Origin of the sequence: Streptomyces sp. R35 (assembly GCF_041053035.1) — a bacterium.
Lineage (GTDB): Bacteria > Actinomycetota > Actinomycetes > Streptomycetales > Streptomycetaceae > Streptomyces > Streptomyces lutosisoli.
Genome location: NZ_CP163440.1, coordinates 11013151 through 11125782, shown reverse-complemented (window position 1 = coordinate 11125782; position 112632 = coordinate 11013151). Strand labels below are relative to the sequence as shown.

The following is a 112632-nucleotide window of genomic DNA, read 5'->3' as shown; positions in this document are numbered from 1 at the left end:
GGATAGGCCCCTTCACCGGGCTGAGCGCGCGCTGCTTCGGCAAGTTGGTGACCTCCGTGCGGCGCAAGACCGCTGCCGAGCTCCAGCGTGGGCGACCCTGGGGACTCCCGCTCGAGGACCGCATTCTGTTGGTCGCGACCTATTGGCGCACAAATTTGACGATGCGACAGATTGCTCCGCTGTTCGGCATCTCAAAATCTGCGGCGGACCGGATCATCAACCACCTCGGACCAGTGCTGGCCATGCAACCGCGCAAGCGGTTCCGCAAGGACACCGTGCTGATCGTGGACGGAACCCTGGTGCCCACCCGCGACCATACGGTGGCCGAGCAGTCAAAGAACTACCGCTACTCCACGGCCCACCAGGTCGTCATCGATGCCGACACCCGCCTGGTCGTCGTGGTCGGCCGGCCCCTGCCGGGCAACCGACACGACTCCCGCGGCTGGGAGGAGTCCGGCGCCAAGGCCGCCGTCGGCAACACCATGACCATTGCCGACGGCGGCTACCAAGGGACCGGACTGGTTATGCCACACCGTCGACGCAAGGGCGAGGAACTCCCGGCCTGGAAGAAGGAACACAACCGGTCCCACAAGCAGGTCAGGGCCCGCGTCGAGCACACATTCGCCCACCTGAAGGGCTGGAAGATCCTACGCGACTGCCGGCTCAAGGGCGATGGTGTCCACCACGCGATGCTCGGCATCGCCCGCCTGCACAACCTCACCCTCGCCGGATAGGCGAACAGAAGGGGCCCACAACCGGCCTTGCCTCTTCCGACTCGAAGATCGTTACGGGACAAGCCTTAGTTCCCCTTCTTGGATCGCTCGTTCGATGCGTGCGAGGAGGGCCTGCTCGTTCGAGCTGTGCAGTTCGGCGACGTAGGCGCTGGTGTCGAGCGTGCTCGTGCTGTCGCTCATCACGGCACTGCTGATGAGACAGCCGGGGTGTGTGTCGCTTGGCTGGGTGAACTCGTGCACCGAGTCGGCGAGGATGCGTTTGATCACGGTCAGGATGTCGTTCTCGGCGACAGCCTGCTGATAGATCTCGCGGTACCGCTCGGCGTAGGTCCGAACCGCTTCCTCGAACAGTCCAGCCTTGCTGCCGAAGGCGGCGTAGAGGCTAGAGGTGGACAGACCGAGGGCCGCGGTCAGGGCGCGGGTCGAGGTGCCGGAGTAGCCGCGTCGCCAGAAGAGGCGAGCTGCATCAAGGACTACGCGGTCACGGTCAAAGGCTCGTGGTCGCCCACGGTTTCGTTCAGTCACGCTTGCATTATAGATCGTTTGCTCCATAATAAATTTATGGAGCAAACGATTCAGAAGAGGCTGCCGGTCGGCGGGGACAGTTGGGTGACGGTCGATGTGTACGGGGAGCCGGATACTCCGGGCCTCGTCGTCGTCCCCGGCGTGATGAGCGACGCGCACACGTGGCGCCACGTTGCGGGCTCCGTCGACGCCTGGCCCTCGGTGGTAGTCGTAAACCGCCGGGGCCGCGCCCCCTCGGGGGCGCTGACCAACTCGTACTCGCTGCGGACAGAGATCGAGGACCTCGGCGTGGTCCTTGACGAGTTCGACAGCGCGCGGACGCTCTTCGGTTGGAGCTACGGCGGTTTGATCACCTTGCTGGCCGCCAACGAGCGCCCGATTCCCCAGGTGATCGCCTACGAGCCGGTGATGCGACCATTCGGACGTCATGCACTGCCGGACCTAAAGGTCGCAGAGGGGACGGCGGACTGGGATCGCTGCGTCGAGATCGTCAATCGGCAGATCTCCGGCTTCTCCGCAGCACATGTCGACGGCCTTCGGGCCGATCCCCACAGTTGGGCGACACTGCGTCGATTGAGCGGACCGCTGTACGCCGAACTCAGCGCCCTCAACGCGGAGCCACCTCCGGATCTGATGGCGCAGCAGGCAGAGCAAGCCGACCTGATCATCGGCCAGCGCAATCGTGGAACGGCCCCCTACGGAACGTCGTTCGATCACGTGCGGCAGCACGTCGTGCACGCCGAAGTCCACGAACTCCCTGGCCAGGGCCACCTGGCCCACATTCAGGCGCCGGCAGAGCTGGGCCACCTGCTCAACAACCTCGCCGCGATCTGATGGGCACCCACGCCAACGCACCGCTCTCCGTTGAGGGCCGCAGGCGACTGGTCGAGCGATGCCAGTCACGTCCGATCGCCCACGTTGCCGCGGAGATGAGCATCTCCAGGGCATGCGCCTCCAAGTGGTCAACCGGTACCGCCGTCATGGTGAGCTCGGCCTGCACGACCGGTCCTCCACACCGCACCGCCAACCCACCGCCACACCGGGCGAGGTAGAGGAGCGGATCGAGCAGATGCGCCGAAACCACAAGTGGTCCGCAGGACGAATCGCCTTCGAACTCAGCCAAACCGTTCACGCCGTGAGCCGTCGCACCATCACCCGGCACCTCGCCCATCTCGGTCTGAGCAGACGACGATTCATCGACCCCGACGGCCACACCACTCGGAAACCACGCACAATCACCGCTCGCCGGCCGGGACACATGGTCCACATCGACGTGAAGAAGGTCGGACGGATACCTGACGGCGGCGGATGGCGAGCCCACGGCCGAGACAGCGACCACTCCCGGGCAGTCAGCCGGAACAAGAAGAAGACCGGCCGTGGAGGGTACGTGTACCTACACTCCGCGGTCGACGGGCACACTCGCCTCGCCTACACGGAACCTTTGCCGGATGAGAAAGCCTCGACGGCGATAGCATTCCTGCACCGAGCCAGGGCGTGGTTTGCTGCACACGGCATCACCCGCATCGAACGGCTCGTCACCGACAATGGTGCCTGCTACCGCACCGACGCGTTCACCCGCGCCCTACTTGGCTCACGGCACCAACGGATCCGGCCGTACACGCCCCGGCACAACGGGAAAGTGGAACGGTACAACCGGATCCTGGCAGAAGAGTTCCTGTACGCGCGCACCTGGACCTCCGAAACCCAGCGCGCCCAAGCGCTGGCGGTGTGGAACATCCACTACAACTACCACCGGCCCCACACCGCCCTCGGCGGACAACCTCCCTCAGCAACGCTCAGGCAGACCGTCACCAACGTCATGGCCTCATACAACTAGGGGTGCCTACCTCGCCCGCCGCCGTGACCAGCGGCCCTCCACCGCATACCGGTCCCCGACGGACGAGGAATGGGAAGAATTCCTCGGCCACTTCGAACGCCGCAAGGTCGCGCTCGGCGACTGTGGGCGAGCCTACGGCACCAGCTGCATTCACGAGCACGGCTGCATTCGATGCCCGCTACTACGGGCAGACCCGGCCCAGCGGCCACGGCTGATCGACATCTGCGACAGCCTGATCGCCCGCATCGCCGAGGCTGAACGCGAAGACTGGGGCGGCGAGGCCGAGGGGCTCAAGGTCAGCCTGGCTGCTGCAAACGCCAAACTCGCCCAGCTCGACAACCGCCGGCGCACCGCCGTCGACCTCGGCCTGCCTACCTTCGCTGACGTCGCTGTCCGCATCACTACGTCGACGGACTCGCACCTGCCCTGAATATCCGTGGTCACCGCGAACCTGCACCGCCTACGCTCCACTCCATGCGCAGCGCGTTTGTCTTCCCTGCAGGTGAGCGAGCTGAGACCGTCGCCTCGCTCAATCAGCACCTGCCACAGCAGCGTGATCCGTGGAGCCTGGACGGCAACCTCTACATCGACATCGACAATGAGGAATCCGGGCACCTCTTCTCCGACTGGGATCCCGACGAGGTTGCAGTCCTTGAAGCGGCTGTCGGACACCACCCTGGCTGGGCAGTGCAGATCGACATCTCCGGGCGCATCGACGGCACCACAGAGATTCACCAACTGGTCGCGCTGCTACTTGAGCACGGTGGTGTTGCGCTTGACGACTACTCCGCCCACCCCTGGACTCTGCAGGAAATCGAGTCCGCCACCGTGATCGGCGGCCTACGCTTCTTCGACTTCCGCACCTACCACGAACTCCACCGCGAACAGTGACATCGAAGGCCTGAGTACCGTTCAGGCAAGTTCAGATTATGATCGCCGACCGCCTCGACATCACCGGCGCCCGCTGGGAACTCGACGGCGCCGAAGCCTTCCTCCAACTCCGCGCGTTGGTCACGAACGGAGACTTCGAGGACTACTGGGTCTTCCACGCGACCCGTGAACACCAACGCCTCTACCCCAGCCCCGACCAGCAGAACTACAGCCTCACTGCGTGACCCCGACCGTCACTTCAGAGGATCCGCACCCAACGCTGATCACTCTGCAGACCTCACCGCCACGCGCTCTGGCCTCGGAACCTCCAGGCACCTAGCCTCCGGGGCCACTCCGCCCGCAGGCGCGCACCGGGCTGCCCTCAGCTTCGCCGGACTGCTGCGACAGTCCAGTAGCAGGGGTCTTTCACCTCTGCCCGGTAACAGTGGCGCCTCGTGGCGCACCTCGGCGTTGTTCCAGATAAGGGTCTGGCTGCCGGTGCTGATGTCGCGGGTGGTGGTGTTGCCGGACGGCCGGGGGCAACGATCGGGCCGGTTCGGCAGTCGTAGGGAGTGACACACATCCGTCTGCCGCGCTCGCCGCCAACTGCCCTTGCTCGCAGGCTGGTTGGCATCAGGGCCTGTCATCCCTGGGAGGATTCATGACCAGCTTCGTCGCACCACCTGGCGACAGACAAAGCGGCGGGCGCGACATCGCCCCACCCATCGCCGCCGCACATGCCCCACGGCGCAAGCCCGTCGGTCGCGCGACAAGCCGCAGTGTCGTGGTGGGGGCCGTCGCCGTTCTGCTGGCGGGGGCCGGCGCCTCGGCCGATGCCGCGCCCGGCGACCCGGTGGTCAGCGGTGCCACCGTCAACTCCGGACATGACGTCATCGTGGGTATCACGCACAACGTGGTGTTCCCGGTCACGGTCACCGGATCAGACGACTCCGGCCTGTCTTTCGCCGATGTGGATCTGAAGGAGCCGCACGGCGGTTTCTACACCACCGACGCGTTCTGCGAGAGCGCGACGGCATGCACGACGGTGTTCACCGCCAACGCCCACCCGGCACCGGGTAGCGACGATCCGGTGGACCTGGCCAACGCCAACGCGGGAACATGGTCGGTCGACGCCTTGGTCGACGCCAACGACGGCGATTCGGTCTTTGCCCCCGGCGCCGGGTCGTTCAGCCTCAAGCGTGCCGCGCGGCTCACGGTCAACGCCTCACCGGAACCGGTGGCCAAGGGCTCTCGTATCACCGTCACCGGCAAGCTCGTGCGGGCCAACTGGGACACCTACCGGTATGCGGGATACGCGGGCCAAGCCGTCAAACTGCAGTTCCGCCCGAAGGCCAGCAGCACCTACACCACGGTGGCCACGGTGAACACCAGCAACACCGGCACCCTGCGCACCACGGTCAAGGCAGTCAGGGACGGCTACTGGCGTTGGAACTTCACCGGCACCACCACCACCACCGGCCCAGCCAAGGCCGCCGGCGACTACGTCGATGTACGCCCCTGATCCGGCAAGTACCAGCACATACTGATCCGAAACTCAAAGGGTTTCATTCGAGCGTGTAGGGGACGTGCGGGCCGTGGAAGTAGCCGAGGACAATGTGCGGCTTGCGCTGGCGTCGATCGATGAACCTGCATGCGTCTCTTCCGGTGCCCGCGCCTCGGAGCTGCTGGGCGTCCAGCTCGGAGACGTCGAATGGACCAAGGGCCAGCTGTGGGTGATCTCCAAGGGGACCCGGTTGCGGCAGGCGGTCCCCGTCTCCCCGGAGGCCCTGGCCTACCTGGCGGGCTACCTCGAGGAAGCGGGCCTGCCCGCGGGTTGCAATCCCGTCTGGCGCACCCGGCGAGGCGAGCCGAAACCGTTGAGCTACTGGGCGGCGCGACGGATCCTTCAGCGCGCCGACGAGCAGCTGGGCACGAACTGGACGCTGCATGATCTTCGGCATACCGCTGCGACCCGGATGGCGCGTGACCCGGCGCTGACGCTGTTGGAAGTGCAGACCATCCTGCGGCACGCGCATCTCAGCACCACCGCCCTCTACACGGCAGTGCGCCTGGACGACCTGCTCGATCAGCTTGCCGAGCATTACCCAGCGGCCGACAGAACCGGCCCGGTGGTCAGCGACGTACGGCGCCGACGACATTGCGGCGGTCTTCGGTGACCGATAGCGCCGTCGGGCCGAGCATGCGCCCGCACCTGACCTCGAACCGGATCCGCCGCCATGCCGCCGAGCCCGCCACCTCGCTGCCGGACGGGCAGCTCACCCAGATCGGTCCGGAACCGCCGCCGGTCCCGGACCGACCGCCACGTCCGCTCGGGGAGTTGTCGTCCACCACGATCGACCAGATCGTGGCACTGGTCGCCGAGGAGCTCGCCGACGTCAGCCGCAACGCCCGGGCCGATTACAAGTACGGCATGCGACGCCTGCTGCACCTGCTGGCCGCCGAGCCGGGGCAGACCTGGCAGGAGCGATGGGAGGCGGCCGGTCTGAACCAGCCCGGCCGGGCCGTCGCCGACCTGGCCGACGGCGACCCCAAGTGGCGCAGCCGGCTCACCCGGGCTGCCGGGATCGCCTTCGCCATGCGGCTGATCCAGCCAAGGAGGCCCTGCGGGCGACCAACCCTCCGCAGTACACCGAGAAGGTCCTGGCCCTCAGCCGTGATCCGCTCCTGGAGGAGTTCCGCACCCGGCTGCAGCGGCACCCGGTCAGCGCCGACGGACGCAAGAGCGCGCTCCGGCACCTGTGCCGGGCCCTGACCGTTTACGGGATCGCCCTGGCCGACCTGACCCCGGGCACGCTCGTACACTACGCCAACGCCCATCCCGGATGCGGGATCGCCGGTGCCTGGCCGCTGCTGCGCGACATGGGCGTCCTTCCGGCCTGGGTCCCGCAGACCCTGCAGGACGCCAGGATCCGCGGCCGCCAGTCCGTCGACGACCTGGTCGACCGCCACCAACTGCGCAACCGCGAGATCCGCGACCTGCTGGTCGACTACATCCGCCGCCGCGCCGTCGAGGTCGACTACGGCACCCTGGACAACCTGGTGCGCAACCTGGTCCGGTACTTCTGGAAGATCGTCGAAGAGATCAACCCGGACCAGGCCGACCTGCGGCTGCACGAAGACATCGTCCAAGCCTGGAAGGAACGACTGCTCGTCCGCCAGGACGGCAAGCCCCGCCAACACATCGACGGCCCGTTCCTCGCCGTCCGAGCCTTCTACCTGGACCTGCAGACCTGGTCGGCGGCCGAGCCCGAACGCTGGGGACGCTGGGTGGCTCCCTGCCCGATCCGGGACGCCGATCTGCGCTGGTTCCACGTCCGCCGGCGCCGCCTGCAGGAGCGGATGGCCAACCGCACCCGCGAACGCCAGCCGCTGCTGGCGACCCTCTCCGAGCACGTCACCACCGAATGGCACCGCCTGCGGACCCTGCTGGACGCGGCGAAACAAGCCCGGCTAGGCGAGCAGTTCGTCGTCGACGGCGTCACCTGGCAGCGCGCCGCCAGCAAGGCCACCGCGCGGCGACCTGAACTTCTCGGCTCCGAACCGGTCCGGGTGATCAACAGGGACACCGGCGAACTGGTACGCCTGACGCACGAGCAGAACAGCGTCTTCTGGCAATGGGCCGTGGTAGAGACCTTGCGCCTGGCCGGCCTGCGCCGCGAGGAACTTGTCGAGCTGACCCACCTGAGCGTCCGGCAATACCAGCGCCCCAACGGCGAGGTCGTCGCCCTGTTGGTGGTCAGCCCGTCCAAGAGCGACCGCGAGCGCGTCATCCCGATGTCCGCGGAGTTGTTCCACGTCACCGCGCAGATCATCCGCCGCCACCGCGAGGAGCACGGGACCGTCCCGGTCTGCCCCCGCTACGACCAGAGCGAACGCACCTGGTGCGAACCGCTGCCCTACCTCTTCCAGCGAGTGCAGAGCGGCACCCCGAGGGCGCTGTCGACAAGCGGGGTGCGCCAGATCGTTCTTGACGCCGCCAAGGCCCTGATCCCCACTCACCCACAGTTCGCCGAGATCCGCTTCGCCCCGCACGACTTCCGCAGACTGTTCGCCACCGACCTGGTCAACAACGGCCTGCCCATCCACATCGGCGCCGCATTGCTCGGCCACCTCGACATCCAGACCACCCGCGGCTACGTCGCCGTCTTCGACGAGGACGTCATCGCCCACTACACCGAATTCCTCGACCGCCGTCGGGCCAAGCGGCCCTCGACGGAGTACCGCCGGCCCACTGACGGGGAATGGAGTGACTTCCAGGAGCACTTCGACAAGCGCAAGGTCGAACTCGGCTCCTGCGGACGCCCCTACGGCACGCCCTGCGCGCATGAGCACGCCTGTATCCGATGCCCGATGCTGTCGATCAACCCCAAGATGCTGCCCCGGCTCGACGAGTTGGAGGCCGACCTGCTGGCCCGCCGTCAACGCGCGATCGACGAAGGCTGGCGCGGTGAGGTCGAAGGACTCGACCTCACCCTGAGGTTCCTGCGCAGCAAGCGCGCCCAGGCCCACCGGGCCGCTGCTGCCACAGGCAGTGTGGACCTGGGCATGCCCCCACGGCCCGGGGGCCGATCAGGAACGGGACAGGGAATCGGAACAGGTGGGTTCAGGGGTGCATGAGGGTGTCGAGTTGTACTGCGAGGTCGGGGTGGGTGGTGGTCAGGTGGGGGCGGGCGGCGTTGAGAGGGTGGATGAGCTCGGCGGGGTCGTCGTGGGCGAGGGCCGCGTGGAGCTGGCTGAGCGGGAGGTGGGCCGTGGTGGGCAGGTCGGTGAGGGCGGCGATCTGGCCGGCGATGCGGCGCAGGTCGGCTGCGTTGTGGCGGGCCCAGGTGGCGGTGGTGCGTTCGGCGGCGCGGCGTTCGCGGGTGGCCTGGACGCGTTGTTCGCCGGTGGTTCCGGCGGGGCCGGGGCGGCCGCGCAGGTAGCGGCGTTCGGCAGCTTGGCGGCTGGCGACGCCGAGGGGGTGGGCAAGGTCGGCCCAGCTGGCTCCCGCGTCGCGGGCGGTTTCGATCAGGCCGGTTTCCCATCCGGCGAGTTGCTCGCGCACCTGCCGCAGCAGCATCAGGGAGGCCAGCGCCTGCTCCGGCCCAGGACCGGGCGCATCGGGGATGTCCAGGGACTCTTGCTGGGCGTCGCGTAGGGCGTCGTCTATGGCGTGCAGGGCCGCCGCGGCGGCGAGGAATGACGCCGGGCTGTGGGCGTTCGTGCTGGTCGTGGGCGACTGGTCGGCTGCGGTCACGGGCACCTCCCTCGGGCTGTCATCGTATCGACGACATCGCGCTTGTCATCCATTGGATGACATGTTACAACGGTGTCAGTGAGGCGCATTGGCAGCAACTGCCTGAACCTTCCTGGAGGTGTTTTCCGATGTTGATGCGCACTGACCCTTTCCGTGAGCTGGACCGGCTGGCGCAGCAGCTGATGGGCCCGGGTACCTGGTCGCGGCCGTCGGCGATGCCGATGGACGCCTACCGCGAGGGCGGCGAGTACGTGGTGGCCTTCGACCTTCCCGGTGTTACCGCGGACGCGATCGACATCGACGTCGAGCGGAACATGCTCACCGTCAAGGCTGAGCGGCGGCCGGTGACGAAGGCCAACGACGTGCAGATGGAGCTGTCCGAGCGGCCGCTGGGCGTCTTCTCCCGCCAGATCGTGCTCGCCGACACCCTCGACACCGAGCACATCCAGGCCGACTACGACGCGGGCGTGCTCACCCTGCGCATCCCGATCGCCGAGCGCGCCAAGCCCCGCAAGATCTCCATCGGCGTCGGATCCGGCCGCAAGGAGATCTCCGGCTGACACCGGCCGGACGGGTGCGGAGGGCGGGCACTTGGTCTCCCCCTCACCCCGCTCTCCGCACCCCCGCGGGCAGTCCGAAGAAGGGGGCCGCCGTGATGACTCTGCGACGCGAAGCGTTCCTCGGCTACGTGAAGGAACGCGGCGAGTACGACACCCCGCAGGAAGCCGAGCGCGCGGCCCGCGTGGTGCTCGCCCTGCTCGGCGCGCACCTGGTCGGCGACGTCCGCGCCCAGCTGGCGGCGCGCCTGCCTGAGGAGTTCGCCCTGATCCTGCTCAATCCGCTGCAGAGCGCCGAGCCGCTGCCCCCGGAGCGGTTCGTCAGCGCAACCGCCGCGTGGATCGAAGGCGCCACCGAGCAGACCGCGGCCTGGGACGTCAGCGCCGTGCTGTCCACCGTCGCCGACGCCGCCGACGAAGACCTGCTGGGCCAGATCCTGCTCCAGCTCCCCGTCGGATACGACCTGCTCTTCGGCCGCCCCCAGCCCACCTGACCATCCCGCACGCCGGTGCCCGAACACCGGCCACAGCAAGAAAGGCAACCACCCCCGTGATCTCCGACCGGCACGCGCCGACCCAGCAGCCGTACGGGACGGCATACGAGCAGATGCTGGAGAAGGTCCGCTACGAGGGCGCCTACCCCACCCGCGAGCGAGCCACGAAGCCGTCCGCCTGGTCCTTGCTGGACTGGGGCGCCAGGTGACCGGCGACGAACGCGTCGACCTGGCCGCCTGCCTGCCCCTGGAAGCCGCACGCGTGCTGACCGCGCAGATCCCCGACACCCAGCCGCTGACCGGCTGGGCCTTCGTCAAAGACCTCGCCGCCCGCACCGGCGCCTCCCTGGCCACCACCCGCTGGGACACCGGATCCGTCTTCTCCGCCGTCGCCGCCTACGCCGGCCCCGACCTGATCACCCGCATCCTCCACCAGCTCCCCACCGGCTACGCCCTGCTGTTCGGCCGCGCCGAACTCACCCCCGCCGCGTAGACGGCGACGTACGTGCTCGGGGGCGGGCGCGACGACCGGCGCGTCGCTGCCCGCCCTGCGCCCCCGAGGCATCGCCTTCCTGGCCGGGGTCCCGGCCCCCAGAGGGCTCTTTCACGCATATCTGGGTCACACACCCACCACGTCCGCCATGGCGGGATACTCATCCCAGGTCCGGCCATCGAGCAGGCGGCCGCCAGCCTTCGGGGTAAGCCCACCGACCTGCTTGAAGAACAGAGCCACCCGAAGATCGACACACCGGTCTCGAATGTCGCGAACCCAGGCCAAGTCCAGCGCTCGGTGAGCCGGGCCGCTCTCGCCGCCGACGATCACCCAGTCGATCCGCGAAAGCTCCAGCGACGGCACTGGCCCAAGCAGCGGCTCCAGCGACAGGAACCGGACGGCAGCCGGGATACCCCGCAACTCATCAGCCCGCCAGCAGTACTCATCCGACTCGATCGACGTACCGATCCAGACGTTGGGCAGCGGCCACGAACTCAAGGGGTTCCAATTGGCCGCGCGCTTGCGCACGTCCTCGCGTACGGGCCTGGCCAGCGGAACAGCACCGTCCTCTGACAGCCGTTCCATCTCGCTCCAGACCGCGTCCACGAACTTCTGCGATTCCAGCAGACGACGCAGACGCCGGGGCCTCTTGGTGAGTACCTGGAACTGGTGTTGCGGCGCCAGCGCCATCGTCGCGAAGGTCCTGGCCACAAACTCCGTGGGGACACGGGCGTGGCCGACATCGCTCATGGAGTTCACGAACACCTTGCGCGGCCGACGCCACCGCAGCGGCTCGAACAAGGCGTCCTCATGTACCGTGACCCCGAACCCAGGGCCACTGGTCCGCGGATCACCGTCGCGCTGGTATTTTGCCTGACCCATTGCCTTCAGCCGCTTTGCCAGGGTCAGCGCATAGCAGTGATCGCAGCCCGGCGAGATGCGATCGCACCCGGTCGCTGGATTCCAGGTGACCTCGGTCCACTCGATAGCCGTTCCGGTACTCACCACGCACCACCGACAGCGACCGTGGCCTTCGGCTTGGTGCAGAGAAGCTTGAAGAAGAAGGCCACCCCGGCGCGCCTTCGGAGACCTGACCAAGGCGTGGAAGACCGGCGAGGGCGTCTCGCCGAAGCGGAACTTCGCCGACATCCAGGCGATCGCCGCGGTGATCCGCCGATTCGACGTGGTGGCAGTGCAGGAAGTGCGCGGCAACCTACGGGCCCTGCGCTACCTGCTCAAGGTTCTGGGCGAGGACTGGGGGTTCATCCTCACCGACGTCACGCTCGGCAGGGATGGCAACAACGAACGTCTGGCGTTCTTGTTCGACACGCGCCGCGTCAAGCCGTCAGGGCTGGCGTGCGAGCTGGTGGTGCCGCTCGAACAGGGACGCCGGGGCGAGCGCGGGCGGCCTGAGCCGGCAGTTCGCCCGCACCCCCTGCGCGTCAGTTTCCTGTCCGGCGGTCAGACGTTCACGCTGGTCACCCTGCACGTCGACTACGGCGACACGGCCGCCGACCGGGTGCCGGAACTGGCAGCGATCGCGCAGTGGCTGGCAGGCTGGGCAGAGCGGGAGTTTGGCTGGGACCACAACCTCATCGCGCTCGGCGACTTCAACATCGACCGTGAGGGCGACCCGCTGTTCGACGCCTTCACCTCCACCGGTCTGACCTCGGCTCCGCAACTGGAGGGACTGCCCCGCACGATCTTCGACAAGCCCGGTGCCGCGCACTTCTACGACCAGATCGCCTGGTTCACCAAGGGCCAACAGCACCGCCCGGTCCTGCGGCTGGAAGTCGTCGCCGGGGGCCTGGTCGACTTCGTCGACGCGCTGCAGGGCGAGAGCACACGCAACGAGCTGTCTTGGCACATCTCCGACCACTACCCGCTCTGGGGGAGTTCGCGATCCCGGCGAGCTGACGGTTTGGCAGCCCCCGATGAGCCACTGAAACCGGCGCCCGGGGTCGGAAGGTGCCGCAGCCCGATCCGTAGCGACGGCGGCGATCGAGTGTCTGACGTTGGGGTGTGTGTCAGAGCGCAGCAGCTGTCGGCGTGCCAGGCGCGATGCAGAGTGCGACGGGCGCCTGGGGCGTGGCCTCGGCCGGGACTTTGCCGTCGGTTTTCTCCAGCTCGGCGGGAATCGACGCGGCAAGGGTGCTACGGACGAAGAGCATGGCGTAGAGCATGACGGCCAGGGCCGCCGGCAAAAGAAGGGGGACACACACGGACCACTTGGCGACCGGGCTGGCGTGCGCGGCGACGCTCATGGCGAGAATCATGGCAAGTTGGCCGTAAACGCCCAAGACGGTGACGAAGGTGGAGACCACCAGGCCCCAGCCGTGTCCTGTCGATTTGAGTTTCTTCGTGCCGCTGGAGTCCGTCTGAAGAGCGTAGGTGCAGGAGGCCGAGTAGAACACAGGCGCGAAAAGGATCAGGCCGCCGGAGATCAGGTTCAAGGTCAGGAATCGGGCCAGTGAGATTCCCGGTAGCCACTCCTGAAGCACGCCGGTCGCGGCCAGCACGGTACCCAGGAGGCTTCCCAACGCGGTGATGTTGGTGACCCAGCTATCCTTCGCCGACCAGGGGACCTCGATCGACAGAGGCGCGGACAGCCATCCCTCCGGCAGGACGGGCACGTCCTTCAGGCGGCTGAAGACACGATTCGAGATCATCAGGAGCAGGGTGAGGCCCGCGCATGCCGCCGCCCCCCACAACGCGCCTGTGTACTCAGGGTCGTGTTCCACACCGCGGACCAGCGAGAAGCGGACGGTGGCCGGGGCGATGCTCTTGGCCGAGTCTCCGGCGGCAGCCGCCACCACGACTGTCCCCTGCCGGTCGGCGCACTTTCTGTCCACCGTGAAGTCCACAATCACCGCGACAGGAGACCCGACAGCCAGGTCCGCAGGGGCATCACGCAGGGTGGCCACCGCAGCGCTCTTCTGCGTGCACAACGTGTCAGCGGCATCGCCCGCGGTGTCCAGGTAACCGGCAACCTTCAAGCTGGTTTTCAGATCGGCCGAAGTACCGACCACGAGCCGTGCGCTGCCCACCATCCGGCCGCTCTGCTTGTCCTTGTCGAGCTTCACCTGAACTGTCTTGTCGGGCCCCGTAATGGAGAGCTTGTCCTCCGCATGCGCCGGACAGGCAGCAAGCCCCGCCACAACAAGCGACAGGACAACCATCGCAACCCGCCTGAAGTCGACCACGCCACCCAATCAATCACTCTGTGTGACATCTTGTCGGCTGACACGCCGTACAAGGCGATGGCGATGACCGGTCGACCCCGATCCGCGCCCAATCGACGAGATCGGCCGAACGCGGCCGCGGAGGGACGGAGGCCGTACGTACGCCGGGTCAGGCGACGGGCAGTTGGCCGAGCGGTCGGCCCTCGTCCGCCTTCACGGCGAGCAGGGCGGCCACTTCGCTGTCGCTCTCGAAGGACGGCTCCTGCCACCAGGCCGGGACCGGCACGGGTTCGAGCCAGACGGCGCTCCCGAATGTGCGGACCACGTCGAAGAGGGCCTGGAGCTTGTGCACGCTCGCCAGATCGAGCACTCCGATCAAGGTGCTCCAGGTCTGGGTGACAGGGTCGTACGAGGACACAGAACGCAGGACGGTGCGCTGCTCGTTCCAGCCGACCTCGTCGGCACGCGCCGACTGGATCGTGACCTGGAGCAGCCAGCGGTCGCTCGGGCGCGGGGTCGATAAGGAGGTCATGGACCGACCGTAGGGCGTGCCTCTGACAACGGCTCAACCTTGTTTCCGGTGAACGTCGTAGACCAGTGGATCACGGACTTTTCCTACACGCCGTTCCCGGCTTCGCAAATCTGATCGCTCCCTGTCTCGCCGCATCCCTACGGTCCTGCCATGCCAAACCCGACGAACGACCAGCAGGGTGCCGACCTCGCCCGCGCGACCGCTGCCTCCCTTCTCAAAGTCGCCGAGCAGGCCATCGCCACTGACGTGCGCGTGCCCTCGGACAAGAAGCGGGTGTTCGGCCCGGCGTACAGCTGGTGGCGCCCCATCTGCCGTACTGGGCGAAGCCGTCTTGCTGCTCACGGAGTCGGCGAAGGCCGGCCAGGACAGTCCCGAGCCGCAGGGCACGGCCTTTGGCTGTGCCCTGCCCCGGGCGCGGGTCTGGTCAGGTGTTGCTGTCGGTGAGCCAATACGGGTCCCAGCAGTGCTGGGGCGGTCGGGTGACGTGGTGCATGCGCAGGCCGCGGGGCTCGTGGTCGCCGGCGCCGGGCAAGTCGATGAGCCAGCCGAGAACGGGGGCGGGGATCTGGTCGGGGGCGTCGAGGTCGGCCAGGAGAGCATCCGGGCCGCGCTGGTCGTAGGGCGGTGGCAGGAGCAGGCTGGCGGCGGCGGCGTCGTCAATGATGCGGCGGCAGATGCTGCGCCAACGGCCCTGCCCCCACCAGGAGTCGGTGTAGCTGGTGGAGCCGCCGATGCTCATCAAGATCAGCGTGCTCTGGGGGCCGAGTACCTCGTGGTCGAGCTGGCGCCAGCGGTCGAATTCTGCGGTGACAGTGGCGGCTACCTCCGCCCAGCCCGGGCCGAAGAGGGAATGGACTGTGGTGCCGTCGGCAACGGCCCACTGCGGATCCATCAGAGCGTCTTTGATGCTGTCCCAGTCGATGCCTTCGACGGGGCAGATGTGCTGCTGAGTGATGTGGGTGACGGCGATGTTGACACGGGCCATCAGCACGTCCGTATCCAGGTGGTGGTCTTCCACCGCGGTGTTGTTGCGCCAGCACCAGGCGGCCACGCCCAGTGCCGCCGCGTCCGGCACGATGTCGGGCGCGACGTCCCGGCCGGCCATGCCGACCACCCAGTCCAGGTGGGCGCTGAGCCATTCGCTCTCTGTGACTTCCCGGAGCACGTCGGCCAGCGGCAGCTGCCGGAAGGCCGCAGCCGGCTGGAAGATCCGGCGGACTCTGCGCAGGGCGAACCCCCGCTTGGCCTCGGGCGGTGCGGCGTCAGCGACGAGCACGTGGGCGGCATCCAGCAGCCCAGCCTCCCCGGCGACGGCGGTGACGGCCTGCTCCCCGGAAGCGGCGACGGGGATCTCAATGCTGTCCTCCAGCAGGGAATAGGACTCCGGCCAGACTCCCATCACGTCGTCGAAGGGCTGCAAGACCAACATGCCCTGGTGAGGGCTGTATTGGACGTCCACGCCGCCGTCGCCGCGCCAGAGGGTGGCGTACAGCAGCGCGCCCTCCTGCGGGTCGAAGTCGCTGGCCCACTCCTGTGGCAGGTCAAATCCTGCCCACTCCAGCGCCGACAGCAGCTCCTCCAGCCGCGTCGCGTAGTTCTCCCAGTCGCAGCCTGAGGGAGGGGGCACGGCCGCGGCCGCGCCGTCTGCCGCTGCCGCCTCGGTGGGGTGGCTGCTGACGGCCGACGCAGGCGTGTGCGCCGGGTGGAGTCCGGCCCGCGGGTCGAGCATGTCCCACAGCCTGCCAGCCCGCTCGGCGATCTGCTGGCGTTCAGCGGAGCGGCAGCGCGCACAGATAGCGGTACTCGTTGCCGAATCGCGCCGAGCACGAGACCGTCTACCAGGCCGTCTATCTGCCGCCCCGCGGCGGCCTGGAGCGCGCCCCCGGCGTCCTGCGCAGCGGCCGGCCCGCTCGCCGTCGACGCCGCCGGCCCGACGAGCGCGCCACCCGGTTCATCGACCCCGGCACCCTGATCAGCCACCGCCCGGAGGAGCTCAACGACCGTCAAATAGCTGGCAGTTGGGAAGGCGATCTGATCGTCGGCAAGGGTAACCGGTCCGCGATCGGCACCCTGGTCGACCGGTCCACCCGCTACGTCAAACTCCTCCACCTGCCCGGTGGCCGGGGCGCCGAGCAGGTCCGCGACGCGCTCGTCCACGCCCTCGGCGACCTCCCCGCCGAGCTGGCCCGCTCGGTGACCTGGGATCAGGGCAGCGAGATGAGTCGACATGACGAGTTCACCCGCGCCACCGGCATCCCCGTCTACTTCTGCGAGCCCGCCAGCCCCTGGCAACGCGGCTCGAACGAGAACACGAACGGCCTGCTGCGCCAGTACTTCCCCAAGAGCACCGACCTGTCCGTCTTCGGCGCCGAGGACCTCGCCTTCGTCGCCGCCGAACTCAACAGCCGCCCCCGCAAGACCCTCAACTGGAACACCCCCCGCGAACCTCTTCGCTAGGCTCGTCGCAACACTGGAATGATCACCGTGTTGCGACGATGACTGGAATCCGCCGTCCGACGCGGCTTGGTCATCGCAACATCCCTCAGGACAGGTGTTGCAACGACCTATAGAACCCAAGCGGTCTGCTCCGCCCCCAGCTTCGCCGGGACGGCTGTGCCGGGCGACTCGCTGTGGGAGAGAATGCTGGGCATGACGACTTGAAGAGCACCGGCCAGGCGGCAGCACTGGTGCAAGGTCGGGACCTGGGACACGGTCTCCGACGGGGACCGTCGGATCTGTGCCGCCTGCGGAACGCCCGTCCACTCGTACCAGTACCGATTCCATCCGCCCGAGTCCTCCATGTTCGAGCGGTGCATCGGACTCGCCTGGTGTTCCAGTTGCCGGATCTACTCCGGCAACATGGTGCACGTCCCGCGAAAGCGGGTCCTGGTCGACGCCCTCGCTTCGCTTCCCCGCGAACAACGGGAGAGGCTTACACGTTCGGAAACACGGCTGATTGAGTTCCTGGACCGCCAGGCCCGAGGCAGCAGAGATTAGATTCCACCAGCCAGCCGGCCTCGGTGCTACTTCGAACCACCCCCCGCGCGCGCGGGGGTGGTTCCAGGAATGCATGATGATCGACTCCTGGTCATCGGTCGTCCCTGCCCACGCGGGGGTTGTCCCGGCTCGGCCAGGGACTGCTCCTGGTGGACGAGGTCGTCCCCGCCTGGGCTACCGGCGGAACTCGCTAACCTGGGTCTTACGGCGCTTCCTCGTGTAGCGATCCCGTGATCGGACCGCCAGATTCCCTGCCGATCCGACGATGTGTCGACGACGTCAAATCATGGGAATGTCGTTCGCAGTCCCGCATGATCACTGTGTGAGACGTGTACCGAAGTGGATTGGACTGCTGTACGTAGTCATGGTCGGGGCATTCCTGGCGTGGTACGTCGCTCGCGGCCACCGGGTCGAAGATCTGGTCACTGTCCTGTCCGCCTTCACCGGTCTGCTGGCGCTACCTGCCGCAGTGATTGCCGTGCTTCACCGCGGCAAGAGCGAGCCGGTGCCTGCCCGGCTGGAGGAGGTGGCCGACCAACTTGCCCAGGGGGTGCGCCAACAGTGGGAAGCCGAGGCGCAGGTACGTCGCCTTAATGACCCTTTCCCGCTGTCGGTCGAATGGGTCGCGGCCGACGCGGACCTGGTGGAGTCGTGGCCGCACTTGAGGGAGCTCGCCGAAGGCTGGCCTGGCCAGTCCTCGGAAGCGGCCTCCGCGTGGGCTGTCAGCCCCAGAGGACTGGCCGGCGAGGGGGGTGAAATCGCCAAGACCTTCGAGCGCGTTCCCACCCGCCGTCTAGTGGTCCTCGGCGACCCTGGTGGGGGCAAGACCATGCTGCTGATCCGCCTGCTCCTGGCCCTGCTCGAACGCCGCCCTCTCCGGGGCCCCGTCCCGGTCCTGTTTCCACTGGCCTCCTGGGACCCAGCTCGGCAGGACCTGTACACATGGATGACCCAGGAACTCGAGCAAGACCACCCTGCTCTACGCGATCCCGTACCCGCCGATCGCCCACCGGCCGCTACCGGCACCCTGGCACGTGCCTTGCTTAAGCAGCGGCTGATCCTGCCCATCCTCGACGGCCTGGATGAACTCCCTGAGGCCGTGGGCGCCCGGGCCCTGCATGCCATCAACCAGGCACTACCCGCAGGGCAACCGCTCGTGGTCTCCAGCCGCACCGCCGAGTACCGCAGCGCCCTTACCGCTCCATCCGGGACCAGTGTGCTTCTGAATGGAGCGGCAGGAATCCGCCTGCTGCCCCTGGATCCCGCGAAAGCGGCTGCCTACTTGGAGCGCGATGCCGGAGGCGCCGGTACCCCGGCCGCAGCCCGATGGAGACGGGTCACCGTTGCGCTGGGCACCGACACCTCGGCCTCCGAGGCTCTGAGCACCCCGCTCGGCCTGTTCCTGGCCCGCACCATCTACAACCCCCGCCCCGACGAAGAGGTCGCCGAACTTCCCGACCCCGATGAACTCCTCGACCAGGCCCGCTACCCCACCCGCCGGGACCTTGACACCCATCTGTTCGCCGCATTCATCCCCGCCGCCTACCGCCCCCACCCTCAGCACCCCACACGCTGGAGCGTTCACAAAGCACAGCGCACCCTCACCTTCCTCGCCAGCCACCTTCAGCACACGCTCGGGGGCACCCCCAACCTCGCCTGGTGGCAACTTCATAAAGCCTTCCCCTCTGGACAGCCGCTTGCGATTGGGCTCACGGCCAGCCTCATAGGCGGGCTCCCCGGGGGCCTCGTGGCCGGACTCTATGACGGCTTCGCGACGGGGCTCGGTGTCTTGCTCTGCGTAGGGATTTCATTGGCACTAGTGGCAGCCGTGATCGCCTCAAAATCAGGAGAAAGAAGCCCAAGCTCAGGTTTTCACTGGAGTTGGAGAGAGAGATCCGGTTGGCGGACATGCGGACTCACCCTCGGCCTCATTTTCGGGTTCGCGTTCGGGATCACTTCTGGGCTGGAGATTGGACCCATGGCCGGCCTTATCGGCGGGTTCACCGGTGTGATCCCGTTTGCCCTCCTGAGCGGACTCCGGTCGGTGCACCCCGACCTGGACAGGGCAGTGGGGCCAGGAACAGTCCTGGCTCGGGACCAACGCACCTTCTGGACCCTTACGCTCTTGGGCGGGGCCACGGGCGTGCTGATATATGCACTGTCGTACGTGCTCCTCATCCCCTTGGGGGGCCAGGTGTCCGGGGAAGACATTGCGCTCGCGTTCGCGGTCACGTTCCCGATTGGTCTCGTGCTCGGACTCATCCGTTCAGTGTGGTTGGGGTTCCTGGTGGCGCATATCAAACTGGCGGTGGCGGGGCGCGTGCCCTGGCGCTTGATGAGTTTCCTAGGCGACGCCCACGAGAGGCGGGGTGTCTTGAGACAGGCGGGAGCGGTATACCAGTTCCGCCACATCGACCTCCAGCGGCACCTTGCAGAAGGCCACCGAAGGCCAGGACGCCCCACAGGGGCCACCGGCAGCCGACAACGAGACCGGCACGGGTGGTGCGGATGGGAACGCCGTCAACCCTGACCAGATCATACGAAACAAGGGCGTCGCTGCCGCTACGTTGCTCGGGACGACCATCGAGAGCACCTCCCGTATCGACGAACCCGTCCGGCTCGGTCTCGCGGTCCTGACCAATGGCATCCGCGTCAAACGCCAATCGCCAGCCGCACATCGTCGCACTGGCGCCTCTGCCGAATCCAACGCCACCTACTGACTTCTTCGGGGTGTTGTCGGGTGGTGGGTAAGGCGGAAGCCTGTGCCTGCGAGGCAGCCGTCGATGAGTTCGGGATGACGCTGGATGCGACGCAGTCCGCGGCGTAAGACGCGTTCGAGGTGTTCGTGATCGGTGAAGGCGACGTTGGCCAGCGGGCCGCGACGCAGCAGTGACCACACCCCTTCCACCGGGTTCAGATCCGGTGCATAGGAGGGGAGTTGCACGATGGTGAGCCAGTCATGGTCGGCGGCGTACTCGCGCATCCCGGCGGCCCGATGGGTGTTGAGATTGATGCCCCTATGGTGTGTCAACCGGTCCTGGTCTTCGGTTGAGGTAGTGGTGTGGCCAGGATGCAGTGGTAGATCTCCCGCGCCACGTAGCGTTTGAGGCACCGGATGACCTCTCGTTTGGTCTTGCCTTCCATGGTGCGTCGTTCGAGGTAGTGCTGGGTTCCCTCTTCTCGTCGTAGGCGTGTGAGCACAATGCGGTAGAGCGCTGCGTTTCCCTGGCGGTTGCCGCCGCGATTGAGGCGGCGATGTCGGCTCTTTCCGGACGAGTGCTCGACCGGGCTCACGCCGCAGAGGGCAGCGAAGGACGCCTCGCTGGTGAGCCGGTCATGGTTTTCGCCGGCGGCGATGAGCAGGGCTGCCGCGCTGTCGGGCCCCACGCCGAAGACCTTGAGCAGATCCGGGTTGAGGGCACGGATCATGAGGGTGATCTGCTTTTTCAGGGTGGTGATCTGCTCCGACAGGTGGCGGATGCGCACGGCCAGGAGCTGCAGGGCTTGGTGCACGGTGCTGTGCTCGGGGTTGAGCTGAGCGCAGGCGGCGAACAGCGCCGGATTACGCAGCGGTTCCAGCAATTCACGCAGGCCTGGATCAGCGCAGACCAGGATGGCTTTGAGCTGGTTGATGGCCTGCGTGCGGGCAGTGACCGCGGAGTCCTTGACCATCTTGGCCACCCGGAGGCCCTCCACGGTGCCTTCGGTGTACTTCGGGCAGGTGCGGGCCCGGCCTGCCAGCACCGCCCGGGCTGCCGCTTCTGCGTCGATGACATCGCTCTTTCCACGCTGCCGCCGGGCGGCACGGTCTGGCCGGTTAACCTCGATGACCTGCACGCCTTCGGCAAGCAGGTATCGGCACAGCGATATTCCGTATGATCCTGTGCCCTCCACCCCGGCTCGATGAACGACGCCGAAGGAGCGAGTCCAGGCCGCAGAGCTATGACGGGCTGGTGCGCATGTATCGGCGCTCGTAGGCCACGCGGACTACCGCTGCACCTTGAAGGGGCAGCGGTAGGTGTGTCTCTCCGTCAGGACCAGATGCCCAGCATCAGGTACGAGAGCCACCCCGACACATGGATGGTCGAGTCAGCAGTGCCGAAGATGCCGCTGTCCGCGTCGACCGAGGCGGAGAACCCCGCCTGAATGAAGTACCAGTGGCCGCCCGTTGCCGGGAAGTGCGTGTCTGCGTCGATCCACTCGCCTTCCGTATGGTCACCATGTGCCTCGAACCAGCCCACGCCGTCATTCCAGCCCGGTGCGATGGGGGCTGCCGGCAGCGCTGTCTTGGCGGTGTCGTCCCAGATCTGAAGCGTGGTCGCGAACCGGCTGTGTGCGACATAGCCCATCGCCTGCTGGTGCCAGTCCCTGTTGAAGTAGATCGACGTGCTGAGTCGCAGGGCGGGGTTGTCCTGGGGGACGAAGAACCAGGAACCCATGCTGAGGGAACACGCGTCGGAAGATCCGATGGCTTGCACGTCCAGGCTGAAAGTCGCATGCTCGGCACTGACCGCGGCGCCCGAACCGGACGTAAAACCCCCGTCGTACGGCGGCGACTTGAGTACGAAGTCGACATCCGCGTTCATCCGCCAGTCCTGCGGCGCAGCAGCATATGCGGGGGGCGATGACGAGGTCCCGGTCTTGGTCTCCAGCCGCCTCTTCTGGTCGGCTCCGAGTGGCTTCGCGGCCTCCCGCAGGTCGGGAACGTCCAGCAGTCGGTCCACGACGGGACGCGCCAGCCCGGCGTCGTGCTCGAACTGCTTCTGCCGGCGTACGGCGTCGGCCTGGAGCCGTTCGACGAACCCTTTGCCGACATCATCGGCGGTCCGGGGCTCAGGCCTGGATGACGCGAGTGAGGCCTCAAGTGACCTGACCTCATCGGTGCCTTGAGCATGGCGGGGGTGGAGCAGCGTTGACATCCTGGTGCACCTCGCTTCGAAGCGATGGACAGACCCCGTCGACTGGTGGAGCGAGGTGAACTTCGCTACGAAGAATGGACGAAGTCGTGGTCAGGTTGAACCGGCCTGGACGTTGGTCCGGCCGTCGCCCACCTAGGCCGTCGGGCTGTGCGACGTTGTGTCGTTCATCGGCACCTTCCTGTTCAGGCTCTCACGCACAGCCGCGGCTCGCATCCGGTTGAGCCCGACCCCGGGACACCGATCGTCCGGGAGGGACGATCTTCGGCAAGGTCCCAGCGCCCTGGACCCTCTCCCCGCCGATCCACAGGCTTTGACAATTGCTCCACTGGTACTCCTCGTCGCCCGTCGTGGACGGGCATCCTCTCTTGGATGAGCGGGGCTTCTGGCCTGCGTACTTGGCGGACCTGGCTGAGGGGTTCGCGCCAGATGCCTTCGGGTCGGACGCGGGCGACGCGGACGCCATGCTGGACACGCTCCACGACCCGTCGGCGTGGCCCATGTTCACGGTGCCGCTGGCCAGCGGCTTCGCGATCGTCGTGCACGTCAACAGCGGCGAGGAGTTCACGACCACGGACTACTTCCTCACGCATTCCGACTGGAGCCAGGATCTCGTCCTGGCCAGCGACGATCAGGACCGCATCGGCCCCGGGCTGTGCTGGCCCGAGCTCGCCACCCTGCGGGAGGCACCACCGGGTGCGGCAGGCGTCACCGACTCTCACGCCCGTCTCCTCCTTCTTCTGCCTGTTCTCGGCGATGCGGCGGTTCCGGAGGAGGCCGTGACGGCGGTGGCCGAGGCTCTGGCCGCTCAGGGTGCGCCCGAGGCGAGCGAGGCGTTGGCCAGACACCTGCTTCAGGGGCACCCCATGTGGGGCGCCGCGGACTGGTCGTTCGACGATGACGAGCAGAGCTGGCTCTGCGAGGGCGATCACAGCCCGCGCAAGATCCCTCTCGGCGACCACCTGCCGCCACAACAGCGAACCGCACTGGAAGCCTGCTTCGCTCCCCGCTGACCGGCTCAAGCCGCGCTGACAACGCCCTCGATGGGAGGGGCCCCGAAAGCGAGCAACTCGTCATAGGTCCTGCCCTGCTTCACCGTCCCGCAGCCCTGCACCGGCAAGGACGCCGGCCTCCTCTTGGGCCGGACGCCGGCTCCGGGGGGTCAGCCGCTGGAGGGCACCGGCGGCGGGGACGTGTCGCTCTGCCGCAGTTCGACCAGCAGTTCACTCTGCCCGGCCAGCAGCTCTGTGAGGATGCAGCGGGCCGCGCGCAGGAGCTCTGCAACGTCGCCGCCGGCCAGCGCGTAGCTGACGGTGGAGCCCTCCCGGATGGACACCACGATGCCGGAGCGACGCAGGACGGCCAGCTGCTGCGACAGGCTGGACGGCTCGATCTCGATGTCGGCGAGCAGGTCCCGCACCGGGACGGGGCCGTGCTGCAGCAGCTCCAGGACCCTGATGCGCACGGGGTGTCCGAGCATGCGGAAGAACTCCGCCTTGGCCTGGTAGAGGGGGACCCGCATCGGTGCTCGCTCCCTGGCACGTGGGGAATGGTCTTCACGGTGCGGCGACGCCCAAAAGGCGCCGCCGCAGGATGTGTCGGTCGGTACCGATCCTTCTCGCCCGCGGCCCCGCGCATCCACCAATTGGGATCATGCTGATGTGGTGACTTGAAGAAGCCTTCACATCGTGGGTACACGTCAGCCCAGGGCTCCGGCCGGCCTAGATCTCCAGCTGCTCCTCGACGCGTTTGAGCTGGTGGCGGGCCATCGCCAGGTTCGAACGCGCCCGGTCGAGCACGAGGTACAGGAACAGGCCGTTGCCGCTGCGTCCGGTGACCGGCCGGAGGAGGTGGTACTGAGCTCCGAGGCTGATCAGGATGTCCTCGATCCGGCTCTTGAGACCCAGCTGCTCCATGGTGCGCACCTTCGCGCGCACCACATCCGTATTGCCGGCAGCGGCGACCGTGAGGTCCAAGTCCTTGCCCCCGCCCAGCGTGCCCAGCGCCATACCGCTGGTGTAGTCGACGACGGCCGCCCCCAACGACCCCTCGACCGCGGTCATCATTTCCTTCAGTGACACTTCCACACTCGCCATAGCGCCTCCCCTTGGTTGTCGGCTGCGCGGCAGGACCGGCGATGCCCCTCCCGCCGCGTGAGGCACCGTATGCGCACGCCCGAGTCACCGGCGCGGTATCTCCGAGGCTGACACCCGCCGACCGGACATGAGCGCGAGAGAACCGATTTCCGACTGCTCCTGCCGTAATCGAGCAGGACCGGCGCACGCAGAGCTCGCCCGACGCGGACGGCTGAGACCCGTTCGGGCAGCGCTCGCTGATCTGGGCGGCCGACGCCGAACGCGAGCGAGGCGTATCCGGCGAGGCAGGCTCCAGGGCCGGCCCTTGCGCACTGGATCCACGCCTTCGCGCCGCAACGCGGTGATGAGTTTGCTGAACTGACGTGGGCTCAGCCCAGTGAACGGGACTGTCCAGGACCGCTCCGACGCCGTGATCGCACCAGTCACTGCGAGATAGTTGCACGGGCCTCACAAGCGCGGGCCTGCACTATTCCGGAGAGGTCTCCCTGCAGTTCCACAGCCTTGAGCAGGCACTCGCGGTCGTCTGCGCTGATCAGTCCGTCCGGAGGGGGCTCGTCCTCCAGCAACGCGCGCAGCGCAGAGGCGTGTGCGGCGAACGCGGCCCTGCACCATTCGCGTTCCGGGTGATCGCAGTCGTTGCCGAGCAGCAGCACCTGGCGTTCGTTGTCCGCGTCGACGGGTTGAGACAGCTCGGCGGCAACGACCAAGAGGTCGACCAGGCCAGGGCGCATCGCGATGTCAGGGACGGCTGCCAGGCGAATCAGGAAGGGCAGGGCAGTCGACATCGCCGCGCTCGCGTGAAAGACGCTGTCCATCAAGACGTTTCCCAGTACGCGCAGGGCCTCGGGGCCAGCGGCCTGATCGAGGAGACCACGGAGCAGGACCGGGATCCCAGCAGGACAACCGGGAGCCTTCGACCAGGCGGCATCGGCGCAGCCCACAAGCGCTGGATGGTCGCATTCAGCTTGCTCTATCTGCGGATACTCGCGGAGGAACCGAGCGACGGCAGCCTCTTTGGCCGCCGCATCCAGTACGCACATCCTCTGCCCCGCCCCAGCTCACACGACATCGCCCCGTTGAGCGTTTACCGGATGAAACTCTTCCCGGGGCGGGCGTCGAACGCAAGCGCCAAGGTTACTGGCTGACACCCCCCAGCACGGGTCCTGAAGTCAGGCTCATGAACACCGCCTTGGGCAGCGAGCGCCATCGAGGCGCTTGGAACTCGTCACGGTGTGGACGGTAGGGAGCGGCACTGACACCCCGTCACCCGCATGAGGGAACCAAGGGAAGCTGCGGGCGAGGGATTCACCCGCACGAGGGGCGGCGTGTCGTCAGCAAGCGGTGCACGTCCGTCGCCGGCGGGCCGATCAAGTAGGACGCTGAGGGCGTACCTGAGGACGAGCTCGTGGCGACCCGGTGCGAGACATGCGCCGCGCTCTCCTGGCTCAAGACCAGGACTGCGACAGCACAGATGAGGGCGCGGCCAGGCCGTAGCACGCACCTTGCGGGGATGAAAAGGGCACCCGTAACTTTCAGGCGTGAGCTTAGACATGCGTGCGTTCAGAGTACGAGTCGCCGGCCATCTCGACGCGACGCTCATCCTCCCTCGCGAACACGGCGACGAGTTCGAGGAGTTGCTGACAGCAAACGGCTTTGCCTATGAATCATTCCCGCTAGTCAATGCCATGACCGATGGGATCGGCTGGGGAGGGTGGGTTTTCCAGGCGGGAGGAGCCGGTGCGGTATTGACGGCTGTCTCGATGACGCTGCGTGCGTACGTCACACGCCGAAAGGGCAACTCGGTCATCCTGTGGCGCGCTGGTGAGAAGATCGCGGAAATCAAGGGCGACTTGTCCGCCAATGACATCGTCAAGGTCATGAGCGCCGTCTACGAGCCACCTACGCAGGTGGCAGGAGCATCGGACGACGACCGAGATACCTCCTGGCGGCCCCCAGAACGCCGGTAGGTCCAGCATGGACGGCCGACCCGACTGGGCGCGGTCGACGGGCAGCTGGCGGTTGTCGAGGTCCAAGCGCCGCACCGCCCTGGTCAGGCGGGCCACGAGCTCGTTGCCGACCTGCGCGCATCTTCAGGCCCGCCCCGCTCCCGCCGGTCCGGCCAGTGAGCTCGATGCCCATCAGGGAGGCCTCGTCGACGGGCGCGGCCGCGGTGAAGGCCAGGCACAGCCGCTGGTCGATCGCCGTGCCAGCGGTGCCGGCCTCGGCGGCTACGCCGGGCGCCCCATTCTCTGGTGTCAGAGGTCGGGTTGGCCGGCGCCGTCGCCGGTCACAAACGTTGATGTAGGCGAGCCGGAACTTGGGGCCGCAGCGGCCGGTGTCGCCTTCGAGCGCTTCGTCACCGAGCAGCCGGTGCGCGGACAGGGTGAAGACGCCCTCCGCCGAGCCGACGGCCTTGCCGTTCGTGTCGAGGAACTCATACCGGATGCCGTACGCCATCGCGTGCGCGGCGTGGTTGCGCAGCCAGAACGTGATCCCAGGCGATCCGCCTGTCCGACAGGTCTTCTTCACCCGGTACAGGTCCTTGACCGGGTGCAGGTGGCGCGGCGCGGTGGCTGTGCCGGGGTACGGTGGTCCACGGATGCCGTCGGCGAGATCGACGGCGCCGTTCTGCTCTTCGGTCCGCCGTTCGCGGCACTGGCGCCGGCTGCGGCCACGAGGGCGAGGACCGAGGCGGTCCAGGCCGCCCCGGACGGCGAACTGCCCGGAGTGCGGAGCGAGTTGGACGGTCGGGGTGGACCATCCCGTCTCGGCACGGTACCGCTCTCCCCGTTGCTGCTAACGGGATGGCACCGGCGGCGCACACGGTCGGGCGGGGTGTGAGACCGCGCGTCCCACCAGGGCAGGGCCACTGCACGGGCCGGCCCGTACGCCCTGGCAGCCGATCCCGAGCCGCCGGATGGTGCCAAATGACGCTGCGCCGGCCAGAGGTAAAAGGTCACGCTGCGACGGGGGTTGCCGGGGTGGGACCGTATGCGGGCTCCGCCCGTCGCCTGTGGCTGCCGTACGGAGCCGGTGGTGAGGCGGGTCCTTCGATGGTGTCGTGCTCTGGGGTGGCGGTCCTGCAGGGCCCCGCCTGCCGGGGTGCGGTGCGGCAGGCGGGGCCCCGGGAGGCAAGGGTCAGTAGTTCGCGTTGGCGATGAGGTCGCCGTCCTTGCCGTAGACGCTGACGAGTCCGTTGTCCGATTCGTAGCAGGAGGTGAAGGCGGAGGCGATGAGCTTGGCGTCGCCGGCGTTGGAGCTCATGAAGCCGCCGGTGTAGGCGGTGTAGACCTCGGGCGCGTCAAGGATGTTGTTGCGCTTGTCGGCGCCCGTGACCTTGGTGACGTGCTTGACGGCCGCCTTCTCGGTGGGGGTACCGGACTTGGCGACGCAGGTCTGGAACTGCTCGACCTGGGTCTTGTCCTCCTTCGCCGGCGCCTTCTTGGTGTCTTCCTTCTTCGCGTCCTTGGCCGCGCCCGTGTCGGTGGTGGTGACGGCCTTGTCCTTGTTGCTGGTGCCGGCGGAGTCGGAGCCGCTGTTGCCCGCGGTGGCGATGCCGATGATGACGAACAGGACGAGGATGCCGCCGCAGCCGAGGCCCGCGATCTTGCCGACGCTGCGCTTCTTCGGCGGCTGGGGCGCCGTATCCGGGGTGCTGCCGGTATTGCTGACTCAGGGTCTCCCCTGGGGATGGTTCGTGACTTGCGGGTGTACGACTCGTGAAGAAGTCGCATTGTTGTACAGGGTTCAAATTCTTCGTTCGATCGAGTCAAAGCGCGTTTTGCCTGGTCATCGGGGTGTACGCCGCTCTGCTCGCGCATCGCCCGGTCACCACTGAGTGGTGAACTGCCGGCGCCGCTCCGGCGTCCGACTGCCCGCTCGTCCTTCTTGTAGTGCACGAACGGCGCCCCCACGGCGGCCGACGCGAACACCTGGTACGCCAGGCCTCGGGCCATCCCGCCCGCTCGGCGAGGACGAGAGCCTGGTTGAGGCCCATCAGAAGGGAGTTGACGGCCAGCTTCATCGCGGCGCCCGTGCCGGCACGGCCGAGCGGGTCGGTGTGGGCCGCCACGTCCAGCACGGGAGGGGCCTGCTCCAGCGCCGCTGCGTCGCCGCCCCCTGTGACCGTGAGCCGTACCGGAGCTGCGGGACGTCCTGGCCGCGGGAGGACCGCCGTTGATATATCGGCGAGCGGCGGTGACGAACGCGCGCTCGGCCTCGTCGTACATCTCCCGAACCCGGGCCGGAGGCACCGCTTCGCCCTCTGCCACCAGTACTCGCTCATTCACGGCATCCGGCGGCACGATCTGGCAGACGCAGATGAGCGATCGGCCGATCCTGGTCAGAAAGTCACGGAAGCCGAGCAGTTCGTCAGGGCCTTCGAGCAATGACCTCGCCCGTCCCGCCCCACAGGAACCAGACCCCGAGCCGGAGCCCGCCGCGGCCTGATGCGATGTCAGTGCCCCGCGCCACAATGGCCTCCTCGCCGACCAGCAGGGGGCCAGCGTGGCGTTCAGGGCCGTACATGCCGAGTGGGGGACCGTCTTCGCGCACCTGCCCGACCTCGGGTGCGGGCGCGGCTGGGAAGCGGTTTGGAAGACCCGGCCGCTCGCGCCGCTGGCCTGCGACGAGTGCGGCCACGCGATGTATGCGAAGACCTCCCGCACCGGCCTACGGTTCTTCGCCCACTCTCCCGGCGCCCCCACCTGCGCGCTCGCCCTGGAGTCGGTCGCCCACCACCTGCTGAAGCTGGAGTTGGCGAACGCCGCGCGGGACGCCGGCGCCCACGCCGAGCTCGAAGCCCGCGGCCCCCACGGGGCCTGGCGGGCGGATGTGCTGGCCACCGATCCCGCCGGGGCCTGGAAGACGGCACTCGAAGCGCAGCTCGCCCCGATCACCGACACCGACATCACCGCCCGCACCGAGCGGATGCACGCCGACGGTGTCACCTCGATCTGGTTCAGCGACCGGCCCCGCCCGCCGTGGCTGGGCGCCGTCCCCTCCGTCCGCCTGGAACGGCCCGAGGGCGCCAAGCACCTGATCGTCGCCGAGGGCCTGGTGAAGTTCACCGGAAGAGAATGGAGCGCCGTCCCGGCATCCCTCACCCAGCTCCTCACCTGGGCGTTCGCCCGCCGGATCGTCACACACGCCCCGCGCACGCCGCTGCGGTACCCGCAGCGGCCGCTCGCCACGGTGTGGACGGCGCCGCAGTACATCACGGCCGAGACCGCGCACCTGGCGGAAGAGGAGCGACAGCAGCGTGCCCGAGAAACCCGTCTGGCCTCGCTGCAACGGGAGAAGGAGAAGAAGCGCGAGACGATCCGCGCCAGGAACAAGGTCACCCGGGCCAAAGCCCTGGCCGAGGCCACCGCTGCCGAACGGGCTGCCCGCGCCCAACCACCCGGCAGACCCTGGCAGGTGGCCCGCGTCTTCCGCCTCGGCGTCGACCAGGCCCTGGCCAAGCTCGCCGACGAGCACTGCGTCATCGCGACCGTGGGCTTCAGCACCGGCGATCCCCGGTATGCCGGCGGTGTCCCCCTCGTCGACGAGCACGGCGTCCCGGCCGCCGTATTCGACCCCGACCCCGGGCGCGTACGCGGGGAGGCGTTCCTGCTGCTGGCCGGACTCCTGCTGATCTTCCCCAGCAAGACCGACCAACGCCGGTTCGAGAACGCGGCGAACATCAAGAAGAAGCACCGGCCGATCGACGGCTACCGCACCGAAATCGTCGAGACACCCGTGGCCGGAGCCGCCCGCGCCTGGGGAGGCAGCTCCTGCACCTGTGCCACTCCGCAGCTCGTCGCGAAGATCCAGAACGCTGAGTACCGGGCCGAACCGAGCGAGCAGATGGGGCAGGCCGCCAGGCTCTTCCGAGCCCAATGCAGGACGTGCGGCGGCAAGTACGAGAAACCGTGGCGACGGACCGGCAGCACACCCATCAACCAGACAAGCCGCCTGGAAACGTGAAAACCCACCCAGGAAACTACTGGCGGGTTGCTTGTCCCCCTGGGGTGCCGTTCGTCAACGGCACCCCAGGGGTGAGCGGGAAGACCGCAGCCTCCTACACCGCAATCCTCATGAGGACCGTGCAGGCAATCCCCTCTGCGTACCCGTCAACCGTGACGGTCCGCAAGGACGACAGCGCAGGGCGACGGTGGAAGACCATTCCGATGCCCGCGCCCAGGACGGCCACGCCCGCACCGGCCGCGGCCCCCGTCCAGCCGTGCTTCTTCGGTACCCACCATCACGGCGGCCAACCTGCCGGCGGCCGGTGACACTGCCCGCCCGCTCACGACGACCGCCCGAACGCACGGTGTGGGGCCGGGGCCCAGACTCTGCGGCTCCGATTCGGCACCAGGACGTGGACCACGGAATGCCCAAAGCGGTCTCCCGGCCGTGGTGACGGCGGTTGTCGGCGGTTGTCGGCGGGCAGCGACGCGGGGAAGGCGTGCCCTACCTGTTCCGGGCCGGAGGAGCAGGTGTCTCCCAGCCTCCGGGCCGGCACTCCCCCAGCAGGGATCTTCGGCTTTGGGCTGCCAAAGACCGCTGGGCCGGCACCTGCGGGACATGCTTTCGCCGCCACCGGTCCGACCACGTGAACTGGGCTGAAGGGAGGACCAGGACATGATCGAAAAGGCATCGGGCGCCGACGTGGAATCCCGCTGGGCTCCGGCGCCGGATCAGCTGCCTGATGACCTCACCGAGCTCATCGGCCCCACCCGGGGCACGGTCGTCCTCCCTCTTCACCTGGCATGGCCGGGGCTGCGCACATTCCATCTCGGTGACGAGAAGCTGCTGCTGGGGATGTACCGGATCGTTCTTCTGAACGGCACAAGCGAGGACTGCACCCGCTATCTCAACGCCGCGCAGCTGACCGCGCATTGGCCGGTCCTGCGCACGATACTGGGCCGCGGTGTGCGTACCGCGTGGGAGGACCGCTTCGCACCGTTGCGGCTGGCGGCTGCCACGGTCATCAGTTCCAGGCCGGTCACCGCGGTGGAGCCGCGCGGCGTCATCACCCGGGACGCGAACACGCCCAGGAGCCGGGCGAGTTCGGCTGGCGGAAGCTGCCCGGCCTCACCCCAGTGGCGGGCATCGAGCGCGTGCCACGACGCAATGCACAGATGCACGCACGAGCGCTCCGAGCCCTGCGCGGGGCGGTAGATCCGCGCCACGGCCCGAACCCGCGCTCCGTCAGCTTCCACTCCGCGCGGACCGTCCGTCTTGGCGGCACAGCACATGAAGCTCATCGGCAGACGCTGTCGCTGGAAGTGAACGAGGCCACCCGCCTCCGCAGCAGTGTCACGGGCCCTGACGCGCCGCTGCTTACTGGGCCGGGCCGAGGCGGGGAGACTCGGCCCGGGCCGGTGAGCGGCGGCGGTGCAGCGTGGCGTATGTCCGGGGGGCGTGCAGGGGTGCCCGATCGCCTGTGGGCGGTTTCTGGTCCGGTGTGGCCGGGTGTCACAGTCCCAGGGAGATGGCCAGTCGGGTGAGTTCGGCCGTGGTGTTGATGTTGAGCTTGGCCCGGATGCGGCGGAGATAGGCGTCGATGGTGTGCCGGGAGAGTCCCATGTGGCGGGCCGCCTGGAGGTAGGTGCAGCCCGAGGCGATGTGTCGCAGGGTCTCCAGCTCACGCGGGGCCAGTGCAGGTGCGGCTTCGGTGTGCGGCGTGGTGAGTGTGAGGCTCATGGGTTTTCCTCCGCGCGTCGGCTCGGTTATCACTGCTCACACCCTCGGAAGCAGAGGACAAATGCCCGAATGCTGCCTTTTGTCCGCTTTCAATAAGACTGCCCGGAGGACTTCATGACCGTGTCCGCCGACTGTCACAGGCGTGTCACAGGCCACATCCGCACGCGCACCACCCTGCGGTCGCAGAGAAGAGCCGTACCGCTACGGAGATGACGGCCGCCCCCGGCCCCCGCCCGGCACCCGGGGCGCCTTCCACAGCCCCGCAACGGGGTTCTTGGCCTGCGGAGCCGGCCCGGCCGCCTCCCCCCGGCCTGCCCGGGGAAGATCCCGCACCGTGCCCTGCGCCCCGGCGCGGGGAGGCCGGGCCGGCTGCCACCCGCTGCGCACATTGTGAAGAATCCCCTCCGGCGGGCCCCGGCGGTGAACGCCGCCGGGGCTGCGGGCACAGCGCGCCCGCAGCCGGGGCGAGACGAGGTGGGTGGGGGCGGGTGGGGGCGGGGGGTGGGGTCCGGACGGGCGGGGCGGGCGCGGCGGGCGGGTTGTGAGCGGCCCCTCGCGCATCCCGGAGCCGGGCCTGGGCGAGGCCTGGGCGAGGCCTGGGCTGGGCTCGGGTGACGGCGCCGGGTTGGTGCTCGGTGTCCCCCGGGATCATGCTTGTCAGGAGGGTCCCGGCCGTGCAGGTTCCCGAAGGGCGAGATGAGCGGCGATGGAGCGACGTCCCACCCCTGGCGGTGAGCAGGCGCAGGCGGACGCCCTGCCCGGGCCGGCCTACACGGCCACGGCCGTCGTCGACGAGCAGGGCATCGTGACGGGGTGGAGCGAGGGTGCCCGACGGCTGCTGGGCTATGAGTCCTCGCAGGTCGTGGGAGGCCGGGCCGCACGCCTGCTCGCCGAGGACGCCGGCGAGCAGGCATGGCGGGATGCGGCCGCACTCCCCCGGTGGAGCGGCACCGTGGCACTGCGGCACCGGGACGGCTCCCGGCTCGAGCGGCACCTGCTCGTGCACCGCCGGATGCTGGGCGGCCCGGTTGCCGAGTGGCTGGTGGTGTCCGCCGTGGCCGGCACACCGCACACGCCCGGGGGCGGTGTGCCGGCGGAATGGGTGTTTGGCCAGTCCCCCTGCATCCTGGCGGTCTTCGACACGGACCTGCGGCTGATGCGGGCCAATGCCGGCATGGAGCGTGCGCTGTCGCTCACCGAGGACCAGATGCGCGGGCTGCGCCTGACCGACCTCGCGCCGCACCCGGTGAGCGAGGAGGCCGAGGCGAAGATGCACCTGGCGTTCGAGAGCGGCGAGGTGCAGCAGGTGGAGGCCTGCCTGCGGCCCACCGGTGTCAGCGCGGAGCACGCCTGGCCGGCCTCGCTGGCCCCGCTGAAAGACCCCGACGGGCGGGTGCGCGCGGTGTGCCTGGCGGCCCACCACACGCTGCCCGAGCACCTCGCCCGGCAGCGGATGCTGCTGCTGAACGACGCCACCGCGCGGATCGGCACCACCGAGGACGTCTATCGCACCGCGCAGGAGCTGGCCGACGTCGCCGTCCCGCGCCTCGCGGACTTCGCCGCCGTCGACCTGCTTCAGGCCCCCCAGCACGGCGGCGAGGTGCCTGCCGCCGGGCCGGCCGGGCCCCTGACCATGGACCGCGCCGCCGAGCGGTCCCTGCTCGACGACGGCCCCGCCCCGCCCAGCGCCGCGCCGCAGCCCTCCCGCTACCCGGCGCTGTCACCGGTGGCCCAGTGCCTGGCCCAGGGCCATGGCGCCGTGTACGAGGTGAGTGATGCCGCCATCGCCCGGTGGGCGGCATCGGACCCGCAGGCCGCCTGGATCCGCGAGAGCGGGACCCACTCGCTGATGGTGGTGCCGATGCGGGCGGCGGGCACCACGCTCGGCGTGGCCCTCTTCAGCCGCCACCAGCGCCCGGAGCCCTTCGAGGCGGACGACCTGTGGCTGGCCGAGGAACTCACCGCCCGGGCCGCCGTCAGCATCCACAACGCCCGCCGCCACAGCCGGGAACACACCACCACCATGACCCTGCAGCGCAGCCTGCTCCCGCACACACTGCCCGACCAGGGCGCCCTGGACATCGCCACCCGCTACCTGCCCGCCGGCAGCCGGGCCGGCGTGGGCGGCGACTGGTTCGACGTGATCCCGCTGTCCGGCACCCGGGTGGCCCTGGTCGTCGGCGACGTGGTCGGCCACGGCATCCGCGCCTCGGCCACCATGGGCCGGGTGCGTACCGCGGTACGCACCCTCGCCGACGTCGACCTGCCCCCCGACGAACTCCTCACCCACCTCGACGACCTCGTCATCCACCTGTCCGCCGAAGAAGCCGGCGCGGAAAGCGCCGCCGAGAGCGCCGGAGGCATCGGCACCACCTGCCTCTACGCGGTCTACGACCCCGTCTCCCGCCGCTGCACCCTCGCCCGGGCCGGCCACCCCCCGCCCGCCGTGGTCACCCCCGACGGCGCCGTCCACTTCCTCGACGTCCCCGCCGGCCCGCCCCTGGGCCTGGGCGGCCTGCCCTTCGAGACCCTCGAGACCGAACTGCCCGAAGGCAGCCTCATCGCCCTCTACACCGACGGCCTGCTCGAAGCCCGCGACCACGACATCGACGAAGCCCTCGACAAAATGTTCCAGGCCCTCGCCCGCCCCGCCAAAACACTCGACACCGTCTGCGACAGAATCCTCACCTCCATGCTCACCCACCGCCCCGACGACGACATCGCCCTGCTCATCGCCCGCACCCGCGCCCTGCACACCGACCGCGTCGCCACCTGGAACCTGCCCTCCGACCCCGCCATCGTCGCCCAGGCACGCCAACACGCCACCACCCAGCTCACCACCTGGCACCTCGACGACGCCGCCTTCATCACCGAACTCATCGTCAGCGAACTCGTCACCAACGCCATCCGCTACGGCCACCCACCCATCCAACTCCGCCTCATCCACGAAAACACCACCCTCACCTGCGAAGTCTTCGACTCCAGCAGCACCGCCCCCCACATGCGCCGCGCCCGCACCACCGACGAAGGAGGACGCGGCCTACTCCTCATCGGCCAACTCGCCCAACGCTGGGGCACCCGACACGCCCCCACCGGCAAAACCGTCTGGGCCGAACAATTCCTCACCACCAACTGACCCAACCCCAACCCCAGCCCCTGACCCGCACACCACCACCCACCACCGCCCTCCACCAGCTGCACACCCCCCAGCCCCCCACCCGCACCCGGGCCCCTACCCGCAGGCACCCGACACCCGGCACCCGGCACGATCACGCCGGGAGAGCGCCGCAGCCCCCACTCGCCGCCCGAAGAGGCCAGACCCACAACCGCCACCGCCTGCCCCGCACCACCAGGCCGCCCGCATCCGGACCAGACCAGCAGCCACCGGCCGCCGCACCACACGCCCCGCACCACACCGTCCCGCCCGCCGCGCCGGCAACCCACCCAGAGGCCCCGCTCCAGAACAGCCACCGACGCACGACCGCCCCGCCAACAGCACCCGCGGCAGTCCGGCCCGCTCATTGATGGCGCTCTGTGAAATCGGCTCTGTCCGGAGTTCCGTGAAGCCAGTGATCAGGAAGGCTGCGGAGAGGGCCACGGCCGGCCGTCAGGTGCCGCAGCGGGGCGGTCGGCCAGTACGTAGTCGCAATACTCGTCACCGGCCATGGACTGATTTACCCAGCGTTCGCGTACGGCTCCGGTGCTGGTTTCGGCAGCGTTCAAGGCGGCAAGCGGATCGTTCGTGGTTGCCAGAAGGAGGCCGAAGTCCTCTTCCTCGCTGTCAAACAGCGGTGGCAGCGAATCCAGGTCACCAGTAAGGGGTTCGCAGTCGAGAGCGGAGTGCAGGTAGACCTCGCAAGTGCCTTGGGCGGGCCGTATCTCGACCCAGCAGATTCCGGGCCGCTCGGCGCTTCCAGACGGTCCGAGGAACTGCTCGACGGCACGCCCCCGCTTGAGGGCACCGAGGATGAATGGTTCTGCCAGGTAGCGCACGTCGGAAGGCTACGGCTTGATGAGAATGCGGGTCTGCAGGAGATCGAAGGACGCTCGCCCGTACATTGCTCGCTTGAGCGTTTTCACCCTGTTCACGTGGCCTTCGACGACGCCTGAGCTCCAGGGAAGGGTGAGCCCGGCGGCGACGGTGTCGAGGTCACTCGATCATACGAGGAGTGCACGCGACGGGCTCTCGACCGGCACGCCGGGCAACGAGGTGCGGGTCCGCACTCCGTAGCCGACACCACCAACGCCTCCGCGGTGAACGCGACCCGCTCCAACCGCACATCCATCTGTGGGAACAGCACATCTTGCAGCGAGCAGACTCCCATGACCGACAGATCCCCTGCCGAATCGTTCCCGCAGCCCCTCGCCGGCCTGGCGATTCACGGAACTGATGCTGTTGGTGATCTTCGCTCCGTTGAGTGAAGATCACCAACAGCATCCAGACGTTGGGCCAGAGCCTTTGAAGTGAACAAAGCCAATGGGGTCAGGTGCCGGCGTATTCGTCGATGACGCCGCAGGCGAGGCGGATGCCGCCCAGGTAGGCGGAGATGCCGTCAACGCCGTGCATGTGGGGCGCGTCCTGGAACCACTGCCGCCACAGGCCGCCCTCCTGGAGGAGGCGGCTGGCCCGGTCGCCGTGCAGGACGGAGTCGGTGTACGCCAGGGCGCCCATGGCCGTCGGCTGGTCGTAGGCGAGGTCGGGCCGACGCAGGTAGCGATCCAGGTAAGCGGCGAGCAGGTCGGCGTCCCGTGCGGCGCCGAAACTCGCCAGCGCCACGCAGTAGGCCCCACCCGCGCAGCAGACCTCGCTCTCCAGCAGCAGCGCTCCCAGACGCTCGCGGAAGTGGTCACGGCGCGAGACGGCGGCAAGCCATGCCGCGGTGCGCCGCTCTCGCCAGCTGCCTTCGAAGAGGGTGGTGAGCTCGGCGTCGGAAACAGCCTTCGCATCAGCGGCCAGGGCATGAACGAACGGCTCGTACTCCTCGCGCGGCATATGAAGTACCGCTCCGCCGAGCTTCAGATAGCGCCGCGCGGGGGCGCAATAGCGGCGGAACAGATCCTGTATCTCAGGGTCGTGGCGGATCACCACCCCATCCTCTCGCAACAAGCACGCAGCTGAGGGCGTGGGACACAATACGCCCGCGGTGATCCCGGGACGGGAGGAACGCCACCTGGGACCCGGGCCGGGTGAACGGGGTGTCGGCAGCACGCAGCGTTACCGCTCCACAAAAGTTGAGCCAGAGCCGCCCTGGCTTGGGCAAGGGCCCGGTTGACGGTGTGCTGGGTCGGGGTCAGCTCTCCGCCTGGTGGCCGTTTGAGGCCGGTGGTGACCCAGGTGCCGGCGCCCGTGTAGGCGCGGTCGGCGAGGACGGGGACACCCTGGCGTTCGCAGATCCGGATGATCTGGTGGGTGCGGGCTGCGGTGAGATCGTGGGTGCCGCCCGGCAGGGCGGGCGAGATCCACAGCAGCTCGCCTGTCGGATCGGTGAGGACCTGGACGTTCACTCCGTGCCGGCGGTGCTTGGCCGAGTAGTCCGCGCGGCTGTCGCCGACGCGGTCGCACTCGGCGAGGGGTCCGTCGAGGAGGACGAAGTCCGGGTCGTTCTCGCGCAGGGTCTTCAGCAGACCCGGGGCCCGGTCGGCGAGCAGGTTCGTCACGGTGGTGACGTAGGCCTGCGCGGTGCCGACGGATATGCAGAAACCAGCCGCGATCCTTACGAGGCTGTCGTGGCGGCGCAGGTACACCAGAGCGACGAGTGCGCGCTGGTGCGACGGGAGCTTGCACCGCCGGTCACCTTCGCGGGTGACGATGAGCATGGTGACCCACTCGACCAGGGCGTGCGGGAGGTCGAGTGCGGCAGGATAGGGAACCAACAGGGCTCCTGTGCCGGTGGGTTGAGACGTTCGAACACCTCCCTCAACGGCACAGGAGCACTGTCTGTTGCGAAACCCATCCTCACGCCGCTTCCGCCATCCGACCGGTGACCACGCTGAAAACGCTCCGTGTTCGGCCATGAGCGCATGGAACTGCTGCTGCTCGTAAGGGACCCCGGGCGGTAGGGCCGCGACATGCCAGTGGACATGAGTGTTTCCTTGCTGCGACCCCAGCGACAGCAGATACACCCGCTCCGGCGCCAGCACTTCTTCAACCGCGAGCGCCACATGGCGCACGGCTGCATCATCAGCACGTAGCCGTCCTCGGAGAACCCGCTGACGACGTCTTTCACGTGCACCTTGGGTGCGACGGGAACCTTTTCCGGCACCGTGGGCCACTGATCCATAGACGCGCGTGGTCAGCGTGGCGTAGACCAACTCGTGTCTGTAGTCAGGGTCTCCCTTGAGGAACGCGCAGACGAAACACGGCCCGAGACGCGCCCTGGTTTGGCCGGCTCTCCCTCCGGTACATCCCCCGGACGCGAGAGCCGTGTTCCATGGCACGGGGTGCACCTCGGAGTATGGGCATTGCCGGTAGCGTGATCGCCTGCCGCATGGAATGTCCATGTGTCCGGCCGGCCCGTGCGAGGGATTCCGGTGGCGAGCGATGGGACCGCGATGAGCGAACTGACGAAGCCCAGAATCGAGGTTCCGGAGGGTGACGCGCCCACCGAGTTGACGATCCGGGACCTCGTGGTTGGGGACGGCCCCGAGGCGCAGCCGGGCAGGGTCGTCCAGGTTCACTATGTAGGGGTCACGTTCGCGTCCGGCAGAGAGTTCGACTCCTCCTGGGAGCGGGATCGGCCGTTCAAGTTCGCCGTGGGCGGTGGCAGGGTCATCAAGGGCTGGGACCGGGGAGTAAGGGGAATGAAGGTCGGCGGCCGGCGCGAGATCATCGTTCCCCCGCGTCTCGGTTACGGCAAGCAGTCACCCTCTCCGTTGATCCCGGCGGGCTCGACGCTGATCTTCGTCGTGGACCTACTCACGGTCGTGGGCGGGCCCGCCGGAGCGAGGCCCGGCTCGACCGGCTCGGCCTGAACCTGGCGCTCCTGAGTGGCCGGGGACACCCTGTCGCTGCCACGTATGGACAGCTGCACTCCTCGACAGACACCTCCTCAACCCGTGGCGCGCGAGATGGCGGCCCGTCACGGGCGCCGGCACCTGGGTCACCACCGGCCTCAAACGGCCTCAGTGACAGCATCGGTGCCCTTCGCCGCATCAGGAACCGGTGTGCTGGGGCCAGGACGAATCGATTCGATGTCCAGATCGGCAACTTCGGCCTTCAGGAGGCGGGGCACCCGCTCCGCCGCCTCCGGATCCAGCTGGGGATCGGGCGCGACGACCAGCAGTACCTCCATCGCATCGTCCGCCCGCCTGTCCGCTGGCCGCCGGCCAGTCTTCGAAGCATCGTTCTGCATGCGTCCGCCCCCGTGGCTTTTGTCGCGATCTGAATCTCACAGTGTGACGTCAACCGACCACGAACGGCAGCCAGTCGGAGCTACTGACCGAGTCCAAGAACTCCGGCCCGCCCATTACTGAGAGTTGACTACCCCGGCCATGGTCACCGGGGGCCAGGGACGATCGAAAGCTCCCGCACGGCCGACACTTTGCGCACCGGCCGTCCCGCGCGTCGGCGTCGTAGGCGCGCCGCTCAGCGCGCCACTCGGTTCATCGACCCGGGAACGCTTATCAGCCACCCGCCAGCGGAAGTTGACGACCGCGCGGTCGCCGGGCACTGGGAAGGCGACCTCATCGTCGGCACCTCCAACCGCTCCGCGACCGGAACCTTGGGCGACCCCGCTCAGCTCGCTGCTCAAGCGATCACCGCCCTAGGCCGTTTCTTTCGGATCATCTGATCGTTGGTTGATGTGTGCCGCTGACTGATGCCTCGTGGGCGAGGGTCGAGCCGTTGCTGCCGGACCGGACCCATCGGCGGGGTGGTCGGTGGCGCGATCACCGACAGGTGATCGACGCGATCGCGTTCAAGTACCGCACAGGCACGCCGTGGACGGACCTGCCCGAGCACTTCGGCTCTTGGAAAGGTGTCCACAACCGGCTGCGGAAGTGGGCAGCCGACGGCACCTGGGAGAAGGTCTTCACCGCTCTGCTCGCCCAGGCCGACGCCGAAGGTGACCGGGACTGGGTTGTCGCGGTCGACTCCACCATCGTGCGCGCTCACCAGCACGCCGCCGGGGGCCTGTCAAAAGGGGCCCCGGCCGGCGAGCCGGACGACCATGCCATCGGACGGTCCCGCGGCGGGCTGACCACCACAATCCACCTCGCCACCGACGGCCGCTGCCGCCCCCTCGCATTCGTCCTCGCACCCGGCCAGGCAGGCGACGCTCCCGCGTTCACCAAGGTCATGGCCCAGTTACGGGTACCGAGGCCCATCGGCCGCCCCAGGACTACGCCGGACGTGGTCCTGGCCGACAAGGCCTACTCGTCCCGCGCGATCCGCACCCATCTCCGCCAGCGCGGGATCCGGGCGGTGATCCCCCAACCCTCCGACCAGATCGCCAAGCGCAAGAAGCGAGGCCGATCCGGCGGTCGCCCACCGGCCTTCGACCGCGAGACGTACAAGCAGCGCAACGCCGTTGAGCAATGCATCAACAAGCTCAAGCAATGGCGCGGTCTGGCCACTCGATACGACAAGACCGCCGCCATCTACCTTGCCGGACTCCACATCGCCGCCATCATCATCTGGTCGGCGAGGTGATCCGAAAGAAGCGCTCTAGTGCTGTCAGTGCCCGTTGATAACGTGCTTCGTCCAGTCGTGGAGTTCATGAAGGGACGGGGTACGTGCGGAATGTGACATGCCATCAGGTCGGCGAGCAGCGGTTGGCCGAGGCGCTCGACGACATCGACGGGCGGGCCTACACGCGGTGGCACTCGCTGCGGTACGGCAGCATCTCGCCGACGCTGATCCGGTCCATGGCGGACGAACTGCTCGACCATGTCGCCGCGCGAACGGTGACGGAGCCGGGGCTCGACGCTGCGGCCGGCACGGTCGCCGTCACCGCCGCGGAGTGCGTGCACGGAGTGCTGAGCATCATGTGCTTCCCGAGCGGGGACCAGGAACTCCGGTTCCCCCTCGTCGGGGAGCGGATCAGCACGGACCCGGACGACGACGAGTTCGGGGACGGGCCCATCACCTTCCGGGACGTCGTCAAGGAGGCGCCCACCGCGCGGACCTGGCTCGACATGTTCGAGATGTGTGTCGTCAGCGGGCAGGTGTGGGACTGGGAGCGGGTCACCGGGCTGCTGCTGCGCGGTGACTACGCGCCCGCCATCCGTGACGGCGTGCCCCACAACCGGTACACCTCCGTCTCCGACCCCGCCGACCTCGCCGCCATGGACGCCCTGTGCCCCTATCTCACCGAGGCGGCCGGGCATCTGCCCCGCGACTGGCCTACGGTTCCGCTGCGCAAGCCGGACGCCGGGGAGCGCACGGAGGCCGCCCAGCGGCTCGACGAGGTCGGCGACGCGCTGAGCGCGGACCAGCGGCTGCTCCGCGTACTCCTCGACGACGACCAGCACGCCTTCGAGGACGCCCTCGTCGCCCGGCTGGTCGCGTACCGGGAGAGCGTCGAGGCCGACGTCGGCGATCCCGCGCCCCGGTCCCTCCTCCCCCTCGGCACCCTCGCCCTGGCCTGCCTCGCCGTCCAGGTCCATGGGTGGGAACTCGGTGTCCGGTCCGGGTATCTGCCGTACGGTCTGCTGGGATCGCCGGACGCGCCGCGCCGGGCGGCGGAGGGCAACCGGAACAATTTGGGCTGCTGGGCCGCCAAGTAGGCCACCCGGGGTGCGGAGGTGGGTCTGGCCCGACATCCAGGACATCGTCGTGGAGACGGACTCGTCCCCACCGAGGCAGTGCGTACGTCTGTGCGATAGCCAAGGACGGAAGACCACCCTGCCCCACGTCGGCGAACGCCATCTGCCGGATCTCCACGCCCTTCGACCCCGGTAGCCCCGACGGCGCCGAGCCTCAGGCCGTGTCTTTCGCGATGATCCGAAAGACACGGCCTAGTCGTCTCTAACCACGGCGGCCGCCAGCTGGACTTCTCCCGCAGTGCCCCCGACGCCCTCCCCGAGATCGTGGACGCCGTCGCCGGGCAGTGCGCGGTCGTCCTCGACGGCGGGGTTCGGCACGGCGCCGACATCGCCAAGACCCTGTGCCTGGGCGCGGACGCGGTGATGGTCGGACGCCCGGCCCTGTGGGAGCTCGTCCACTCCGGCGCGGAGGGCGTCGCGGACGTCCTGCGGCTGCTCATGGGTGAGTTCGAGGAGGTCATGGCCCTGATGGGGGCGCCGACCGCGGCCGACTTCGAGCGGTCCGGGGTGGTCCTTCCCGGGGGCGCCCACTTCTCCCCCTGACGCCGCGCGTCCACCCGGACGCCCGAAGGCGCCTTCGGCCTGCACCGCGTGGTATGCGGCGGGGGCCCAAGGCGCCTTATCGTACGGTCGTTGGGAGCGCGGCGTCAGCCGAGCTGCCCGGTCGGCCGCATGGTGATGTGGTTGATGTCCACGCCCGCGGGCTGGTTGACGGCGAAGACGATCGTGTCCGCGATCTGCTCGGCGGTCATCGTCGGCGTCGCCTCGGGGGTGCCGCCGCGCTCGTCCCAGAACGGGGTGTCCACCACCCCGGGGGCGACGACGGTCACGCCGACTCCGTCCTTGCCGACCAGCAGCCGGGTGTTCTCGGCCAGCGCGTGCGCGGCCCACTTGGTGACCGAGTACAGGTTGCCAGGCGTGTTGCGCACCCCGGCGACCGAACCGATGATCACGATCCGGCCCTTGGACTCCCTGAGGTGCGGCAGGGTCTCCCGCACCAGCAGGGCCGGGCCCAGGACGTTGGTGAGGACCATGGCGCGCATGTCCTCGGGGGCGTGGCTCTCCAGGTTGCCGGGCAGTGAGAAACCGGCGTTGGCGATGACGTTGTCCAGTCGGCCCCACGCGTCCACCACGCGGCGCACGGCGGAGGCGACGTCGTGCGCGTCGCTGGTGTCGCCGGTGATCGTCAGCAGCCGCTCGCCCGCTCCGGCCGAAGCGGCGAAGGCGGCCAGCTTGTCTGCGTCACGTCCGGTGACGGCCACGCGGTGGCCCTGCTTGAGCAGGGCGCGGGCGGTGGCGGCGCCGATTCCGGTCGAGCCACCGGTGATCAGCGTGACGGGTTCCATGGGACGGCCTCCTCAGCGATATGGGTCACCGGGGCTCCGCCAGGGTCCCGGATGCCGATGAACGCGAGGTGGCGCGTGAGGTCGGCCGACTCCGGGTCGCCGGTTCCCCGAAACGCCTGCACTATACCCAGCGATCTTCCCGCCGAGCCGGTACGCCATCGCTGACCGGCCACGATGCCGTACGAAGTGGCCGAACCCGCGCTGCCGGCCCCCATGTTGGGCCCTGCGCGGCGCGCAGGGCCCGGGCTGCGCTCACGCTCCTGGCCCGGCAAGCATGACGGGGAGGAGTACGCGAGGAACCAGCGGTTGGCTGTGATCATGTCTCGCGTGTTCTTCGCGGAGTTTCGAGGTGCTGTTCCCTCATCTGGCCGGTGTCGGGGTCGAGCTTGGCCCCGCCCTTGCTCGCGGGATGGACGTGGTCGACCGCATCGGACGCTCCATGACCGCACACGAGGCAGATGTCCGACTCGGCGAGGATCCGTGCTCTCAGCTTGCGGAACTCGTATGTCGTGAGTTCGGAGCGGTCGGTGGTCACGACTCCCACCCCCGTGAAAGCGGCGGTTCAGGAGGTGCTCCTGACCCAGGGGCCTATCCGAACGGGTTGTCGCCCTGCGTCTGTACGGAGGCGGTGACCGCAGCGAGGTAAGCCGTGTACGTCTCCCGCTGGTTCCAAGTGAACATGACTGTCCGGGAGTTGTTCGCGATGGCCTTCTGAGTCTCTGCGGTGGCCATGCGGAGTTGACCTCGGTCCTGCTCGGTTGCGAGCTGTACGTACCCGTTCACGAGGCGGGTGAGTTCTTTGGATTGAACCTTGATCACCTCGCCGAAGGGGATCACAGAGTCCCTGGCGCCGGTCATCTTCCCCATGAGCTTGCGCTTGATCTCGGCCCGATCCGTGTAGACCGTGACGGTCGCGACGTAGCCCTTGAACACCTGGGGCTGGGGCGCAGGGGCACCCTTGGAGAAGTCGTATGCCATCAGGCCAGTGTGGCGTCATCGGCGTCGGCGTGCAGCGGGAACGTGCGAAGGCCCGGGGGTCTTGTCGTGCCCTTCGTCCTCGGGGATCAGATGAACCCCACCGCCTTCTGGAGCGACAGACATTCTGGGATGGTTGGGAGGTAGATCCAATCAGTGTTGCCCTAGCCCTGGCTGTAGCTGCCTCAGGTGTCGGCGCTGGTAGCGCAGTGTGGAGTGTGCTCTATAGCTGGGCGGCTCGCTTCTTCCGGCGTGAGGTCGATGCCGAACGAGATCGCCTTCTTCACGAGGTACTGGACGAGCCCAGGGTCGTTGGTGACGCAGAAGGTGACGCTGGCTCAAAGGAAGGCGCGCCCGATGTAGTCCTTCCCTCTCATGCTGTCGATCGGCGGTTCTCGAAACTCTTGATCGAGTACTACGCCTACGGACTCACGCAAGCGCGTCGCAGCTTCAGCGTCAGCTTGATGTGCTCCGTGCTGGGCGGTCTGGTGCTCATAGCAGGCGTGGCTATGGCCATCTTCAAAGCGGACAGCTCGGGGGATCAATACGCCTCGGTGGTGGCGAGTGTGGCAGGTCTGCTGACGGCTGCTATCGGCACGCTTTTCCATCGCCGCGCTGATCAGGCGTTGAAGCACATGGAGTCCCAGACTCAGTCGCTCCGTCAGGATATGAAGGTCGAGCGTGACGCCAGTGAGGCTGTCCGGCTACTCGAAGAGGTTGACGACCCGGCACTGAAGGCACACCTTCAGGCGGCGCTAATCCTCAAGTTCTCCGCCGCGAAGCTCCCTGAGCTGGGCGGCGTCCTGAAGTCGGCCCAGCCCCTTCCAGAGCCCAGCGCCAACGGAGCGGTTCCGCCTCAGCCATCGGAGTCCGAGAGTTCCTGACGGGCGTCAAGGGGCACCGCTCCCAGGTTTGTTGGAGCCGCGGTGGGGAATGTCCTTGGTGTTCAGCCCTGAGAGGGGAGGAACCCGCCCTTACATAATCCGATGGGCGCGAAAAGACACCAGGCAGAGGTATGCCGGGGCCTTGACGCGCCCCGTAGGTGTGCCGTGGTACCCGGAGAAGGGACCCACGGCAGTGAACACTTTCAACGCGGCTCTTGGTGCAGCCGCCGCAGCCCTCGCGCTCGGGGCGGAAGTCTTCCGCTTCCTTCGTGACCGTCCGGACCAGCGAAGGTCCGAGTCACCCGACGACGCTGAGGACGAAAGCTGACTGAGCCGGCCGTCTGGCGCTCGGGGCGCCAGGCGGCCGGTGCGAGCATCCGCTTCGCCTTAGCTCTCGTGGCCAACTCGGCCTGGGCGACGTCGAGATGGCGGAAGAGCTTCCGGCGCTGGTGGTCGAGCCTGTGACCTTCAGGTGGCCCTGGCGGACCCAGGAGTAGACGGTCTGGACGTCCACGCCCACGAAGAGCGCGGCCTCCTTGACCGTCAGCCAGATCTCGTCCTCCATGACGGCCTCCCTGAAAAACGAAAAGGCCCCGTCCTCCTGGGGAGTCAGGGCTGATTCAAAGTCCTGGGGGTCATGGAAACGTGCAGGTCGCTGGGGTGTGACGATTCAGCGGAAGCCCGTCACGAACACAACGAAGCTCCGGTTGACGGGGTGACCTTCCCAAGTCGCCCTGCCCATCCGGAGCTTCGATGTGCCGCCAGTCTGCCACTGTCTGTCTGACCAAGTCGCCCACTGCCGCCCAGCGCGGTGTGAACGGTGTCGCCGAACGGCTGGCCGTTCTTCGTGATCCGCGAGACCGGCGGGGACGGCGCCATTCGCTGGTACCGGTCCTGCTCACCGCCTGCTGCGCGGTGCTGGCCGGGGCTCGCTCCTATCTGATCGTGAGCCAGTGGGCCCGCCGCGCGCCCCTGGATGCACTCGCCCGCCTCGGCGTGCGCGCCGCCGGCCCGCTGGGCGTGCGCCGCGCACCGTCGGGCTCCACCATCCGCCGCCTCCTGACCCTCGTATGTCCCGGCGGGCTTGCCGACCTGCTCGGATGCGACCCTGCGGGCAGTCGGCACCGGGCCGTGGACGGCAAGGCCGCCCGTGGCTCGCGCACGGACACAGGCCCGGCCGCCCACCTGCTCTCCGCCGTCCTGGAAGGCGGACGCACCGTCAGCCAGCTGCGGGTGCCGGACAAGACCACCGAGGTCACCGGCTTCACGAAGCTGCTGTCCCCGTTCGACCTGGCCGGTGTCGTGGTGACCGCCGACGCCCTGCACACCCACCTCGACCACGCCAGGTGGCTGGCGGAGGTGAAGAACGCGCACTACCTGCTCGTGGTCAAGCGGAACCAGCCGACGCTGCACGACGCGTTGCGCTCGCTGCCGTGGAAGGAGGTGACCGCCCGCCGCTACGACCGAGAGGCCGGGCACGGGCGGCATGAGACCCGTTCGGTGCGCACGCTCACCGTCACCGGGCTCGGACTGAACTTCCCGCACGTGGCGCAGGCCGCGAAGATCCACCGGCACCGCACCGACCTCAAGACCGGCAAGATCACCCGTGAAACCGTCTACGCCATCACCGACCTGACCGCGCGGCAGGCGTCTCCCCAGGCCATCGGCCAACTCGCCCGCGCACAATGGGGCATCGAGGCCGTGCACCACGTGAGAGACACCACGTTCGGCGAGGACGCCTCGAAGATCCGCACCGGGCACGGACCCGAGAACATGGCCACGCTGCGCAGCTTCGCGATCAGCACCCTGCGCACCGCCGGGCACCACAGCATCTCCGCCGGCCTGCGCGAGGTCTCCTACACACCCTTCACCCGTGCTGGGCAGGGGTTGATGGCAGGTGGTGCAGATGCCGGTCCAGCACCTCAGGGTGTTCTGGAGGGTGTCGAGGACCTGGTAGAGGGTGAGGCCGGTGCGGGGGCTTTTGGGGACAGGCGTTGTTCGGTGAGGAAGGCGTGGGCGGCGGTCACGAGGGTGACGTGGTGGTGCCAGCCGGGCCAGGAACGGCCTTCGAAGTGGTCCAGGCCCAGGCCGTGTTTGAGTTCGCGGTAGTCGTGCTCGATGCGCCAGCGGACCTTGGCCAGCCGGACCAGGTCGGCGATCGGGGTGTGGGCCGGCAGGTTGGACAGCCAGTAATCGGTTGGAGCCTCGGCGTCTTCGGGCCATTCGACCAGCAGCCAGCAGTCGGGCAGGATGCCGTCCCACCAGCCTTGTTCGGCCGAGGCTGCGGCTTTGATCGGGCGTTCGACGGCTTTGCCTGCCGGACGGACACGTGTGGCAGCGAAGCGGGAGCTTAACTCTCCTCGTGAGCCGTGGCGCCAGGTGAGGGTGGTGAAGGCTTGTGGCTCGAGTCCCGCGGCAAGGGCCGCCACTGAGGGTGCCCGGTGGCGGTAGCGGGGCTGGGGCCGGCAGCCGACCGTCCCGTTGCGGGCCGGGGCCGCAGGCTTGGCGTCGAACGGGTGGGCCGTCGTATCGGATCGGATGGCGAGCACGTAGGCGAGTTGGCGGTCGTTGAGTGCGGCCCGCAGGTGTGCGTTGGTGCCGTAAGCGGCATCGGCCACCACCGCCGGCGGCGTCATTCCCCAGTCGGCGAGGGTGTCGAGCATGTCCAACGCCAGACGCCACTTCTCCCGATGCGTGACCTCGGGCGGGATGATGGTCTTGGCCCGGCGTTCGCTGTCCAAGGCCCATTCCCCGGGCAGGAACAGCCGCCATTGCAGCGGGCACGAGGCGGTGTCACTCGCCGCGTGGACACTGACGGCGACCTGGCAGTTGGCGCGTTTGCCCAAGGCTCCGCAGTACTGCGGAGCCGCCCCGACCGACATCTGGCCGTCCTTGGGCACCGACACATCGTCGATCACCCAGGCCGCCGCCTTGACCAGCGGCAGCAGGCGTTCGTTGATCCGCCGCTGCACCGGCACCGGATCCCAGGTGGACTGGTTCACGAACTGCTGCAGGTTCTGCTCGTTGCCGTCCGGCAGCCGCGAGGCCATGGCCTGAATCGACTTGCGGCGGCCGTCCAGCATCAGCCCCCGCAGATAGCAGTCGCCCTTGGCCCGCTGGTCCTTGCGCGGCACCGAGGCGAACACATCAGCCACGTATAACGCCAACGTCGCCCGGACACGGTTCACTTCATGTGCGTCCACACACCCAACATGCTCGTGATCAGGAGCAATAGGAAGACCTAACGGAGTCCTACTACGCGCCGGCCGGGTGGCGCTTGCGACCGTTGTACGGGCGCAGGTGCCACGTCCTTTCCGTGGTGAGCTTGTGGACCGTATGCCACGTCGTCACGATGCGCGGCGTGCCCTTCCCGTCCATCTCGTGGCGGTTGATGGCCGTATCCCGTGACGAGGGGTCAGTGACCGGCCATGCGTGGGGATTTCGCACCACCACTGCCACCTCGACCGTGTTCTTCCGCCCCATTGTGTTGAGCCTTGCGCACCTTTACTGTTCGGCTTTGCCTGAGTCTGTTTGATACTGATTGCTCAGGCGGTATGGAGGCCGCAGTGCGGAGTAAACGGATCGGTTCAGAACTTGCGAGACCCGGCCGCCGTCGGTCGTGGAGGGTGGTCCTCGCCACGGCCGCGACCATCGCCCTGGCCGCGGGCATGACCGCGCCCGCCGCGGCGCAGGACGTCGGCGGGAAGCAACCCGCCGCTGCGGCTGCCGCCAGTGCGGGGGCACACACGGTGAGTCTCGACGGCTACTCGTTCCTCGTCGACGGCAGGCGCACCTACCTGTGGTCCGGCGAGTTCCACTACTTCCGGCTCCCGAGCCCGGACCTGTGGCGCGACATCTTCCAGAAGATGAAGGCCGCAGGCTTCAACTCCACGTCGCTGTACTTCGACTGGGGATACCACTCGCCGAAGCCCGGTGTGTACGACTTCAGCGGGGTGCGTGACGTCGACAAGCTGCTCGACATGGCCGAGGAGGCCGGGCTCTACGTCATCGCCCGCCCGGCGCCGTACATCAACGCGGAGGTCGACAGCGGCGGCCTGCCCGGCTGGCTGACCACCAAGGCGGGGAACAACCGCAGTGACGATCCGCGGTTCCTGAAGTACGCGGACGAGTGGCTGACCCAGATCGATCGGATCATCGCCCGTCACCAACTGACCAACGGGACCGGCTCCGTCATTGCCTACCAGGTCGAGAACGAGTACTACAACGGCTCGGCCGCCGGCCACTCCTACATGAAGCACCTGGAGGACAAGGCCCGCGCCGACGGCATCACCGTGCCGCTGACCGGCAACAACAACGGCACCTTCAACTCGGGTACCGGCGCCCTGGACGTCGACGGCCCCGACTCCTACCCGCAGGGCTTCGACTGCTCCAACCCCTCGAAGTGGAACGGCGTTCCGGACATCAGCTACGACCACCCCGCCGGCAAGCCGCTGTACTCGCCGGAGTTCCAGGGCGGCGCCTTCGACCCCTGGGGCGGGCCGGGCTACGACAAGTGCGCCCAGCTGATCAACGACCAGTTCGCCAACGTGTTCTACAAGCAGAACATAGCCGTCGGCGCCACCGCGCAGAGCTTCTACATGACGTACGGCGGCACCAACTGGGGCTGGCTGGGCATGCCGGAGAACTACACGTCCTACGACTACGGCGCCGCGATCCGCGAGAACCGCCAGCTGGATCCGAAGTACTACGAGGACAAGCTGATCGGGTACTTCACGCAGTCCCTCGCCCCGCTGACCAAGACTGAGTCGATCAGGGCCACGCCGCCGGACGACTCCGCGGTCGTCGACACCGCCCGGATGAACCCCGACAGCAAGACGCAGTTCCACGTCCTGCGGCACGGGAACTCCACGTCCACCGCGGTCGACAAGACCCACATCGCGCTGGACTTCAACGCCCAACCGGCCGCGGACACCACCTACACCTGGGACGACCCCGACTCCGCGCTGCAGTACACCGGTTCGTGGTCGCACGTGGCCGACCAGAGCTACACCGGCGGCGACTACAAGCACACCGAGTCCTTCTCCAACAAGGCCGGTGACTCGGTGACCGTCCCCTTCGACGGCACCGCGATCCGCTGGATCGGGTCGAAGACCAGCAACCACGGCAATGCCGACGTCTACCTCGACGGCACCAAGGTCGCGACGGTCGACGACTCCGGCGCCGAGAACCAGGCGGTGATCTTCCAGAAGACCGGCCTGCCGGACGGAGCGCACACCCTGAAGATCGTCGTCGACGGCAGCCACAGCTCGGGCTCCACCGACGACTACGTGGCCATCGACGCCATCGACGTGCCGACGGGTACCGCCGCCGCAGAGCCGACCTACCCGGTCGTGCCCCAGCAGCCGGGCACCGCGATCACGCTCGACGGACGCGACTCACACGTGATCGTGGCCAACTACCGGCTCGGCGACTCGCAGTTGCAGTACTCGACCTCGGAGATCATGACCAGCGCGACCATCGGTGACCGGGACGTCGCCGTGCTCTACGGCGATGCGGGCAGCGACGGCGAGACCGTGCTGCGCTACGCCTCCAAGCCCACCGTGACCACCAGCGGCGGCCCGGTCACGACAACCTGGGACGCGGCCACCGGCGACCTGCGCCTGAACTACACGCACAAGGACCTGATCCGCGTCAGCATCACCGGCGGCGGACAGCGCCCGCTCGAACTGCTCGTCGGCGACAAGGCCACGGCCAAGACCTTCTGGCGTCAGGACACAGCGGCCGGCCCTGTCCTCGTGCGCGGCAGCCACCTGCTGCGGACGGCGACCAGCCTGAACGGCGACCGCACCTTGGCACTCACCGGCGACAACGCCGACGACAAGAACATCGAGGTGTTCACCTCCGCCGACCACATCACCTGGAACGGCCGGACCGTCGAAACCCGGGCCGACGGCACGGGGAGCCTCACCGGGAAGATCCCGACGGCGGCCCCGATACACCTGCCGGCACTCACCAACTGGAAGCACAACGAGGAGTCGCCCGAAGCGGCCCCCGGTTTCGACGACACCAGCTGGCAGGTGGCCGACAAGACGACCACCAACAGTGTCTCCGGCGTCAACGCGCTACCGGTGCTCTACGCGGACGACTACGGCTTCCACACCGGCAACACGTGGTACCGCGGCCGCTTCCACGCCACCGGCAAGGAGACAGGCATCCGCCTGGTCTCGGACTCCGGCGGAGGGGCGCAGGCGTTCTCCGCCTGGCTCAACGGCACCTTCCTGGGCAGCTCCACCACGGGCAGGGCCGACTTCACCTTCCCGGCCGATGCGCTCAAGTCCAAGGGTGACAACGTCATTTCCGTGCTCACCGTGAACATGGGGCACGAGGAGGACTACAACTCGACCAACGGCAACAAGACCGCGCGCGGCCTGATCAGCGCCTCCCTCGCCGGGGCACCGCTGACCGCCGTCACCTGGCGGCTGCAGGGCGTACACGGCGGCGAGGACCTGCAGGACACGGTGCGCGGGCCGCTCTCGACGGGCGGCCTGTACGGTGAGCGGGCCGGCTGGTCCCTGCCCGGTTTCCCGGACGGCAAGTGGAACCGCGTGTCCCTGCCGACGACCGACACCCGTCCCGGGGTCTCCTGGTACCGCTCCGACGTCGCCCTGGACCTGCCGCACGGCCAGGACACGTCGCTCGGGCTGACGTTCACCGACGCCCCGTCACGCAAGTACCGTGCCACGATCTTCGTGAACGGCTGGCAGGTCGGCAACTACGTCAACTACCTCGGGCCGCAGCACACGTTCCCGGTGCCGAACGGGATCCTGAACCCGAACGGCCGCAACAGCATCGCCATTGCCGTATGGAACCTGGACGGCAGCACCGGCGGCCTCGGCAAGGTGTCGCTCACCAACTACGGCAGCTACGCCTCGTCCCTGCACGTCTCGCAGAACGACAGCCCTCGCTACGACGCCCACACGTACGCGATGCCGAAGCGTCCGGGAGCGGATGTCACCCTGGACGTGCCGGACACCGCACAGCCAGGACAGGCCTTCACAGCCGAGGCGACGGTGCGGGTGCCGAAGGACCGACCGTCCGCCTCCCGACTGACGGCCTCGCTCTCAGCGCCCGACGGCTGGGACGTGAGCGCCGCGAGCCCCGCGTCGGTCGAGCGCCTGCAACCCGGCCAGTCGGCCACCTTCACCTGGAAGGTCCAGCCGCCGACCGGGACGCTGCCAGCCGCCTCGGCACTCACCGCGACAGTCCACTACCTGCAGAACGGACGGCAGGCCACCGGCGGTGACGAGCGCATCGTCGGCGGGATCCCGCCGGCTCCGCCGACCGGGAAGAGCGCCGTGAGCGACCTACCCTTCTTGTCGTCCACCAACGGGTGGGGCCCGGTGGAGCGCGACAGCAGCGTCGGTGAGCAGGCGACCGGGGACGGCCGTCCGATCAGTATCGCCGGTGTCGGTTACGCCAAGGGCCTGGGCACCAACTCGGTCAGCGACGTCGAGCTCTACCTCGCCGGAAACTGCTCACGGTTGACGGCGGACGTCGGTGTCGACGACGAGACGGGTGGTGCGGGAACGGTGACGTTCTCCGTGATCGCCGACGGCAAGACCTTGGTGACCACGCCAACGATCCGCGGCAAACAGGCCGCGGTGCCCATCGACGTCGACGTCAGCGGCGCCCAAGTGGTCGACCTCAATGTCGGTGACGCCGGAGACGGCAACGGCAACGACCACGGTGACTGGGCGATGCCGACCCTGACCTGCGGCTAGGGCCCGTCTTCAAACGGATCTTGCCCAGAGCGGCAACGAGGTCAGACAGACCGCCGCCTCATACGAGGCGGCGGTCTTGTCGTATCTGCTCGGGCCCCGGAGGCCTTCACACCTCAGCCATACGAGCAACTGGCTTCCGCCTAACAGCGGCAGGACCGGGACGCCGACGCACGGACCGTCCTGGTCGTAGGCATGCGCTCACATCGCGCGACTCCGGGCCGCCCAGCATCGCCGACGGCGGCTGCCAAGGAACCGGCCTGCTCATCCCGCACCGCAAACGACGCGGTCAGACGCACCTCAGCCCGCAGCAGGAGGCGGAGAACGCCGTTCACCGCCGGGCGCGTGCCCGGGTGGAACACGCCCTGTCCCGGCTGAAGAACTGGAGGATCCTGCGGGACTGCCGGCTCAGAAGCCGTTGTTTTCCCGAGAGTGACGGGTTTGTTTTCGCTGGTCAGGCATAGGCCCGGTGCTTCGGCGGCAGAGACGAAGCGTCGTTTCGTCTCTTCGGTGGAGGTGCCGGATGCCGTCGGTGATGGGGCTGCTGGAGGAGCGTGAACGCGCCGCTCGGCAGCGGATGGAGGCCCTTCAGGCCGAGCTGTTGGAGGCCGAGGCCGCGTGGGAGCGGTTCGTGATCGCCCGTGAGACGGTGGCCGAGGTCCTGGCCCTTCCTTGCGGAGGCGAGGAAGGGCCGCCGGTCGTGGTGGCCGGTGAGGGGTCGGGGCGGATCACCACGGCGTTGCCCGGTTCGACAGTGCCGCAGTGGCACGAAGGGCTCACCCCGGCGGTGCTCGCGCCGGACTACCAGCGGCTTATGGACGCCCTGTCCGGTCGCGGGGAGGCGATGGACTGTCGGCAGCTCGCGGCGGCGCTCGGCCTGGAGGTCGTTCCGGCAAAGGTCGAGGGGGTGCGGTCGAAGGTGAAGCGGCTGGCCGCGCGGGGCTGGCTGGCCGAGGACCGTCCGGGGATGTTCAGCGCGGTCGCCGGGCGAGCCGGCGGCTCATGACCATGCTCATCGACCACCGAATCATCGCTTCCGAGGTGTCGGTTCGGGCTTCGTAGTCGCGGACGAGGCGGCGTGAGCGCACCAGCCACGCGAACGTCCGTTCCACCAGCCACCTTTTCGGCAGCACCACGAAGCCCGCGGTGTCGTCGCTGCGTTTGATCACGGTCAGCGCGACCCGCCAGGCGTCGCGGGCGAGGTCGACCAGGCGCCCGGCGTAACCGCCGTCGGCCCACACCAGCGTGATGCGCCAGTGCCGTTCGCGCAGGCGTGCCAGCAGCCTCTGGCCGCTCTCGCGGTCGGTGGCGGATGCCGCGGTGACCATCACGACCAGCAGCAGGCCGAGGGTGTCCACCACGATGTGCCTCTTGCGGCCGTTCACTCGCTTCCCGGCATCGAAGCCCCGGCTCGCGGCCGGCACGGATGCGGCCCCCTTCACCGACTGGGAGTCGATGATCCCGGCGGTCGGCTCCGGATCGCGGCCCGCGCCCCGGCGGACCCGGTCGCGCAGCCGGTCGTGGAACTCGGCGACCAGGCCCGTGTCGCGCCAGCGTCGGAAGAAGGCGTAGACGCGGTCCCACGCGGGGAAGTCCGCGGGCACCGCCCTCCACGCGATACCGCCCGCGACCAGGTAGCGCACGGCGTCGACCATCTGCCGATGGCAGTAACCCTCCGGCTGCCCGCCCTTTCCTTCCAGCCAGGCGGGGACGGGCATCGCGTCACGCACGACGGTCCACTCCGCGTCGCTCATGTCGGAGGGATACCTCGGACGTCTGTGCGGCCGGTCTCCGGCGTTCCCGAACCGGTGAGCGAGGCGATCACACGACAGGGCGGCCGAGTTGGACGTCACCGGCGCGGACACGGAAGACTGCAGCACCAGGGGCCTCCTGTTGCTCGGTTGGATTCGACACCCACGAGCTGTGCGGGAGGCCCCACTTTCATGCCCAGCCAGCCAGAAGATCACCCAGCCGAGTCGGCAGGCTCAAACTCACGATCACCAAGCTCGATAGAGCAACGGCTAGTCAGGCCGCCAGGCTGTGGGCATAGCCGGCAGCGATTTCCCGGATGCCGGTAACCCCCGCGACGTTCACCGGAACATCGCTGCCGGTGCCGCCGGTGGCGCCGTTGCCGAGTTCCCCGTAGCCGTTGAAACCCCAGGCACGGACGGTGCCGTCGGCGAGGCTTGCCACGCTGTGGGCATTGCCGGCGGCGATGTCCCGAGCGCCGGTGAGCCCGCTGACGACAACGGGAACGTTGCTGATGCCCCCGTCGGTGCCATTGCCGAGCTGCCCAACGGCGTTGTTGCCCCAGGCCCGGACAGTGCCGTCGGACAGGCGCGCCAGGCTGTGCCACCCGCCACTGCCGCCTGAGACCTGTCGGGCGCCGGTGAGTCCCTTGACGACAACGGGAACGTTGCTGACGCCCCCATCGGTACCGTTGCCGAGCTGCCCGTAGCTGTTGTCGCCCCAGGCCCGGACGGTGCCGTCGGACATGCGCGCCAGGCTGTGAAACCCGCCGCAGGCGATTTCTCGGGCGCCCGTGAGTCCGCTGACGACGACCGGAACATTGCTGTGGCCGCCGGTGGTGCCGTTGCCGAGCTGCCCGTAGCCGTTGTTGCCCCAGGCCCGCACAGTGCCGTTGGACAGCAGGGCGACGCTGAGGTCGCAGCCAGCCGCGATCGCGGTCACGCCAGTGAGGTTGCCACTGGGGTTGCTGGGATCGATCACGGTGACGGGGATGGTGCTGGTGCCGCCGGTGGTGCCGTTGCCGAGCTGCCCGTGGGTGTTGTCGCCCCAGGCCCGCACAGTGCCGTTGGACAGCAGGGCGACACTGTGGGTGCAGCCGGCCGCGATCGCGATTACGCTGCTCAGCCCGCCCACGGCGCCGGGGGTGGGGTGCTCGGTGGTGGTGCCGTCGCCGAGTTGCCCGAAGAAGTTGTAACCCCAGGCTCGGACGGTGCCGTTGGACAGCAGAGCGAGGCTGTGTTCGGAACCTCCGGCGAGTGCGGTGACATGCGCGGCCGTCAGTCCATCCACGGTGATCGCGGTGTGCCGTTCAGTGGTGGTGGTGTCACCGACCTGCCCGTGGTTGTTGAGGCCCCAGGCCTCGACGCGTTGGGCCGGGGCGGCGGCCACAGGGACGGGCAGAGCCAACGACACCAGGGTGGCCAACAGGGCGAGCAGTGCCGCCGCCACTGCGGACCTGCGCTGCGTGTGGTGCAGTTGCATGCGTCACCTCATGGTGCTGGCGCGCGCGGAGGCTCCCAGGCCGACGCTACGCGGAGTGATGATCACGCCCCATTGGTAGCACTGAGTACGCGGTGCCGAGGTGCGGCCACAACGCGCAGCGGTCAGGTTGCTGCGGATGGCCGCTCGTCGGACCAGACCGTCGCTAGGCCCTGCCCTCATGCACCCACCCCTCCGAGATCCGCCGATCAGGATCCATGTTCGATCCACACACTCGATGATCGGTATAAATACGGCTTCTCAAGGGCCACGGCGTTCACCAGGCGATGCTCGGCATCGCCCGGCTCCACAACCTGGCCCTCACTGGATAACTCACGCCCCATACGTGACTTCCCAATGCTGATGTCAAGCCGATGCCGCGGCGGGAAGTGAGGCGTGATAGCACTCTCTGTCACGGATCATCGCCCACAAAACATTGACACGTCGGCGGGCGAGGGGCGGCCTGCTGCTGGGCGTGATGGTCACCGCCGCGGACGTCGGCGACCGCACCGCCGCCCGCGTGCTGCTGCGGCGGCCCTGGGGGCCCGCAAGGCGGCCCAGGCCGACGGCCGGTCCCCGACCGTCACCCCCACCATTGCCACGCCCGCCCTGCCCGAGCCGACAGGTGACCAGCTTGACATGGGCCAGCCGGCAAGGCCGAGCCGCGGACGCCGTCGATCAGGTCACCGAGCATGCCCGCACCGAAACCGGGGTGCGGGGGCGCCGCCAGGCTGCGAAACTGCCACGATGATCACCATGCCTGCCGCCGTGCTGGACTCGTTGCACGGACTCGCCTTCGGGGACGCATTCGGCGACCGGTGGTTCGGCATCCTGCGCCGGGACGGCCCGGCGGCCCTGGAGGCGCGGACTCTGCCCGCGGAACCGCTGTGGCGGTGGAGTGACGACACCGCCCAGGCGCTCGTCCTTGTCCAGGAACTTGCCGTGGGCGGCGGCGCCGTCGACCAGGACCGCCTCGCCGGGAGCTTCGCGGCCGCCTACGCCGGCGACACGCATCGCGGCTACGGAGCCTCGATGCACGACGTGCTCCGCCGGATCGGCGCGGGCGAGCCCTGGCGGGAGGTGGTCGCTGGGCAGTTCGGCGGCCAGGGCTCCTGGGGTAACGGTGCAGCGATGCGCGCCGCGCCGCTCGGCGCCTGGCACGCCGCCGACCTCGACGCGGCCGCCGAGCAGGCCGCCCGCCAGGGCGTGGTCTCGCACCACCACCCGGAGGCGGTGGCCGCGGCGGTGGCCGTCGCCCTTGCCGCCGCCCTGGCAACCCGTGGCCGGGGCGAGCCCGCTCCGGCCCGCCCGGACTTCCTCCACGCCGTCGCCGAACGCCTCCCCGACAGCGACGTCCGGTCGGGAGTGCGGGTCGCGGCCCGGATGTCGGAGCGCACCTCGGTCCGGCACGCCGCGGAGGTCCTGGGCTCCGGCTACCGGATGTCCGGGCCCGACACCGTCCCGTACGCCCTGTGGTGCGCGGCGAGTCACCTCGACGACCTGCACGAGGGCCTGTGGTTCACGGTCGCCGGACGCGGCGACATCGACACCACCTGCGCCATCGCGGGCGGGGTGATCGCCGCCCGAACGGGCGTCACCGCCCTTCCCCCTGCCTGGCACGCCGCCCGCGAACCGCTGCCCCCGGTCGTGCCGGAGTGAGCCTTCCCCGGGCGCCTGCCGTAGCGCAGGCTCGGCGTTACCGGGGAGCTCCTCGCTCTGACAAATCTGCTAACGATCACCAGATAGGCGATGTGCTGACCTGGGGATCTAGTGATCGTTTTAGGATTTTTTGCTGTGGTGTGGCGCAACTCTGAGCTGGGGTTTCCGTGGACTTCGGGATCTGGAGAGGCTCTGAGAAGGCTTCCGCATAGCGGTCGATGGGCGTGGTCAGTCGAACTAGGTTCTGGATCGGGTGATCGCGGCGGCGTCGGCGCATGAAGACAGGGCCCCTCGGTAGCTCGGGGTTGCGAAGCCACTCGAGCACCCAGGAGACCCTGTTGCCGCAGTCTTGCCTGATCACGCCTGTCGCGTCCAACTCCCGCGTGTCGCCGTGCGATTGTCTCGCGCACCGGTTCGGAAACGCCGCGGACCGGACGGACCGGACCTCGTGCTAAGGCTCCGATATGAGCGAGTCGGAGTGGCAAGTCATCCGGCCGTTGCTGCCGGTGCCGGCCTGCCTGGCTGCAGGGCCGGGGCGGGCGGCCGGAGGGATACTGCCATCGCGTGATGCTGGATGCGGTCCGCTACGTCGTGGACAACGGGGTGAAGCGGGTCAACCTGCCGGCGGACTTCCCGCCGTTTCGGCGGGTGCATGCCTTCGCCCGCCGCTGGCAGGCCACCGGCCTGCTCGCGGAGCTGCACGACCGGCTGCGCGACCGCGTGCGCGTGAAGGAGGGCCGCTCGGTGGATCCGACGGCTGCGATCGTGGACTCGCAGTCGGTGCGGGCCGCGGCGAACATCCCGCGCGCGACGTCAGGGTGGGATGGCGGCAAGAGGGTGGGCGGGCGCAAGCGGCACGTGGTGGTGGACTGTCTCAGCCTGGTCCTGGCGGTCATTGTGACCGCGGCGAGCGTGCAGGACCGTGACGCCGCCGTTCCGGTGCTCGCGCGGCTGCGCGAGGGGTACTTCTCGGTCCGTCTCGTCGGGGCGGACGGCGGCTACGCCGGCAGCCTGGTCGACTGCGCCCGCGAAAAGCTCCAGCTCACCCTCGATATCGTCCGCCGCTGCGACGACACCACGGGTTTCGTGGTGCTGCCGAGACGGTGGGTGGTGGAGAGAACGCTGAGCTGGCTGATGCGCTCGCGCCGTCTGGTGCGTGACTACGAGACGCTGCCCGCGATGCACGAGGCGATGGTGCTGTGGTCGATGACCATGCTGATGGCGGGCCGGCTCGCCGGACGCCGCCGCGATGCCTTCATCCCGCGGCAACCGGCGCCGTCGTCATAGCGGAGACGAACACGTTCGGCCGCACCTCGGTGGCCCACCCGCGGGCGGCCAGCCGCTTGACCCGCGATCGCACTCCCTCGATCCGGGCCGGTGTCGCCTCCCACCCGAGCCCGGCCAGGATCTGCTTCACTCGCATCCCGTCGGCGGCCTCCGGCGCGGCGAGCACCCGCAGGATCTGCTGGTATTCGGGCGCGAGCGCCGATGCGACGGCATTCTCACCCCGGTGCGGAACGGTCGAGCCCGCTACCGCACTACGGGACAACTCGCCGCCCTGACCTGCTTGTTCACCCAGCACCTCGGCCACCGTTTCCCGGGCGCCGGCCAGCCTCACCAGGGCGCCTTCCGCCGCCACGAGCGCGGCCTGCACCCGCTCGGCCTCCTCCCGCAGCCGGGCCACCTCCTCACGGACCTTCTTCTCCCGGGCCTCCAGCATTCCAAGCACCGAGGGCACAGCCACCTCCACGGACGAGACGAGCAGACGAACCGCCCCATCTCTCCCGCCTACAGGTGGAGTTCATGCCCACCAACCTCGAACCACACGATCATGTTCGGAAAGCGGAAGCCTTCTCAGAGGGCGTTTGATCTAGGTGGATTGCCCTTTATCTCCTAGTAAGTTCCTCGCCAGGTGGATGTCGTCTCGTCCGTTATGCGCTTGGTGAGGTTGTCGATCGAGGCGACGTGGATCATGGCCTCGGAGCTGGCAGGCAGGGTCTCGTAGTCTCGGGCGAGACGCCGGTGCAGCATGATCCCTTCGCGGGGTTCCTGCGCCAGGACCTCGACGCGGTGCTGGCCGGACTGACCCTGGACTACAGCTCCGGCAGGGTCGAGGGACACGTCAACAGACTCAAGACCCTAAAGCGGCAGATGTTCAACCGGGCCGGACTCCCGTTACTGCGCAAGCGAGTTCTCCTCGCATGATCCAGGTGACGCTCCGTCACGCTCCACAAGAATCTTGCCTGAACCTTGGATATCCCCACCCCACGCTCATAGGTTCCCCGGACTTGCTCACCTTCGTTCCCATCCGAGACGGACGTGGATATCGGTCAAGGGATGTAGGGCCATGGCCCCATGTGCTTTCCGATCTTGCTGACTAGCGTCGGCGGCTATGCAGAACAGAAGAACCGTTCACCGCTCGGTGGCCGAACGCCGGCGTGAGACGTTCGACCGCCTTGCCACGGAGCGGGATGCCTGGGTGGCGACAGCTCATCCCGATCACGGCCCCCACCAGGTCCCCCTGTGGTTCGCATGGGACGGGAAAGCGGTCTGGGTGTGCACGAGCGCGACGTCCGCGACGGTGCGGAATGTACGCAAGGACCCGCGGGTGCGCCTGTCACTACCGGACACCTTCGATGTCGTGTTGCTCCAAGGGGCGGCGCAGTGCTTCACGGACCAGGACGTACCGACGGCCGCAGCGGACGCATTCGCCGACAAGTTCGGCTGGGACCCGCGCATGGAGGACGGTCCCTTTGTGTATCTACGCATAGCGCCGAAGGTGGTACGTGCTTGGCGCGGAGAGCCGGAGTTGAGCGGCAGGGTCATCATGCGTGACGATGCTTGGCTGGAGTAGTCGCTGCCCTGGACGGATGACCTGCCTGTATCGGGCCTCCCGCTTGGGGCCCGTGCCCCAAGCTGGGCAACTGGGCTGTGACGATGCCGCGTTCGTTCATTGCGCAATCAACTGGGGACAATGAGCGGGCCTGATGATTTTCGGGGCTCTGACCGGAGTTCCGTGAATTCGCAGGTCGGGCTACAGGGAATGCCGGGTCTTCAAAGTTGAGCGGTGCGGAGGTGTCCGCGGGCTCGGCGGGTGGTGACGCAGCGTGTGCGTAGGCGTTGGTTGGCGGGGTTGCGGGAGCCGAACGCGTTGCGGGCGATGAGCTTGATCACGCGGTTGATCCCTTCGCTCTTGGCGTTGCTGTGTCCGGTGTGGATGAACGCGGCGATCTCCGGCCACCAGCGGTCGACGGTGGTGGCGAGCTGGCGGACTTCGGGGATGTCGGAGTCCGCGCACCAGGTGAGGAACTTCCAGCGGGCGTTGCCGACTTGGTTGCGGTCGGCTCCGGTGCGGGCCAGGGCGAGGAGGGTGCGCAGGTTCTCCTTGGCTATCCGGGCCGTCAGCAGCGTCTGCCCGATCTTCCCCTCGCCCAGGAGCGTGTTCCGCATCGTGGCGAACTGGTCGTCGGTGAGGTCCTCGCGGCCCAGCAGGAGCCGCCGTCGGGCCTTCCACTCCGGGTCGCTCGCCCGTCCGCGCCGGCCGCGGGTCTCGGCGGTGGTGCGGCGCCTGACCATGGACAGCATCTTGTTGGCGAGCTGGACCACGTGGAAGTGGTCGACCACGACAGTGGCGTGCGCCAGGCCGATACGGATCGCGACGCGGTAGGTCGCCGACATGTCGATGGCGACATAGCCGATGCACCTTCTCCAGTCCAGGCTGGTGGTGGCTAGCCAGGCCAGGACATCGGCGACGGTGCGGCCCTCGACTTGTCCGAGCAGCCCGCCGTGGCCGAGGGCGTCGACGAAGCCGGTGTGCCACCGGTCCCGGGTCAGGCGCCACTTGCCGGTCTCCGCATCCTGTTCCCAGCTCGGCCGTCCGCGGCGGGTCTCGTCGATGCCCAGGACTGTGACCTGCGGCAGAGGTGCCTCGGTGACGTCGCGGGCGTGCGGAAGGCTTCCATCACGGTCGGCCAGGACAGATGCAGATCCCGTGCGGCCTGGATGACCGTGGAGCCGGCATCCCGTATGCGGCGCCCGGCCGTATCCCGCAGCCGGGCGGTCAGCCTGGCACCGGCCGGGATCTGCGGGATCTGCTCGCTGAAGGACCGGCGAGGGCAGCCGGCCTCGCGGCACCACCAGCGGCGCTTGTGCCAGCGGAACTCCAATCCGCTCTCGCCGTAAGGGAGATCGCGTGGCCGGGTCACCGCCGAGCCCTTAACCCGGGTGGCGAACACCCCGCAGGCCGGGCAGGCTCTGGCTGTCTCGTCGGCCGTGACCAGGTGAACTCGGCGCCTTCCGTCGGCCAGCCGCTCAACCCGCGCGACGGACACCCCGTCGAGATCGAGCAGCAACGTCGTATCGTCGAGCAAGCCCGTGGCTCCTGCATGATCGTTCTGCGTCGAGAACAGAGATGATCACGCAGGCCCACGGGCATCCCGCATCCGGGGCCGCGCCGGATGCCTCATGACAATCGGCCGAGTGTGGTTCGCTGCTGGGGTGACTCAGGACTTGGAGATCGTCGCATTCGAATCCGCCGAGGCATTCCAGGCATGGCTCGGCGAGAACCACGCCGTCTCGCCCGGCATCTGGCTCAAGCTTCGCAAGAAGGGCCCCGGAATCGCCGCGCTGGACTACACCCAGGCGCTCGACGTGGCACTCTGCTACGGCTGGATCGACGGCCAGAAGGCCAAGTTCGACGACCAGTGGTGGCTCCAGCGGTTCACCCCGCGCAAGCCGCGCAGCAAGTGGTCCAAGGCCAACCGGGACAAGGTGGCCGCCCTGATCGAGCAGGGTCGGATGCATCCGCCGGGACAGGCCGAGGTCGACCGCGCCAAGGCAGACGGCCGCTGGGAAGCGGCCTACGACGGCGCGAAGACCGCCACGGTGCCGGACGACCTCACGGCGGCCCTGACCGCCGACCCGGCCGCGGCGGAGTTCTTCGAGACACTGGACCGGCAGAACCGCTACGCGATCCTGTACCGGATCCAAGACGCCAAGAAGGCCGAGACCCGGGCGCGCCGGATCGAGAAGTACGTAGCGATGCTGGCGAAGGGCGAGAAGCTGCACCCGTAGTCACGGAGAGGGACCGTGGCCGTGTGCTGCCCTGGACTCCCGGCGCGCCAGCGGCCCCGGCAGCAGCCACCAACCGCCGTCGCTGAGCGTAACGAAACGTCCGAGGCCCTGAGCAGGCGCACCGCTCAAGATCGAGGACCCGGAATGCCGCATACTCCGGAAGCTCGCCGCAGGAAGGGGCCGGATTAGAAAGGAGGTTGCCAGCCGCCCCAGTGCGTCTTGTGGCCGGGCGGGGGCCAGGACGCCGTTCCACCTGGATGGGGCCACAGACGGCCCACCCATTCACACTCCGGGACCGCGCCTTCCCAGTCATCGGTGCACCGGTCGGCCCAGGTCCGGCCCATCATGACCGGCCGGGTCACCACGCCGCTGGCGACCTCCTGCACTCGCACCACCAGACCGAGTTCATTGGCTCCAGGGTTCCCCCGCGGGCCGTAGGACACATCGAGCACCTCACACCAGTGAGCGTGCAAAAGAAACCGTTCCAGATCGGCAGGGACGCAGGCAGTCAACTCCCTTCCCCATAGAGTCACCTGAGGGCCGTGGACTGCGTCGACCGCGACGCAGAGCAACCGGCCGTCGATGAAGTAGGCGTACACGGCAGGCTTCGCACGTCCCATGCCAAACTCCACGCCGAGGGTCTCCGAAAAGGGGGCAGCCTTGAACCGACGCAGCTCGGTCATGCCCGGCAGTACAGCGGCGACCTCAGTAATACGCATGCCGAAACACAGCGGCCCGACACCCTCCAGGGGCATCAGCTCCCAGTCCAACCGCGCCGAGACCTTCACGGCACCCCGAAGCTCTGCTGCCGCCATGTCTCCGCCCGTCCCGGCCCACACGCCGAGCCGCCCCGGTTCCCGGCACTCAGCATCACCCCGGCATTACATCAAGCTCAAGATCGTTCACGGAACTGCGGACAGAGCCAATTTCGGAGATCCCCATCAACATCGCGCAGCAGGGCGGCGAGCGGAAAGGCCGTGGGTTCATTCATGGGCCGTGACAGGTGTACCGCGGCGTGGAGGCAGCCGCCGGGGTCCTCACCGCCGGCTGTCCTCGCCGGCGCCGGTCACCACGTTGACGGCGTGCCGCAGTTCGCGCGCACCGGTGAAGCAGCCCTGCGGGTACGCAGAGGCGGCCGCTCTCTCGGTGGCCAGCCCTTCAGCGACGGGCCGGCAGGATCCGGCGCGCACAACGAACGCCGCGAACCGCACGCGACCGCGGACCGCGGCAAGGAGCGGCTGGAAAGTGCCGACGGGACAGAGAGGCGGCCCCGCCCGTAATGGTGATCAGCTGTGCGGGCTGCGCGACACTCAAGGAGGCCACGGCAACGGGCGCATCCCGCCCTACAGGCCGGGGACATCACCCTCCTCCCCCCTCCCCGTCGCCCCGCCCACAGCCGGGGCAGGCCGCCAGAGCGCCGCCGCCGGCGAGACATCCTCACGCACCATCGACGAGGTGAACCAATCCGCACCCGCACTCCCGGCGGACCGCAGGAAAACCTCACCCCGCTGCTACGCGGCGTCGATCTCGCTCTCAGCACCTGCCTTCGACGCCCGGCATGGATCTCTCACCCCCTGCGGATCGCCGTCAGGGACCCGTCCACGGTGAGCCGGTCTTCCAGCTCCTCGGCGAGCCCTGCCGGGCCTGGAGTTGACGCTGCGTCACCCGTTACGGGGTGAGCCGCACGCGGATGCCCAGCGTCCCGTCCGCTCCCCGGCGCAGCCGGCTGTCGAGAATCATGAGGCGGCCGAGGATGCCGTACTTGCGGGCGATGAGTGAGCGGTAGCGGGCGCCGGTTGCCTTGTCGGCGATCTCGGCGGTGGCCGGGATCTGGTCACCCGTCGGGTTGCCGCGTAGGTCGCAGGGGCCGACGAGGATGTCGCCGCGTGCCCGGATCCGCTTGACCTTCCAGGAGTCGGCGGGGGTCCGCACGCCCAGCGTGTCACCGTCGCGCACCACCCACACCGGGGTGGTGACCGGGGTGCCGTTCTTGCGGTAGCTGGTGACGAGCAGGTACTTACCGGCGCCGAGCCGTTGCAGCAGCGTGTCGTCCATGATGCGTTTCTGCTCCTTGTTATTGCGTTCGGGGGCAGCCGTCATGCTCTCGGCCTGAGGGGAGTACGGGTGCAGCTCGATTTGGTTGAGGACGGGCGTGCTGCCGGGCCGGGTTGATCGGGCGGGGCGCCGCAGGTCTCCGTACTTGTTACTCGGTCTCGGCCAAGGCGGCGAGAATCAAGTCGCTGACGGCCTTGGTGGACACGGGGTTCTGGCCCGTGATCAGGCGGCCGTCGCGCACGGCGTGCGGCGTCATCGGGACGGTGGAGCGCACGTATGTGGCACCCTTCGCGCGCAATTCGTCCTCCAGCAGGATCGGCACCCTGCTCTTCACGCCGGCCAGTTTTTCCTCGACCGTCGCGAAGCCGGTGACGGTGCGGTTCCGTACGAGCGGATTCCCGTCGGCGGCACGGAGGTTGATGAGGGCGCAGGCGCCATGGCAGACCGAGGAGACGATGCCGCCCCCGGTGTAGATGGCCTCGGCTGTTCCCCGCAGGTCGGCATTGTCGGGAAAGTCCCACATAGTGCCGTGCCCACCCGTGAAGAAGATCGTGGAGTAGTCGTCCGGATCTGCGTCGGCCACGGAAGCAGTGGACTTCAGGGAGGTCATGAAGGCCGGGTCGGCTCGATAGTTGCGAACCGTCCGGTCGGTGAACAAGCGGCCGAGGCTTCGAGGATCGAGTGGCACCTCACCGCCGGCCGGGCTGACCAGATCCACGGTGTGGCCGTCTGCCACCGCCTTGTCGTAGAAATGGACGAGTTCACCAAGCCAGAGGCCGGTCAGGTGCTTGCTCGCCCCGTAGGTGGCCTGATTTGTCACCACCGCCAGAATCTTTTTCCGTCTCACTTTTCCCACAGTTCCTTTCGGTCAACTACGCATCCCCGCCTGAGGCGCTGACCAGGACGAACTCCTGGTCAGCGCCTCAGGCAGCGGTCGGCACGCGTCTGGATCTGAGTGCGGTGGAGTGCGTCCGGACGATGACGATCGGGAGGAGGAGTTCCAGGAGGGCGGAGGTGAGGACGCCTCCCGCCGGGCTGGGCATGGCGTCCTGGGCGAAGGAGACCAGTCGGCCGACGTCTCCGAGGAAGCTCGGGACGGCCAGGGAGTAGCCGAGTACTACCTGCCGGCGGATCGTTGCCGCCGCCCAGGCGAACAGGGGAGCCCAGCCGATATGGACGCCTGCCATGAAGCGGCGCAGGTTGTCCGCCCGCGTCCGCCGCGCCCTCCGGACTTCCCTGCGCCAGTTGCTGCAGGCCGTCTCCGAGCGCAATGGCAGCGGCCAGCAGCAGGCAGACACCGACGATGGTGTCGGCCGGCGTGAGAGGGGTGTGGGCAGCCATCACGCCTCCTTGCCTGCCTCGGGGTTGGCCACGGGGATGGTGTTCAGCCCTGCTCGGTGGGGCGTACGAGCATCTCGTTGACGGCGACGTGCCGGGGGCGGGTGGCGATGTAGCCGATGGCGTCGGCGATGTCCTGGCTCTGCAGCCGCTCGATGTCGCCCAGGCCGGCGACGATCAGTTGCTGGACCATCTCCGAGTTGTGGGTGCGCAGTTCGGTGTCGACGCTGCCCGGCTCGACGACGGACACGCGGACGTGCTGGCGTCCCAGTTCCTGGCGCAGTGCCTCGCTGAAGCCGCCGACGCCGAACTTGGTGGCGCTGTACACGGCGGACATGGCGAAGGCGGTGCGGCCGTTCACCGAGCTGATGTTGATGATGTCGGCGACCTGGCGCGGCGCGTCGGCGGCGGCCTTGACCAGGTGGGGGACGGCCGCGTGCGTCGTGTACATCAGGCCCATGAGGTTGATGTCGATCATGCGCTGCCAGTCGTTCAGGTCCGCGCCGGGGGTGGGCCCGAGGAGCATGAGGCCGGCGTTGTTGACCAGGATGTCCAGGCGGCCAAGGCCCTCGACGGTCCGCTCGACCGCTTCCGCGGCGGCCTGGGCGGTGGTGATGTCGGCGGGCACGACCAGTGCCTTCCCGCCCTCCTCGGAGATGTCCGCGGCGAGGCCGGTGAGCCGGTCCTCGCGCCGTCCGACCAGGGCCACGGAGGCGCCCTCGCGGGCGAGCTCCAGCGCGGTGGCGTGGCCGATGCCGCTGGACGCTCCGGTAACCAGAGCGACGGTTCCTTCAAGACGACGAGTCTGCGTCATGGTTCAAGCCTTTCGATGAAGGGCCACGTTGCTCGGGGCCGTACGGGACAGGGGGAAGACAGCCCTGCGGCGAGGGCCGTACAGGGGTGGAGGCCGCTCACGGCCGGGCCGAGGGCACAATGGGGAGGTGAGCAGCACTGGGCAGAAGACCACCGACGCCAAGCATCAGCAGAGCACGATCGAGGGAGACCTGCCGCCTCGCGAGCGCCTGGTCAGGGCCGCGTCGCGGCTCTTCTACTACGAGGGAGTACGCGCGATCGGTGTGGAGCGGCTGATCGCCGAGGCCGGGGTGACGAAGGCGACCTTCTACCGGCACTTCGCCGCCAAGGACGACCTGGTCGTGGCCTATCTGCTGACCAAGGACGCCTACTACAAGGACGTGGCCGAACCACTGGCCGCCGCGCACCCGCCCGCGGAAGCAATCGACCTGATCTTCGAGGCGATCGCCGAGCACGCCCGCGAGCGCGGCTTTCGCGGATCGCCGTTCATGAACGCGGCCGCCGAGTACCCGGACGCCACCCATCCGGTCCGCGGCCTGGTGACGACCCACCGGGACTGGATCCGCACCCTCTTCCAGGAACTGCTCACCCGGCTCGGCCACACCGACCCCAAGTCGGCCGCCGGCGCCCTGCTGATGCTGTACGACGGAGCGATGGCAGCCGGCTACCTGGACGACTCGACGGCCGCCCACAAGACCCTGCTGGACGCGGTCCGCCTGATCCGATCGGGAGGCTGACCCCATCGAGGCCGCGCGAAACACCGGCCTCCTGTTGGACCCCGGGCAAGCCAGGGCGCGGATTGGCTTCATGGAGCTTTCATCTCTGTTCGACGTGCACCGGGACCCACCGGCAGTTGCCTGCCTGGTTGGCAGTCCCGCCCGTAAGGCCGAGACGCCACCCCAAGAGGTAGGAAGACCGGTCGTTCTACCTCTCGACGATAGCCCCCCTGGCGTCCTCGCGCCAGCGATTGAGCGGCTTGTGGGATCCCTCACGGGCTGCTGCTGCCTCGGTGGGCCTTCCCGGCTTGCGTGGCCGAACTCGCCTGCTCCCTCATCTCCCGGCATCACCCTCGGACCTGTCACGACGACGAAGTGAAGGCCGCGGTCGACGGCCGCTTCGGCCCCCAGGCGGGCCCGCGGACGGCATCGAGGTTGACCCGCTGGGAGACCCGGTCGGCGCCGCCGCAGCTCTTCGCGGCCAAGAGGGCGAGTCGACCTTCGTGATTCTGCTGCGGGCCGCTGCCACTAGGGCATGTCCGGTGGGTCGAGGGTGGTGCGGGTGCCCGCCACGAGGTATCGCCGACCGCCCGAAAATCCGTGGAACCGCACTCTCGTGTGCCGTTACCGTTCTCCCGCCCGCAGTCACCCTGTCAAGGACGTGCCGTTGTACACCAAGTGAGACACCCCGAGCGCTGATCCGTCGCGCGTCGCACCTGTGCGCCGCGCTCCTTTTCGCTGCGGTCTTCTCACTGGAACCGGTGTATCTCTGTGTCCAAAAACTGGGTGGTCGTGCCCACCTGCCTGCCGATAGTTCTCCGCCGTTGCCACAGGTGCGCCTCCGGGCGCTTGCGGGCGAACGGCACATTCCGCGTCAACGCGAACCACAAGCTCCTCGACGCCTGGCTCCTCGCGCTGTGCACCGGGTGCGGGGACACCGCCAAGGTCACTGTCCCGGAGCGGATGAACGTGCGTTCCGTACGACCCGAGGTCCTGAACCTGCTGCACGACAACGACCCCGGCCTGGCAGCCGAACTGCTCCAGGACCCGGCCGTACGGGGCCGTGAGGTGGGCGGCTCGGGTCGAGCCGAGCGGCCGGCCTGGCAGTCGCCGTACGGTCCGCCGCCGCACCGGGCGCACCGCGGCCGGTGGGCGCCTGTGCCGGGGTTGGCCTGGCCTCGGTCCGCTCTGCGGCGCGGATACCTGTGCGACCGGTGCGTCTGAGCGCCGAAGGTTTCGGCTCTTCGCGAGCCTAGGCCGAGAGACTCCTCGCCGAGGGGAAACTCGAGTCGACAGTCCACCTGAGCGGCAAGCTCTCAGGCGACTTCACCTTCATGCTCAAGCGCTGAGTCCTTCCGGCCCGGGACCTGTCCGGCAGTATCCGATCCGCCGGACAGGTCCTAGCGACGTGCTGGAGTCAGGGCGACGACAGTTGTCCTGCGACTACGACACCTATCGTGCTCAGCCTCACCGAGCCGTTGCGATGACTCGACGCCCTTGCGGGCGATGCGGACACCGATCCGTTTGCCGCGTAACCATTTCCGCAGGTGGGGGATGTCGTATGCCTTGTCGGCGTGGAGGCGTTGGGGCTTGAAGTGGCGGCCGCGGTGGGGGTCGTGTCTCGTTTGGTGACCCGTGATCACGGGCTTCAGGGCGAGGCTGTCGTGGGTGTTGGCCGCGGTGACGCCGACGAGGAGGGGCAGCCCGTTCGCGTCCGACAGGACGTGCATTTCCGAACCGGGTCTGCCCCGGTCCACGCGGCTCGGACCTGTGAGTTCGCCCCAACTTTTAGCGCGGACGTGGGCGGAGTCGAGGACGGCACGTGAGAGATCGAGGAGGCCGGCGTCGTCGAGCCGGTGCAGGATCTCCTCGTGGAGCCGGCCCCAGACTTCGGCCCTCGACCAGATCAGGAAGCGCCGATGGGCCGTCGACTTCGATATCCCGAAACAAGGTGGTAGAGCCCGCCAGGCGCACCCGCTGACCAGAACATAGATGATGGCCGCGAACAGCGTCTCATCAGGAATGTCCTGCGTCCCGCCGCCCTGTGGCCGCACCCTCGACGGTGGGATCAGCGGCTCGGCGATCTCCCACAACCCGTCCGGAACAATCCAACTCCACGTACCCCGCCCCATACCGAGACCAGCGACGCCTCACCACATAGGACACGGTCTTAACCTCAGGCACCCGCGCGACAGCTGCGGTTGATCGCCCGACTCAGACCCGGCGCCGGGGCAGTGTTGCCGGTCGGCGCATGATGACCGGCATGAAGAGCACGGTCGAGAAGATCAAGGTCTGGTTCCGGTTTGTCCCTCGTGAGGGGTGGTTCCCGCAGGACACCGAGGGGCTGTGGGCGACGAGGATCAGTGATGACACGGCCAGTGTGCAGAACACCCCCTTCCTTCAGGACGGGGTGGCCGAAGGCGATGTGGTGCGGTACCGGACCGACTCCGACGGGCTCCACTGGGCCGTCGGGCGGGTCAGTTCTTCCGGCAACTGCACGATCCGTGTGGTGCCCGTGCCCACCGGCCCCCTGGGACGCAGTCCGCAAGCGGTGCACCAGCGCCTCTCGGCATTCAACCTTGGAGGCGAGGTCTTCAGTGAGGACTTCCCCATGGTGGCCTTCACCGCGCCAGCCGGCGCGGACTTCGCCGGGATCAAGGCCCTTCTGACGCAGGGCCAGGAGGAAGGCTGGTGGCACTACGAGGTCGGGTGTGGCACCGACGAGTGGTGGAACGCCTGAGCTTGTCTCTCGACCTCTGATCTCGAACATCGAGTCGCGCAGGCAGACACTGGGCTGGACCCGCCCGAAGCTCCGTACGCCCGACGCGGCGGACCGGTGGACCTGGCTGATCGTCGCCACCCACACCCGACTCCGCCTCGCCCGGCCGCTGGCCGCGGGCCTCCGCCGCCCCTGGGAGAAGCCGGCCGAGCCCGGCCGGCTCACCCCCGCCCGGGTCCGCCGATCTTACGAATGACCAGCTAAGACCCACGCTTGGAAGGTAGGACAAGCTCAGAAGCTGTCCGAACCGGTGATCCGTGACGCTGCGTGACGGGTGCCGATAGCGCCGGGCCGCCACCCGCTGCCGAGGGGCGTTTTCTGGACGCCATCCTCTGCGTGAACCGGACCGGGATCCCCTGGCGTCACCTCCTGCTCGACCACCCGCAACGGCTGCCTCCTGGTAGGTTATAGGTCGACCACTAACATAGGAGTGGATATGACAGCCAAGAAGGACGACGCCGACCGCCGCGCCGCTGCCCAGCACGCCGTGGCCGAGCACCTGCGCCTCACCGCCGCAGGACTCACCGAGGAGTGGGTGAAGCTGTTTGCCCCGGACGCGGTGCTCGAGTTCCCGTACGCCCCGGACGGCGTGCCGAAGCAGGTCAAGGGACGAGACGCCCTGCTCGCCCACATGCGCGGCTTCCCCGAGACCTTTGACGTCAAGTTCGTCGACCTGGTGTTCCACGACACGGTCGATCCGAGTCTGGTGGTCGCCGAATTCCGCTCGACGGGCACGGCACTGCCGACCGGCAAGCCGTACGAGCAGACATGCATCTCCGTCGTCCGCACCGACGACGACGCGCTCATCACCCACTACCTGGACTACTGGAACCCGCTGGTGGCGATCGAGGCCCTCACGCCCGACGACGTGCCGTCCGACCGCAGCGTGACTTTTGGAGGCTGAGGGGAGCCGTGTTTGACTGACGCCCATGCCTGCCGCCGGTACCAGCACGAAGAGCGACGAACGACGTCGGGCCATCGTGGCCGCCGCCATCGACTGCTTCGCGCAAAAGGGTTTCTACGGTACGACGACGCATGAGATCGCCGAGTGGGTCGGCATCTCCCAGCCGTACCTCTACCGCCTGTACCCGAACAAGGAAGCACTGTTCGCGGCGGTGGTCGACCACGTGTCCGTCGTCATGACCGACACGCTGGTCGCGCACTCGCCGGCGTCGGGCGGGGCCGGGCCTGCGCTGGAAGCGGCGCGTGGCGCCTACGCCGCGCTCGTCGCGGACCGGAGCATCCTGCGTTTCCTCATGCACGCGAACTGTGCCGCCGGCGAGCCGCTGGTGGGGCAGGCCGTGCGCCGGTGCTACGCCAAGCAGGTTGACACCGTCCGGCAGCTGCTGGGCGACGACGACGCCGTGCGGCGCTGGTTCGGCACCGGAATGCTCGACAACGTGGTCGCCGTGCTGGGTCTGGCCGACATCGACGAGCCATGGGCGCACACCCTCACCGCTCGATGACCCGGCACCGGGGATACGCCCGCGCCGATCGGCCCGGCGGTTGCAGGAGTGGGGCGGCGGCCTGCCGGCCGCGCGAGTGCCGTGCACGGACCGCGCCACGCTGCGGGACGTTGCTGCCAGCGAGCGGGAGGCAGTCCGAAGTCAACGCAAGGCGGTGGGGGCCAGTCGGATCGTCTGTGGTTGCTGCATCCGGATGCGTATGGGCTTGGGCTTGCCGGCCGCTTTCACCGGTTCGACGGGGTGTGGTGACGTACGGGGTGGGCGGGGAGACCGGGTCAGTCGGCGGACCATGAGGGCGATGAAGGTCCAGGTGCGGGCCTCGCTGTGGCAGATGAGCCGCTCGTAGTCGCACACGTTTCTCCTGGCTCTCATGATCCACGAGATCGCCCGCTCGACTCGCCACCTCTTCGCCAGGACGGCGAAGCCGTCCTGGTCTTTGCGGCGGGGCACCGTCTTCAAGGGTGATGCCGAGGAAAGAGTGGGACCAGTCGACGAGGGCTCCGCCGTAGGCGAAAAGACCCGGCCCGGGCAGACCAGCGACACACGCCGGAACACATCTCCCGGCCGCCCCTCACCGTCCTTCCCACCTCGCCGCTCCCTCCACTCCCCCGGGTGCACGGCCCTCCCCCACACCCCGCAGACCGGCACAACCCGCATCCCCGATCAGCGAGCGGACCACCCCACACCCCCGGGAGGCGAAGGCCCGGACCATGCGGCCACCCACGCCTTGCACCGGGCGCCGTATCCGGTGCCGTGTACACGCACACGACACCGGATACGGCGACGACAGCCCGGAAATCCACTGCCAGGGCAAGAGAACACCGCAAGAACCGTCCGGACACGAGCACTCTCTCTTTCCAGAGGCCAAAAAGCCGACAAGGCGGTGGGGTGAAGGCCTCATCAGGCCTCCACCCCACCGCCTCGGGGCATCGCGGCCCGGCCGTCACACACCCGGCCGGGCCATCAGCGAGAGCCGGTCAAAAGGCGTCACCGCCCTCACCGCCACCCACGCCCTACCCAGCCGGGAGCACTTCAGCAGGGGCCGGGGCAGGCTCCTCAGCAGCAGGGGCAGGGACCTGGTCCACGGGATCCGGAGCCGGGTCCACAGGGTCCGGAGCCGGATCAGCCGGAGCCGGAACCTGGTCAGCCGGGGCCGGATCAGCCGGAGCCGGGTCCGCGGGGTCCGGAGCCGGGTCCGCCGGGGCCGGGTCCGCGGGGTCCGGAGCAGGATCAGCCGGAGCCGGGTCCGCCGGAGCGGGGTCCGGAGCGGGGTCAGCCGGAGCGGGCTTGGGTGAATCCGGCAACTTCTCGACCTCGTCCTTGTCCTTCCAGTGGTCCTCGTCCTTGGTGTCCCAGTAGTGATCCTCGTGGTGCTTGTCCCAGTAGTGGTAGTCGTTGTGGGAGTCCCAGAAGTAGCACTTCTTGTGGTGCTCCACTACGTAGTAGACGTCGTAGTAGTCGTCCCAGTAGTACGTGTGGTGACCGTCCCAGTAGAACTTGTGGTGCTTGTCCCAGCAGCCCTTCTTGTGCCCCTTGTGATGCTTCTTCCAGCACTTGTCCTTGCCGTGCTTGTGCCCGGGAGTCATGGCCCCCACCGACGTTTCGGACATCGGGGCCGCCGTAGCGGCGGCGGCCGGCAGGATGACGCCTCCGGCGACCGCCACGGCCGACGCCACCACCGTCGCGAGGCCCAGCCGGCGCCTGGAACGGGCATCCTTGTCATTGCGGGTCATACGGCTCACGATTCCTCCTGAAAAGGGAAAGGCACTTTCCGTGCCCCGGGTGCCTCGTTTTCTTTCCGGTGTTTCCGGTGAGGCCCGCACTTCAAGTAGGCCAAAATCACCGAACCCGGTCACGTTCCGAGGGCTCGGGACTTGACGGATCCAAAATCACCACGTAAAGCCACACAAACCCCACACCGCACAGCCATCCCACAACAGGCCGGCGAAACCGTGCCGCCCGATCGCCGCGCGTTCGCGGGCGATCAGCTGGTCCGCATCCTTCCGGGCGGCGGTGAGACGGCGGCGCCCCGCCGCACGGCAGCCGGTGACAACGGCGCGGTGGCCCAAGCCGCCGGCCAGGCCGAGGAAGCCGAGGCCGGCGAGTGCCCCGAGCCCGGCCCCGCGCAGACGGGCGGTGACGGCGGCCCTAGCGCGCGGCGCTCACGTCACAGGAGCGGCCGCGGCGGGCCGCCCAGACCCGGATCAGGCCGCCCCGTCCGCCGGCCGGGCGAGCAGGTGCAGGCCGTGTGCCGGCGTACGGACGTGCCTGGCCCTGGCAGGATGTTCGTAGCCGGAGATCACCACGGGGACGAAGAGCGCGCACTGCCCGGCGCCGGGCATCCTCTCGTTGCGTGTTGTCGAACTTCCCTCTGCGCTCCCGCACTTGACCGGCGTGAGGGGCGACCCAGTCGACCCGACGGCTCCTGCCGTGATCGTCCACGCCGGTACGCCTGACGACGGCCCTGCCCGGTGCACGGGCTGTGGCATCTCCAGCGACTGGGTGCACAGCCGCTGTGTACGCCGTCTCGCCGTCTCGTCGGCATGGCGACCGGCGGCCGGGTGGTGCGCATCGAGTTGAGTGTGCGCCGCTTGTACTGCGAGAACCCGGCCTGCCCGAAGGTCACGTCCGCCGAGCAGGCCGACGGACTCACAGTGCGCTGCCCGCGCCGCACCCCGCTGCTGCAGGCCCTGGCCGAGATGGCCGGCATCCTGCCCGCCGGGCGGGGCGGCGCGCGGCTCCCGGGGCTGCCGAACGAACCGCTCTGTCCGCGTACCGGCGTGCTGCTGAAGCTGATGAGAGTGGTCTTGCCGGCCATCGCGGCGCCGCGGGTGCCGGGCGTCGACTTCGCACGGTACGCAGAGGTGTACGGCACACTGCTCGTCGGCGGTGGCACCCGGCTGTTGGGCGACGCTGAAAATGCCGACGGGTCCAGCACTGAAGGTGCCGATCACCGAGAACAAGATCTCCCCACTGGGGTGGTCCCAGTGGGGCGTTTGCCGACGAGGTGTCGCGGTCGTCGGCAAGGTGCCGAGGCCCAATCAGTCGAACTTCATGCCGAAGGTGCCCTGGAGGGTGGGTCGGGTGGTGAACATGTGGGCTCTCACCTCGCTGTTTACCCGCGTCGGCAGGTCGAATCGGCGCTCAGGATCGGTCCTGGGGAGAATCTGGGGAGTTCGGGCCGGAGCTCTCCTCCGCCCGCTCCCCCAGGGGGTTATCGATCGCCCTGCGCCCCCCACCAAGACCTGGAAGGGGTCACCCGGACCGCAACGCCAAGCTCGACCGCATCGAGTACGTCCTGGCGCGCTTCCCCGACCGCGTCTTCGCGTTCGACGAGTCGTGGTCGACAACGTCGTACGGCAGGGCCAGGTCGCCGACGCCCGCAGCACCTCGCCGGACGTGGTGGGCAGCCGGACCGTGATCGAACTGATCGGCAGCCACGCGAGGTTGACCGGCACGGCGCTGCAGACGGTGGGCAGCAAGGGCCACGACGGCTTCGCGCTGGCGCGCGTGCTGGCGTAGCCCCCGGCCGCTCAGCTCTTCGGGGTGAGGTCGAAGGCGGGGTAGGACGGCGTGGACAGCCCGAAGCCGGACGACGGGTAGCCGGACGGTGCGGGGGATGCCGTGGGGATGCCGTTGTCGTCGCAGAGCTGGGGCGCGGACGGCGCGAACACGTGGTAATCGACCACGCGCTTGGTCGGGAAGGTGACGTCGTCGCCGACGATCGTGTTGCCCGTGCTGATCTTGGTCGGCAGTTCGCGGTTCTTGAGCGGTGCGCCGACGTAGATCGCCTCCAGGAAGCCGTCGCAGGGGCTGGCCTTGGCCGAGGCGAAGCCCTTCGGCGGCTTCACGTCGTGGACCTTGCGGCCGTCGATGTGCAGTTCGGTGCGCTTGAGGGACCGCAGGGCGTAGTCGTAGTTCACCTCCCTCGAAAGCGGGTCGGCGGCCGAAGTGGCGCTGGACGGCCGGTAGTTGACGCGCCAGTACTGGACCTGGACGGTCACCCGGTCGCACAGGGGCCCGTCGAAGCCAGGCATGGACTTGGGGAACCGGACCTCTCCCGGGCCCAGGGCGGGCGTGCCGACCTGCCCCCAGTCGACCCAGTCCACCGCCTTCGCCGTACTCCACTTCGCGTTCGGATGGCAGCCGGCCGCGTTCGTGGGGTAGATGTCCGACGGTTTGACCGCAGGGGTGGGCGAGGCCGTCGAAGGGGTGGTGGCCGGGGCCGCCGCGGTCGTCGTCGCGGAGGGGCTGGAAGCGGCGTCGTCACCGCCCCCGCCGGAACAGCCGGCGGCCGCCAGCACCGCCGCAACGATCATGGCCGCACGAACCCGTCTGTGCGCAGTGGTCATCCCGCTTTCCCCCCGTCCACCCGATGGACAATCATGCTCCCAGGTGAAGTTGCCCGTCGGCCATGACGGAAAACTCACGTTTCGCGGGGTTCGAAGCGGGCGGCGGGTCCTCAGAGAGCGTTTTCTTTCGATGTTTCGTCCCGAGATGCGGCTTTGATGAGGCATTAGAGCCCTCGCCGGATCGGGGTGGATTCTCTGGTGAGTCGGCGGGCCATCAGGGCGATCATCGCAAGGTAGATCATGGCGGCAGAGCGGACCGGGAGGGCTTCGTAGTCGCGGGCCAGGCGGCGGTGGTACACACCACCGCCGGCTCTCCGTAGAAGACGGGCAATGCACCTTGCACTGGTTCTGACACCCGGACGACGTGTCAGTTCCCACCGCGGGACCGTCGGGAGAGCGCTAGGGCCATACCACCAGCCAGCAGCAGCGCGCCGGCCGCCCAGGCGATCCAGCCGCCGCCGAATCCGGTGTCGGCCAGCGGTCCGGACGCTGCGGAAGGGCCGCCCGAAACGGAGCCGGACGCTCCGGCCGCGGAGCCGCCCTGCGCCAGCCGCAGGGTCAGCGCCGCGCTGTCGTTGGAGGCGTCGGGGTCGAGCCCCTTCATGACCTCCAGTGTGCGGACCTGGCCCGTGGAGACGGCCGGGGTACGGGGGCCGATAGCGACGGTGAACGACAGGACGTGTCTGTCCCCCGGGGCGGGGTCGCCGAAGTAGCACTGGTAGGAGGACCGGCCCATCCGGGGGCCGGGGTCCGACCCGTCGTCCGTGGGCGGCGGCTGGCAGTTGTCCGGGATCTTCGTGGCCTTCGTGCCCGGCGGCAGCTTGACGAGGACCGGGAGGAAGGCGTCGTCGTCGAGGAGGTCCTCCACCACCGCCGGCCCCCGGTCGATCACCGTGGCGTGCAGCGTGGCGTGACCGCCGCGCCGCCCGGTGACCGTGTCCCCGGTGACGGCGAAGTCGGCGTGGTTGACGCTGTTGACGTAGGTGGTGAAGTACGGGTCGATGTTCCCGTCGGACGGCATCGCGCCCCTCGGGACCAGGGTCAGCGGGGTCCCGGGGCCGTCCGCCGGGGCCGCGCTGGTCAGCGGGGTGAATTCGTAGAAGATCTTGTCGCGCAGGGCTTCGTCGCCGACCTTGACGCGCAGCGGCGACGACAACGCGTACTGCTGGCCGGGCTCCACCGGGGTGGGGAAGTCGCACAGGGTCTCGCGCACGATGTGCCCCCCGCGGTCGCTCGCGGGCACGTCGCGGCAGTTGGCCCAGGAGCCCTGGAGGTGCAGCCCGGCGGTGGTGTCGATCCGCAGCTCCACCCCCTTGGCCGCCGGGAGTTGGCCGTTGTTCCACACGTCGAGCGGGAAGGTCAGTGTGTCGCCCGGCACCTGGTGCAGCTGCTCGGCGGACGCGCTCACCTTCAGCTGCGTCGCGCCGTTGGTCAGGGTGAGGTGGTCGCCGGTGACGGTGGCGTCCGACGCCGTGCCGGAGACGGTCACGGTGCCGCTGCTGCCGACGGCCGCACCGGGCTTCGGCACCAGCGTGATGGCGTGGAAGTCCGAGGTGGCGGACGCCAGGTCCAGCGTGCAGAGGTTGCCCTTGCAGTGCTCCGACGGTGCCGGCTCGGCGAAGTCGGCCACTCCGGACAGGTCGACGGTCAGGTGGACGTGGTGTGCCGTGCCCCCGCCGACCACCTTCCACCGGTAGGACAGGTCCACGCTCGCCGGCTCCGTCCCGATGAAGAGCTCGTGCTCGGCGAACTGGACCGTCATCGTTCGTGCGGCGTCCGCCGTGTCGGCGCGGGCCGGACCCGTGCCGAACACCCCCGCCACCAGCGCCACCGCGCCCGCCGCCGCCGTCGCGACCGCGCGTACCCGTGATCGTCTTGCCATCCGACCGAAACCTTCCCCGCGCGCCGGGAGGGTCCCGGCCCGCCGTGCTTCACAGGTGTGACCCGCGAGGTGCGGAAATGGTTGCGGCCAGCCGGGCTCAGGTGTCCGCGCTGCCGGGCACGATGTGACGTGGTGTAGGAGGCCGGACACGGATGATCACATGACGGACCGGGAGTACCCCCGGCAGCGGGTCACTCGGGGTGAGCACGACTGGGTGATGGCCTGGACGTCCGAGAGGACCTTTCACATCGCGTGTGGGCCAGGCAACCTGACCGAGGCGCTCTCGATGTTCCGTACCTGGGCGTCTGAAGACGTCGCGGGAGTACTCTGACCGGATCTCACGCCGCGAGCGCGGGTCTGCCGCCCCAGCGGATGCTTTTCTCGCTGCGGATCCGTGCGCGCTCCCGGCGCTGGGCGGCCAACACGTCGGGGTGGCGGGCGTTGGTGTTGCGCCAGCGCAGGTAGGCGTGCAGGGCCCGGGTCTGCACCGTGTGGTTGGGGTGGTGGGAGTTGGCAATGGTGAACTGCCGCAGCGGTCCGAAGTGCGCCTCGATCGGGTTGGCCCACGAGGCGTAGGTCGGCGTGAAGCACAACTCAACCTTGCTCTTCTTCGCCCAGCGGCGTATGTCTGCGCCCTTGTGGGCGGACAAGTTGTCCATGATCACGTAGATGGGTGCGCCGTCGGGCCGGGCGGCGCGGATCGACTTCAGCGCGGCCAGGGTGTTCGCGGCGCCTTTCCTGCGGTGGTTGACGCCCCACAGGCGGTCGTCGCCGACCGAGTAACAGCCGTGGAAGTAGCGCACTCCGTGGGTGCGGTGGTAGGTGGCCGGCAACCGGTCCGGGCGCTGCTGCCTGGCCCAGCCCGAGCCTGCAGTGGGCCGGATCCCGAGCGGGCCGAATTCGTCGAAGGCGAAGACCCGGTCCGGGAAGCGGTCCAGCACCTCTTCGATGCGGCCCAGCTTCGCCTCGCGTTCGGGGTCGGGGGACTCCTTCCACGTCTTGGTGCGCTGGAAAGTGACGCCGCGTCGAGCGAGCAGCCAGCGTAATGCTTCGCGGCCGATGCGGATCACCCGGCCGTGGACTTTCCGCAGGTAGGCGGCCAGCTTGCGCAGTGACCAGCGAGTGAAGGGCTGGTCCAGTTTGGCCGGGCGGGTGGTGGCCGTCGCCACGACGAAGTCCTCGTCGTCAGGGCTGAGTCGGCGGGGACGGCCTCCCGCCCATTGAGGGTTCAGGCAGGCCAGGCCGATCTCGTTGAACCGGTGGATCACATCTCGGACAGTGTCCTCGTCGGCTTGGAGCAGCTGGGCGATCACCGGCACCCGGTTCCCGCCGGCCGAGGCGAGCAGCATCATCGCCCGCCGATAGCGCACCGTGCTGGCACTGCCCCGACGCACGATCTGCTGCAGCTTCTGCCCCTCTTGGTCGGTCAGTCTGCGCACACGGCGGGCTCAGCCACCGCGCCTCCAGTGATCGGAACGGACGTCACCGCACATCCAACCGCCACGACCACCAACCCGGCGAACCTACGCGGTCACAGCACTAGCGCCGCAGAAGCCGTTGTCTTTCCGAACGTGACCGCTGCGTTTCGGCTGGTCAGGCGTGACATTGTCGCTCCTGCGGCAGGGATGGCGCGTCGTGTTGTCTTGTTGGGGAGGCCTTCAAGTGCCGTCGGTGATGGGGCTGTTGGAGGTTCGAGAGAGGGCTGCCCGGGTGCGGGGGGAGGAACTGCGTGCCGAGGCGGACCACGTTCGGGCCGAGCTGGCGGAGGCGGAAGCCGTGCTGGATCGGCGGGTCGTCGCGCTCGCGGAGCTGACCGAGGCCCTGGCCATGGGTTCTGTGCCCGAGGAGGCGGTACTCCGGCCGTGGTGAAGGAGCCCGTGGCTGGGCCAGTGGTCCCTGACTGGCGCGAGGGGGTGCACGGCACCCTACGCAACCGGCTGCCGCAACCGCCCGGCAACCCAGGGTTGACGAAAGACACAGGGGCACCCCTCCCCCTAGTGGTCGGTGACCAGGCGGTAGTGCGTGTCCTGGCTTCCCGCTCCGCCGCCGCATAGTTGGTAGGCGAGCTCCCGCACGCGCACCGGATCACGCTTCTTGCCGTCGGTGCCTGCATGCAGGCGGCTGAGCCAGGAACCATCAGGAAGTCGGTCCTGCACGGGCAGGACCCGGTTCGCCGACACCCGCCACAACAGGTGGGCGCGGTGGTCACCGGCAGTCGCTGTGGCCTCGAGGGCGCCGAGGCCGTCCTCAAACTCCGGGCCTTGAACGACAACAGCCGACTTCAACACCTATCGGGCGTTTCACCTCGCCCGCAAGCATGAACGCCTCTACTCCACCCCCGAGCAGCACAGCTACGGCCTCACGGCCTGATCAGGAGCGTCCCTGCAGGAGAGCCGCACCCTAATGCAATAGTGCTTCCATGTGGCGCGCGGCGTCGTCGGACGCCTCATCGGGTGTCCGGCCGTTCTCACGGGCGACCATATACGCGGCATACCAGTCCCACCAGTGGTGCTCGGGGGCGGATGCCTCGTACGGGCCATGGTGCTCCTCCGTCTCGTGCAGAAGTTCTGTCAACGCGGCTACGTCCACGGCAAAAGCCTCCTGAGTCGTCACCGTCCAGGTAGTCGCTCCTGCACCTCTTGCAGTACCCACCCGTTTCCGTCCGGGTCGCTGAACGAGGCGTAGGAGGCGTAGCTGCGGCCGTCTGGATCGCGGCCGTCGACCCGTACTTCAGCGCCGGTGTCGTAGACCTTGTGGAAGATCTCGCTTACCTCAGCACCGCGGCTGGCGAGGTCGGCGCGGGCTTTGTCGAGGTCGAAGACCACGAGGTAGCCCTCTGCGGATCCAGGCGCCGCGGAGCTGACCCCGCGGCCGAAGATGATCGAGCACTGCGACCCAGGCGGCGTCAGCTGAACGATCCGGAATTCTGGGCCGGCCTCGAAGTCCGCATCGAGCCGCCATCCCAAGCTCTGATAGAAGCGCAGGGCACGGTCGACGTCAGCGACGGGGATGATGTGGACCTCGATCTTCATGTCCACGGTCGGCTCTTTGGCGCCGCCCTGTGCGCCGCCCTGCTCTTGAGTGCTCATAGCGTTCTCCTGCGCCCGATGGCCAGAAATCCATGAGGACGACGTGGCCGCGCAGCTCTGGGCGGCCGAGCGGCTCGGTATTGACGCGTCCCGCCGTGCGAGGGCACATGTCGTCGGTCGGGCACGGTCTACCGGCGGGAGCGGAAGGCCGTGCGCAACTCTTCCACGAGGAGTTCCGGCTGCTCCCAGGCGGCGAAGTGCCCGTCCTGGGGCAGCTTGCTGCAGTGTCAACCCCGTGCCACCTACATCTCCAGGTTAGGCCGATGGGGTACACGATGCACCCGGGAAGAACCCCGGGGTGCGTCCCGTGGCTGCACCGCCGCCGCCGAGCCGAGGAACTGCTCCGGCGCGGGCACGAAGTCCCCGGACGACAGGCCGTGCAGGTAGAGCAAGGGCATCACGCAATCTCGGGTCGGTGAGCACCTGAGACTGAGCTTTGCCAAGGTCGCGGAATACCAACGACGGGGAGCCGTCCACTTCCACGCGATCATTCGCGTCGACGGTCCAGAGAGGCCCGAGATGCCTTCGCCGGCCTGGGCGACGGCGGAAGTCCTTGAGGGCGCGGTGCATGCCGCTGTGCGAGCAGTAGAGGTCTCCATGTCGTACGTGCCCGGCATCGGTGAGCGCGTCTTTCGCTGGGGCACGCAGCTCGACGTGCATCCGATACGCCGCGCTCTCGACGACGGGCCGATCACAGATCAGGCCGTCGCTGCGTACGTGGCCAAGTACGTCTCCAAGAGCGTCGGTGATGTGGGAGGCGCAGACCGCCCGATCGCTTCGTATGAGGAGATAGATCTTCTCCCCGTATCGCCGCATACCCGAGCTCTCATGGGTACGTGCTGGCGTCTAGGGCGGCTCGGTGAACTCGATGGGTTGTCGCTTCGGGCTTGGGCCCACGCGCTCGGCTACCGCGGGCACGTCCTCACGAAGTCTCGCCGCTACTCGACGACGTATGCCGCCCTTCGTTTCCAGCGGGTCGCCCATCGGCAACAGGCAATTGGAGACGGTTCACCGGAACCCTCCGATACCGGCACCGACCGATCGTGGCGGTATGTGGGCTCGGGCCACACATCCGCGGAAGCGTTGGTGGCTTCAGGGGTTGCAGAAGACTTCAGCGTTCTCGCCGAACTGAGACGGGGGTTCGCGGCAAGTCCGGGGTCGCCGTATGCCTGACGAAGTTGTCGGCGTGTTCTCCTACGGGCGCGTGGTCGGGCGGCTTGCCGAGGCGCTTGGAACCTGGTGTGTGACGACAGCTTCAGTCGAGGTCGCCAACGAAGTCGTGCGATTGCTGGGTGGTGTGCCCCAACCTTGGAATCTCGGCGGTCGCGAGTGCCTGAAGGTGGTCTCTGACACGCAGTCTGTTCGGATCGTCATTGCTGGTGCTCGCAGCATTACGTTCCAGGGCGCCGGCTGTCATGGCCTGTTGGGGATGGAGGCTGAGAGAGCGCGGGCCATGTCCGGCATGGGTTTCGGGCCAGACGTAGTCATCACGTTCAGTTTGGCCACGAGGCTCAGCCTGGGTCTCTTTCGCTTTCAAGCTCGCTCCTGGAACTTCTTGGCGTCAGCAGTAGCTGTCGAGGCCTCGCTGCCCTCGACAGGGGTGATGGTGGAGTGCGAACTAGCCCTCAAAAGAACCGCGTTAAAGGGAGAACGTGGCGTTCGCACCCTGTACTGGGCCCCTTGCATGCGGGTGATCGCGTAGCCGTATCGGCCATTGCAGTGGGACCACTGGACTCGGCATCAACTCCACCGGCGGACACGTTGCGTCACCAGCCGGCGAGCCCAAGGGCACCTCCACCTCGCCGAACTTCGAAGACCCGGAAAGATCGCCAACCTCAACTCCTGCTCAGAGGATCACCGGAATCTCCGCTACCGCCATGCCCACGACATACGGTCGGCCTGTCCGACTGCTCAACCGGGCAGTCCCCATCGGATAGGTGTCTTGTGGAAATATCCGCACGCCGCACCATTTTTCTCTCCTCGACCGCGCTTCTGCTGTGTCCGGCCCTGACCAGTCCCGCGCTGGCCGCTGATGGGAGTCCAGCTCCCTCGCCAGCGGCATCTGCGGCCGAGGATTCGGTTATCAACACCGCGCCGCCGGAAGAGCCCGAAGAGAACGTCACTGACGTTCCCGACAGCGCTGTTGATGAGCCAGCGGTAGAGCCGACATACACCGGCAAGCCTCAGCCGGGGAACACGCCCGGCGCCGCGGATTGCAGCCCCACTACGTTCATATACAAGCCCACTTCGCAGGGCAAGCAGTACCACAGGGGTGTTGGGGCCGCGCAACAGAACACCAACGACACTTCCAGAACTGCCAGGTCGACCTTCGCGTCGGAGATGACGGGCGAAGTGGGGGTCAGTTTCACGGACGAGCTGGAGACCTCGGTCAGCGCGATGGTCACGACGATCAAGACCAAGTACAGCGTCACCGTGTCCACGAAGCTCACGGCCAAAATCGGCAACTCGTTCTCCGTGGACACGCCACCGCACAAGAGCACAAACGCCAAGTACGGTGTCTACCGGCTCAAGCACACGGGTCAGAGCTGGATTGTCCACGCCAACTGCACGAGTTCACCGAAGCACAACATCGTTAGATACACCCCCCACCGAGTCGGCTGGTACTTGTGGGAAAGCTAAGAGTGCTCGCCGCAGCTGGAGGACTGGCAGCGGTAGTGGCGCTGGCGGGCTGCACCAGTGGCCAGGACGACACCGCGTCCTCACCTCACACATCCCCCGCCCAATCCGTGTCCTCGCCGACAGGGTCGCCGACTTCTGACCGTGGTGAGCACGTTCCTGGGGAGACCGTTACCAAGGCTCCGGTCCTTCTGGACGGAGAGGTGGTAGCACAGGCCGCGAACGTCCACGGCAATCGAGAGATCGAAATCCGAGGCGGAATCAAGCCCGGGGCTCTATCAATTCTCGTGAATTGTCAGGGCAAGGGAACGCTGACCGTCTCCGTGGAACCGGTCGGGTTGAGCTTCCCGCTTGAGTGCGTGGAAGGAGAAGTCAGCAGCACTCTTAACCAACTGGATCTGAAGCGCTCCCGCGAACAGGGCACAGTGACCGTGACCGCTCCGTCACGCGTTCGCTGGGCACTTACCGTCGGACGATAGCCAGAACTGGGTCGGGGCCCGCAGATACAATGCGGGCCCCGAGGCATCACATTTGGTCGGCCTTGAGTTATGGAGGAATGGCCAAACATGCGCCTCCTGCAAGGCCGGTCCTCACCGTTCCTCTGCGTTGGCCCCCTGAACGCTGGGTGTGCTCTCCAGCGTCATGGAAGCGTCCACGCCTTCCGGCTTCTTATCGCCGACCCACCAGAATCGCAGTACCTCGGAGGTCTTCGGCGACTTGCGGCACCACGGCGACAGGACCTTCGAGGAGAACCGCCCGGAAGCCGGACTCGGTGGAACGGTCGGCGTTCACTGCGCTGAGCACGGACGTGCTTTCCCGACCCGCGCTACGAACACGGGCCTACTCGGTGACCATCAAAGGATCATTCGGGAAGGTACGCCTTCCGCGTCCGTCCAAGTCCTGAGCAATGCTCCTGCCCGGCGGCAGCCTGCAGTTGACGGTTCCCAACGATCGTGGCGCCTGGTCTCGCTGCGCTTCACGTTCTCCTTGAACCAGGTGGAACCGACGGCCGCCCATCGCCTGCTGAAGGTGCACCAGCGCATCGCGGCCGACGGCCGCTTCGAGGTCCGTACCGGTGGGCGGGCCGTCGGAGGCGGTGACCTGCCACCCAAGCCCGACGCGGTGCTCCATCGGACCGAACAACTGCGGCGGTATGCCGAAGACCTCGATGTCATACAGCGCCACTGCGAGCAGTACTTTCCCGTCCCCGACGAGGTGGACCCCAGCTCGCGGAACGCCCCGCGCGCGGAACGGCTCCTCGTCGACGGACACTGCGAGCTCTCCCCGCTCCTGCCCCGGATCAGCTGCACCCTGAACGGCCAGGACTCCCCCTGCCTGCGAGCCCTCCTGACCGGCGGGCCACGTCCCGTCCCCGGCGTGTGCCAGGAGTTCGCCCTCGCCGTCGACGAGCGCCGCCTCGACCTCGGACCAGTGGTGCTCTTCCACCCCCGCGTCGTCGCCGAGAACAGCGACCGGATCCTCAAAGCGCTCGACGCCGGACAGGGGCGACGGCAAGCGGCTCATCCTTCGGCCCGCCGACGGAGAACACGTCCGGCTTCTGCGCCTCTGCGCCGCAACCGACGCCGAGCCGGCCCCCGCCCCCCCCTGCGCCTGCCCGGCTTTCCCGAACCCCGCTGCCGGCACAGATCCCGGGTCCCGCCGCCCACCGTGGCCGCACATCTGCTGAACAGCACCGGTCCGAACCAAGAAGCGGGCCAAAGTCGTGCAACCAACGGATATGGCACGTGGATGCGTCGTCCAGCGGCCACGCCCCGGACACATCTGCGCAGGAGTGCCACACAGGCTGCACACACCCTTTCGAAAGCCTCGCTACCTTTGCTCGCGGCTCGCTCCCCCGTGCGAAAGTGAACACAGGAAGATCGCAGATGGACTACTGCTCCACGTGCCGCCGGCATCTCAACGGCGCCCTGGTGTGCCCCGGGTGCGGCGCCTGTGCCCCGGGCATCGCTCCCCTCGCCGACGCAACGCCCGCGCCGGGCGCAGCAGCGTGGCAGGCCCCGTCCCACTTCTGGCACGACGCGGAGCCCGGCGCCGAGGAATTCGGCGAGGCACCGCAGGAGTACCCGTGCAACGGCCCGGACTCCCCCTCCCCGACGCCGATGGGCCGGGCGGCACGGCGTCGCCAGCGGGAGCGCTGGAGGAAGACCCAGCGCAGAGCCCTGGTGGCCACCGCGGTCACCCTGGTCGGCGGCGGCCTGACCGTCTCCTCGATGGACCGGCAGTCCACGGATCGGACGCAGGCTGCATCCGCGCCTGACAGGGAGGCCATGGGAATCGCGCAGGAGCAGGCCACGGAGCCCACTGCGGCCCCGTCGACGCCGACCGAGACACGCCGGTACCAGCGCACATCGTCCGCCACGCGCTCCTCCACGGCGAACACACCGCGCGAGCAGTCCGCCGCAGCGCCCCAGACCACGCCGACGACCCAGGCGATCCAGCAGGCCGGCGGCACGACTCCCCTGACGACGACGGCGTCCTCTGCCGAGTCGCAGGCCGCCTCCACGGTGTCCGATGCCACGGACACCGTTACGGAGACGACGGCCTCACCCACGCCCTCGGCCACCGACAGCACCGGCACCTCAAACACGGACACCTCGTCGGCGACCGCCTCACCGTCCGACTCCTCCTCGCCGTCAGGGCTCTGCCTGCTCGGGCTGGTCTGCATCAGCTGATCCTGAGCACCTCGGTGGACCCCGAAGCGTCCACGGGGCCCACCCGTGGTTCCTCCCGGCTCCCCGGACGACGCGGGCGAGGAAGTGACCTCCCTCCGTGCCCGCTTGGGCATCACGGTCGCCGACGCAGGGGTGCTGTCCGAGCGGGCGGCGCTGACCGCACTCATCAGAGGCGGGCACGCCGGCGTCCTGTGACCGTGACCGATCTGCTTCCGACACTTGCGGCAGCGAGGAGTTGGGACGGTGGGTTGACTGCCCCTTCGCGGCTCACGGCCTGGGCCACTTCAGAGGGCAGGACGCTCGACGACGGGTGCGGCCGACACCGTGCCCGGCGTCAGGCAGCCGTGGGCCTCCCACAGCCGGGCCGTGGGGATGTCCACCGGATAGTCCTCGATGAGCACCGCGGGCTTGCTCGTCACCGGCCCGGCCGCCTCGGCGGACCCGGTCACCCCGTTCAGGTCCGCGTCCTCAAGCATCAGGTAGTCCCGCCTCGACATGGCCCTGGCGTACCAGTGCGACTGCAGGTGCCCCGCCTGGACGATCTGCTGGTCGGGATCGGACAGCGCGTAGCGGCCGTGCATCGGCCGGCCGGAGCGGGCGACGAACGAACCCTTCTGCCACTGACCGTCCGCGTCGAGCAGGAAGCCGAGCAGTGACGGCTTTCCCGAGGCCCGTTGGGCCAGCAGTCGTCTGCGCATGGCCTCCATGAACGCCGGCTTCGAAGAGTGGTGCGGCAGGACACTGGCCTTCAGCGTCACCGGAGCGGCTTCCTCTGCGGAGGACAATGCGGACGGCAAGCCCTGCTGCCGCATGGTGTTCCAGACGTCCATCTCCTGGGCCACCTGTTCGGCAGTCATCGGCGTCGGGCGCTCGCCCCACATCCGCAGGAACGCGCTGGTCTCCCGCTCGCCGAGCCCCAGCGTCCGGGCGTGCGCTCGGACGGTGCCCATGCCGGCGATGGCGCGCAGGTAGGAGTTCTTCAGCGTCGCCAGGTCCTGGGCCATCTCCGGCGCGGCGAACCGTGCCGCCTCAAGGCCCAGTTCGGCCGCCTGCCCAGTGCGCAGGAACCGTTCGAACTCGCGGATGCCCTGACGGATGCTGAGAAACACCGCGTAGACGAGCTAGCCGAACTCCACCGTGCCAGGGATCGGCACCGCGTACAGCACGTTGTGCGTCGGCTAAAGGATGCTCCGCCAGGCGGCCCCGCGCCTGCGCCTCCGCCTCGGCGGCCCGGGTGGCCGCGGTAAGGATGCTCTCCTCCAGCGCGGGATTGGCGAGCAGTTGTCGGCGGAACGCCGCCACATCGCCGCTCTGGTTGAACGCCTCGACGGCCGGGCGCATCGCGCAGCAGCGACGCCAACGCCGCGGCGTCCAGGCCGACGCCGATCAGTGCCACGACGACCCACGCGAAGCTCACGTCGTCGGACAGCAGTTGGGCGCCGTGCGCCTGCGAGCGCGTCTCGTGGCGGCGGAACTCCTCCACCGCCTGGTGGGCGGTCCGACAATGCCCGTACGGACCATCTCGCCTGAGGTCTGAGAGCAGTCAGTGCGTACAGGCGGTTCCGGCGAACGCACAGTCCGCCGCCGCGACATCGCGTCCGGTGAGGTAGGCGGCCGCGTCCAGCGAGGTGGACAGGGGCCGGCGCGTGGCGGTGCTGAACTGGTACGGCGCGTCGGTGGTGATGTACCGGTCGGCTGACGCCGCGTAGCTTCCGGGGTTCTTGCGCAGGACCCAGAGCCACGTTCGCGTGTACGCCGGCACCTCACAGACTCGAAAACCGCCCGGGCCGCCGGCCCGGCGGCGGCACGAGATGGTCGGCCTCAGCCGGCTCCCCCGTTGCCGCCGCGCCCGCCCTGGCCGCTGCTCTGGCAGCCTGCGCCGAGGCAGATCCCGCCGTTGCCGCCCCTGCCGCCGGCGCCGCCGTCACCGGAGCCCACCGCGTCCCCGCCATTGCCGCCGTTGCCCCCGTTGGCGCTGCCGCCGCAGATCCCGGCGCAGATCCCGCCGTTCCCGCCGTCCGTCCCGTCCCGGCCCGGACCGCCGGCCGTGCCGTTGCCGCCGTTGGCGCTGCCGTTGCAGATCCCGGCACAGATCCCGCCGCCCGTACCGCTGCTCCCGTTGACCGTCCCGTTGCACTGGCCCGCGCACACCCGGTCGCCGATACGGACGCTGCCGCCTGCCACCGTGATACTGCCGACGGTGCCGCGCGCGGTGCCGCCCGGCTGCGTGCCCCCGCCGTCCGCGGCCGGCAGATTTTGGGCGGCCTGCGCCGTGGCCGCATGCCCCTGCGGCATCGGCGCCGCCATCGCGGCCGGCGCCAGCGCGCCGGCCGCCAGACCAGCGGTCAGGGCAGCCGAGACCGTGAGACCGAGACGGATTTTCCAAGAGCGCATACGCATGAAATTCTCCCTTCCCGAAGAATTCGTTTCCGTGACGCGGTTTCCTTGACGCGGTTTCCTTTTCCCGCCTCTTCCCCTCCGCCCGTAAGGACAAGTGCGGAAGAGGCCACCGGGCGGGCCCTGTATCGAGCAGGCCGGCCCGGTCTAAAGGCCCCTCAGGAGCCGGAGAGGAAGTTCACCCCCATCAGCGCGGCCCAGTCACCGTCGCGGAACTGCTTGGCCCAGGTGTCGATCTCCTTTTCCGAGACCTTGTACTTCTTGGCGACCTCGGCCTTCTTCGCCTGCCCGGACTCCACCGCCATCACGATCCGTATCTTGTCGATCACCGTGAGCTTCGATGCGGGCTTGTCGGGCAGATCGCCGAACCGGAAGCAGCCGGACGTGCCGGGCTTGCCGGGCTCACCCGGCCGGCCGGGCTCACCGCCCCTGCCGCCTTCCCCGCCCTTCCCGCCTTCTCCGCCCTTGCCGCAGTGGGAGGACTGGTCGGCCAGGACCGCGCGGCCGGTGGCCGGCGTGGCACCCGGCGACGCCTGCGCGGCGCACGCGGTGCCGGTGGCCAGGGCCACCGAGGCGACCGCCAGGACGAGGGGACGCTGCCAGAGCCTTCTGGACATGGGGATTCTCCGTTTCCGTCACGAGGTGTCACACGAGGTGAAAATTTGAAGGAGGTGGGGGGTGGGGGGTGGAGGCCGCTTTGACCTCCACCCCGCCGGGGCGGGCCACCAGGGCCCGGACGCCGCAGCCCCTTTTCGGGGCTGCCGGCGCGGGAGCGTCAGAAGATGCTGCTGCCTCCCGCGCCGCCGCCGCCGCCCAGGCCGCCGAAGAGACCACCCAGGCCGCCCTTGCCGCCCTTGCCGCCGTTGCCGCCCTGGAAGACACCGTCGCCGCCGTTGCCGCCCTTGCCGCCGTTGCCGCCCTTCAGGACGCCGTCGCCGCCGCCACCGCCACCGCCGGCGTTGCCGCCGAACAGGCCGGTGCCACCGTTGCCGCCCTTGCCGCCGTTGCCGCCGACGACACCGTCGCCGCCGCCACCGCCGCCGCCACCGCCGCCGCCGGACAGGACACCGTTGCCGCCGTTGCCGCCCTTGCCGCCGTCACCGCCGGTGCCCAGCACGCTGCCGCCACCAGAGCCGCCGGAGCCGCCGCCGCCGCCGATGAGGCCGCCGCCGCCATCCCCTCCGTCACCGCCGACGCCGCCGCCGTGAACGAAGCTCACGACATGCGAGGCCGGCATCGGGGCGGCCATCGCGGAGGACGCCGGAAGGAGAATGCCCCCCGAGATCACCGCGGCCGAGGCGAAGAGCGTCGCAAAACGCAGGCCACGCCGCCGGGAACGGACATCACTGTGGGTGTGAACATTACGAGTCATGGAATTTCTCCTAGCAATACAGAGGGGCTCATTGACGCGCCCCAGGAATTCTGGACAATGGCCGGCGGACCGGTTTCCGACCGGAACCGCCATACCGGAACAACCCGCGGACCGGTGAAAGAGACAACCCCGGTGAGGATTTCCGCCCCTACCGCACTGCCTCAATTTCCTTTCCGGTGAGGCCCGCACTTCAAGTAGGCCAAAACCGCCGAACCCGGTCACGTTCCGAGGGCTCGGGACTTGACGGATCCAAAGACGCCGGGTAGAAGCCGCCGAGACAAAACGCCGGAGGCCGCCTCCACGGCCGGGGAAACCGCCTCCCGCCCCCGACAGCACCGGCACGCGCACACCGCTCCTGCCCTCCTGCCCGGCAGCATGCGCGACGGGCAGGCCCAGCCGGACGCAACAAGCCCCGCCGACCCCCGCCGGCACACTCACCGCGCCACTGCCCCACCCCGCACCCCGCGCACGCCGTCCCCGAGCGCGGACCAGAGGGCCGGGGACGGCGCAGCCGGCACCGGACCAACAACCGCGCCGCACCACTGAAGGGGACACCTTCCACCGGCTGAAGCCGCGGGGTCAGGACGGCAGTTGACAGACGGCCGGCCCGCCGCGGCCGGCGCTGAACGGCCGCGGCGCGGGGAGACGGTCCCGGACCAGCACGAGAGGACCGCCGAGCCGCCGGCGGGCGACGGCCGGCCGGCCGGTCACGGTCACGGCCACTGCCACTGCCACTGCCACTGCCACTGCCACTGCCACTGCCCCACGCGAAGCCCTCACACCGCTGCGGCCGCCGGCCGGGACAGAACCGCCAGACCAGACGCGAGGCACTCACCCGGCCTCCAGCAGGTCAAGGCGGTCCCTCGCCATCCGGTGGCGGCAGCGGCCCCGCACCGCCGGCGCTCCACGGCCACGCAGAACCCCAGCGGCCGAGCCGGCACCGGCGGGGCGTGGAGCGAACGATGTCCTAGCCAGCTGGCGCTCGGCGTCTGCACCGCCGCTACTTCGACACGCACTGGTTCATGACCTACCGGGAAAGTAGCTGACCAAGCCCCGCCGCCAACAGCTGTCCGCAGCCCGGTCGGCGGCACTTCGGAGAACAGGGCAGAAACACCCGTCCGTCACAGCAGACTCGCCACATGCAATGAAGTCTCACAGCAGCCGAACGCCCGCGGCATCACCGGCGCCCCCGGACGATCCAACCGCCGCCGCGCCCCCTCCCCCTGCCGCCACACATCCCCGGCCGCCGTGTCCCCCCGCCCGCCGGCCCGGCACCCGGCACCCGGCACCCGGCACCCGGCACCCGGCACCACCAGCCGTGCCGCCGCAGCACCCGGCGACGCGCCGGGGCATGCAGGGGCGTGCACAACCCGGCGGCCGCGCACCGCCTCCATCCGCCGCAACGTCCACCGCCAGCCACCCCGGCCATGAACCACAGGGCCCCGGCCGCCAGATCCGCCGCCACCGCCGCACCACGGCAAACCCGCCGACCCCTGGCGATCACCGTGTCCGTCCCGCCCGCGCGAGGCGCCCGGCCGCCCCCGGCCCCACCCCTGCGCGACCTCCCGCCGCCCGGCCATCAGCCCGCCACCGACCACACACCGCACAACAGCGGGGACCAGCAGCCGTCAACACCCCCACGACACCCGACGGGCAGCCTCAGTCACCGGACGAACGGACAAAGACCGGCCGGGCCCACAGCGGCGGATCCGGGGCCGGCCCGACAGGCTGCGCGGCCCCGGCAGAACCACCGCCCGCCCGCGCCGGCGGATGCTCACCCCCGCCGGCGCTCCCCGCAGCGGCGCGCAGAGCCGCCACGAATTCCAGGCAGGAGCCGTAACGGTCCTCGGGAACCTTCGCCAGCGCCCTGGCCAGCACGTCGTCCATCGCCGGCGCAGTGCCCGGCCGCCTCTCACTCAGAGCAGGCGGAGCATCGTACTGATGCGCCCATAGCAGCGCGATGTCGTCATCCCGCCGGAAAGGCGGCCCGCCCGCCAGCATCTCGTAGACGACGCAGGCCAGGCTGTACAGATCACACCGGCCGTCCACCGGACGGCCCGAAATCTGCTCCGGTGCCACATAATCCAGCGTGCCGACGAACTCGCCCACCGTGGTGAACCCGGTCAACGACAGCGATTTCTTCGTCAGCCCGAAATCCGTGAGATACACATGCTCGGGATGATCACTGTCCGTGCCCCGGGCCACCAGAACATTCCCGGGCTTGACATCCCGGTGCACCAGATCATGCTCATGCGCCGCATCGAGCGCCGACGCCACCTGAGCCGCAATACGCAGCGCCGTCTCCACCGGCAACGGGCCGTCCCGGTCCAGCAGAGCCCGCAGATCCAGCCCCGGCACATAACGCATGGCGATATACAGGACACCATCCGTCTCACCGGCCTCAAAAATCGGCACAATATGCGGATGGTCAATCGCAGCCGCCACCCGCGATTCATACGTGAAACGCCGGCGGAACGTCTCATTGCGGACCATTTCCGGAGCCAGCAGCTTCAGCGCCACCGTGCGGTCCAGATGTAGATCCCGCGCGCAATACACCACGGCCATACCCCCCCGCCCGATCTCACGCTCCACCCGGTACCCCGCAATCTGCGCCCCTACCAAACCCGAAGCCCGCCCCGTATACACCTCCCTCTCCCCCGACCCACCCGCACCCGGCACATCCGGTCCCGCACCCATCACACACACCCCGCCCACACCCGCAACCCCGACCCCGCGAAACCGGCAAACCACCCATCCATACACAAATACTATCCAGCAGCCCACACCACCGCCCCACACCACCCACCGCCCCAGCCCTACTCCAGGACAGACCCAACCCGGAAAAGACACCGCACCCGCCCGACCACGGCGAGCGCGGTGCCGTCGAGGTTCCGGCCGAGGTGGACATCGCTCGGCCCGCCCGGCTCACGCAACGGTCGTGCCCCTCGGATTGACGCCGTCAGTCGCACAGTCCGCGTGGTAGTGCGTGAGCGTGCCCTGCTTCACGTACCCGTTGACGAGACCGTCGTGGTCGTGCAGCCGGTGGCCTGGCCGGGCGGAAAGGTGACCTCCCGTACGACGTAGTCGGTGTCGCCGATGGTGATCTGGCTGATCAGCTTGCCCGTGACACCAGGTCCCGGCGGTGTCGCCTGAGCGGTGCCGCAGGTGAGGGGGGTGGCCGCGGCCACCGCCCCGGCTATGCCGACGCGGAGCGCAGTGCGTATACGGGGACCGTCAGAGGCGCGAGCGGATGATCGAGGACGTACCGCTGCGAACATAGAGGCAGAGATGGGCAGTTGGGTCCGGATTCAACAGATCTCGGAATTCCTCGTGCACATCCGGATCTCCGCCCAGTCGACGTACTTGCCGGCGCGGGGCAGCGGCGAGTGGATGAGACACAGGTCGACGTAGTCCAGGCCGAGCCGGTCGCGGGACTCCTCGAAGGAGGCCAGGTTCTCCTCGTACCCGTGGTGCCGGCCCGGGAGCTTGGTCGTCACCACGGCCTCCTCGCGGGGGACGCCGCTGCGGGCGACGCCGAGCCCAACACCGGCCTCGTTGTGGTAGCTCGTCGCCGTGTCGACCAGGCGGTCGCCCAGGCGCAGGCCCTCCGCCACCGCCCCTTCCGCCTCCGCGTCGCTCATGGGCCAGGCGCCCAGGCCGATCGCCGGGAACCGGTGCCGTCGTTGAGCGTGTGTACCGGGATGCTGACCACTCCCGGACCTTCCCTTCGACTGTGTCGTCCGCCCAGCGTCACGGATAGGGTGAGCAGTGATCAAGCGGACGGGCGGGGAACTGGCGGGGGATGAAGGCAGCGGACGGCATGGGCAGCACCGAGGAGAAGCAGCCGGCAGGCCATGGACGCCCCACGTCCCGGGACGTCGCGCGGCTCGCCGGCGTGTCGCACACCGCGGTCTCCTTCGTGTTCAACGGCCGGGCCGAGGGCAACCTCTCGCCCGCCACCCAGGAACGCATCCGCCAGGCCGCCGCCCAGCTCGGCTACCGCCCCGACCCCGTCGCCCGCGGCCTGCGCCGCCGTCGTACGGCCGTGATCGGCCTGGTCACCGACGAGATCGCCTCCTCGCCCTTCGCCGGCCGGCTGCTGCGCGGCGCGATGGACACCGCCTGGGACAACGAGCACCTCGTCCTGACCGTCGACTCCGGCGGCGACCCCGCCAAGGAGGACGCCGCGGTCGCCGAGCTCCTCGACCGACGCGTGGACGGCATCATCTACGCCGCCTTCTCCCTGCGCCGCGTCCGCGTCCCAGAGGGCCTGCACCGCACCCACTCCGTCCTCGCCAACTGCGTCCCCGAGGACGACTCGCTGCCTGCCGTCATCCCCGCCGAACGCGCCGGAGGCCGTACGGCCGCCCGCCTGCTCCTCGACGAGGGGCACCGCAGGATCGCCCACGTCGGCGGCCTCGACGACATCGCCTCGGTCGAGCGGCTGCGCGGCTTCCGTGACGCGCTGCGCGCCGAGGGGATCACCGTCCCCAAGGAGTGGGTCGTGCGGACCGGCGGCGAGATCTCCGGCGGCTACGAGGGAGCGCTGCGGCTGCTCGACGGCGTGCCCGCCAACCGCCGCCCCACCGGGATCTTCTGCTACAACGACCGCGTCGCCGCGGGCGCACTGCACGCCGCTGCCCGGCTCGGGATCACCGTCCCCGAAGAGCTGTCCGTGGTCGGGTACGACGACCAGGAGCACATGGCCGCCTTCCTGTCCCCGCCCCTCACCACCGTCGCCCTCCCGCACCGGGCGATGGGCGAGGCGGCCACCCGGCTCCTCCTCGACGCCATCGAGACCGGCAAGACGCCGCCCGCGACGGTACGGCGTCTCGCCTGCCCGGTGATCAGCCGCTCGTCGGTGGGACCTGCTCCCATCCGATGACGGTGGCCCCGGCTCCGGTCACGACGAGCTCGGGCACGTCGTCCGGACGTCGGTAGATCCGCTCGGTGACGGTGGCGCGATCGTCGGCGAACAGCTCGAACAGGGAGCCGTCGACGAGGATGCGCACCTCCCGCGCGGGCGCCCGCACGACGAGGGGCGCCGACCCCTCGCTCCGGGTCCGCGGCCAGTCGCTGCTATCCAGGGTCACGGTGCCTTCGTCCGGGTCCAGCCGGATCGTCAGCTCCGCGCCGGAGGCAGAGCGCAGCAGACTGACGGTGGTCGGTGTGCGGGCGGTGACCGTCAGGTCGTACGACTGCGGCAGCGGGGTGCGTTCCGGTGCGGTGGCGAACGGCTCGGCCGCGCGCAGCAGTTGCAGCTCCGGAGCCGGTACGACGCTCAGCGCGCCGTCCGGACGGACGTCCACGACCCTCGGCGCGGTGAGGACACCGGCCCAGCCCGCAGCGTCCACCTCGCCCTGCTCACGGGCCTCCCAGGACCAGCCCCACATCAGGGCCCGGTCCGCCTCCTGGAGGACGGCGGGTGCGTAGAAGTCCCGCCCGTGGTCGAGCCGGCCGCCGGTGCGTGTCCCGAACCGCAACCCACCTTCGCCGTCCGGCTCCAGACGGCCCGTCAGACAGCCCGTGGCCATCGGGTCGCCGTCCCACAGCGACACCACGAGCACCCACTCCCCGCCCGCCGTCGCGAACAGTTGCGGGCACTCCCAGCCGACCGCCTTGTCGCCGAACACGTCCGTCGCCACAGGGTCGTTGCCGTCGAGCAGCACACCGGCGAACCGCCAGTCGGCCAGGTCGTCGCAGTCGTACAGCAGGACCGACGGCGTGCCGTCGGCGTGGCCCGCCCCGACCAGTGCCCAGCGCCGCCCACCACTGCGGAAGACGAACGGGTCGCGGAACATCACGACGTCCAGGCCGGCCGGCGGGCCGGTCACGACCGGTGTGGGCAGGGGCTTCCAGTCGGTGAGGGTCTCGTCGTCCGGGACGACCGCCCGGGCCAGGCAGATGGTGCCGAGGCCGCTGTGGTGGCGGTCGATGCCGGTGTAGACGGCGGTCGGTACGCCGTCGTCGTCGACCACGCACCCGGACCAGCAGCCCGCCTCGTCGGGGCCGCCGGGTGTCGGGGTGAGCGCGACGGGGTGGTGTTCCCAGTGGGCGAGGTCGGGGCTGGAGACATGGCCCCAGTGGACGTTCTCGTGGCGCGGGGCGTCGGGGTTGTGCTGGTAGAAGAGGTGGTAGCGGTCGCGCCAACGGAAGGGCCCGTTCGGGTCGTTGATCCAGTGGGCGGGCGGACGGACCCTGAAACGCGGGGCGTTGGGGTCGTGCTTCAACGGTTGACTCCTGCGGACGTGATGCCCTCGCGCAGAGGGCGCTGGCCGACGACGAACACGGCGACGGCGGGGATCATGGAAAGGACGACACCGGCGAGGACGACCGAGATGGAGCCGGTGCCAAGATTGCCCTGGAGGGAGACGAGGCCCAGCGGCAGGGTGTAGTTCTGGCCGGAGGTCTCCAGGATCAGCGGCCGGAAGAACTCGTTCCAGTGGTAGTTGAAGGCCAGCACGCCGACGATCGCGAGGCCGGGCGCGGCCAGCGGGGCGTAGACCGAGCGGAAGATGCGCCAGGGCCCGCAGCCGTCCAGCATCGCCGCCTCGCCCAGGTCCTTCGGCATGCCGAGGAAGTACTGGCGCATCAGGAAGGTGCCGAACGCGGTCGGAAACGCCGGAATGATCAGACCGAGCAGCGTGTCGGTCAGACTCATCGACTTGAGCACCAGGAACACCGGAACGATCGTGACCTGCAAGGGGACCATCATGGTCGCGAGGACCAGTCCGAACAGCGGCTTCTTGAAACGGAATTCGAGACGAGCGAACGCGTAACCGGCGAGACCTGCGGTGATCATCTGCCCGACCGCGATCAAAGCGGTCACGAGTGTGGAGTTCAGAGCGAGCAGCCACACATCGATCTGGTCGAAGACCCCGCGGTACGACTCCACGGTCGGGCTGGTCGGAATGATCCTCGGCGGCAGGTCGAAGGACTCGGCCGGCGTGCGCAGCGAGGTGGAGACGGTCCAGATGACCGGACCGAGCGTCAGCAGGGCGCACACCGCCAGTCCGGTGATCCGCGCCCACGGAGCGAGCGAGTGACGGGCCCGGCTCACGGTCGAAGTCGCTTGGGTCATAGGGGATTCACCGGCTCACTGGTAGTGGACGAAACGCCGGCTGAGCCGGAACTGGAGGGCGGTGACCGCCATGATCAGCACGAACAGCAGCACGCCCACCGCGGACGCCTCGCCGAAGCGGAGCTGCTCGAACGCGCTCTCGTAGATGACCATCACGACGGTGCGGGTGGAGTCGCCGGGCCCGCCGTTGGTGAGGACGTACGGCTGTTCGAAGACCTGCAGGGCGTTGATGATGCCGACCACCGACGCGACCAGCAGGGTGGGTGACAGCAGCGGCAGCGTGACGTTGAGGTGCTTGCGCAGACCGGTCGCGCCGTCGAGGGAGGCGGCCTCGTGGATCTCCTTGGGGATGTTGTTCAGGCCCCCGACGAACAGCAGGAAGGAGAAGCCGAACTGCTGCCAGACGTAGACCAGGATGACCGCCGCCATCGCCGAGTTCTCGGAGGTGAGCCACGGCACCGGAGCGATGCCGATCAGCCCGAGCAGCCAGTTGACGACACCGAAGTCCTGGTTGAACAGGTACTTCATCACCACCGAGATCGACGCGGCGGACAGCACCAGCGGGAAGAAGAATGCCGAACGGAACACCGAGCGCAGCCACACCGGCATCCGCCCGTTCACCGCGAGCGCCAGCACCAGCGCGATCAGCAGTTGGAGGGCGACCGCGAGCACCATGAACACGAGCGTGTTGCGGAAGGACACCAGAACGGTCGAATCGCTCAGCATCTCGCGGTAGTTGGCGGCCCCCGCGAAGCTCGGGTCGTCGATCACGTTCCAGTGGAAGAGGCTGAGCACCACCGAGCCGACGATCGGGACGACCGTGAAGACGACGATGCCGACGATGGTCGGGGCCAGGAACAAAGTGGCCAGCAGGCGGGTGCCGCGGTCGCGGGCGGACGGCCGCGCGGGGGCCACGGGCGGGGGAGCCACCGTCCTTGTCCGGGCGGGAGTCCGAGTGTTCGTCATACGTCACGCTCCATGGCCTTCTCGAGATCGCCCTGCATCCGGCGCAGCGCGGGGCCCACCGAGCGCCGTGCGGCGAGCGCGGTTCCGGTGTGCTTGAGCAGCACTTGCTCGACCTCGGCGACCTGCGGCGGCGCGGGGATCGGCCCGGTGTCGGGGAACTTGTCGAGGGTGTCGTAGAAGGTCTGCCAGTGGTTCGGGCCGGTCTCCCGGTAGCGGTCGGCGGTCAGCATCGAACGGCGGGCCGGGGTGGTCTGGTTGGTCTTGAACAGCCGCATCAGGGTGTCCCTTCGGGCGGCGTACTTGATGAACTCCCAGGCCTCCTCCTGCCGCTTCGACGTGCGCAGCAGGGCGTAGCCGGCGGCGCCGAACTGCATGCGCTGGGTGCGCCAGCGCGGGAAGTACTGCACGTCGTAGTCGGCCGCCTGCATGCCTGCGAGATGCAGACCGCCCGCCCAGAAGCCGCCGGCCGGCGTGACGCCGACCCGGCCGGTGGAGAACACGCCGACGAGGTTCTGGCCGTTGCCGCCCTCGGGGCGGGTGCACAGGTCCTCCTGGATGAGGGAGGCGAGATAGTCGTACGCCTCCTCCACGCGGTCGTGTGTGGCCTGCGGGGTCGTCCACTGGAAGCCGCCCCCGCGGCCCTGCCGTTCGGCGGCCGGGTAGAAGGAGTCCCACAGCCAGGCGCCGCCGGGCGCCTTGGACTCGGTGAGCAGGTTCGTGCCGTTGGCGAAGAGCCAGGGCACCACGCCGCCCCACAGGCGGTTGGTCCAGAAGTACGGGGTGAACTGGCTGCCGCTGGACTTCTTCATGTCCCGCAGCAGCGCGGTGAAGTCGTCGCGGGTCCAGTCGGCCGCGGGGAAGCTCGCGCCCGCCCGCTTCAGGACCTGGTTGTTCAGGTACATGTCGGCCGCGTTGAACTCGACCGGCAGCTGGTAGAGGCTGCCCTCGTACATCATCGACTCCACCAGCGAGGGGTGGACGTCGGCGAAGTACTCGCGCAGTTCGGCCGCGTCCCGCTTCACCCACTGGTCCAGCGCGACACCCAGCCGCTGGGCGAAGAGCTGGACGCCCTCGGTGGCGACGTAGACGAGGTCGGGGGCGGTACCCGCCGCGATCTGGGTGAGGATCTTCGCGAAGAAGTCCGACCAGTCGACGGCCTGCACCGCGTTGATCCGGAGCTTGATGTCTGGGTGCACCTCGCGGAAGCCCTCGGTGAGGGTGCGGATGGCCTCCGGCCCGTAGGCGGGGCCGAGGGTGGCGACGACGAGGGAACCGTCGTCGCGGCCGGGTATGTCGGCTCCGGTGAGCCGGTCCCAGCTCGCTGCGGTACCGGTCAGGGCGGCGGCACCCGCGCCGTAGGCGCCGTACCGCAGCAGCCTGCGGCGGGAGATGTGCGAGTCGGTCATCCAACGGGCCTAACTCGTGTTAGTTCAGGGTTGATGCCCCAGATGATGGGAAGTGCGCGACGGCGCTGTCAAGAGTCGTGCACCCCTTGACCTTTAACGAGTTAGGCCGCACAGTCCTGACCCCATGAGCCGCCGTTCCGAGCTCGACGAGCTCAGTGACGAGAGGAACGATGTGTGATGCGTGGGATGTCCAGGAGAGCGCTCTTCGCCGGATCGGCCGGGGGCGCGGCAGCCGTGCTGCTGCCGGCCGCGCCCCCGGCCGCCGCGAAACCCAAGTCCGCGGCCGCTTGCGCCAGTTACCGCGCCGCGTACCACTTCACGGTCCCCGACCAGTGGAAGAACGATCCGCAGCGACCGGTGTGGATCGACGGCGAGTACCACTACTACTACCTCTACAACGCCGACTACCTGACGGGCGGCACGACCGCGGGCACCGCCTGGCGGCTGGCCACCAGCACCGACCTGGTCGCGTTCACCGACCGCGGGATCGCCGTGCCGAAGGACACCACCGCGGGCGGCGACGTCTGGTCGGGGTCGGCACTGGTCGACACCGACAACACGGCCGGCTTCGGCGCGGGCGCGGTGATCGTCATCGCCACCATGGCGCCCGACGAGGTCACTCAGGCGCAGTACCTGTACTACTCCACCGACGGCGGCCGCTCCTTCCGCAACCACGGCACCGACCCGGTGCTGGCCAACCCCGGCGTGCCCGACTTCCGCGATCCCAAGGTCGTCCGTGACGAGGAACACGGTCGCTGGGTGATGGCCCTCGCCGAGAACAACAAGATCGGCTTCTACCACTCGGCGGACCTGAAGTCCTGGACGTACGCCGGCGGATTCATCAAGGACGGCCTCGGCGTCCTGGAGTGCCCCGACCTGTTCCGCAGCACCGCGGACGACGGCACGGCGAAGTGGGTGCTGGGCGCGAGCGCCAACGGCAAGGCGGCCGGGCTGCCCAACACGTACGCGTACTGGACCGGTTCCTTCGACGGCACCACGTTCACCGCCGACGCGAGCGATCCGCAGTGGCTCGACCACGGGTGGGACTGGTACGGGGCCGTCACGTTCGAGAAGCGCCGGGACGACGGTTCAGTGGATCCGTCCGTCCGGCACGCGATCGGCTGGCTCAACAACTGGGACTACGCCAACACCACCCCCACCATCGACTGCGACGGTTTCAACGGCACCGACTCGATCGTCCGCGACATCACCCTGAAGCGGGCCTCGAACGGGACGTACTACCTCGCCTCGCGGCCGGTCTCCGCCCTGGACGACCACGTCTCGCGCACCGTGGACCTGGGCGACCTGGAGGTCGACGGCACCCGCGTCCTCGACTACACCGGCACATCCTACGAGGTGACGACCGAGATCACCTGGGACACACTGACCGGCGCCGGCCTCCAGCTGCGCCGTTCTGCCGACGGGGGGCGGCACATCGACGCCGGCATCTACAACGACTTCGCGTTTGTCAACCGCCGCAACACCGTCAACCCCGACAACTCCAGTAAGTGGCAGGAGAGTCACAGCCCCTTCGACCCGTCGGCCCGCACGGTGAGGCTGCAGATCCTGGTCGACCGCACGTCCGTCGAGATGTTCGTCGACGACGGCCGGTACGCGCACTCGTCGGAGGCGTTCCCGTATCTGATCGACACGGGGCTCGCGCTGTTCTCGATCGGGGGCACGGCGGTGTTCCGGAACACAGTGATACGGGAGTTCACCGTGTGAGGTCCCGAACTCGCCGCATTCAAAAAGGAGTTGGGGTCGAAGGCCGTGAGCGCGCACGCTTGGTTCGTGACGGTCGAAGACGGCGTACTCATCGACGCGCTGGGCAGCGAGCCACGCCGCCCGGACGCCTTCCGGGCACTCCTGCGGCGCGGCCCCGCGGCTCTTCCGGCCATCCGGCGCGGACTGACCCACCCCGAGCCACGGGTACGGGAGCAGTGCTGCAATCTGCTGGACGAACTGCTCGCCCCGGAGGCCATTGACGAGCTGATCGCGAGGCTCGACGACCCCGACGCCCGGGTGCGGGTGGCAGCCCTGCACGCCCTTTCCTGTCTGCGGTGCAAGCCGGACGCGGATGCCTGCCGTCCCGACCGCGTCCGGCTTCTGCCGAGCGCCGTCCGTCTCCTCCAGGAGGACGTGGACCCGCAGGTCAGGATGAGAGCGGCCGAACTCGTAGGACTGTGGGTCCACGAAAACGCGGACGCCGTCGCCGCGCTGCTCCGCTCCCGCGACGAGGATCCGTCCCCGGCCGTGCGCAAGAAGGTGGGCTGGTACACGCCCGGCGGTCCCATTCACCGCCGTACTGCTCCCAAGGGCATCTAGCTAACGTGCCCCACATGACAGATCCAGGGCAGGCCAGGCGAAAATCCAGTCACCTGAGCGAGCTGACCGACGCGTACGACTTCTTGGACCAAGTGCGACTTCGTCCGGGCGTGTGGGTGCGTGGGGGCTCGCTCCTGCATCTGGAATCTGTGCTGTTCCAGGTGCAGCCACTCGGGCCCGTAGTCGAGGGGCTGGGCTGCAACGTGGGTGGGCAGGCCCCGGCCGGGCTGGCCGGCAGCCGATGCGAGCTGGGCGGTGTCGGCTGCCATCTGTTGGTCACACCAGGTGATCAGCAGCCGATGGCGCCATCAGCGTGACGTACGGTCGCGGCTGCAACCGAAGGGGGCCCTGCGGGGCTCTAGGCCTGTGATCCGCAATTCGCCGGTGAGGAGACAGAGATGACCCCCTGGAGCAACGAGAGCCTCAGTTCGTGCGCCGTCTTCGACCCATACGCCGCACACCCCAGTGACAATGCCTGGCCGACTCCCGCCCAGCCCCGCGATGACATCGACTACTTCCTGCCGCCACCCAACCCCGCCCACCGCCTCAGCTACACCCTCACCCCATACGACCAGCAACGCCTCGCCCTGCATGCGGCACTCACCGCCGCCGGCATCCCCCCGATGCCCGAAGACCGTGCCGTCATCGACCAGCTCAGCGCCCTGCCGGCAGACGTCAACAACACCCTCCAGCGCTGGCTGCACCACGCCCAATGAGATCAAGGGAGCCGCGTCGTGAGCGTGGCCTTAACTCCCTGAGTCGTCTCCGCAGGACTTGACGGCCTGCACCGACGGCTCTCCCAGGACCCTGCCGGAACCGGCCGGCGTATGCTCGATGGAAATGACCTCGTCTTTGGTCAGTCCGCCATCCTGCCGAGCCCAGTACGTACCGTCGCGGTCCTGGAAGCCGATGGCCGGTTGGTCGAACCCCACATAGTCAGGCAAGTCCTTGAGGCTGAGGTCGAAGTCATTGGCCTCCGTGACGGGAAGCCAAAAGGTTTCTCTATCCTCCCCAGTGTCCGCTTTCGTGTACTTGAGAGACTTGGTCTCGATGATCACGGAGGAGCAGGGTGGTAGCGACGGGAAGCTCACCTTGAAGGCCACGGGGCCACGGCTTGTATCTCCCTCCACAACCATGAAGGTGATGCCCAGGTTCGCCACGGGGTCAGCGGACCTGTTCATCACGTGGAGTCGCCCCTCGCCCTTTTGGCCTCTGTCAACCCAGTACGAGACTCGGGCAGCCTGCTCCCGTTGCTTCTGCTCCACCTGTTCCCGGGACTGCTCCAGTTGGTCCGCCGCAACGCGGGCGCTCCAAAGTGTGCCGACAGCCGTTGCCACCAGGCCGCCGATGCTCACCACGATGGTGACGACCGCGCCTAAGGCGAGCAGGTTGAACCGCCCGAGCTTCAGGCCGCTTTCGGGTTCTTCTGCTCGTTCGCGGGCCCGGACGCGACTCGGGGCGGCGCGCTGCCTGGCCAGCCTCAGTCTCATACGTCTCTGCGGTGCGTTGCTCGGCAAGCGTCCCCTCCCTGACATCTCTGTGTAAAGGCATCTTCCCCTCAGCCGGCGGCTGACGGGGTCTGCTTGATGCCGTCGACGACGGCGCTCGAGGATGGTGGCGCTGGTGAAGGTCACGGTGCCGGGCTTCATCAGGCGGTGGCGGGCGACTACGGCCGCACACGGACCCCGGAACCTGACGAGTGCGCTGAAAGCCTTCTGGGCGGCTGACGCGAGGTCAGGACGCTTCTGTTACTGGGCTGTTGAGAATCCCCTCGTACTGTGGTGATCAACACGGCGCCCGCCAGCGCCCCTCATGCAACGGAGAAGAAGCATCATGCGCCTGTTCCACGCCGCCACCGCACTCGCCGCCACGTCCGCGCTGGCCCTGACGCTCACCGCCTGCGGGAACGGCAGCGGCAACGACGCCTCGGGCGACCAGTCGTCCGCACCGGCTTCCTCGCCCTCGGCCACTGCGGCCGACGGCGCCCCGGCCGAGAACACGGGTGCCACCAAGGACGCGGGCAGCAGCACGGGCGGCGGTACGGGCACCAGCACCGGCAGCAGCGGCGGCACCGGCGCGAGCCGCTGCCACACCGCCGGGCTGGGCTTCTCGTTCGGCTCCGGCGACGGCAAGGTCAGCAGCTCGGACGACCAGCAGCAGCTGGCCGTGGTGCTCAAGAACAAGACGTCCGCCGCGTGCACCATCCAGGGCTTCCCCGGGGTCGACCTGAAGGCCTCCAGCGGCAGCTGGTCGCTGACCCGCAGCAGTGCAACGCCCAAGAAGGTCACCCTGGCCGCCGGCAGCAGCACGACGTTCACCATCACCTTCCTGCCGTGGACCCAGGGCAGCGGCACCGAGTTCAAGGCCACCTCGGTCGTCATCACCCCGCCGAACGAGACCACCTCGACCACCCTGACCTGGCCCGGTGGCAGTCTGCTGCTCCAGGACGGCGCCACGCACCCGGGCACCTACACCGGCCCCGTCGGCGGCTGACGGCCCGCACCGTCCCACGAGAGCCCCGTCCGCATCGCGGACGCTGTTGGTAAATCCGGGGTCTGCGTGACGACGGCCTGCATGACCCCGTTGGGGTTGTGCAGGCCGTCGTCGTGTTTTTTGGGGTGGGTTCGTGTCGTTGCGTGGGGTGGAGCTGGCGGAGATCCCGGAGGAGACCGTGCGGGTGGGGCGTGCGGTGTTTCCGAAGAGGTGTCTGGCGATGCGGGTGCGAGATGTCCTCAGGCCGGTCTTCGCCGACGCCGACTTCGAGGAGCTGTTCCCTGTGCGGGGACGGCCGGCGGTGTCCCCGGCGCGGCTGGCGCTGGTGTCGGTGTTGCAGTTCGCGGAGGGGCTGACCGTCCGGCAGACCGCGCACGCGGTCCGCTCGCGTCTGGACTGGAAGTACGCCTTGTCGCTGGAGCTGACCGACACTGGGTTCGACTTCTCGGTGCTCAGCGAGTTCCGTGGTCGGCTGGTCGACGCGGATGCGGGCCGGGCGGTGTTCGACGAGGTGCTGCGGGCGGCCGGGGAGGCCGGTTTGGTCAAGGCGGGCAAGCGGCAGCGCACGGATGCCACGCACGTGCTGGCCGCGACGCGGGACTTGAACCGTTTGGAGTTCGCTGGTCCGGCTACAAGGTTCATCTCAGCGAGACGTGCGAGCCAAACGCCCCTCACCTGATTACGCACATCCACACCACGCCGGCACCGGTCAACGACGACGCTGTCCTGGAGGACATCCACACCGCGCTCGGCGAACGCGGGCTCCTGCCGGACGAGCACCTGGTGGACGCCGGCTATATCGACGCCGAGCAGATCCACCACGCCCGCCGCGATCACGACGTTGACCTCGTCGGCCCGGTTGGAAAGGTGACCAACAAGAAACAGGTGGCAGGAGACTTCTTCGACAACACACGCTTCACCGTCGACTGGGACCAGTGCACCGTCACCTGCCCGGGCGGCAGGACCAACACGGTCTGGAGCGCCACTCACAGCCACCGGGGCACCCCGGTGACCCGCGTCCGTTTCTCCCCACGGGACTGCGACCCGTGCGCGATGCGGGCCCAGTGCACGGGCTCTTCACACGGCCGCTCCCTCACCTTCCGGCCGAGAGCAGAACACGAGATTCTCCAGCAGGCCCGACCGGAACAGGACACCGAACAATGGCGCCTCCGCTACGGACACCGTGCCGGTGTCGAGGGCACCATCTCTCAAGGCGTTCAGGCATTCGGCCTGCGTAGATCACGCTACCGGGGACTCGCCAAGACCCGACTGCAACACCACTTCACCGGCGCCGCCATCAACCTGGCCCGCCTCGACGCCTGGCTCACCGGCAGACCACTCGCCCGCACCCGCGTATCACCCTTCGCAGCAATCCGCCCCGCTGGATGAGACCCAGCGGGGCGGATTTACCAACAGCGTCCGCATCGCGGACGGGGCTCCGAGGAGACCGGTTCCCCGGACGTCCCAGACCTCTCGGGCACTGGTCGGCTGCTGTGCCGGATGCCTTGGGCGACGTCGGCCCTCAGGGCGAGCCTCCTGTGCTCGATCGACCGGCCCGGGCTCCGGCTCCGACCGCAACATTTCCTGGCCGGTCTTCCGCGCGCCTTCGACTCGCGAGCGATGCACGCTGCCGCTCGGCGACGCGCTTCGCTCACCGGCCAGCCTGGCGCAATCGGGGCAGGCGAGGTCATACGCCCCCGGTGCCAGACGCTGACGCTCCGCCTGGGCCTTGCGCTCCGCCAGGATGGGCTCGAGCCGCTCATCGTGGGGGATCCTCGACACGGCCCCCGTACCCGTCCGGGCATCCTTGACACAGTTGCTGCCTGCCACAGCCTGACAGTGCGGGCCATTCCCCTTGATCCAGTACCGTCGCGCCACGTGCACGTGCAGCAGTCGTCCCGGCTTGGAATGCTTTCCCTCGGGCTGGGCCCGTGCCGCCTGTTGGGCCTTCCGCTCGTCCACGATCGGCTGCAACCGCTCATCGAGGGGGGGACTTACGCATCTTCCCGGCGTCGGTTCCCTCAGCAAGAACGCAGTCCCCGCCCTGGGCGGCGTGACAGCGTGGACAGATTCTCTCGATCCAGTACCGGCGGGCCACACGCGGGACCGGCTGCAGCCGCACGCCGTCCAGCTGGTCCATGACTCGGCGAACTCCCGGACGTGAGCGACGGTGTCGGCCAACTCCGGGCAGTGATCGAGGAGTTGCTTGAGGCGGAGGTCTTCCTCGCTGGTCAGGCCGTCGGGGTGGCGGGTGAACCAGGCGGTGCCCTGGCGCACGGTCGGAGCTTCGGGAAGGCCGCTCAGCGGCGGGTCGGTTCCGCGCAGGGGCTCCAGCCAGGGGCACACGCTGCGGGCGCCGCCAAGGTCTGCCTGGACCCGCCGAACGAGCCCCGGCCCACTCCGGTCGAAGCCGCCAGGCCGGACCTGACGAGACCCGCCCGGTCTCTCCGGCTTGACGCATGCCGATATCGGAATACGATGGACACATGGCACGAGCAGCGACGACGTCGGACGTCTTCAACGCGATCGCCGAGCCGCAGCGCCGGGAGATCCTGGTGCTGCTACGGGCGGGTGAGCGGCCGGTGACCGAGTTGGCCCACGAGTTGGGGATGACCCAGCCGGGGGCGTCCAAACACCTGCGGGTGCTCCGGGAGGTCGGGCTGGTGCGGGACCGCAAGGCAGGCAAGCAGCGCCTGTACGGCCTTGACGCCCGCGGGCTGCGACCGATCCACGAGTGGACCGGCGGGTTCGAGCGGTTCTGGAACGAGAGCTTCGACCGGCTGGACGAGTACGTGCAGGACCTCAAGCAGGCAAGGCAGGAGGAGTGACCGATGGCAGCGACAGGACGGGACGCGCCGGCGCAGTCAGCGACGGCCGACCGCGAGATCGTGATCTCCCGGGTCATCAGTGCCCCACAGGAGCTGGTGTTCGAAGCGTTCACCGAGGTGCGGCACCTGTCGCGGTGGTGGGGACCGGAGGGGTTCACCACCACAACGCGGGCGTTCGAGTTCCGCGTCGGCGGGGAGTGGGCCTTCGTGATGCACGGACCGGACGGGACGGACTACCAGGAGTGGATCTCCTGGACCGAGATCGCCCCGCCGGAGCGGATCGCGCTGCTGCACGGTGAGTCCCGCGGCGACCCGAACGCCTTCGAGTCGGTCCTCACGTTCGCGCCCGACGGCGCGGCGACCCGAATCGAGATGCGCACGGTGTTCCCCACCAAGGAGCTGCGCGACGAGGCGGTCGAGAAGTACCACGCGATCGAGGGCGGCCGGCAGACCCTGAGCAACCTGGCTGCCTACGTCACCGACCTCGCGCGGAAGGGAGCGGAGGGCTGATGGCCGGGAAGGTGTTCTTCAGCGTGACGATGTCGCTGGACGGCTTCATCGCGCCCGAGGAGCGCATGGATGACCCGGATGTCCAGCGCTGGATGGCGCAGTGGATGGAGCTGCAGCAGTGGATATTCCCGCAGCGGTTCTTCCGGGAGAACCTGAAGCTCGGCGAGGGCGGCGAGGAAGGGCGCGACAACGACATCGCGCGGGAGACGTTCGAGCGCACCGGCGCGAGTGTGATGGGCAAGCACATGTTCGACCTCGGCGAGCAAGCGTGGCCGGAGGAGGCGCCGTTCCACACGCCGGTCTTCGTCGTGACGCACGAGAAGCGTGACCCCTGGGAGCGGCCGGGTGGAACCACCTTCCACTTCGTCAACGACGGCATCGAGCCCGCGCTCGACCAGGCCCGCGCCGCCGCCCGCGACCGGGACGTCCGCATCGCGGGCGGCGGCGCGACGATCCTGGAGTACGTGAACGCGGGCCTGATCGACGAGTTCTCCATCGCGCTGTCACCCGTGCTGTTCGGCTCCGGAATCCGCCTGTTCGAGGGCGTGGACGCGCGCCGCGTGGCCCTGGAGCCGGTCCGCGCGGAGCCCTCCCCAAGGGTGACGCACCTGACCTACACCGTCAGGGAGCGGTAACTGTCCCGAAGTCAGCGCTCTCCCGCCGAGGTCAGCTGCCTGCGGACAGCCCGGCCCGCCCTGGCGGCGACGGATGGCGATACGTGCTCACCTATGGGGGCGGGGAGCTGGCCATGTACGCCGAAACGGTCTCCGAACGCTGTCCGCAGTGATCCCCGGCTACGACGAACTTCCCAGCAACGAGAACGGCGACGAAGCAGCGTTCGTGGCTCGCTACGAGGCGGTGATCGAGCTGGCCAACCTGGTGCAGACCGGGCTGGTGATCGACGCCACCGAGAACGACGGCTGGTCACCGGAGCAGGTCACCGAAGACGAGCTGAATGCCTGGTCCCAGTCGAAGGTGGTGCCGTTCGTTCCCTATGAGGGTGCCGACGGCACGGTGTCGGCTGAGTGGCGCGTCGATGTTCCCCTGGTGGTGATCGACACCGACTACGCCCTGTTTACCGGCTCTTCGATTTCAGCGGGGCGCGATGGTGGCGAGTAGGTCCCAGTTCGGTCTGCCGGCGTAGAGCAGGACGCGGACTCGGTAGTTGCGGAAGCGGCGGAACCCGAACCCGACTCGTTTGATGCGTTTGATCAGGTTGTTCAACGCCTCGGTCGGCCCGTTGGGCGGCGGTGCGGCCATCGACCGGTGGATCCCCCTACACGCTCAGACCCCGCTCAGATCCGAAGCGCCGGCATTCCAGCCTTCCCAGACGGTGATCAATGAACCGTTTGCGGCTATGACGACAGGCCAACCGCCTTCTCGGACTTCGTTCATCCCTGAAAGGGCGGGGCCGGTCCAGTGTCGTGCTTGTCCGGGTTCTGTTTGATGGATGCGGGATGAGGCCGTGCTTGGGCTGGGGGTGGGGTGGTCCCGTTCCTTTCATCGCATCAGAGAAGGTCGGTGTAGAGCTTCGTCGTCAGCTGAACGCCACAGCCACCCAGCGGCAGCCCGCACCAGAACATGTCGTGCTCGTACCGCCAACGGAAGGCGTCCCACTCGATCGGCTCCAGCGGCAGCATCAGCGGCTCCTCCGAGTCCGCACTGCCCAGGACCGCCGTCTGAATCTGCCGCCTGTCACCCCGCACGAACCCCCACCCTCTCACCCCAACTCATCCTGCCACCTGCCCTGTTCACCCTCCAGACCACCAAGTGCCGCATCAGACAACGTTCGCCCTGTTGTCGGCCGGCGGTGCCAGCGCGAGCTGAGTGGCGGTTTACTCGGCGTCGAGCTGGTGGTCGGCCCAGACGTAGCTTTCGGGGAGCAAGTCGGTGATAGGGACGGTCCGGATGTGGTCGTCTTGGCCGACGATGACTTTGAGGGCGGGGAAGTAGTCGAGAAGGACCTGACGGCACCGGCCGCACGGGGGGACAATCCCCCGGTCGCGGTCGCCCACGGCGACGATCGTGTCCAGCTCATAGGCGCCCTGGGCGGCTGCCGCGCCTATGACGACCAGCTCGGCGCAGGGGCCTCCGGTGAAGTGGTAGGCGTTCACCGCCGTGACGATCCGGCCGTCCCGAGCGCGGGCCGCGGCCGCCATGGTGTGGTTGTCGCCCCGGCAGCGAGTGCGAGCGACGTGCGCCGCGGCCTGGATGAGTTCGTGGTCGACGGGGTGGGTCTGCATGGTCGTCTTCTCTGCCTTCGTCAGGTGTCAGGCGACGTTGACGCGCGTGACGAGAGCGCGCAAGCGAATATCGGCAGCGTGCTTGTTCCGCCAGATGATGTAGCGGCGGATCATGCTGCCCTGTTCCTTGTGGCTGGCGTGGTCGGTGCCGTCCAGCGCGAAGTACCGCAGGGCGGTGAACTGGGCCTCGATCCGGTTCAGCCACGAGGTGTTGGTAGGCATGTAGGCGAACTCGACGTTGCTGGCTACGGCCCAGTCACCGACCCGGGTGTCCTTCTTCGTGGTCAAGTGCGGGGAGAAGTTGTCGAGCACGATCGCGATCCGGACCTTGGGCGGGTAGAGGCTGCGCAAGTAGCGGCAGAACTCCAGCAATTACCCGCTGTGCACGGCCGGCCGTGCGAGCCAGGGGGTCTCGGGCTCCAGGCCTTCAGGCCAGCCCCGTCCCAGGAGCGCGAAAGCCGATCGGATCGCCCTCTCACGGTCAGGGTTGGCTCGCCGACGGCCGGGGCATCCAGGGACCGCTCAGCCGTCATGCGACACACCCGCGACACAACCAGGGCCACCTACAACCTCGGTGGCTTTCCCTTGCGGGTCAAAGACTAGATCGGCCTTGAACAGCGCAATCACTCCGCAGCCGTGTGCGCAGGTTGAATCCTGCCGGAGGCACTCTTCATGAGGTGCCCAAAGAGCCCTTCACCAGCGGAGACGCTGAGGCCGGGGTCTTCGCGTATGTGGGCAGCCATGTGCTGCCCCAAGCGGCCGCATGCCGAGGTCTGTGGACGAGGCGTGGACGGGATCTTGAAGGATCGTCACAGGTGAGGCCCGGCAAGCTCCTGGCCGTGCGCCTGCCCTTCCAGCCTTCCCGTGCATCCGGGTGCGGATACATCAACTGGACATGGATGGCCCGGCGCCGGCGTGCGGGGTGATGGCGAGGACTCCAGTGAGGCGGGTGTCCTCGTCGGCCGTCTTACCGAGAAAGGCCTTGTCGTCCGTCCACGTCCCGGTGCCGCCCTCACGGGTCTCGCCGAAGGAGGTGAAGTACCGCTTGGCGACGGCCAGATCGGTGGCGGCCACGGCAAGTGTGAACGTGCCGTACGCGTCGCCGGCGAGGAGGGACAGCTTCTCCGTGCCGGACTCGTTGGTGCGGACGGCGATCGTCGAACCGCCCGCGGTGTAGTAGCGCTGGCCGCAGATGTCGCCTGGCCGGCACGCCTGGCTTTGTCCCTGAGAACCCTCACACCCCCTTCACCGAAGGTCCGCGCTTTACCTGGGAGCGGGGCCCGCCGAAGCCGGATCAGGCGCGCAGGGTGACGCCGAAACGGGTCCTCATCCGCCGCAGTTCCCACAGCGCGACAGCGGTCACCGACAGCGGCCCGCCCAGCGTGGAGCAGAACTGGACGATGGGCGGGCCCCCCGGCATGCCGTCGCCGATCAGGCTGAAGGCCGCAAACACCCACACCAGCGTCAGGGTGAGGACGGGCGGCAGCATCGGGTGGACCTGGGCGCTGTTGAAGGCGCTGCGGGCCGAGTACAGCGACGCCATGAAGAAGAAGGGAAAACCCCACAGGATCACGATCAGCGAGGCGACGGCCAGTGCGTACTCCCACCAGCTCTTCCCGTCGTCGGCGTCGACGGTCAGGGCCGTCGGGACGAGGATTCCGCCCATCACGACCAGCGTCAGCACGTACCAGCCGACCGCCTTGAGCGGAGCGCGCAGCCGGGAGCGCAGATGCGGCCGCAGGTGCGGGGGCGCGTAGTAGATGAATCCGATGATGACCAGGGGCGCGGCGATGATCAGCACGAACGGGGCGACGATGAGTTGGGCGGCACCGCCGTACGCCGCGTCCTCCCAGCGGTTCGGATCCACGTTGTAGGCGAGGATCAGGGCGATGGTGGCGGCGGCACCGAGCACCGTGCGGGCCAGCTGGACGCGGTCCACGGTGCGGTCCTCGATCCGGCCGTCGCCCTGCGCGAAGAGCCTGGTGGCAACGCGGTGCGCGGAGCGCAGGATCGCGCCGACGAGCCCGAAGGGAGAGACGAACGACAGGCAGCCGCGGCGGCGCCGGACGGCGGGCCTCGTGGGCTGGGGGCCGTAGGGGTACGGAGGCTGGTTCGGGTACGGGTACGGGCCCGGATTCGGTGGTGGCGGACCGTACAAGCCGCCCTGCGGTGGTCCGTAGGGAGCGCCCCAGCCGCCCTGGCCTCCCGGTCCGTTGCCGCCAGGCTGACCCGGGCCGTTTCCCGGCCCCCATCCCCCCGTAGCCATGCCGCTCCCCGTTCGCTTTCGGCCAGTTGGTGTGTGTCCTGTGGTGCCAGGCGCAGTGTAGTGGCACCACAGGTGAC

Annotated in this window: 101 protein-coding genes and 20 pseudogenes (1 of these 121 only partly in view); 56 read left to right on the top strand and 65 right to left on the bottom strand. The window is 68.7% G+C overall.

The annotated features are described in order from the left end of the window. Positions 1 to 734, top strand: the 3' portion of a protein-coding gene (locus tag AB5J50_RS50365; RefSeq protein WP_369265190.1) for a transposase. Its footprint begins 34 nt before the window's first position; only the last 734 of its 768 coding nucleotides appear in the window; the start codon falls outside the window, past its left edge; its stop codon occupies positions 732 to 734. 51 nt (positions 735 to 785) lie between these two features. On the opposite strand, the gene AB5J50_RS50360 is transcribed toward AB5J50_RS50365, so the two are convergent. Further along, positions 786 to 1259 (bottom strand): TetR/AcrR family transcriptional regulator, encoded by a 474-nt coding sequence (locus tag AB5J50_RS50360; RefSeq protein ID WP_369265189.1) that lies wholly within the window; start codon positions 1257 to 1259, stop codon positions 786 to 788. Positions 1260 to 1295: 36 nt separating this feature from the next. Here AB5J50_RS50360 and AB5J50_RS50355 point away from each other — a divergent pair, with 36 nt between their 5' ends. From AB5J50_RS50355 to AB5J50_RS50325, 7 genes and pseudogenes are all read left to right on the top strand, one after another. Next, entirely contained in the window at positions 1296 to 2093 is a 798-nt protein-coding gene (locus AB5J50_RS50355) for an alpha/beta fold hydrolase (protein WP_369265188.1), read from the top strand. Continuing rightward, positions 2093 to 3096, top strand: a pseudogene (locus AB5J50_RS50350) (IS481 family transposase). Before AB5J50_RS50355 ends, AB5J50_RS50350 begins: the two are co-directional and overlap by 1 nt. A gap of 474 nt (positions 3097 to 3570) precedes the next feature. Continuing rightward, positions 3571 to 3987: a hypothetical protein gene (locus AB5J50_RS50345; protein ID WP_369265187.1), complete on the top strand. Its 417-nt coding sequence runs from the start codon at positions 3571 to 3573 to the stop codon at positions 3985 to 3987. Between the two features lie 38 nt (positions 3988 to 4025). Continuing rightward, positions 4026 to 4211: pseudogene (locus tag AB5J50_RS50340) on the top strand (ISKra4 family transposase); the annotation flags it as partial. Positions 4212 to 4627: 416 nt separating this feature from the next. Continuing rightward, a complete protein-coding gene (locus AB5J50_RS50335; RefSeq protein ID WP_369265186.1) occupies positions 4628 to 5488 on the top strand; it encodes a calcium-binding protein in 861 nt (286 codons plus the stop codon). A 73-nt stretch (positions 5489 to 5561) separates the two neighbouring features. After that, complete coding sequence (locus tag AB5J50_RS50330) at positions 5562 to 6143, top strand: tyrosine-type recombinase/integrase (RefSeq protein WP_369265185.1); 582 nt, start codon at positions 5562 to 5564, stop codon at positions 6141 to 6143. Between the two features lie 376 nt (positions 6144 to 6519). Continuing rightward, positions 6520 to 8604, top strand: coding sequence for a tyrosine-type recombinase/integrase (locus AB5J50_RS50325; protein ID WP_369265184.1), 2085 nt, complete (start codon positions 6520 to 6522; stop codon positions 8602 to 8604). On the opposite strand, the gene AB5J50_RS50320 is transcribed toward AB5J50_RS50325, so the two are convergent. Further along, positions 8591 to 9223, bottom strand: coding sequence for a type III effector protein (locus tag AB5J50_RS50320; RefSeq protein ID WP_369265183.1), 633 nt, complete (start codon positions 9221 to 9223; stop codon positions 8591 to 8593). The genes AB5J50_RS50325 and AB5J50_RS50320 overlap by 14 nt on opposite strands. A 128-nt stretch (positions 9224 to 9351) precedes the next feature. On the opposite strand from AB5J50_RS50320, the gene AB5J50_RS50315 reads away from it, so the two are divergent. The 3 genes and pseudogenes from AB5J50_RS50315 (at position 9352) to AB5J50_RS50305 (ending at position 10767) form a co-directional block, all read left to right on the top strand. Next, the gene (locus AB5J50_RS50315) at positions 9352 to 9783 is read left to right on the top strand and encodes an Hsp20/alpha crystallin family protein (RefSeq protein WP_369265182.1); all 432 of its coding nucleotides are present in this window, start codon (positions 9352 to 9354) and stop codon (positions 9781 to 9783) included. A 95-nt stretch (positions 9784 to 9878) separates the two neighbouring features. Then, positions 9879 to 10274 carry a DUF2267 domain-containing protein gene (locus AB5J50_RS50310; RefSeq protein ID WP_369265181.1) on the top strand — a complete coding sequence of 132 codons (396 nt, stop codon included), beginning with the start codon at positions 9879 to 9881 and terminating at the stop codon, positions 10272 to 10274. 56 nt (positions 10275 to 10330) lie between these two features. After that, positions 10331 to 10767: pseudogene (locus AB5J50_RS50305) on the top strand (DUF2267 domain-containing protein). A 126-nt stretch (positions 10768 to 10893) separates the two neighbouring features. On the opposite strand, the gene AB5J50_RS50300 reads toward AB5J50_RS50305, so the two are convergent. Beyond that, a complete protein-coding gene (locus AB5J50_RS50300) occupies positions 10894 to 11772 on the bottom strand; it encodes a DUF5131 family protein (protein ID WP_369265744.1) in 879 nt (292 codons plus the stop codon). A gap of 160 nt (positions 11773 to 11932) precedes the next feature. Between AB5J50_RS50300 and AB5J50_RS50295 the strand changes: the two genes are divergently transcribed. Beyond that, the gene (locus AB5J50_RS50295) at positions 11933 to 12952 is read left to right on the top strand and encodes an endonuclease/exonuclease/phosphatase family protein (RefSeq protein ID WP_369265180.1); all 1020 of its coding nucleotides are present in this window, start codon (positions 11933 to 11935) and stop codon (positions 12950 to 12952) included. A 1166-nt stretch (positions 12953 to 14118) separates the two neighbouring features. On the opposite strand, the gene AB5J50_RS50290 is transcribed toward AB5J50_RS50295, so the two are convergent. Together AB5J50_RS50290 and AB5J50_RS50285 are read right to left on the bottom strand one after the other, a co-directional pair. Continuing rightward, positions 14119 to 14481 (bottom strand): hypothetical protein, encoded by a 363-nt coding sequence (locus AB5J50_RS50290; protein ID WP_369265179.1) that lies wholly within the window; start codon positions 14479 to 14481, stop codon positions 14119 to 14121. 424 nt (positions 14482 to 14905) lie between these two features. Then, the gene (locus AB5J50_RS50285) at positions 14906 to 16210 is read right to left on the bottom strand and encodes a hypothetical protein (protein WP_369265178.1); all 1305 of its coding nucleotides are present in this window, start codon (positions 16208 to 16210) and stop codon (positions 14906 to 14908) included. 98 nt (positions 16211 to 16308) lie between these two features. Between AB5J50_RS50285 and AB5J50_RS50280 the strand changes: the two are divergent. Both AB5J50_RS50280 and AB5J50_RS50275 read left to right on the top strand, forming a co-directional pair. Then, positions 16309 to 16938 (top strand): annotated as a pseudogene (locus tag AB5J50_RS50280) (IS30 family transposase); the annotation flags it as partial. An 862-nt stretch (positions 16939 to 17800) separates the two neighbouring features. After that, positions 17801 to 20008 carry an NACHT domain-containing protein gene (locus AB5J50_RS50275; RefSeq protein ID WP_369265177.1) on the top strand — a complete coding sequence of 736 codons (2208 nt, stop codon included), beginning with the start codon at positions 17801 to 17803 and terminating at the stop codon, positions 20006 to 20008. A gap of 183 nt (positions 20009 to 20191) precedes the next feature. Here the strand turns inward: AB5J50_RS50275 and AB5J50_RS50270 are convergent. From AB5J50_RS50270 to AB5J50_RS50260, 3 genes and pseudogenes are all read right to left on the bottom strand, one after another. Next, positions 20192 to 20488: pseudogene (locus tag AB5J50_RS50270) on the bottom strand (transposase); the annotation flags it as partial. A 17-nt stretch (positions 20489 to 20505) separates the two neighbouring features. Then, positions 20506 to 21414, bottom strand: a pseudogene (locus AB5J50_RS50265) (IS110 family transposase); the annotation flags it as partial. 95 nt (positions 21415 to 21509) lie between these two features. Next, positions 21510 to 22397 carry a hypothetical protein gene (locus AB5J50_RS50260; RefSeq protein ID WP_369265176.1) on the bottom strand — a complete coding sequence of 296 codons (888 nt, stop codon included), beginning with the start codon at positions 22395 to 22397 and terminating at the stop codon, positions 21510 to 21512. 395 nt (positions 22398 to 22792) lie between these two features. Here AB5J50_RS50260 and AB5J50_RS50255 point away from each other — a divergent pair, with 395 nt between their 5' ends. Further along, a complete protein-coding gene (locus tag AB5J50_RS50255) occupies positions 22793 to 23407 on the top strand; it encodes a hypothetical protein (RefSeq protein ID WP_369265175.1) in 615 nt (204 codons plus the stop codon). A 149-nt stretch (positions 23408 to 23556) separates the two neighbouring features. Here AB5J50_RS50255 and AB5J50_RS50250 read toward each other — a convergent pair whose 3' ends face one another. The 4 genes and pseudogenes from AB5J50_RS50250 to AB5J50_RS50235 form a co-directional block, all read right to left on the bottom strand. Further along, complete coding sequence (locus AB5J50_RS50250) at positions 23557 to 23916, bottom strand: metalloregulator ArsR/SmtB family transcription factor (protein ID WP_327434730.1); 360 nt, start codon at positions 23914 to 23916, stop codon at positions 23557 to 23559. 199 nt (positions 23917 to 24115) lie between these two features. Next, positions 24116 to 24490, bottom strand: coding sequence for a hypothetical protein (locus tag AB5J50_RS50245; protein WP_369265174.1), 375 nt, complete (start codon positions 24488 to 24490; stop codon positions 24116 to 24118). Between the two features lie 282 nt (positions 24491 to 24772). Next, a pseudogene (locus tag AB5J50_RS50240) lies at positions 24773 to 24916 on the bottom strand (IS5/IS1182 family transposase); the annotation flags it as partial. Next, complete coding sequence (locus AB5J50_RS50235; protein WP_369265173.1) at positions 24913 to 25530, bottom strand: hypothetical protein; 618 nt, start codon at positions 25528 to 25530, stop codon at positions 24913 to 24915. The gene AB5J50_RS50235 and the pseudogene AB5J50_RS50240, both read right to left, overlap by 4 nt. Positions 25531 to 26028: 498 nt before the next feature. Between AB5J50_RS50235 and AB5J50_RS50230 the strand changes: the two genes are divergently transcribed. Continuing rightward, positions 26029 to 26457 carry a hypothetical protein gene (locus AB5J50_RS50230; protein ID WP_369265172.1) on the top strand — a complete coding sequence of 143 codons (429 nt, stop codon included), beginning with the start codon at positions 26029 to 26031 and terminating at the stop codon, positions 26455 to 26457. 1171 nt (positions 26458 to 27628) lie between these two features. Here the strand turns inward: AB5J50_RS50230 and AB5J50_RS50225 are convergent. Continuing rightward, positions 27629 to 27754 carry a hypothetical protein gene (locus tag AB5J50_RS50225; RefSeq protein ID WP_369265171.1) on the bottom strand — a complete coding sequence of 42 codons (126 nt, stop codon included), beginning with the start codon at positions 27752 to 27754 and terminating at the stop codon, positions 27629 to 27631. Positions 27755 to 27839: 85 nt separating this feature from the next. Here AB5J50_RS50225 and AB5J50_RS50220 point away from each other — a divergent pair, with 85 nt between their 5' ends. Both AB5J50_RS50220 and AB5J50_RS50215 read left to right on the top strand, forming a co-directional pair. Next, on the top strand, positions 27840 to 28328 hold the full coding sequence (locus AB5J50_RS50220) for a hypothetical protein (protein ID WP_369265170.1): 489 nt from the start codon (positions 27840 to 27842) through the stop codon (positions 28326 to 28328). Positions 28329 to 28996: 668 nt separating this feature from the next. Next, positions 28997 to 30457: a competence protein CoiA gene (locus AB5J50_RS50215; protein ID WP_369265169.1), complete on the top strand. Its 1461-nt coding sequence runs from the start codon at positions 28997 to 28999 to the stop codon at positions 30455 to 30457. A 1001-nt stretch (positions 30458 to 31458) separates the two neighbouring features. Here AB5J50_RS50215 and AB5J50_RS50210 read toward each other — a convergent pair. Continuing rightward, a pseudogene (locus tag AB5J50_RS50210) lies at positions 31459 to 31715 on the bottom strand (transcriptional regulator); the annotation flags it as partial. A gap of 236 nt (positions 31716 to 31951) precedes the next feature. Continuing rightward, entirely contained in the window at positions 31952 to 32179 is a 228-nt protein-coding gene (locus AB5J50_RS50205; protein ID WP_369265168.1) for a response regulator transcription factor, read from the bottom strand. Positions 32180 to 32885: 706 nt separating this feature from the next. On the opposite strand from AB5J50_RS50205, the gene AB5J50_RS50200 reads away from it, so the two are divergent. Then, positions 32886 to 35315, top strand: a complete 2430-nt coding sequence (locus tag AB5J50_RS50200; protein WP_369265167.1) for a SpoIIE family protein phosphatase — start codon at positions 32886 to 32888, stop codon at positions 35313 to 35315. Positions 35316 to 35752: 437 nt separating this feature from the next. Here the strand turns inward: AB5J50_RS50200 and AB5J50_RS50195 are convergent, their stop codons facing one another. The 3 genes and pseudogenes from AB5J50_RS50195 to AB5J50_RS50185 all read right to left on the bottom strand — a co-directional run. Continuing rightward, positions 35753 to 36172, bottom strand: a complete 420-nt coding sequence (locus tag AB5J50_RS50195) for a hypothetical protein (protein ID WP_369265166.1) — start codon at positions 36170 to 36172, stop codon at positions 35753 to 35755. A gap of 490 nt (positions 36173 to 36662) precedes the next feature. After that, complete coding sequence (locus AB5J50_RS50190) at positions 36663 to 37265, bottom strand: DUF6000 family protein (protein ID WP_369265165.1); 603 nt, start codon at positions 37263 to 37265, stop codon at positions 36663 to 36665. A gap of 158 nt (positions 37266 to 37423) precedes the next feature. After that, positions 37424 to 38053: pseudogene (locus AB5J50_RS50185) on the bottom strand (transposase family protein); the annotation flags it as partial. Positions 38054 to 38731: 678 nt separating this feature from the next. Between AB5J50_RS50185 and AB5J50_RS50180 the strand changes: the two are divergent. Then, positions 38732 to 39151, top strand: coding sequence for an FKBP-type peptidyl-prolyl cis-trans isomerase (locus AB5J50_RS50180; protein ID WP_330301739.1), 420 nt, complete (start codon positions 38732 to 38734; stop codon positions 39149 to 39151). Positions 39152 to 39291: 140 nt separating this feature from the next. On the opposite strand, the gene AB5J50_RS50175 is transcribed toward AB5J50_RS50180, so the two are convergent. Then, positions 39292 to 39471, bottom strand: coding sequence for a hypothetical protein (locus AB5J50_RS50175; RefSeq protein WP_369265164.1), 180 nt, complete (start codon positions 39469 to 39471; stop codon positions 39292 to 39294). A gap of 512 nt (positions 39472 to 39983) precedes the next feature. On the opposite strand from AB5J50_RS50175, the gene AB5J50_RS50170 reads away from it, so the two are divergent. From AB5J50_RS50170 to AB5J50_RS50160, 3 genes and pseudogenes are all read left to right on the top strand, one after another. Next, a complete protein-coding gene (locus AB5J50_RS50170) occupies positions 39984 to 40829 on the top strand; it encodes an IS5 family transposase (RefSeq protein WP_369265163.1) in 846 nt (281 codons plus the stop codon). An 83-nt stretch (positions 40830 to 40912) separates the two neighbouring features. After that, positions 40913 to 41905 carry an immunity 49 family protein gene (locus AB5J50_RS50165; protein ID WP_369265162.1) on the top strand — a complete coding sequence of 331 codons (993 nt, stop codon included), beginning with the start codon at positions 40913 to 40915 and terminating at the stop codon, positions 41903 to 41905. A 237-nt stretch (positions 41906 to 42142) separates the two neighbouring features. Then, a pseudogene (locus AB5J50_RS50160) lies at positions 42143 to 42487 on the top strand (alpha-hydroxy acid oxidase); the annotation flags it as partial. 104 nt (positions 42488 to 42591) lie between these two features. Here the strand turns inward: AB5J50_RS50160 and AB5J50_RS50155 are convergent. The 3 genes from AB5J50_RS50155 to AB5J50_RS50145 form a co-directional block, all read right to left on the bottom strand. Next, a complete protein-coding gene (locus AB5J50_RS50155) occupies positions 42592 to 43290 on the bottom strand; it encodes an SDR family oxidoreductase (RefSeq protein ID WP_327318577.1) in 699 nt (232 codons plus the stop codon). Positions 43291 to 43606: 316 nt separating this feature from the next. Continuing rightward, on the bottom strand, positions 43607 to 43825 hold the full coding sequence (locus tag AB5J50_RS50150; protein ID WP_369265161.1) for a hypothetical protein: 219 nt from the start codon (positions 43823 to 43825) through the stop codon (positions 43607 to 43609). Between the two features lie 53 nt (positions 43826 to 43878). Then, on the bottom strand, positions 43879 to 44268 hold the full coding sequence (locus AB5J50_RS50145) for a hypothetical protein (RefSeq protein WP_369265160.1): 390 nt from the start codon (positions 44266 to 44268) through the stop codon (positions 43879 to 43881). A 215-nt stretch (positions 44269 to 44483) separates the two neighbouring features. Here AB5J50_RS50145 and AB5J50_RS50140 point away from each other — a divergent pair, with 215 nt between their 5' ends. Next, complete coding sequence (locus tag AB5J50_RS50140; RefSeq protein ID WP_369265159.1) at positions 44484 to 45149, top strand: hypothetical protein; 666 nt, start codon at positions 44484 to 44486, stop codon at positions 45147 to 45149. Between the two features lie 298 nt (positions 45150 to 45447). On the opposite strand, the gene AB5J50_RS50135 is transcribed toward AB5J50_RS50140, so the two are convergent. Further along, positions 45448 to 45714, bottom strand: a complete 267-nt coding sequence (locus AB5J50_RS50135; RefSeq protein WP_369265158.1) for a helix-turn-helix domain-containing protein — start codon at positions 45712 to 45714, stop codon at positions 45448 to 45450. A gap of 188 nt (positions 45715 to 45902) precedes the next feature. On the opposite strand from AB5J50_RS50135, the pseudogene AB5J50_RS50130 reads away from it, so the two are divergent. Beyond that, positions 45903 to 46943, top strand: a pseudogene (locus AB5J50_RS50130) (ISAs1 family transposase); the annotation flags it as partial. A gap of 128 nt (positions 46944 to 47071) precedes the next feature. Here the strand turns inward: AB5J50_RS50130 and AB5J50_RS50125 are convergent. Continuing rightward, on the bottom strand, positions 47072 to 48352 hold the full coding sequence (locus AB5J50_RS50125) for an IS701 family transposase (protein WP_369265157.1): 1281 nt from the start codon (positions 48350 to 48352) through the stop codon (positions 47072 to 47074). A 363-nt stretch (positions 48353 to 48715) separates the two neighbouring features. Here AB5J50_RS50125 and AB5J50_RS50120 point away from each other — a divergent pair, with 363 nt between their 5' ends. The 3 genes and pseudogenes from AB5J50_RS50120 (at position 48716) to AB5J50_RS50110 (ending at position 53894) form a co-directional block, all read left to right on the top strand. Next, positions 48716 to 52891: a beta-galactosidase gene (locus AB5J50_RS50120; RefSeq protein WP_369265156.1), complete on the top strand. Its 4176-nt coding sequence runs from the start codon at positions 48716 to 48718 to the stop codon at positions 52889 to 52891. Between the two features lie 224 nt (positions 52892 to 53115). Continuing rightward, positions 53116 to 53301, top strand: a pseudogene (locus AB5J50_RS50115) (transposase family protein); the annotation flags it as partial. Positions 53302 to 53411: 110 nt separating this feature from the next. Continuing rightward, complete coding sequence (locus AB5J50_RS50110) at positions 53412 to 53894, top strand: hypothetical protein (RefSeq protein WP_369265155.1); 483 nt, start codon at positions 53412 to 53414, stop codon at positions 53892 to 53894. Here the strand turns inward: AB5J50_RS50110 and AB5J50_RS50105 are convergent. Beyond that, on the bottom strand, positions 53860 to 54642 hold the full coding sequence (locus AB5J50_RS50105; protein WP_369265154.1) for an IS5 family transposase: 783 nt from the start codon (positions 54640 to 54642) through the stop codon (positions 53860 to 53862). The two genes, AB5J50_RS50110 and AB5J50_RS50105, sit on opposite strands and share 35 nt — an antisense overlap. A gap of 271 nt (positions 54643 to 54913) precedes the next feature. Next, positions 54914 to 56119: an RCC1 domain-containing protein gene (locus AB5J50_RS50100; RefSeq protein ID WP_369265153.1), complete on the bottom strand. Its 1206-nt coding sequence runs from the start codon at positions 56117 to 56119 to the stop codon at positions 54914 to 54916. Between the two features lie 744 nt (positions 56120 to 56863). Here AB5J50_RS50100 and AB5J50_RS50095 point away from each other — a divergent pair. Next, the gene (locus AB5J50_RS50095; RefSeq protein ID WP_369265152.1) at positions 56864 to 57775 is read left to right on the top strand and encodes an ADP-ribosylglycohydrolase family protein; all 912 of its coding nucleotides are present in this window, start codon (positions 56864 to 56866) and stop codon (positions 57773 to 57775) included. A gap of 567 nt (positions 57776 to 58342) precedes the next feature. Then, a complete protein-coding gene (locus tag AB5J50_RS50090) occupies positions 58343 to 59062 on the top strand; it encodes an IS5 family transposase (protein ID WP_369265151.1) in 720 nt (239 codons plus the stop codon). Here AB5J50_RS50090 and AB5J50_RS50085 read toward each other — a convergent pair. Beyond that, positions 59031 to 59513 carry a hypothetical protein gene (locus AB5J50_RS50085; RefSeq protein ID WP_369265150.1) on the bottom strand — a complete coding sequence of 161 codons (483 nt, stop codon included), beginning with the start codon at positions 59511 to 59513 and terminating at the stop codon, positions 59031 to 59033. The genes AB5J50_RS50090 and AB5J50_RS50085 overlap by 32 nt on opposite strands. A gap of 155 nt (positions 59514 to 59668) precedes the next feature. Beyond that, positions 59669 to 59809: pseudogene (locus AB5J50_RS50080) on the bottom strand (IS5/IS1182 family transposase); the annotation flags it as partial. A 358-nt stretch (positions 59810 to 60167) separates the two neighbouring features. Between AB5J50_RS50080 and AB5J50_RS50075 the strand changes: the two are divergent. Beyond that, entirely contained in the window at positions 60168 to 60629 is a 462-nt protein-coding gene (locus tag AB5J50_RS50075; RefSeq protein WP_369265149.1) for a pyridoxamine 5'-phosphate oxidase family protein, read from the top strand. 200 nt (positions 60630 to 60829) lie between these two features. On the opposite strand, the gene AB5J50_RS50070 is transcribed toward AB5J50_RS50075, so the two are convergent. Then, positions 60830 to 61609 carry a transposase gene (locus AB5J50_RS50070; protein WP_369265742.1) on the bottom strand — a complete coding sequence of 260 codons (780 nt, stop codon included), beginning with the start codon at positions 61607 to 61609 and terminating at the stop codon, positions 60830 to 60832. Next, on the bottom strand, positions 61606 to 61980 hold the full coding sequence (locus AB5J50_RS50065) for a helix-turn-helix domain-containing protein (protein WP_369265740.1): 375 nt from the start codon (positions 61978 to 61980) through the stop codon (positions 61606 to 61608). Before AB5J50_RS50065 ends, AB5J50_RS50070 begins: the two co-directional genes overlap by 4 nt. Before the next feature lie 259 nt (positions 61981 to 62239). On the opposite strand from AB5J50_RS50065, the gene AB5J50_RS50060 reads away from it, so the two are divergent. After that, positions 62240 to 62848 carry a YdeI family protein gene (locus AB5J50_RS50060; RefSeq protein WP_369265148.1) on the top strand — a complete coding sequence of 203 codons (609 nt, stop codon included), beginning with the start codon at positions 62240 to 62242 and terminating at the stop codon, positions 62846 to 62848. 185 nt (positions 62849 to 63033) lie between these two features. Here AB5J50_RS50060 and AB5J50_RS50055 read toward each other — a convergent pair whose 3' ends face one another. The 5 genes from AB5J50_RS50055 to AB5J50_RS50035 all read right to left on the bottom strand — a co-directional run bounded on the left by AB5J50_RS50055 (position 63034) and on the right by AB5J50_RS50035 (position 67055). Next, on the bottom strand, positions 63034 to 63663 hold the full coding sequence (locus AB5J50_RS50055; RefSeq protein WP_369265147.1) for a hypothetical protein: 630 nt from the start codon (positions 63661 to 63663) through the stop codon (positions 63034 to 63036). A gap of 853 nt (positions 63664 to 64516) precedes the next feature. Then, the gene (locus tag AB5J50_RS50050) at positions 64517 to 64903 is read right to left on the bottom strand and encodes a PPOX class F420-dependent oxidoreductase (RefSeq protein ID WP_369265146.1); all 387 of its coding nucleotides are present in this window, start codon (positions 64901 to 64903) and stop codon (positions 64517 to 64519) included. Positions 64904 to 65051: 148 nt separating this feature from the next. Beyond that, positions 65052 to 65726, bottom strand: coding sequence for a type 1 glutamine amidotransferase domain-containing protein (locus tag AB5J50_RS50045; RefSeq protein ID WP_369265145.1), 675 nt, complete (start codon positions 65724 to 65726; stop codon positions 65052 to 65054). 100 nt (positions 65727 to 65826) lie between these two features. Beyond that, positions 65827 to 66201 carry a DUF4345 family protein gene (locus AB5J50_RS50040; RefSeq protein ID WP_369265144.1) on the bottom strand — a complete coding sequence of 125 codons (375 nt, stop codon included), beginning with the start codon at positions 66199 to 66201 and terminating at the stop codon, positions 65827 to 65829. Positions 66202 to 66287: 86 nt separating this feature from the next. Then, a complete protein-coding gene (locus AB5J50_RS50035) occupies positions 66288 to 67055 on the bottom strand; it encodes an SDR family NAD(P)-dependent oxidoreductase (RefSeq protein WP_369265143.1) in 768 nt (255 codons plus the stop codon). Positions 67056 to 67182: 127 nt separating this feature from the next. Here AB5J50_RS50035 and AB5J50_RS50030 point away from each other — a divergent pair, with 127 nt between their 5' ends. Then, positions 67183 to 67791, top strand: a complete 609-nt coding sequence (locus AB5J50_RS50030; protein WP_369265142.1) for a TetR/AcrR family transcriptional regulator — start codon at positions 67183 to 67185, stop codon at positions 67789 to 67791. Between the two features lie 750 nt (positions 67792 to 68541). Then, positions 68542 to 69119 (top strand): annotated as a pseudogene (locus AB5J50_RS50025) (DUF1062 domain-containing protein). Between the two features lie 51 nt (positions 69120 to 69170). On the opposite strand, the gene AB5J50_RS50020 reads toward AB5J50_RS50025, so the two are convergent. Further along, the gene (locus tag AB5J50_RS50020) at positions 69171 to 69902 is read right to left on the bottom strand and encodes an IS5 family transposase (protein WP_369265141.1); all 732 of its coding nucleotides are present in this window, start codon (positions 69900 to 69902) and stop codon (positions 69171 to 69173) included. Between the two features lie 119 nt (positions 69903 to 70021). Here AB5J50_RS50020 and AB5J50_RS50015 point away from each other — a divergent pair, with 119 nt between their 5' ends. The 4 genes and pseudogenes from AB5J50_RS50015 (at position 70022) to AB5J50_RS50000 (ending at position 72015) form a co-directional block, all read left to right on the top strand. After that, entirely contained in the window at positions 70022 to 70510 is a 489-nt protein-coding gene (locus AB5J50_RS50015) for a DUF4265 domain-containing protein (protein WP_369265140.1), read from the top strand. A 40-nt stretch (positions 70511 to 70550) separates the two neighbouring features. Next, positions 70551 to 70739: pseudogene (locus AB5J50_RS50010) on the top strand (transposase); the annotation flags it as partial. Between the two features lie 246 nt (positions 70740 to 70985). Continuing rightward, entirely contained in the window at positions 70986 to 71453 is a 468-nt protein-coding gene (locus tag AB5J50_RS50005) for a nuclear transport factor 2 family protein (protein WP_369265139.1), read from the top strand. Between the two features lie 25 nt (positions 71454 to 71478). Then, entirely contained in the window at positions 71479 to 72015 is a 537-nt protein-coding gene (locus AB5J50_RS50000; protein ID WP_369265138.1) for a TetR/AcrR family transcriptional regulator, read from the top strand. 141 nt (positions 72016 to 72156) lie between these two features. Here AB5J50_RS50000 and AB5J50_RS49995 read toward each other — a convergent pair whose 3' ends face one another. Together AB5J50_RS49995 and AB5J50_RS49990 are read right to left on the bottom strand one after the other, a co-directional pair. Then, positions 72157 to 72465, bottom strand: coding sequence for a hypothetical protein (locus AB5J50_RS49995; protein ID WP_369265137.1), 309 nt, complete (start codon positions 72463 to 72465; stop codon positions 72157 to 72159). A 563-nt stretch (positions 72466 to 73028) separates the two neighbouring features. After that, complete coding sequence (locus AB5J50_RS49990) at positions 73029 to 73757, bottom strand: hypothetical protein (protein WP_369265136.1); 729 nt, start codon at positions 73755 to 73757, stop codon at positions 73029 to 73031. A 1597-nt stretch (positions 73758 to 75354) separates the two neighbouring features. On the opposite strand from AB5J50_RS49990, the gene AB5J50_RS49985 reads away from it, so the two are divergent. Beyond that, the gene (locus AB5J50_RS49985; protein ID WP_369265135.1) at positions 75355 to 75537 is read left to right on the top strand and encodes a hypothetical protein; all 183 of its coding nucleotides are present in this window, start codon (positions 75355 to 75357) and stop codon (positions 75535 to 75537) included. Between the two features lie 11 nt (positions 75538 to 75548). On the opposite strand, the gene AB5J50_RS49980 is transcribed toward AB5J50_RS49985, so the two are convergent. From AB5J50_RS49980 to AB5J50_RS49970, 3 genes and pseudogenes are all read right to left on the bottom strand, one after another. Further along, on the bottom strand, positions 75549 to 76367 hold the full coding sequence (locus AB5J50_RS49980) for a hypothetical protein (RefSeq protein WP_369265134.1): 819 nt from the start codon (positions 76365 to 76367) through the stop codon (positions 75549 to 75551). Positions 76368 to 76531: 164 nt separating this feature from the next. Then, positions 76532 to 76666, bottom strand: a pseudogene (locus AB5J50_RS49975) (IS5/IS1182 family transposase); the annotation flags it as partial. Between the two features lie 68 nt (positions 76667 to 76734). Next, complete coding sequence (locus AB5J50_RS49970) at positions 76735 to 78249, bottom strand: hypothetical protein (RefSeq protein WP_369265133.1); 1515 nt, start codon at positions 78247 to 78249, stop codon at positions 76735 to 76737. Between the two features lie 160 nt (positions 78250 to 78409). Between AB5J50_RS49970 and AB5J50_RS49965 the strand changes: the two genes are divergently transcribed. Then, entirely contained in the window at positions 78410 to 78580 is a 171-nt protein-coding gene (locus tag AB5J50_RS49965) for an Imm53 family immunity protein (RefSeq protein ID WP_327425921.1), read from the top strand. Positions 78581 to 78587: 7 nt separating this feature from the next. Here AB5J50_RS49965 and AB5J50_RS49960 read toward each other — a convergent pair whose 3' ends face one another. Further along, positions 78588 to 79601, bottom strand: coding sequence for an IS630 family transposase (locus AB5J50_RS49960; RefSeq protein ID WP_369265739.1), 1014 nt, complete (start codon positions 79599 to 79601; stop codon positions 78588 to 78590). A 310-nt stretch (positions 79602 to 79911) separates the two neighbouring features. Between AB5J50_RS49960 and AB5J50_RS49955 the strand changes: the two genes are divergently transcribed. After that, positions 79912 to 80118, top strand: coding sequence for a hypothetical protein (locus AB5J50_RS49955; RefSeq protein ID WP_369265132.1), 207 nt, complete (start codon positions 79912 to 79914; stop codon positions 80116 to 80118). 125 nt (positions 80119 to 80243) lie between these two features. On the opposite strand, the gene AB5J50_RS49950 is transcribed toward AB5J50_RS49955, so the two are convergent. From AB5J50_RS49950 to AB5J50_RS49940, 3 genes are all read right to left on the bottom strand, one after another. Beyond that, positions 80244 to 80537 carry a hypothetical protein gene (locus AB5J50_RS49950; protein ID WP_369265131.1) on the bottom strand — a complete coding sequence of 98 codons (294 nt, stop codon included), beginning with the start codon at positions 80535 to 80537 and terminating at the stop codon, positions 80244 to 80246. A 112-nt stretch (positions 80538 to 80649) separates the two neighbouring features. Continuing rightward, positions 80650 to 80823 carry a bleomycin resistance protein gene (locus AB5J50_RS49945; protein ID WP_369265130.1) on the bottom strand — a complete coding sequence of 58 codons (174 nt, stop codon included), beginning with the start codon at positions 80821 to 80823 and terminating at the stop codon, positions 80650 to 80652. A 35-nt stretch (positions 80824 to 80858) separates the two neighbouring features. Next, a complete protein-coding gene (locus AB5J50_RS49940) occupies positions 80859 to 81338 on the bottom strand; it encodes a VOC family protein (RefSeq protein ID WP_369265129.1) in 480 nt (159 codons plus the stop codon). Between the two features lie 396 nt (positions 81339 to 81734). Between AB5J50_RS49940 and AB5J50_RS49935 the strand changes: the two genes are divergently transcribed. The 3 genes from AB5J50_RS49935 to AB5J50_RS49925 all read left to right on the top strand — a co-directional run bounded on the left by AB5J50_RS49935 (position 81735) and on the right by AB5J50_RS49925 (position 83978). After that, on the top strand, positions 81735 to 82511 hold the full coding sequence (locus tag AB5J50_RS49935; protein ID WP_369265738.1) for a replication initiator: 777 nt from the start codon (positions 81735 to 81737) through the stop codon (positions 82509 to 82511). Beyond that, positions 82504 to 83040 (top strand): hypothetical protein, encoded by a 537-nt coding sequence (locus AB5J50_RS49930; RefSeq protein WP_369265128.1) that lies wholly within the window; start codon positions 82504 to 82506, stop codon positions 83038 to 83040. The genes AB5J50_RS49935 and AB5J50_RS49930 overlap by 8 nt, the downstream gene beginning before the upstream one ends. Positions 83041 to 83282: 242 nt before the next feature. Beyond that, entirely contained in the window at positions 83283 to 83978 is a 696-nt protein-coding gene (locus AB5J50_RS49925) for a hypothetical protein (RefSeq protein WP_369265127.1), read from the top strand. A gap of 837 nt (positions 83979 to 84815) precedes the next feature. On the opposite strand, the gene AB5J50_RS49920 is transcribed toward AB5J50_RS49925, so the two are convergent. After that, positions 84816 to 85490, bottom strand: coding sequence for a hypothetical protein (locus AB5J50_RS49920; protein WP_369265126.1), 675 nt, complete (start codon positions 85488 to 85490; stop codon positions 84816 to 84818). Between the two features lie 350 nt (positions 85491 to 85840). Here AB5J50_RS49920 and AB5J50_RS49915 point away from each other — a divergent pair, with 350 nt between their 5' ends. Both AB5J50_RS49915 and AB5J50_RS49910 read left to right on the top strand, forming a co-directional pair. Then, positions 85841 to 86668 carry a hypothetical protein gene (locus AB5J50_RS49915; protein ID WP_369265125.1) on the top strand — a complete coding sequence of 276 codons (828 nt, stop codon included), beginning with the start codon at positions 85841 to 85843 and terminating at the stop codon, positions 86666 to 86668. Positions 86669 to 86713: 45 nt separating this feature from the next. Continuing rightward, the gene (locus AB5J50_RS49910; RefSeq protein WP_369265124.1) at positions 86714 to 86863 is read left to right on the top strand and encodes a hypothetical protein; all 150 of its coding nucleotides are present in this window, start codon (positions 86714 to 86716) and stop codon (positions 86861 to 86863) included. 89 nt (positions 86864 to 86952) lie between these two features. Here AB5J50_RS49910 and AB5J50_RS49905 read toward each other — a convergent pair whose 3' ends face one another. From AB5J50_RS49905 to AB5J50_RS49870, 8 genes and pseudogenes are all read right to left on the bottom strand, one after another. Then, positions 86953 to 87777, bottom strand: coding sequence for a polymorphic toxin type 5 domain-containing protein (locus tag AB5J50_RS49905; RefSeq protein ID WP_369265123.1), 825 nt, complete (start codon positions 87775 to 87777; stop codon positions 86953 to 86955). Positions 87778 to 88211: 434 nt separating this feature from the next. Next, entirely contained in the window at positions 88212 to 88430 is a 219-nt protein-coding gene (locus tag AB5J50_RS49900) for a hypothetical protein (RefSeq protein WP_369265122.1), read from the bottom strand. 59 nt (positions 88431 to 88489) lie between these two features. Further along, the gene (locus AB5J50_RS49895; protein ID WP_369265121.1) at positions 88490 to 89068 is read right to left on the bottom strand and encodes a hypothetical protein; all 579 of its coding nucleotides are present in this window, start codon (positions 89066 to 89068) and stop codon (positions 88490 to 88492) included. 155 nt (positions 89069 to 89223) lie between these two features. Further along, positions 89224 to 89682 (bottom strand): DUF1153 domain-containing protein, encoded by a 459-nt coding sequence (locus tag AB5J50_RS49890; RefSeq protein ID WP_369265120.1) that lies wholly within the window; start codon positions 89680 to 89682, stop codon positions 89224 to 89226. Positions 89683 to 89840: 158 nt separating this feature from the next. Beyond that, positions 89841 to 90437, bottom strand: coding sequence for a hypothetical protein (locus AB5J50_RS49885; protein ID WP_369265119.1), 597 nt, complete (start codon positions 90435 to 90437; stop codon positions 89841 to 89843). Between the two features lie 1659 nt (positions 90438 to 92096). Then, positions 92097 to 93134, bottom strand: coding sequence for a serine/threonine-protein kinase (locus tag AB5J50_RS49880; protein WP_369265118.1), 1038 nt, complete (start codon positions 93132 to 93134; stop codon positions 92097 to 92099). A gap of 191 nt (positions 93135 to 93325) precedes the next feature. Next, positions 93326 to 93661, bottom strand: a pseudogene (locus AB5J50_RS49875) (cupin domain-containing protein); the annotation flags it as partial. 129 nt (positions 93662 to 93790) lie between these two features. Then, positions 93791 to 94149, bottom strand: a pseudogene (locus AB5J50_RS49870) (aldo/keto reductase); the annotation flags it as partial. Positions 94150 to 94257: 108 nt separating this feature from the next. Between AB5J50_RS49870 and AB5J50_RS49865 the strand changes: the two are divergent. Then, positions 94258 to 95322 (top strand): LacI family DNA-binding transcriptional regulator, encoded by a 1065-nt coding sequence (locus tag AB5J50_RS49865; RefSeq protein ID WP_369265737.1) that lies wholly within the window; start codon positions 94258 to 94260, stop codon positions 95320 to 95322. Here AB5J50_RS49865 and AB5J50_RS49860 read toward each other — a convergent pair. From AB5J50_RS49860 to AB5J50_RS49845, 4 genes are read right to left on the bottom strand one after another with little or no spacing between them, the layout of a single operon-like run. Then, entirely contained in the window at positions 95285 to 96667 is a 1383-nt protein-coding gene (locus AB5J50_RS49860) for a glycoside hydrolase family 32 protein (RefSeq protein WP_369265117.1), read from the bottom strand. The genes AB5J50_RS49865 and AB5J50_RS49860 overlap by 38 nt on opposite strands. Continuing rightward, positions 96664 to 97518, bottom strand: a complete 855-nt coding sequence (locus tag AB5J50_RS49855) for a carbohydrate ABC transporter permease (protein ID WP_369265116.1) — start codon at positions 97516 to 97518, stop codon at positions 96664 to 96666. Before AB5J50_RS49855 ends, AB5J50_RS49860 begins: the two co-directional genes overlap by 4 nt. Before the next feature lie 15 nt (positions 97519 to 97533). Further along, positions 97534 to 98484, bottom strand: a complete 951-nt coding sequence (locus AB5J50_RS49850; protein WP_369265115.1) for a carbohydrate ABC transporter permease — start codon at positions 98482 to 98484, stop codon at positions 97534 to 97536. Then, on the bottom strand, positions 98481 to 99890 hold the full coding sequence (locus AB5J50_RS49845) for an extracellular solute-binding protein (protein WP_369265114.1): 1410 nt from the start codon (positions 99888 to 99890) through the stop codon (positions 98481 to 98483). The genes AB5J50_RS49850 and AB5J50_RS49845 overlap by 4 nt, the downstream gene beginning before the upstream one ends. Positions 99891 to 100067: 177 nt before the next feature. On the opposite strand from AB5J50_RS49845, the gene AB5J50_RS49840 reads away from it, so the two are divergent. The 3 genes from AB5J50_RS49840 (at position 100068) to AB5J50_RS49830 (ending at position 102931) form a co-directional block, all read left to right on the top strand. Continuing rightward, the gene (locus AB5J50_RS49840; RefSeq protein ID WP_369265113.1) at positions 100068 to 101615 is read left to right on the top strand and encodes a glycoside hydrolase family 32 protein; all 1548 of its coding nucleotides are present in this window, start codon (positions 100068 to 100070) and stop codon (positions 101613 to 101615) included. 66 nt (positions 101616 to 101681) lie between these two features. Further along, the gene (locus AB5J50_RS49835) at positions 101682 to 102215 is read left to right on the top strand and encodes a HEAT repeat domain-containing protein (RefSeq protein ID WP_369265112.1); all 534 of its coding nucleotides are present in this window, start codon (positions 101682 to 101684) and stop codon (positions 102213 to 102215) included. A 398-nt stretch (positions 102216 to 102613) separates the two neighbouring features. Then, positions 102614 to 102931: a hypothetical protein gene (locus AB5J50_RS49830; RefSeq protein ID WP_369265111.1), complete on the top strand. Its 318-nt coding sequence runs from the start codon at positions 102614 to 102616 to the stop codon at positions 102929 to 102931. 30 nt (positions 102932 to 102961) lie between these two features. Here AB5J50_RS49830 and AB5J50_RS49825 read toward each other — a convergent pair whose 3' ends face one another. Beyond that, on the bottom strand, positions 102962 to 103732 hold the full coding sequence (locus tag AB5J50_RS49825; RefSeq protein ID WP_369265110.1) for a hypothetical protein: 771 nt from the start codon (positions 103730 to 103732) through the stop codon (positions 102962 to 102964). Positions 103733 to 104048: 316 nt separating this feature from the next. Here AB5J50_RS49825 and AB5J50_RS49820 point away from each other — a divergent pair, with 316 nt between their 5' ends. The 6 genes and pseudogenes from AB5J50_RS49820 to AB5J50_RS49795 all read left to right on the top strand — a co-directional run bounded on the left by AB5J50_RS49820 (position 104049) and on the right by AB5J50_RS49795 (position 109165). Beyond that, the gene (locus AB5J50_RS49820; protein ID WP_369265109.1) at positions 104049 to 104708 is read left to right on the top strand and encodes a DUF4232 domain-containing protein; all 660 of its coding nucleotides are present in this window, start codon (positions 104049 to 104051) and stop codon (positions 104706 to 104708) included. 133 nt (positions 104709 to 104841) lie between these two features. Beyond that, positions 104842 to 106097 (top strand): annotated as a pseudogene (locus AB5J50_RS49815) (transposase). A 1097-nt stretch (positions 106098 to 107194) separates the two neighbouring features. Further along, the gene (locus AB5J50_RS49810; RefSeq protein ID WP_369265108.1) at positions 107195 to 107536 is read left to right on the top strand and encodes an ArsR/SmtB family transcription factor; all 342 of its coding nucleotides are present in this window, start codon (positions 107195 to 107197) and stop codon (positions 107534 to 107536) included. 3 nt (positions 107537 to 107539) lie between these two features. Next, entirely contained in the window at positions 107540 to 108046 is a 507-nt protein-coding gene (locus AB5J50_RS49805) for an SRPBCC family protein (RefSeq protein WP_369265107.1), read from the top strand. Beyond that, complete coding sequence (locus AB5J50_RS49800; protein ID WP_369265106.1) at positions 108046 to 108681, top strand: dihydrofolate reductase family protein; 636 nt, start codon at positions 108046 to 108048, stop codon at positions 108679 to 108681. The genes AB5J50_RS49805 and AB5J50_RS49800 overlap by 1 nt, the downstream gene beginning before the upstream one ends. A gap of 148 nt (positions 108682 to 108829) precedes the next feature. Continuing rightward, positions 108830 to 109165 carry a hypothetical protein gene (locus AB5J50_RS49795; RefSeq protein WP_369265105.1) on the top strand — a complete coding sequence of 112 codons (336 nt, stop codon included), beginning with the start codon at positions 108830 to 108832 and terminating at the stop codon, positions 109163 to 109165. Here AB5J50_RS49795 and AB5J50_RS49790 read toward each other — a convergent pair. The 6 genes and pseudogenes from AB5J50_RS49790 to AB5J50_RS49765 all read right to left on the bottom strand — a co-directional run bounded on the left by AB5J50_RS49790 (position 109139) and on the right by AB5J50_RS49765 (position 112555). Then, entirely contained in the window at positions 109139 to 109318 is a 180-nt protein-coding gene (locus AB5J50_RS49790) for a transposase (protein WP_369265736.1), read from the bottom strand. The two genes, AB5J50_RS49795 and AB5J50_RS49790, sit on opposite strands and share 27 nt — an antisense overlap. Before the next feature lie 236 nt (positions 109319 to 109554). Next, the gene (locus AB5J50_RS49785) at positions 109555 to 109752 is read right to left on the bottom strand and encodes a hypothetical protein (protein ID WP_369265104.1); all 198 of its coding nucleotides are present in this window, start codon (positions 109750 to 109752) and stop codon (positions 109555 to 109557) included. Between the two features lie 129 nt (positions 109753 to 109881). Then, positions 109882 to 110289 (bottom strand): cytidine deaminase, encoded by a 408-nt coding sequence (locus AB5J50_RS49780; protein WP_369265103.1) that lies wholly within the window; start codon positions 110287 to 110289, stop codon positions 109882 to 109884. A 27-nt stretch (positions 110290 to 110316) separates the two neighbouring features. Then, positions 110317 to 110658 (bottom strand): annotated as a pseudogene (locus AB5J50_RS49775) (transposase); the annotation flags it as partial. A 516-nt stretch (positions 110659 to 111174) separates the two neighbouring features. Continuing rightward, entirely contained in the window at positions 111175 to 111363 is a 189-nt protein-coding gene (locus AB5J50_RS49770; protein WP_369265102.1) for a hypothetical protein, read from the bottom strand. 220 nt (positions 111364 to 111583) lie between these two features. Then, positions 111584 to 112555: a hypothetical protein gene (locus AB5J50_RS49765; RefSeq protein ID WP_369265101.1), complete on the bottom strand. Its 972-nt coding sequence runs from the start codon at positions 112553 to 112555 to the stop codon at positions 111584 to 111586. Between the last annotated feature and the right edge of the window lie 77 nt (positions 112556 to 112632).

Excerpts from the sequence above, each read along its gene's own strand:
- AB5J50_RS49930 (WP_369265128.1), top strand. The coding sequence starts at position 82,504 with ATGCCTGACGAAGTTGTCGGCGTGTTCTCCTACGGGCGCGTGGTCGGG.
- AB5J50_RS49885 (WP_369265119.1), bottom strand. The coding sequence starts at position 90,437 with ATGACTCGTAATGTTCACACCCACAGTGATGTCCGTTCCCGGCGGCGT.
- AB5J50_RS49880 (WP_369265118.1), bottom strand. The coding sequence starts at position 93,134 with ATGGGTGCGGGACCGGATGTGCCGGGTGCGGGTGGGTCGGGGGAGAGG.
- AB5J50_RS50180 (WP_330301739.1), top strand. The coding sequence starts at position 38,732 with ATGAGCGAACTGACGAAGCCCAGAATCGAGGTTCCGGAGGGTGACGCG.
- AB5J50_RS50155 (WP_327318577.1), bottom strand. The coding sequence starts at position 43,290 with ATGGAACCCGTCACGCTGATCACCGGTGGCTCGACCGGAATCGGCGCC.
- AB5J50_RS50110 (WP_369265155.1), top strand. The coding sequence starts at position 53,412 with ATGCCGTCGGTGATGGGGCTGCTGGAGGAGCGTGAACGCGCCGCTCGG.
- AB5J50_RS49800 (WP_369265106.1), top strand. The coding sequence starts at position 108,046 with ATGGCCGGGAAGGTGTTCTTCAGCGTGACGATGTCGCTGGACGGCTTC.
- AB5J50_RS49765 (WP_369265101.1), bottom strand. The coding sequence starts at position 112,555 with ATGGCTACGGGGGGATGGGGGCCGGGAAACGGCCCGGGTCAGCCTGGC.
- AB5J50_RS49850 (WP_369265115.1), bottom strand. The coding sequence starts at position 98,484 with ATGACGAACACTCGGACTCCCGCCCGGACAAGGACGGTGGCTCCCCCG.
- AB5J50_RS50285 (WP_369265178.1), bottom strand. The coding sequence starts at position 16,210 with ATGCTCGACCCGCGGGCCGGACTCCACCCGGCGCACACGCCTGCGTCG.
- AB5J50_RS50135 (WP_369265158.1), bottom strand. The coding sequence starts at position 45,714 with ATGGAGGACGAGATCTGGCTGACGGTCAAGGAGGCCGCGCTCTTCGTG.
- AB5J50_RS50055 (WP_369265147.1), bottom strand. The coding sequence starts at position 63,663 with ATGGCGGCAGCAGAGCTTCGGGGTGCCGTGAAGGTCTCGGCGCGGTTG.
- AB5J50_RS49820 (WP_369265109.1), top strand. The coding sequence starts at position 104,049 with ATGCGCCTGTTCCACGCCGCCACCGCACTCGCCGCCACGTCCGCGCTG.
- AB5J50_RS50020 (WP_369265141.1), bottom strand. The coding sequence starts at position 69,902 with ATGGGGCGGGGTACGTGGAGTTGGATTGTTCCGGACGGGTTGTGGGAG.
- AB5J50_RS50050 (WP_369265146.1), bottom strand. The coding sequence starts at position 64,903 with ATGGACGACACGCTGCTGCAACGGCTCGGCGCCGGTAAGTACCTGCTC.
- AB5J50_RS49810 (WP_369265108.1), top strand. The coding sequence starts at position 107,195 with ATGGCACGAGCAGCGACGACGTCGGACGTCTTCAACGCGATCGCCGAG.
- AB5J50_RS50205 (WP_369265168.1), bottom strand. The coding sequence starts at position 32,179 with ATGAGCCTCACACTCACCACGCCGCACACCGAAGCCGCACCTGCACTG.
- AB5J50_RS50310 (WP_369265181.1), top strand. The coding sequence starts at position 9,879 with ATGACTCTGCGACGCGAAGCGTTCCTCGGCTACGTGAAGGAACGCGGC.
- AB5J50_RS49895 (WP_369265121.1), bottom strand. The coding sequence starts at position 89,068 with ATGCGTATGCGCTCTTGGAAAATCCGTCTCGGTCTCACGGTCTCGGCT.
- AB5J50_RS50200 (WP_369265167.1), top strand. The coding sequence starts at position 32,886 with ATGGAGCGACGTCCCACCCCTGGCGGTGAGCAGGCGCAGGCGGACGCC.
- AB5J50_RS49980 (WP_369265134.1), bottom strand. The coding sequence starts at position 76,367 with ATGACCACTGCGCACAGACGGGTTCGTGCGGCCATGATCGTTGCGGCG.
- AB5J50_RS50235 (WP_369265173.1), bottom strand. The coding sequence starts at position 25,530 with ATGTGCGTACTGGATGCGGCGGCCAAAGAGGCTGCCGTCGCTCGGTTC.
- AB5J50_RS50145 (WP_369265160.1), bottom strand. The coding sequence starts at position 44,268 with ATGGCATACGACTTCTCCAAGGGTGCCCCTGCGCCCCAGCCCCAGGTG.
- AB5J50_RS49855 (WP_369265116.1), bottom strand. The coding sequence starts at position 97,518 with ATGACCCAAGCGACTTCGACCGTGAGCCGGGCCCGTCACTCGCTCGCT.
- AB5J50_RS50355 (WP_369265188.1), top strand. The coding sequence starts at position 1,296 with ATGGAGCAAACGATTCAGAAGAGGCTGCCGGTCGGCGGGGACAGTTGG.
- AB5J50_RS49970 (WP_369265133.1), bottom strand. The coding sequence starts at position 78,249 with ATGGCAAGACGATCACGGGTACGCGCGGTCGCGACGGCGGCGGCGGGC.
- AB5J50_RS49865 (WP_369265737.1), top strand. The coding sequence starts at position 94,258 with ATGGGCAGCACCGAGGAGAAGCAGCCGGCAGGCCATGGACGCCCCACG.
- AB5J50_RS50000 (WP_369265138.1), top strand. The coding sequence starts at position 71,479 with ATGCCTGCCGCCGGTACCAGCACGAAGAGCGACGAACGACGTCGGGCC.
- AB5J50_RS49845 (WP_369265114.1), bottom strand. The coding sequence starts at position 99,890 with ATGACCGACTCGCACATCTCCCGCCGCAGGCTGCTGCGGTACGGCGCC.
- AB5J50_RS50225 (WP_369265171.1), bottom strand. The coding sequence starts at position 27,754 with ATGAGCTCCAACGCCGGCGACGCCAAGCTCATCGCCTCCGCCTTCACC.
- AB5J50_RS50090 (WP_369265151.1), top strand. The coding sequence starts at position 58,343 with ATGCTGGATGCGGTCCGCTACGTCGTGGACAACGGGGTGAAGCGGGTC.
- AB5J50_RS50095 (WP_369265152.1), top strand. The coding sequence starts at position 56,864 with ATGATCACCATGCCTGCCGCCGTGCTGGACTCGTTGCACGGACTCGCC.
- AB5J50_RS50105 (WP_369265154.1), bottom strand. The coding sequence starts at position 54,642 with ATGAGCGACGCGGAGTGGACCGTCGTGCGTGACGCGATGCCCGTCCCC.
- AB5J50_RS50035 (WP_369265143.1), bottom strand. The coding sequence starts at position 67,055 with ATGACGCAGACTCGTCGTCTTGAAGGAACCGTCGCTCTGGTTACCGGA.
- AB5J50_RS49965 (WP_327425921.1), top strand. The coding sequence starts at position 78,410 with ATGACGGACCGGGAGTACCCCCGGCAGCGGGTCACTCGGGGTGAGCAC.
- AB5J50_RS50335 (WP_369265186.1), top strand. The coding sequence starts at position 4,628 with ATGACCAGCTTCGTCGCACCACCTGGCGACAGACAAAGCGGCGGGCGC.
- AB5J50_RS50315 (WP_369265182.1), top strand. The coding sequence starts at position 9,352 with ATGTTGATGCGCACTGACCCTTTCCGTGAGCTGGACCGGCTGGCGCAG.
- AB5J50_RS50060 (WP_369265148.1), top strand. The coding sequence starts at position 62,240 with ATGACAATCGGCCGAGTGTGGTTCGCTGCTGGGGTGACTCAGGACTTG.
- AB5J50_RS50015 (WP_369265140.1), top strand. The coding sequence starts at position 70,022 with ATGATGACCGGCATGAAGAGCACGGTCGAGAAGATCAAGGTCTGGTTC.
- AB5J50_RS50290 (WP_369265179.1), bottom strand. The coding sequence starts at position 14,481 with ATGACCTCCTTATCGACCCCGCGCCCGAGCGACCGCTGGCTGCTCCAG.
- AB5J50_RS49830 (WP_369265111.1), top strand. The coding sequence starts at position 102,614 with ATGACCCCCTGGAGCAACGAGAGCCTCAGTTCGTGCGCCGTCTTCGAC.
- AB5J50_RS50250 (WP_327434730.1), bottom strand. The coding sequence starts at position 23,916 with ATGCGGGTCCCCCTCTACCAGGCCAAGGCGGAGTTCTTCCGCATGCTC.
- AB5J50_RS49840 (WP_369265113.1), top strand. The coding sequence starts at position 100,068 with ATGCGTGGGATGTCCAGGAGAGCGCTCTTCGCCGGATCGGCCGGGGGC.
- AB5J50_RS49940 (WP_369265129.1), bottom strand. The coding sequence starts at position 81,338 with ATGAGCACTCAAGAGCAGGGCGGCGCACAGGGCGGCGCCAAAGAGCCG.
- AB5J50_RS50260 (WP_369265176.1), bottom strand. The coding sequence starts at position 22,397 with ATGTCAACGCTGCTCCACCCCCGCCATGCTCAAGGCACCGATGAGGTC.
- AB5J50_RS50100 (WP_369265153.1), bottom strand. The coding sequence starts at position 56,119 with ATGCAACTGCACCACACGCAGCGCAGGTCCGCAGTGGCGGCGGCACTG.
- AB5J50_RS49960 (WP_369265739.1), bottom strand. The coding sequence starts at position 79,601 with ATGATGCTGCTCGCCTCGGCCGGCGGGAACCGGGTGCCGGTGATCGCC.
- AB5J50_RS50175 (WP_369265164.1), bottom strand. The coding sequence starts at position 39,471 with ATGGAGGTACTGCTGGTCGTCGCGCCCGATCCCCAGCTGGATCCGGAG.
- AB5J50_RS49805 (WP_369265107.1), top strand. The coding sequence starts at position 107,540 with ATGGCAGCGACAGGACGGGACGCGCCGGCGCAGTCAGCGACGGCCGAC.
- AB5J50_RS49890 (WP_369265120.1), bottom strand. The coding sequence starts at position 89,682 with ATGTCCAGAAGGCTCTGGCAGCGTCCCCTCGTCCTGGCGGTCGCCTCG.
- AB5J50_RS50005 (WP_369265139.1), top strand. The coding sequence starts at position 70,986 with ATGACAGCCAAGAAGGACGACGCCGACCGCCGCGCCGCTGCCCAGCAC.
- AB5J50_RS50245 (WP_369265174.1), bottom strand. The coding sequence starts at position 24,490 with ATGGCGAGTGTGGAAGTGTCACTGAAGGAAATGATGACCGCGGTCGAG.
- AB5J50_RS49780 (WP_369265103.1), bottom strand. The coding sequence starts at position 110,289 with ATGCAGACCCACCCCGTCGACCACGAACTCATCCAGGCCGCGGCGCAC.
- AB5J50_RS50075 (WP_369265149.1), top strand. The coding sequence starts at position 60,168 with ATGCAGAACAGAAGAACCGTTCACCGCTCGGTGGCCGAACGCCGGCGT.
- AB5J50_RS50345 (WP_369265187.1), top strand. The coding sequence starts at position 3,571 with ATGCGCAGCGCGTTTGTCTTCCCTGCAGGTGAGCGAGCTGAGACCGTC.